The 114,696-nt window shown below is 69.7% G+C and carries 107 protein-coding genes and 4 tRNA genes; 57 read left to right on the top strand and 54 right to left on the bottom strand.

Going from position 1 to position 114,696, the window contains the following annotated elements:
- Nucleotides 1–1,523 precede the first annotated feature (1,523 nt).
- The 9 genes from ACIA5D_RS24400 to rpmH all read right to left on the bottom strand — a co-directional run bounded on the left by ACIA5D_RS24400 (nt 1,524) and on the right by rpmH (nt 9,062).
- On the bottom strand, nt 1,524–2,030 hold the full coding sequence (locus ACIA5D_RS24400) for a DinB family protein (protein WP_396032464.1): 507 nt from the start codon (nt 2,028–2,030) through the stop codon (nt 1,524–1,526).
- 225 nt (nt 2,031–2,255) lie between these two features.
- Nucleotides 2,256–3,248, bottom strand: coding sequence for a ParB/RepB/Spo0J family partition protein (locus ACIA5D_RS24405; RefSeq protein ID WP_396032465.1), 993 nt, complete (start codon nt 3,246–3,248; stop codon nt 2,256–2,258).
- On the bottom strand, nt 3,245–4,408 hold the full coding sequence (locus ACIA5D_RS24410) for an AAA family ATPase (RefSeq protein WP_396032628.1): 1,164 nt from the start codon (nt 4,406–4,408) through the stop codon (nt 3,245–3,247). Before ACIA5D_RS24410 ends, ACIA5D_RS24405 begins: the two co-directional genes overlap by 4 nt.
- A 1,164-nt stretch (nt 4,409–5,572) precedes the next feature.
- A complete protein-coding gene (gene rsmG, locus ACIA5D_RS24415; protein WP_396032466.1) occupies nt 5,573–6,352 on the bottom strand; it encodes a 16S rRNA (guanine(527)-N(7))-methyltransferase RsmG in 780 nt (259 codons plus the stop codon).
- Between the two features lie 197 nt (nt 6,353–6,549).
- Nucleotides 6,550–7,128: a protein jag gene (locus ACIA5D_RS24420; RefSeq protein ID WP_396032467.1), complete on the bottom strand. Its 579-nt coding sequence runs from the start codon at nt 7,126–7,128 to the stop codon at nt 6,550–6,552.
- Between the two features lie 117 nt (nt 7,129–7,245).
- On the bottom strand, nt 7,246–8,277 hold the full coding sequence (yidC, locus tag ACIA5D_RS24425) for a membrane protein insertase YidC (RefSeq protein WP_396032468.1): 1,032 nt from the start codon (nt 8,275–8,277) through the stop codon (nt 7,246–7,248).
- A gap of 1 nt (nt 8,278) precedes the next feature.
- Nucleotides 8,279–8,536, bottom strand: a complete 258-nt coding sequence (yidD, locus tag ACIA5D_RS24430; RefSeq protein ID WP_396032469.1) for a membrane protein insertion efficiency factor YidD — start codon at nt 8,534–8,536, stop codon at nt 8,279–8,281.
- A complete protein-coding gene (gene rnpA / locus ACIA5D_RS24435) occupies nt 8,533–8,889 on the bottom strand; it encodes a ribonuclease P protein component (RefSeq protein WP_396032470.1) in 357 nt (118 codons plus the stop codon). Before rnpA ends, yidD begins: the two co-directional genes overlap by 4 nt.
- A 35-nt stretch (nt 8,890–8,924) precedes the next feature.
- Entirely contained in the window at nt 8,925–9,062 is a 138-nt protein-coding gene (gene rpmH, locus ACIA5D_RS24440; protein WP_015626276.1) for a 50S ribosomal protein L34, read from the bottom strand.
- 612 nt (nt 9,063–9,674) lie between these two features.
- Here rpmH and dnaA point away from each other — a divergent pair.
- From dnaA to ACIA5D_RS24465, 5 genes are all read left to right on the top strand, one after another.
- Nucleotides 9,675–11,429: a chromosomal replication initiator protein DnaA gene (dnaA, locus tag ACIA5D_RS24445; RefSeq protein ID WP_396032471.1), complete on the top strand. Its 1,755-nt coding sequence runs from the start codon at nt 9,675–9,677 to the stop codon at nt 11,427–11,429.
- 917 nt (nt 11,430–12,346) lie between these two features.
- Nucleotides 12,347–13,480 carry a DNA polymerase III subunit beta gene (gene dnaN / locus ACIA5D_RS24450; RefSeq protein WP_396032472.1) on the top strand — a complete coding sequence of 378 codons (1,134 nt, stop codon included), beginning with the start codon at nt 12,347–12,349 and terminating at the stop codon, nt 13,478–13,480.
- A 39-nt stretch (nt 13,481–13,519) separates the two neighbouring features.
- Entirely contained in the window at nt 13,520–14,392 is an 873-nt protein-coding gene (gene gnd / locus ACIA5D_RS24455) for a phosphogluconate dehydrogenase (NAD(+)-dependent, decarboxylating) (RefSeq protein WP_396032473.1), read from the top strand.
- A 52-nt stretch (nt 14,393–14,444) separates the two neighbouring features.
- A complete protein-coding gene (recF, locus tag ACIA5D_RS24460) occupies nt 14,445–15,659 on the top strand; it encodes a DNA replication/repair protein RecF (RefSeq protein ID WP_396032474.1) in 1,215 nt (404 codons plus the stop codon).
- A 577-nt stretch (nt 15,660–16,236) separates the two neighbouring features.
- Entirely contained in the window at nt 16,237–16,782 is a 546-nt protein-coding gene (locus ACIA5D_RS24465; RefSeq protein ID WP_396032629.1) for a DUF721 domain-containing protein, read from the top strand.
- Nucleotides 16,783–16,829: 47 nt separating this feature from the next.
- Here the strand turns inward: ACIA5D_RS24465 and ACIA5D_RS24470 are convergent, their stop codons facing one another.
- Nucleotides 16,830–17,396 (bottom strand): hypothetical protein, encoded by a 567-nt coding sequence (locus ACIA5D_RS24470; protein ID WP_396032475.1) that lies wholly within the window; start codon nt 17,394–17,396, stop codon nt 16,830–16,832.
- 545 nt (nt 17,397–17,941) lie between these two features.
- Between ACIA5D_RS24470 and gyrB the strand changes: the two genes are divergently transcribed.
- The 7 genes from gyrB (at nt 17,942) to ACIA5D_RS24505 (ending at nt 24,522) form a co-directional block, all read left to right on the top strand.
- Entirely contained in the window at nt 17,942–19,888 is a 1,947-nt protein-coding gene (gyrB, locus tag ACIA5D_RS24475; RefSeq protein ID WP_396032476.1) for a DNA topoisomerase (ATP-hydrolyzing) subunit B, read from the top strand.
- Between the two features lie 105 nt (nt 19,889–19,993).
- Nucleotides 19,994–22,507, top strand: coding sequence for a DNA gyrase subunit A (gyrA, locus tag ACIA5D_RS24480; RefSeq protein WP_396032477.1), 2,514 nt, complete (start codon nt 19,994–19,996; stop codon nt 22,505–22,507).
- A gap of 3 nt (nt 22,508–22,510) precedes the next feature.
- The gene (locus ACIA5D_RS24485) at nt 22,511–23,386 is read left to right on the top strand and encodes a DUF3566 domain-containing protein (RefSeq protein ID WP_396032478.1); all 876 of its coding nucleotides are present in this window, start codon (nt 22,511–22,513) and stop codon (nt 23,384–23,386) included.
- 75 nt (nt 23,387–23,461) lie between these two features.
- A tRNA-Ile gene (locus ACIA5D_RS24490) sits at nt 23,462–23,535 on the top strand.
- Between the two features lie 149 nt (nt 23,536–23,684).
- On the top strand, nt 23,685–23,813 hold the full coding sequence (locus ACIA5D_RS24495; RefSeq protein WP_211268820.1) for a DLW-39 family protein: 129 nt from the start codon (nt 23,685–23,687) through the stop codon (nt 23,811–23,813).
- Nucleotides 23,814–23,827: 14 nt separating this feature from the next.
- Nucleotides 23,828–23,903 (top strand) — tRNA-Ala (locus tag ACIA5D_RS24500).
- Between the two features lie 220 nt (nt 23,904–24,123).
- Nucleotides 24,124–24,522 carry an NUDIX domain-containing protein gene (locus ACIA5D_RS24505; RefSeq protein ID WP_396032479.1) on the top strand — a complete coding sequence of 133 codons (399 nt, stop codon included), beginning with the start codon at nt 24,124–24,126 and terminating at the stop codon, nt 24,520–24,522.
- A gap of 82 nt (nt 24,523–24,604) precedes the next feature.
- Here ACIA5D_RS24505 and ACIA5D_RS24510 read toward each other — a convergent pair whose 3' ends face one another.
- From ACIA5D_RS24510 to ACIA5D_RS24525, 4 genes are all read right to left on the bottom strand, one after another.
- Nucleotides 24,605–25,897: a class I SAM-dependent methyltransferase gene (locus ACIA5D_RS24510; RefSeq protein WP_396032480.1), complete on the bottom strand. Its 1,293-nt coding sequence runs from the start codon at nt 25,895–25,897 to the stop codon at nt 24,605–24,607.
- Nucleotides 25,898–26,059: 162 nt separating this feature from the next.
- Complete coding sequence (locus tag ACIA5D_RS24515; RefSeq protein WP_396032481.1) at nt 26,060–26,581, bottom strand: helix-turn-helix domain-containing protein; 522 nt, start codon at nt 26,579–26,581, stop codon at nt 26,060–26,062.
- A 79-nt stretch (nt 26,582–26,660) separates the two neighbouring features.
- A complete protein-coding gene (locus ACIA5D_RS24520; RefSeq protein ID WP_396032482.1) occupies nt 26,661–27,347 on the bottom strand; it encodes a DUF6461 domain-containing protein in 687 nt (228 codons plus the stop codon).
- Between the two features lie 12 nt (nt 27,348–27,359).
- Nucleotides 27,360–27,803, bottom strand: coding sequence for a hypothetical protein (locus tag ACIA5D_RS24525; protein WP_396032483.1), 444 nt, complete (start codon nt 27,801–27,803; stop codon nt 27,360–27,362).
- Between the two features lie 62 nt (nt 27,804–27,865).
- Here ACIA5D_RS24525 and ACIA5D_RS24530 point away from each other — a divergent pair, with 62 nt between their 5' ends.
- Both ACIA5D_RS24530 and ACIA5D_RS24535 read left to right on the top strand, forming a co-directional pair.
- Complete coding sequence (locus ACIA5D_RS24530) at nt 27,866–28,006, top strand: hypothetical protein (protein WP_396032484.1); 141 nt, start codon at nt 27,866–27,868, stop codon at nt 28,004–28,006.
- A gap of 17 nt (nt 28,007–28,023) precedes the next feature.
- Entirely contained in the window at nt 28,024–28,572 is a 549-nt protein-coding gene (locus tag ACIA5D_RS24535) for a YbaK/EbsC family protein (protein WP_396032630.1), read from the top strand.
- Nucleotides 28,573–28,596: 24 nt separating this feature from the next.
- Here ACIA5D_RS24535 and ACIA5D_RS24540 read toward each other — a convergent pair whose 3' ends face one another.
- From ACIA5D_RS24540 to ACIA5D_RS24555, 4 genes are read right to left on the bottom strand one after another with little or no spacing between them, the layout of a single operon-like run.
- A complete protein-coding gene (locus tag ACIA5D_RS24540) occupies nt 28,597–29,247 on the bottom strand; it encodes a DsbA family protein (RefSeq protein WP_396032485.1) in 651 nt (216 codons plus the stop codon).
- An 8-nt stretch (nt 29,248–29,255) separates the two neighbouring features.
- Nucleotides 29,256–29,681, bottom strand: coding sequence for a SufE family protein (locus tag ACIA5D_RS24545; RefSeq protein ID WP_396032486.1), 426 nt, complete (start codon nt 29,679–29,681; stop codon nt 29,256–29,258).
- 30 nt (nt 29,682–29,711) lie between these two features.
- Nucleotides 29,712–30,104, bottom strand: a complete 393-nt coding sequence (locus tag ACIA5D_RS24550) for a CBS domain-containing protein (protein ID WP_396032487.1) — start codon at nt 30,102–30,104, stop codon at nt 29,712–29,714.
- 24 nt (nt 30,105–30,128) lie between these two features.
- A complete protein-coding gene (locus ACIA5D_RS24555) occupies nt 30,129–31,862 on the bottom strand; it encodes a proline--tRNA ligase (protein ID WP_396032488.1) in 1,734 nt (577 codons plus the stop codon).
- Between the two features lie 138 nt (nt 31,863–32,000).
- Here ACIA5D_RS24555 and ACIA5D_RS24560 point away from each other — a divergent pair, with 138 nt between their 5' ends.
- The 12 genes from ACIA5D_RS24560 (at nt 32,001) to ACIA5D_RS24615 (ending at nt 49,655) form a co-directional block, all read left to right on the top strand.
- Entirely contained in the window at nt 32,001–32,765 is a 765-nt protein-coding gene (locus tag ACIA5D_RS24560) for an SGNH/GDSL hydrolase family protein (RefSeq protein ID WP_396032489.1), read from the top strand.
- 25 nt (nt 32,766–32,790) lie between these two features.
- Nucleotides 32,791–33,690 (top strand): sulfurtransferase, encoded by a 900-nt coding sequence (locus tag ACIA5D_RS24565; RefSeq protein WP_396032490.1) that lies wholly within the window; start codon nt 32,791–32,793, stop codon nt 33,688–33,690.
- A 93-nt stretch (nt 33,691–33,783) separates the two neighbouring features.
- Entirely contained in the window at nt 33,784–35,523 is a 1,740-nt protein-coding gene (locus ACIA5D_RS24570) for an HSP90 family protein (RefSeq protein ID WP_396032491.1), read from the top strand.
- The gene (locus tag ACIA5D_RS24575) at nt 35,520–38,294 is read left to right on the top strand and encodes a tetratricopeptide repeat protein (RefSeq protein ID WP_396032492.1); all 2,775 of its coding nucleotides are present in this window, start codon (nt 35,520–35,522) and stop codon (nt 38,292–38,294) included. The genes ACIA5D_RS24570 and ACIA5D_RS24575 overlap by 4 nt, the downstream gene beginning before the upstream one ends.
- 44 nt (nt 38,295–38,338) lie before the next feature.
- Nucleotides 38,339–38,944, top strand: coding sequence for a TetR/AcrR family transcriptional regulator (locus ACIA5D_RS24580; protein ID WP_396032493.1), 606 nt, complete (start codon nt 38,339–38,341; stop codon nt 38,942–38,944).
- Between the two features lie 122 nt (nt 38,945–39,066).
- On the top strand, nt 39,067–40,389 hold the full coding sequence (locus ACIA5D_RS24585) for an acetyl/propionyl/methylcrotonyl-CoA carboxylase subunit alpha (protein WP_396032494.1): 1,323 nt from the start codon (nt 39,067–39,069) through the stop codon (nt 40,387–40,389).
- Nucleotides 40,390–40,394: 5 nt separating this feature from the next.
- Nucleotides 40,395–41,273, top strand: coding sequence for a hydroxymethylglutaryl-CoA lyase (locus ACIA5D_RS24590; RefSeq protein ID WP_396032495.1), 879 nt, complete (start codon nt 40,395–40,397; stop codon nt 41,271–41,273).
- 148 nt (nt 41,274–41,421) lie between these two features.
- Nucleotides 41,422–42,507 (top strand): hypothetical protein, encoded by a 1,086-nt coding sequence (locus ACIA5D_RS24595; RefSeq protein WP_396032496.1) that lies wholly within the window; start codon nt 41,422–41,424, stop codon nt 42,505–42,507.
- Between the two features lie 287 nt (nt 42,508–42,794).
- Nucleotides 42,795–44,189: a chaplin family protein gene (locus ACIA5D_RS24600; RefSeq protein ID WP_396032497.1), complete on the top strand. Its 1,395-nt coding sequence runs from the start codon at nt 42,795–42,797 to the stop codon at nt 44,187–44,189.
- Between the two features lie 241 nt (nt 44,190–44,430).
- Nucleotides 44,431–45,960: an acyl-CoA carboxylase subunit beta gene (locus tag ACIA5D_RS24605; RefSeq protein ID WP_396032498.1), complete on the top strand. Its 1,530-nt coding sequence runs from the start codon at nt 44,431–44,433 to the stop codon at nt 45,958–45,960.
- A 16-nt stretch (nt 45,961–45,976) separates the two neighbouring features.
- Nucleotides 45,977–47,131, top strand: a complete 1,155-nt coding sequence (locus tag ACIA5D_RS24610; RefSeq protein ID WP_396032631.1) for an acyl-CoA dehydrogenase family protein — start codon at nt 45,977–45,979, stop codon at nt 47,129–47,131.
- Between the two features lie 100 nt (nt 47,132–47,231).
- Nucleotides 47,232–49,655 carry an ATP-binding protein gene (locus ACIA5D_RS24615; RefSeq protein WP_396032499.1) on the top strand — a complete coding sequence of 808 codons (2,424 nt, stop codon included), beginning with the start codon at nt 47,232–47,234 and terminating at the stop codon, nt 49,653–49,655.
- A 272-nt stretch (nt 49,656–49,927) separates the two neighbouring features.
- Here ACIA5D_RS24615 and ACIA5D_RS24620 read toward each other — a convergent pair whose 3' ends face one another.
- Nucleotides 49,928–50,416: a MarR family winged helix-turn-helix transcriptional regulator gene (locus tag ACIA5D_RS24620; protein WP_396032500.1), complete on the bottom strand. Its 489-nt coding sequence runs from the start codon at nt 50,414–50,416 to the stop codon at nt 49,928–49,930.
- A 104-nt stretch (nt 50,417–50,520) separates the two neighbouring features.
- On the opposite strand from ACIA5D_RS24620, the gene ACIA5D_RS24625 reads away from it, so the two are divergent.
- Together ACIA5D_RS24625 and ACIA5D_RS24630 are read left to right on the top strand one after the other, a co-directional pair.
- The gene (locus ACIA5D_RS24625) at nt 50,521–51,099 is read left to right on the top strand and encodes a YceI family protein (protein ID WP_396032501.1); all 579 of its coding nucleotides are present in this window, start codon (nt 50,521–50,523) and stop codon (nt 51,097–51,099) included.
- 182 nt (nt 51,100–51,281) lie between these two features.
- Nucleotides 51,282–52,760 (top strand): glutamate--cysteine ligase, encoded by a 1,479-nt coding sequence (locus ACIA5D_RS24630; RefSeq protein ID WP_396032502.1) that lies wholly within the window; start codon nt 51,282–51,284, stop codon nt 52,758–52,760.
- 19 nt (nt 52,761–52,779) lie between these two features.
- Here ACIA5D_RS24630 and ACIA5D_RS24635 read toward each other — a convergent pair whose 3' ends face one another.
- Entirely contained in the window at nt 52,780–54,162 is a 1,383-nt protein-coding gene (locus tag ACIA5D_RS24635) for a Hansenula MRAKII killer toxin-resistant protein 1 (protein ID WP_396032503.1), read from the bottom strand.
- Nucleotides 54,163–54,294: 132 nt separating this feature from the next.
- Between ACIA5D_RS24635 and ACIA5D_RS24640 the strand changes: the two genes are divergently transcribed.
- Nucleotides 54,295–55,122 (top strand): PASTA domain-containing protein, encoded by an 828-nt coding sequence (locus tag ACIA5D_RS24640; protein ID WP_396032504.1) that lies wholly within the window; start codon nt 54,295–54,297, stop codon nt 55,120–55,122.
- Here the strand turns inward: ACIA5D_RS24640 and ACIA5D_RS24645 are convergent.
- Nucleotides 55,119–55,415 carry a hypothetical protein gene (locus ACIA5D_RS24645; protein WP_396032505.1) on the bottom strand — a complete coding sequence of 99 codons (297 nt, stop codon included), beginning with the start codon at nt 55,413–55,415 and terminating at the stop codon, nt 55,119–55,121. The two genes, ACIA5D_RS24640 and ACIA5D_RS24645, sit on opposite strands and share 4 nt — an antisense overlap.
- A gap of 388 nt (nt 55,416–55,803) precedes the next feature.
- On the opposite strand from ACIA5D_RS24645, the gene ACIA5D_RS24650 reads away from it, so the two are divergent.
- The 3 genes from ACIA5D_RS24650 to ACIA5D_RS24660 all read left to right on the top strand — a co-directional run bounded on the left by ACIA5D_RS24650 (nt 55,804) and on the right by ACIA5D_RS24660 (nt 57,470).
- Complete coding sequence (locus ACIA5D_RS24650; protein ID WP_396032632.1) at nt 55,804–56,685, top strand: helix-turn-helix domain-containing protein; 882 nt, start codon at nt 55,804–55,806, stop codon at nt 56,683–56,685.
- Nucleotides 56,649–56,873, top strand: a complete 225-nt coding sequence (locus ACIA5D_RS24655; protein WP_396032506.1) for a DUF397 domain-containing protein — start codon at nt 56,649–56,651, stop codon at nt 56,871–56,873. Before ACIA5D_RS24650 ends, ACIA5D_RS24655 begins: the two co-directional genes overlap by 37 nt.
- Nucleotides 56,874–57,023: 150 nt before the next feature.
- Nucleotides 57,024–57,470, top strand: a complete 447-nt coding sequence (locus ACIA5D_RS24660) for a hypothetical protein (RefSeq protein WP_396032507.1) — start codon at nt 57,024–57,026, stop codon at nt 57,468–57,470.
- A gap of 3 nt (nt 57,471–57,473) precedes the next feature.
- Here the strand turns inward: ACIA5D_RS24660 and ACIA5D_RS24665 are convergent, their stop codons facing one another.
- The 3 genes from ACIA5D_RS24665 to ACIA5D_RS24675 all read right to left on the bottom strand — a co-directional run bounded on the left by ACIA5D_RS24665 (nt 57,474) and on the right by ACIA5D_RS24675 (nt 59,461).
- Nucleotides 57,474–58,067 (bottom strand): hypothetical protein, encoded by a 594-nt coding sequence (locus ACIA5D_RS24665; protein WP_396032508.1) that lies wholly within the window; start codon nt 58,065–58,067, stop codon nt 57,474–57,476.
- 105 nt (nt 58,068–58,172) lie between these two features.
- The gene (locus ACIA5D_RS24670; protein WP_396032633.1) at nt 58,173–58,940 is read right to left on the bottom strand and encodes a WecB/TagA/CpsF family glycosyltransferase; all 768 of its coding nucleotides are present in this window, start codon (nt 58,938–58,940) and stop codon (nt 58,173–58,175) included.
- A 438-nt stretch (nt 58,941–59,378) separates the two neighbouring features.
- Nucleotides 59,379–59,461: transfer RNA gene (locus tag ACIA5D_RS24675), tRNA-Leu, on the bottom strand.
- A gap of 192 nt (nt 59,462–59,653) precedes the next feature.
- Between ACIA5D_RS24675 and ACIA5D_RS24680 the strand changes: the two genes are divergently transcribed.
- From ACIA5D_RS24680 to pknB, 7 genes are all read left to right on the top strand, one after another.
- The gene (locus ACIA5D_RS24680; RefSeq protein ID WP_203732792.1) at nt 59,654–60,439 is read left to right on the top strand and encodes a DUF3662 and FHA domain-containing protein; all 786 of its coding nucleotides are present in this window, start codon (nt 59,654–59,656) and stop codon (nt 60,437–60,439) included.
- A 5-nt stretch (nt 60,440–60,444) separates the two neighbouring features.
- On the top strand, nt 60,445–60,927 hold the full coding sequence (locus ACIA5D_RS24685) for an FHA domain-containing protein (RefSeq protein ID WP_360419898.1): 483 nt from the start codon (nt 60,445–60,447) through the stop codon (nt 60,925–60,927).
- Nucleotides 60,924–62,324: a PP2C family protein-serine/threonine phosphatase gene (locus tag ACIA5D_RS24690; RefSeq protein WP_396032509.1), complete on the top strand. Its 1,401-nt coding sequence runs from the start codon at nt 60,924–60,926 to the stop codon at nt 62,322–62,324. The genes ACIA5D_RS24685 and ACIA5D_RS24690 overlap by 4 nt, the downstream gene beginning before the upstream one ends.
- Nucleotides 62,325–62,400: 76 nt before the next feature.
- The gene (locus tag ACIA5D_RS24695) at nt 62,401–63,861 is read left to right on the top strand and encodes an FtsW/RodA/SpoVE family cell cycle protein (protein WP_396032510.1); all 1,461 of its coding nucleotides are present in this window, start codon (nt 62,401–62,403) and stop codon (nt 63,859–63,861) included.
- On the top strand, nt 63,858–65,354 hold the full coding sequence (locus ACIA5D_RS24700) for a peptidoglycan D,D-transpeptidase FtsI family protein (RefSeq protein ID WP_396032511.1): 1,497 nt from the start codon (nt 63,858–63,860) through the stop codon (nt 65,352–65,354). The genes ACIA5D_RS24695 and ACIA5D_RS24700 overlap by 4 nt, the downstream gene beginning before the upstream one ends.
- A complete protein-coding gene (locus ACIA5D_RS24705; protein WP_396032512.1) occupies nt 65,355–66,734 on the top strand; it encodes a protein kinase in 1,380 nt (459 codons plus the stop codon). It abuts the gene before it with no gap.
- Nucleotides 66,731–68,575 (top strand): Stk1 family PASTA domain-containing Ser/Thr kinase, encoded by a 1,845-nt coding sequence (gene pknB / locus ACIA5D_RS24710; RefSeq protein WP_396032513.1) that lies wholly within the window; start codon nt 66,731–66,733, stop codon nt 68,573–68,575. Before ACIA5D_RS24705 ends, pknB begins: the two co-directional genes overlap by 4 nt.
- A gap of 7 nt (nt 68,576–68,582) precedes the next feature.
- Here pknB and ACIA5D_RS24715 read toward each other — a convergent pair whose 3' ends face one another.
- From ACIA5D_RS24715 to ACIA5D_RS24725, 3 genes are read right to left on the bottom strand one after another with little or no spacing between them, the layout of a single operon-like run.
- Nucleotides 68,583–69,233, bottom strand: coding sequence for an aminodeoxychorismate/anthranilate synthase component II (locus ACIA5D_RS24715; protein WP_396032634.1), 651 nt, complete (start codon nt 69,231–69,233; stop codon nt 68,583–68,585).
- A gap of 1 nt (nt 69,234) precedes the next feature.
- Complete coding sequence (locus ACIA5D_RS24720; protein ID WP_396032514.1) at nt 69,235–69,564, bottom strand: hypothetical protein; 330 nt, start codon at nt 69,562–69,564, stop codon at nt 69,235–69,237.
- 3 nt (nt 69,565–69,567) lie between these two features.
- Nucleotides 69,568–71,265 (bottom strand): class E sortase, encoded by a 1,698-nt coding sequence (locus ACIA5D_RS24725; protein WP_396032515.1) that lies wholly within the window; start codon nt 71,263–71,265, stop codon nt 69,568–69,570.
- A 21-nt stretch (nt 71,266–71,286) separates the two neighbouring features.
- Between ACIA5D_RS24725 and ACIA5D_RS24730 the strand changes: the two genes are divergently transcribed.
- Entirely contained in the window at nt 71,287–71,613 is a 327-nt protein-coding gene (locus ACIA5D_RS24730; protein WP_396032516.1) for a hypothetical protein, read from the top strand.
- A gap of 428 nt (nt 71,614–72,041) precedes the next feature.
- Here the strand turns inward: ACIA5D_RS24730 and ACIA5D_RS24735 are convergent, their stop codons facing one another.
- Nucleotides 72,042–72,848 (bottom strand): DUF881 domain-containing protein, encoded by an 807-nt coding sequence (locus ACIA5D_RS24735; RefSeq protein WP_396032517.1) that lies wholly within the window; start codon nt 72,846–72,848, stop codon nt 72,042–72,044.
- A gap of 177 nt (nt 72,849–73,025) precedes the next feature.
- On the opposite strand from ACIA5D_RS24735, the gene ACIA5D_RS24740 reads away from it, so the two are divergent.
- Nucleotides 73,026–73,289 carry a cell division protein CrgA gene (locus ACIA5D_RS24740; RefSeq protein WP_396032518.1) on the top strand — a complete coding sequence of 88 codons (264 nt, stop codon included), beginning with the start codon at nt 73,026–73,028 and terminating at the stop codon, nt 73,287–73,289.
- 191 nt (nt 73,290–73,480) lie between these two features.
- The gene (locus ACIA5D_RS24745; protein WP_396032519.1) at nt 73,481–75,610 is read left to right on the top strand and encodes a (Fe-S)-binding protein; all 2,130 of its coding nucleotides are present in this window, start codon (nt 73,481–73,483) and stop codon (nt 75,608–75,610) included.
- On the opposite strand, the gene ACIA5D_RS24750 is transcribed toward ACIA5D_RS24745, so the two are convergent.
- Entirely contained in the window at nt 75,607–76,272 is a 666-nt protein-coding gene (locus ACIA5D_RS24750; RefSeq protein WP_396032520.1) for a GPP34 family phosphoprotein, read from the bottom strand. The two genes, ACIA5D_RS24745 and ACIA5D_RS24750, sit on opposite strands and share 4 nt — an antisense overlap.
- Before the next feature lie 102 nt (nt 76,273–76,374).
- Between ACIA5D_RS24750 and ACIA5D_RS24755 the strand changes: the two genes are divergently transcribed.
- Together ACIA5D_RS24755 and ACIA5D_RS24760 are read left to right on the top strand one after the other, a co-directional pair.
- Nucleotides 76,375–77,712 (top strand): hemolysin family protein, encoded by a 1,338-nt coding sequence (locus ACIA5D_RS24755; protein ID WP_396032635.1) that lies wholly within the window; start codon nt 76,375–76,377, stop codon nt 77,710–77,712.
- Nucleotides 77,705–78,748: a hemolysin family protein gene (locus ACIA5D_RS24760; RefSeq protein ID WP_396032521.1), complete on the top strand. Its 1,044-nt coding sequence runs from the start codon at nt 77,705–77,707 to the stop codon at nt 78,746–78,748. Before ACIA5D_RS24755 ends, ACIA5D_RS24760 begins: the two co-directional genes overlap by 8 nt.
- Nucleotides 78,749–78,754: 6 nt before the next feature.
- Here the strand turns inward: ACIA5D_RS24760 and ACIA5D_RS24765 are convergent, their stop codons facing one another.
- From ACIA5D_RS24765 to ACIA5D_RS24810, 10 genes are all read right to left on the bottom strand, one after another.
- Nucleotides 78,755–79,561: an ABC transporter ATP-binding protein gene (locus ACIA5D_RS24765; RefSeq protein WP_396032522.1), complete on the bottom strand. Its 807-nt coding sequence runs from the start codon at nt 79,559–79,561 to the stop codon at nt 78,755–78,757.
- 8 nt (nt 79,562–79,569) lie between these two features.
- Nucleotides 79,570–80,349, bottom strand: a complete 780-nt coding sequence (locus ACIA5D_RS24770; RefSeq protein ID WP_396032523.1) for an ABC transporter permease — start codon at nt 80,347–80,349, stop codon at nt 79,570–79,572.
- On the bottom strand, nt 80,346–81,152 hold the full coding sequence (locus tag ACIA5D_RS24775) for an ABC transporter permease (protein ID WP_396032524.1): 807 nt from the start codon (nt 81,150–81,152) through the stop codon (nt 80,346–80,348). The genes ACIA5D_RS24770 and ACIA5D_RS24775 overlap by 4 nt, the downstream gene beginning before the upstream one ends.
- Complete coding sequence (locus tag ACIA5D_RS24780) at nt 81,149–82,114, bottom strand: ABC transporter substrate-binding protein (RefSeq protein ID WP_396032525.1); 966 nt, start codon at nt 82,112–82,114, stop codon at nt 81,149–81,151. The genes ACIA5D_RS24775 and ACIA5D_RS24780 overlap by 4 nt, the downstream gene beginning before the upstream one ends.
- Before the next feature lie 319 nt (nt 82,115–82,433).
- Nucleotides 82,434–83,201 carry a DUF1932 domain-containing protein gene (locus ACIA5D_RS24785; protein WP_396032526.1) on the bottom strand — a complete coding sequence of 256 codons (768 nt, stop codon included), beginning with the start codon at nt 83,199–83,201 and terminating at the stop codon, nt 82,434–82,436.
- Nucleotides 83,198–83,893: a GntR family transcriptional regulator gene (locus tag ACIA5D_RS24790; RefSeq protein WP_396032527.1), complete on the bottom strand. Its 696-nt coding sequence runs from the start codon at nt 83,891–83,893 to the stop codon at nt 83,198–83,200. Before ACIA5D_RS24790 ends, ACIA5D_RS24785 begins: the two co-directional genes overlap by 4 nt.
- Nucleotides 83,894–83,907: 14 nt before the next feature.
- On the bottom strand, nt 83,908–84,918 hold the full coding sequence (locus tag ACIA5D_RS24795; RefSeq protein ID WP_396032528.1) for an amidohydrolase family protein: 1,011 nt from the start codon (nt 84,916–84,918) through the stop codon (nt 83,908–83,910).
- The gene (locus tag ACIA5D_RS24800) at nt 84,915–85,880 is read right to left on the bottom strand and encodes a VOC family protein (protein WP_396032529.1); all 966 of its coding nucleotides are present in this window, start codon (nt 85,878–85,880) and stop codon (nt 84,915–84,917) included. The genes ACIA5D_RS24795 and ACIA5D_RS24800 overlap by 4 nt, the downstream gene beginning before the upstream one ends.
- Nucleotides 85,881–85,894: 14 nt before the next feature.
- Nucleotides 85,895–86,962 (bottom strand): 4-oxalomesaconate tautomerase, encoded by a 1,068-nt coding sequence (locus ACIA5D_RS24805; RefSeq protein WP_396032530.1) that lies wholly within the window; start codon nt 86,960–86,962, stop codon nt 85,895–85,897.
- Nucleotides 86,955–87,656 (bottom strand): 4-carboxy-4-hydroxy-2-oxoadipate aldolase/oxaloacetate decarboxylase, encoded by a 702-nt coding sequence (locus ACIA5D_RS24810; protein ID WP_396032531.1) that lies wholly within the window; start codon nt 87,654–87,656, stop codon nt 86,955–86,957. Before ACIA5D_RS24810 ends, ACIA5D_RS24805 begins: the two co-directional genes overlap by 8 nt.
- Nucleotides 87,657–87,932: 276 nt before the next feature.
- Here ACIA5D_RS24810 and ACIA5D_RS24815 point away from each other — a divergent pair, with 276 nt between their 5' ends.
- The 4 genes from ACIA5D_RS24815 (at nt 87,933) to ACIA5D_RS24830 (ending at nt 91,613) form a co-directional block, all read left to right on the top strand.
- A complete protein-coding gene (locus ACIA5D_RS24815; RefSeq protein ID WP_396032532.1) occupies nt 87,933–89,606 on the top strand; it encodes a tannase/feruloyl esterase family alpha/beta hydrolase in 1,674 nt (557 codons plus the stop codon).
- Between the two features lie 117 nt (nt 89,607–89,723).
- Nucleotides 89,724–90,530, top strand: a complete 807-nt coding sequence (locus ACIA5D_RS24820) for a LamG-like jellyroll fold domain-containing protein (RefSeq protein ID WP_396032533.1) — start codon at nt 89,724–89,726, stop codon at nt 90,528–90,530.
- A 62-nt stretch (nt 90,531–90,592) separates the two neighbouring features.
- A complete protein-coding gene (locus tag ACIA5D_RS24825; protein WP_396032636.1) occupies nt 90,593–91,051 on the top strand; it encodes an excisionase family DNA-binding protein in 459 nt (152 codons plus the stop codon).
- Between the two features lie 16 nt (nt 91,052–91,067).
- A complete protein-coding gene (locus ACIA5D_RS24830) occupies nt 91,068–91,613 on the top strand; it encodes a PIN domain-containing protein (protein WP_396032534.1) in 546 nt (181 codons plus the stop codon).
- A 383-nt stretch (nt 91,614–91,996) separates the two neighbouring features.
- Here the strand turns inward: ACIA5D_RS24830 and ACIA5D_RS24835 are convergent.
- Nucleotides 91,997–92,067, bottom strand: a tRNA-Gly gene (locus ACIA5D_RS24835).
- A 53-nt stretch (nt 92,068–92,120) separates the two neighbouring features.
- Complete coding sequence (locus ACIA5D_RS24840; RefSeq protein WP_396032535.1) at nt 92,121–92,621, bottom strand: pyridoxamine 5'-phosphate oxidase family protein; 501 nt, start codon at nt 92,619–92,621, stop codon at nt 92,121–92,123.
- Between the two features lie 75 nt (nt 92,622–92,696).
- On the opposite strand from ACIA5D_RS24840, the gene dcd reads away from it, so the two are divergent.
- Nucleotides 92,697–93,275, top strand: coding sequence for a dCTP deaminase (gene dcd, locus ACIA5D_RS24845; protein WP_396032536.1), 579 nt, complete (start codon nt 92,697–92,699; stop codon nt 93,273–93,275).
- Nucleotides 93,276–93,318: 43 nt separating this feature from the next.
- Here the strand turns inward: dcd and ACIA5D_RS24850 are convergent, their stop codons facing one another.
- Nucleotides 93,319–93,798, bottom strand: a complete 480-nt coding sequence (locus ACIA5D_RS24850; RefSeq protein WP_396032537.1) for a YcxB family protein — start codon at nt 93,796–93,798, stop codon at nt 93,319–93,321.
- Between the two features lie 92 nt (nt 93,799–93,890).
- Nucleotides 93,891–94,754, bottom strand: a complete 864-nt coding sequence (locus ACIA5D_RS24855; protein WP_396032538.1) for a TIGR03620 family F420-dependent LLM class oxidoreductase — start codon at nt 94,752–94,754, stop codon at nt 93,891–93,893.
- Nucleotides 94,755–94,815: 61 nt separating this feature from the next.
- Here ACIA5D_RS24855 and ACIA5D_RS24860 point away from each other — a divergent pair, with 61 nt between their 5' ends.
- A complete protein-coding gene (locus ACIA5D_RS24860; RefSeq protein ID WP_396032539.1) occupies nt 94,816–95,091 on the top strand; it encodes a YciI family protein in 276 nt (91 codons plus the stop codon).
- Here ACIA5D_RS24860 and ACIA5D_RS24865 read toward each other — a convergent pair.
- Nucleotides 95,076–95,615 carry a phosphoribosyltransferase gene (locus ACIA5D_RS24865; protein WP_396032540.1) on the bottom strand — a complete coding sequence of 180 codons (540 nt, stop codon included), beginning with the start codon at nt 95,613–95,615 and terminating at the stop codon, nt 95,076–95,078. The two genes, ACIA5D_RS24860 and ACIA5D_RS24865, sit on opposite strands and share 16 nt — an antisense overlap.
- Nucleotides 95,616–95,727: 112 nt before the next feature.
- Here ACIA5D_RS24865 and ACIA5D_RS24870 point away from each other — a divergent pair, with 112 nt between their 5' ends.
- Nucleotides 95,728–96,858 carry a PP2C family protein-serine/threonine phosphatase gene (locus ACIA5D_RS24870; protein ID WP_396032541.1) on the top strand — a complete coding sequence of 377 codons (1,131 nt, stop codon included), beginning with the start codon at nt 95,728–95,730 and terminating at the stop codon, nt 96,856–96,858.
- 12 nt (nt 96,859–96,870) lie between these two features.
- On the opposite strand, the gene ACIA5D_RS24875 is transcribed toward ACIA5D_RS24870, so the two are convergent.
- Nucleotides 96,871–97,020, bottom strand: a complete 150-nt coding sequence (locus tag ACIA5D_RS24875) for a hypothetical protein (protein WP_396032542.1) — start codon at nt 97,018–97,020, stop codon at nt 96,871–96,873.
- A gap of 248 nt (nt 97,021–97,268) precedes the next feature.
- Between ACIA5D_RS24875 and ACIA5D_RS24880 the strand changes: the two genes are divergently transcribed.
- Nucleotides 97,269–99,125 carry an acyl-CoA dehydrogenase gene (locus tag ACIA5D_RS24880; protein WP_396032543.1) on the top strand — a complete coding sequence of 619 codons (1,857 nt, stop codon included), beginning with the start codon at nt 97,269–97,271 and terminating at the stop codon, nt 99,123–99,125.
- A gap of 51 nt (nt 99,126–99,176) precedes the next feature.
- Here ACIA5D_RS24880 and ACIA5D_RS24885 read toward each other — a convergent pair whose 3' ends face one another.
- Nucleotides 99,177–99,695, bottom strand: coding sequence for a SixA phosphatase family protein (locus tag ACIA5D_RS24885; protein ID WP_396032544.1), 519 nt, complete (start codon nt 99,693–99,695; stop codon nt 99,177–99,179).
- An 89-nt stretch (nt 99,696–99,784) separates the two neighbouring features.
- Between ACIA5D_RS24885 and ACIA5D_RS24890 the strand changes: the two genes are divergently transcribed.
- Entirely contained in the window at nt 99,785–100,063 is a 279-nt protein-coding gene (locus ACIA5D_RS24890) for a DUF6458 family protein (protein ID WP_396032545.1), read from the top strand.
- 73 nt (nt 100,064–100,136) lie between these two features.
- Here ACIA5D_RS24890 and ACIA5D_RS24895 read toward each other — a convergent pair whose 3' ends face one another.
- On the bottom strand, nt 100,137–100,973 hold the full coding sequence (locus ACIA5D_RS24895; protein WP_396032546.1) for an SDR family oxidoreductase: 837 nt from the start codon (nt 100,971–100,973) through the stop codon (nt 100,137–100,139).
- Nucleotides 100,974–101,091: 118 nt separating this feature from the next.
- Here ACIA5D_RS24895 and ACIA5D_RS24900 point away from each other — a divergent pair, with 118 nt between their 5' ends.
- Complete coding sequence (locus ACIA5D_RS24900; RefSeq protein ID WP_396032547.1) at nt 101,092–101,451, top strand: winged helix-turn-helix transcriptional regulator; 360 nt, start codon at nt 101,092–101,094, stop codon at nt 101,449–101,451.
- Here the strand turns inward: ACIA5D_RS24900 and ACIA5D_RS24905 are convergent.
- Nucleotides 101,442–102,119, bottom strand: a complete 678-nt coding sequence (locus tag ACIA5D_RS24905) for a hemolysin III family protein (protein ID WP_396032548.1) — start codon at nt 102,117–102,119, stop codon at nt 101,442–101,444. The two genes, ACIA5D_RS24900 and ACIA5D_RS24905, sit on opposite strands and share 10 nt — an antisense overlap.
- Before the next feature lie 79 nt (nt 102,120–102,198).
- Between ACIA5D_RS24905 and ACIA5D_RS24910 the strand changes: the two genes are divergently transcribed.
- Genes ACIA5D_RS24910 through ACIA5D_RS24920 form a run of 3 tightly spaced genes read left to right on the top strand, consistent with a single transcriptional unit; the run spans nt 102,199 to nt 104,505 of the window.
- Nucleotides 102,199–102,804, top strand: coding sequence for an allophanate hydrolase subunit 1 (locus ACIA5D_RS24910; protein ID WP_396032549.1), 606 nt, complete (start codon nt 102,199–102,201; stop codon nt 102,802–102,804).
- An 8-nt stretch (nt 102,805–102,812) separates the two neighbouring features.
- Nucleotides 102,813–103,715 (top strand): biotin-dependent carboxyltransferase family protein, encoded by a 903-nt coding sequence (locus tag ACIA5D_RS24915; RefSeq protein WP_396032637.1) that lies wholly within the window; start codon nt 102,813–102,815, stop codon nt 103,713–103,715.
- A complete protein-coding gene (locus tag ACIA5D_RS24920) occupies nt 103,711–104,505 on the top strand; it encodes a LamB/YcsF family protein (protein ID WP_396032638.1) in 795 nt (264 codons plus the stop codon). Before ACIA5D_RS24915 ends, ACIA5D_RS24920 begins: the two co-directional genes overlap by 5 nt.
- Here the strand turns inward: ACIA5D_RS24920 and ACIA5D_RS24925 are convergent.
- The 6 genes from ACIA5D_RS24925 to pdhA all read right to left on the bottom strand — a co-directional run bounded on the left by ACIA5D_RS24925 (nt 104,447) and on the right by pdhA (nt 114,624).
- On the bottom strand, nt 104,447–106,234 hold the full coding sequence (locus tag ACIA5D_RS24925; RefSeq protein ID WP_396032550.1) for an NHL domain-containing thioredoxin family protein: 1,788 nt from the start codon (nt 106,232–106,234) through the stop codon (nt 104,447–104,449). The two genes, ACIA5D_RS24920 and ACIA5D_RS24925, sit on opposite strands and share 59 nt — an antisense overlap.
- 56 nt (nt 106,235–106,290) lie before the next feature.
- Nucleotides 106,291–110,418 (bottom strand): hypothetical protein, encoded by a 4,128-nt coding sequence (locus ACIA5D_RS24930; RefSeq protein WP_396032551.1) that lies wholly within the window; start codon nt 110,416–110,418, stop codon nt 106,291–106,293.
- A gap of 317 nt (nt 110,419–110,735) precedes the next feature.
- Nucleotides 110,736–110,885 carry a hypothetical protein gene (locus ACIA5D_RS24935; protein ID WP_396032552.1) on the bottom strand — a complete coding sequence of 50 codons (150 nt, stop codon included), beginning with the start codon at nt 110,883–110,885 and terminating at the stop codon, nt 110,736–110,738.
- A gap of 165 nt (nt 110,886–111,050) precedes the next feature.
- Nucleotides 111,051–112,448 (bottom strand): dihydrolipoamide acetyltransferase family protein, encoded by a 1,398-nt coding sequence (locus ACIA5D_RS24940; RefSeq protein ID WP_396032553.1) that lies wholly within the window; start codon nt 112,446–112,448, stop codon nt 111,051–111,053.
- Nucleotides 112,449–112,453: 5 nt separating this feature from the next.
- Nucleotides 112,454–113,482, bottom strand: coding sequence for an alpha-ketoacid dehydrogenase subunit beta (locus ACIA5D_RS24945; protein ID WP_396032554.1), 1,029 nt, complete (start codon nt 113,480–113,482; stop codon nt 112,454–112,456).
- The gene (pdhA, locus tag ACIA5D_RS24950) at nt 113,482–114,624 is read right to left on the bottom strand and encodes a pyruvate dehydrogenase (acetyl-transferring) E1 component subunit alpha (RefSeq protein WP_396032555.1); all 1,143 of its coding nucleotides are present in this window, start codon (nt 114,622–114,624) and stop codon (nt 113,482–113,484) included. The genes ACIA5D_RS24945 and pdhA overlap by 1 nt, the downstream gene beginning before the upstream one ends.
- Nucleotides 114,625–114,696 lie beyond the last annotated feature (72 nt).

Genomic DNA, 114,696 nt, shown 5'->3' on the forward strand with positions numbered 1-114,696 from the left:
ACGGCTCCGAGGGACTGTAGGCGGCCTGTTTCACGTGAAACAAGTCCCGCTCGATTTCCCAACCCGGCGATCCCCGAGGACCCACACTGGGCCCGGTGCCCGCCCTCTACCAGATGGGCCAGGCGCCATCACGCTAGAGGCCGGCAGGCCCATCCGACGGCGCATGCCGGCCCTTGGCCCGAGTGGTCCTGCTCGTGCATTCCACTCGGCAGGCGCATGGTCCCGTTGCCGGAGGGATCCACAGATCCTCGTGCGGGGCGCTATTCGGTCGCCGGCCAACCACCAGGACCTAGCCGTGGCGAAGCCGTTTTAGGCTCCAGGCGCCCGCTACGTCACGCCCACCGACAAGGCATGACCCACAGACGAGCGGTCGAGGACGGAGTTGGCCAGCCAGGGTCTGAGCGTTCGATACACATGGCTTCAGGCGCAAACGGTCTGGGCGTGAGCGCTCCGGCTGCGAGCGCTCCGGCTGCGAGCGCTCCGGCTGTGAGCGCTCCGGGTGTGGGCTGTGCGTGTCGCGCCGGCCCAGGGCCCGAGCGCCCAGTAGCGCGCAGCGGCACGTTGCCCGCGCCAAGGCCGGCACCACGCTGAGCCGAGTCGCGCCGCCGAGCTGGGTTGCGGGGAAAGGCGTCATCCGGGCCGCCGAGCCAAAAACGACCGGCCAGGTCAGTCGGGAACAGTTGATCGACGCAGGTTCGTTCGATGGTCGCCTGGAGGAGAGACCTGGGCGAGTGCGTTGGTGCAGTGGATCTACGGCAGAGCGGGAGCTCACGGCGGCGCCACGGGATCTCGATGTTTCACGTGAAACGGGGGACGGGCTTTTCCCGGCGTGAGGTCCGGGCGACGTAGCGGGCCTACGCCCAGCCCTCGGGTGGTGTGTGCAGAGCTGGCGCGACGTCTGCTATTGGGTGAGCCGAGTGCATCGTGCACGGGGCTGACGTAAGCGCCGCAGGCTCGCGGCTCGAGCGAACGGCGCGGCATACCCGAGTTCACGCGAAGGGCACGACGCAAGGCTCATACGAACGGCGCGGCGCAAGGACGGCGGGGCGCAAGGACGGCGGGGCGCAAAGCCGGCGGAGCGCAAAGCCGGCGGAGCGCAAAGCCGCCGGGGCGCAAAGCCGCCGGGGCGCAAGACAGCGCGAACTCGACGCTGGGCCAATGCCGACGCCGGGAGTCGGTTGGGAGATCCCTCAACGACCGGTGCCCGGCACCCTCTGAAATACCGGCCACACCGTTTCACGTGAAACGGCCCCGCGAGGGCGGGGCAGCACTCGGAGACCAGGCCGGCTCCGAGACACCGCAGGCACCCTTCGTCTGCGACGTCCTCACGGCGCCCTAACGTCGGCGACTGGAGGTGGCTTCACGGGCCAAGATCGGCAAAACGCCCTTGGTTTCACGTGAAACAGCGAACCTCGATGGGAGGCGGGCGAAGGCCAGAGCCAAGCACCCGCCTCCAGTCGCAAGACAATCAGCCCGCAAGCCACCACCCTCATCAGACGGAAGGCCGACCACGACCGCAGCACTCAAGCGCCGACCGAGCCGTCGATGCCCTCCCTCAAAAAGTCGGCGTGCCCATTGTGGCGGGCGTACTCATGGATCATGTGCAGCATCACGAAGCGAAGCGAAACGTCCTCGCCCCATCGCGCCTGATGGCCCATCACATCAAGCGACTCCGCCCCCGCCTCGATCTCCCGCGCCCGTTCCACCTCGGCCTCCCAGGCCCCAAACGCCGAGACCCGAGTTGAAGACCCGGCCGCATATGCCTCCTGAAAATCCCCCTCCGCCGACCACACCAGCGGAACATCCTCGCCGGCGATCACCCGCCGGAACCACGTCCGCTCTACCTCGGCCATATGCCGCACCAGCCCGAGCAGACTGAGGGTGGAAGGCGGCATCGAAAGCGACCGCAACTCCTCGTCCGAGAGCCCGTCACATTTCATCGCAAGCGTCGCCCGATGGAAGTCAAGGAAGACCCGGAGCATCTCCCGCTCGCCACCGCACCGAGGCGGATCAGGCCGCTCGACAGTCATGAGAAAACCTTCCCCCTATATAAAAAGACGATGATCGAATTCAACCGAGGACGGTCGTCCGTTTCGGTTCTGTCAGAGCCATTCTCCTGGGGTTTCGGAACGGGTGGATTTTGGGCCCTAGGACATTCCAAACCGTCACAAAGCGGTCCGGGCGCTGCCGAGATCCAGAACCAACAAGAAAGGCACGTGACGAGTCACGTGCCTTCAAGATCGAATCGCACTTTCCTAGTCGGTGGAAGACAGCCCCTCGTCCTCCACGCCGATCATCCCCACGATCCGCTCGAGGTCGTCGACCGTCGCGAACTCGATGGTGATCTTGCCCTTGTTCCGGCCGATGTCGACCTTCACTCGCGTGTCGAACCGATCCGACAGCCGATCGGCCAACTCGTTGAGAGCCGGCGCGTGGACCTTCGCCCGCCGGGTCGGCGCAGCCTTCTTCGCCGGCGCCCCATCCGCCAGCGCGAGCGTCACGATCTCCTCGGTGGACCGTACCGAAATCCCCTCGGCCACAATCCGGTTGGCGAGATCAACCTGCGCCTGGCCGTCGTTCAGCCCGAGCAGCGCGCGAGCGTGCCCGGCGGACAGCACACCGGCCGCCACCCTCTGCTGCACCTGCGGCGGCAGATTCAACAAGCGGATCGTGTTGGAGATCTGCGGTCGGCTGCGCCCTATCCGCTTGGCGAGCTCCTCGTGCGTGGCGCCGAACTCCTCCAGCAGCTGCTGATAGGCGGCCGCCTCTTCGAGCGGGTTCAGGTTGGCGCGGTGGATGTTCTCGAGCAGTGCGTCCCGCAGCATCGCGTCGTCGCGGGTGTCGCGCACGATCGCGGGAATCGTCTCCTTGCCGACGGCCTGCGCGGCTCGCCAGCGGCGCTCGCCCATGACGAGCTCGAAGTGCCCATCCGCGAGATCGCGCACCACGATGGGCTGAAGGAAGCCGACCTCCCGGATCGACGTCTTCAGCTCCTCGAGGGCCTCTTCGTCGAAGTGGTGCCGCGGCTGCTTGGCGTTCGGCACGATCGACGTGACCGGCAGCTCGGCGAAGCGCGCGCCCGGCACCGGCGCCAGCTGATGATCATCAACGGGCGGTCGGCCGTGAGACTCCAGGGGAGGGGGCGCAGGCATCGGCGCCACCGGGGGGGATGACGGATCGACGGCTGGCGCCGTCGGGATCAGCGCGCCCAGGCCGCGGCCCAGGCCGCCCCGTGGACGATTTTTCATGCCGTGCCTCCCGTGCTGACGCCACGCATCGCGATCTCCAGGGCGGCCTCGAAATAGCTGGTCGCACCTCTCGATCCGGGATCGTAGGTCATCACGGATTGCCCATAGCTCGGCGCCTCCGACACCCGCACGTTCCGCGGGATGACGGCGTTGAGCACCTTGGTCCCGAAGTGGTTGCGCACGTCTTGCTCGACCGCGTCCGCGAGCCGGGTCCGGCGGTCGTACATGGTCAGCAGGATCGTGGAGACGTCGAGAGTCGGGTTCAGGTGCTGCCGAACCAGGTTGATGTTGTTGATCAGCTGGTTAAGGCCCTCGAGCGCGTAGTACTCGCACTGAATCGGGATCAGCACCTCCTGCGCCGCGCAGAGCGCGTTGACCGTCAGCAGGCCAAGTGACGGCGGGCAGTCGATGAAGACGTAATCGAACTTCTCCGGGTGGGCCGAGATCGCCCGCGCCAGGCGGGACTCGCGCGCCACAACCGAGACGAGCTCGATCTCCGCACCAGCCAGGTCAATCGTGGCCGGCACGCAGAACAGGTTCGGAATGCCCTCGACCGGCTGTGCGACCTCTGACAGCGGCACGTTGTCGATCAGGCAGTCGTAGACATCCGGCACGCCGGCGTGGTGGGGCACGCTGAGACCGGTGGAGGCGTTGCCCTGCGGGTCAAGGTCGACGACGAGCACGCGGTTGCCATGCAGCGCCAGGGCGACCGCAAGGTTCACGGTGGTGGTCGTCTTACCGACGCCGCCCTTCTGATTCGCGACGCAGAGCACCCTCGGGTGGTCCGGACGCGGCATGGTGATTTCGCCGCTCGGGTTGAGGATCTGCACAGCTCGCAACGCTTCCATGGCGAGTGGCGGATCGTCTTCATCCTGACTCGGCGTTTCACGTGAAACATGCTCGTCAGCGCCGAACGTGGGACTCGCCGGCCCGAATGACGGTCCCGCCGGCGCCACCGGGCCACCCGAAGTAGGAGCAGCAGGCGACGCCGAAGCCGGCACCGGCGACGAGGCGACCGCGGGCGGGCCGGAGCGCGGCGCAGGAAGGCGCGGCTCATCGGGCCCCGACTGCGACGTGGGCGAGCCGTAGACCTGCCCGGAGGAGGCTCGCGGCACGTAACCGCTGCCTACTCGAGGCGATGGCACACCCGGTTCAACCACAAATGCGCCAGTGGAGCCGCCGAAAGCACCGCCCGCGGTCCCGGTAAGGCCGAGAGGCGACTCGGTTTCACGTGAAACACCGAACTCATGCACCGTTTTATCCCTGTTGGTGAGGAACGGGTCGGTAGGCGACACGTGCGTTCCGGAAGCAGAAGACCGGTCCACACTATCGACGCCCGGCCAGCCTACGGCGGTCGGGCGAGCCTCGCCACGGCCGTCCGCCTGTTGAGGCGAGTGCAACGTAGACAGATCATCAACTGGCGGCGTCGCAAAGACCATCATGCCCGGCACCAGCCGCAATGCCGAGGCCTCGGCGCACCGATCTCCCTGCGCGCATTCCCCCTCAAAGCCAAACAAAAGCGCCGCAACCTCACCGCTTTCAACATCAACGAGGGGCAACTCATTCTTCGTGACATTTTTATCCGTACGCGATGAAGCCTCACCAACCGCAAGGCTCGCCGTCCCCACCTGCTCGCGACTGCGTGCCCGCCCCCACCGCGCCTGCGCGTTCTCAATGTCCTGACCGTCCCGACCAGGCTCGTCGCCCTCACGAGACCGAACCCGCTGCTGACGCCCGGGCTGTCGCCGCGACACCACCGACGCCACCTTCGAGACGTACCCGCTCAGCCGCCCCGCACGAAACCTCGCCCGATCCGAATCCCCGGCCGACTCCGACTCCGCGGAAGCCGAATCCGGCACCATAGGTTCATCCGCCACACCCGGAGTTCGGGGTTCCGGAACGCCCCCCGACCCCCCGTCCCGGCTAGGCGCCTCACCCTTCCGACCGCCGTCGGACGACCGCGTCGACTCACCGAATCCCCGCCGCCCGCCGCCCGGCCCAGTCGCACCCGCCGGACGCCGCCGCGCCGCCTTGCCCCGCTTCTCGGTCACCGGCCGCGGCGACGATGCAGACCCGCTCACGCCACGTTCAGAATCCCCCGCCCCGCTGGAAGGAGGCCGCGCTCCACCCGGGGAAGCCCCACCGCCCCGAGAAGCACCGCCGCTCGCGGAAGTCCGACCACCCGAAGACGCACCGCCCGAAGACGCACCGCCCGAAGACGCACCGCCGCCTGGGGAAGCACCTCCCCCAGGCGGCAACATAGGTTTGGCCGAGCCGGGACGTCGGTTCTTGACGTTTCTCTTTCGGGCGCCCCGCTTGGCCATTTATCCCCTCCGCGTTCTCCCTTGCCCGGAGCCGCGCCCGCCGGCTCTTCCGCCGTCGCCGCGCCCCCGAGCCTCCGCCCGGCTGGACGGCTTCCATCGTGGTGGCACGGCGTCGCGCTCCTTGACGATCTCCACGACCGTCGTCGGCGGGTCGATGACGCCCACCCCGCAGGCGTGAAGAACCGGGTCGGCGCCGCCCAACGAGGCGATCACCGCACGGTGCTCCGTCACCTCGTCGGCCGCCGAACTGCCCTTCAGCGCCAGCAGCCGCCCGCCGATGCGGGCAAGCGGCAGGCACCAGGTGGCCAGCCGGTCGAGCGGGGCGACCGCCCGCGCGGTGACGACGTCGGCGCCGGCGGGGGGCCCGTCGACGACGTCCTCGGCGCGGCCCCGGACGACCGTGACGGTCGACTCGAGGCCGAGTGCGGTCACCGCCTCCGACAGGAACGCGGTTCGTCGTGCCAGCGGCTCGACCAGGGTGATGCTGAGATCCGGCCGGGCCACTGCCAGCACGATACCGGGCAAACCGGCACCAGACCCCACGTCAACCACCGAAGCGCCGATAGGGATGATCTCAGTCATAACCGCACAATTCATCAGATGACGTTCCCAGATCCGTGGAGCCTCCCGCGGCCCGATCAGTCCCCGCACGACCCCATCGGTGACGAGCAGCCGCGCATACTCCACCGCCAGCCCGAACCGATCCCCAAAAACCCGCTCCGCCACCGCGGCGAACTCGGCCGGAGGGGTAGCGCCATCAGGACCCGCCGAAGCCGGCAATGAAGAGGGCGAAGACGAGGCGGGCGGCGAAGGGGCGGAAGATCGGGCAGACCCGTCCGCCCGAGGGGCAGAAGACGAGTTCCGTCCGGGAAACGCGATAGGCCGCCGCGGATTCCGGCGCCCCGGGAAAGACGACGGCCCGGACGAAGACTCGCCCGGGCCGCTCTCACCCGCGCCAAAGCGGGGTTCAGTCATTCTCAGTCCGCCGCCTGCACCACGATCCGGCGATTCGGCTCGACGCCCTCCGACTCGCTCTGCACGCCCGGAATGGCGTTGACCACGTCGTGCACGCATTTACGCTCGAACGCCGACATCGGCTCGAGCCGCACCGGGTCGCCGTGCTCCTTGACCTTCTCCACGGCGTTGCGGGCGACCGCGGCCAGTTCCTTGCGGCGGGACGCGCGGTACCCGCCGATGTCGAGCAGCAACCGGCTCGGCGATCCGGTCGCCCGGAAGATCGCCAGCCGGGTGAGCTCCTGAAGCGCCTCGAGCGTTGCGCCGCGCTGGCCGACGAGCGGCTGGAGCCGACCGCCGACCACCTCGACCATGGGGCGCCCGGCCGACACGAGCTCATCGATGTCGCCGTCGTAGTCGAGGATGTCCAGCAGACCCTCGACGTAGTCAGCGGCGATCTCGCTCTGCCGGAACAGGTCACTCTCGGAGGTGACGGTCTCCGACTTCTTGGTCTCCTCGGCCGTCGTCTCGTCCGGGGCCGAAGCCTCGGACGAAGGCGCGTCGGCGGAGACCGAAGAATCGGGAGTGCTGGTGTCGGTCACGGTTCATCTCCGTACTCATCGGGCCGGACCTGCTCGGTCCGCTGTTTCCCGCGGCGGCGCCCGCGGGGAGGTTCAGGCAGGGGAGCGCTCGGACGCCGTACGACGCCCGAGCCGCGATCATCCCTTGGGTTTGCTCGCCGGTCTGGCGCCCTTCTTCGGATTCACCGGTTTGGCGCCGGGCCGCGGGGCGAGCTTCTTGGTGTCGACCACCGGGGTCTCCGGCTCGGCCTGCGCCTTGTTGCGGCCGAACAGGCCACCGATGCGGCCGGGCTGCACGGGGTTCTTCGGGACGTTCCCGGTGCCGGTGCTCTTCTTGACCGGGGCGGACGGAGCCTTGGAACCACCCCTGCCGGCCATCTGCGGCGGGGGGAACTTGCGGAGCACCCACTGCTGCTGAGCCAGCGTGAACAGGTTGTTCGTGACCCAGTAGATGATGACACCGATCGGGAACAGCGAGCCGGAGACGAGCAGCGACAGCGGGATGCCGTAGAGCATCAGGCGCTGGATCATCTTCTGCTGCGGGTCCTCGGCCCAGCCGGTCTTGAGGATCATCTGCCGGCTGGTCGCGTACGTGCTGGCCATCATGATCAGGACCAGGATGCCCGCGACGACCTTGACGGTGACGCTGTTGGCCCCGAGGGCGGCCAACTCCTGCGCCGTCGAGCCGAACTTCGAGGCCAGCGGGGCGTTGAACAGCGACGCGTGGGTGGCGTCCTGGAACTGCTCGGTGGTCCAGCCGTACAGCGTGGTCTGGGTGTTCGCCGGGTTCAGACGGCGCAGCACGTGGAAAAGGCCCAGGAAGACGGGGATCTGCAAGAACATCGGAAGGCAGCCCATGAGCGGGTTCGCCTTCTCGGTCTTGTAGAGCTCCATCATCTCTTTCTGGAGCGTCTCCCGGTCACCCTTGTGCTTCTCCTGCAGAGCCTTGACCTTGGGCTGCAGCGCCTGCATCGCGCGCTGGCTCTTGATCTGCTTGACGAAGACCGGGAACAGGATGACGCGGACCGTCACCACGAGGAAGACGATCGCGAGCACCCAGGACCAGTTGGTCCCGAGCACCTTCGTGTCCGGGATCCCGATGAAGTCCCACAGGGCTTGCCAGCGCAGGAGGATCCACGAAATGGCGTAGTAGATCCAGTCGAGGCTCAATTCAGGCTCCAGTCACATCGGCAGGTCGGTGACGGATCGGATCAGGCACCGGGTCGTACCCGCCAGGGTGGAAGGGGTGGCAGCGCAGGAGTCGCCAGATCGTCAGTCCTGTCCCTCTTATCGCACCGTGCTTCTGCAGCGCCTCCAAGGAGTACGCGCTGCACGAGGGGTAGAACCGACAGCGGGCCGGCAGCACCGGGCTCACATACCGACGGTACGCGACGACTATCGCGGTCAGCACACGGGCGAGCACGCTCATCGCTGCCGCCGGGGTCGGCGAGCCGCCGAGAGAGCCGCTTCAAGATCGGTGCCCAACTCGGCGAACGAGGCTGACGCGGCCGCCGGGAGAGCCCGGACCACCAGCAACGATCCGTCGGGCAGGTCGCCGAGCAGCGGCCTGACCAGGTGACGGAGCCGGCGGCGCACCTTGTTGCGCACCACCGCGTTGCCAACGGCCTTGGATACGACGAAGCCGGCGCGTGCCGTGGAGGCTCGCACCGGCTCCTCGAGAAGCAGATGAACGACGACCGTGCCCCGGCCGGCCCGCCGACCGCCGCGAATGGTCACGGCAAAGTCGGCGCTACGCTGCATACGCTGCGCCGCGGCCAGCACGACTACCTGGGCATTCTGGCCCGCAAGCCGCCGGCTCAGGCCGACAGCTTGGCGCGACCCTTGGAGCGGCGGCCGGAAAGGATGGCACGACCGGCACGGGTACGCATCCGCAGCCGGAAGCCGTGGGTCTTGGCGCGCCGGCGGTTGTTCGGCTGATAGGTGCGCTTGCTCACGTCGAAACTCCGTCTTCATTACTGACGTCTGTTGAGGACAACGTCCAGGGGGCATCAGGGCTGCAAGACGCCACTTTACCAGAACGCGGCGGAGCAACCGCCCGACCCTACGCAGGGCGGCGATGCGGGTCAACTATATCGTGCGTCGGCACGCCGACAGCTGGGCGACCACCTCGCGGTGGCTCGTCTTTCTGCGCGGGTAGTGAATCTTTTCCCGCTCGAGGACGTCGGGCGGGCGGTGCGACAGTTGTAGCTTCGGCAACGTCGCTGTTAGCGTGCCCGTTTGCTGGTCATCAGCGCTCTGTGCATACCACGACGTACCGGACCAAAACCGGACAAGCAGGTGAATCGTTCGGCACGGTGAGCCTGTACAACCGCGCCGTACCAGGCTCCGGTAAGTCTGCCGACCGTCCGGCCGGGGGAGCAACCGCCGGTCAGTGCACAGGTTGTGGATAACCTGTGGACAACCGGTGGCGTCAAGCGTGTTCAGCACGTTAAATGTGGTGCTGGATTGGGGGAGCCGTCGAGCGCCTGCAAAAGGCGACGGCGGGGCAAAGACGGTAAGCCGGACAAGGTCCACCGGGGGTCGGTGGCGATGGGGGTGGCGCGGCGGTGGCCGATCAGGTCGACCTGAGCGACGTGTGGAAGGCGACGCTGGAGGAACTGGCCGACGAGATCTCGTCGCGCCAGCAGCGGGCATACCTCCAGCTGACCAACCTGCGCGCCATCGTCGAGGACACCGCGCTGCTGGCCGTGCCGGACGCCTTCACCCGGGACGTGATCGAGTCGCGGCTGCGCCCGGCGATCACCGAGGCGCTGAGCCGCCGGCTGAACCGCCCGATCCAGGTCGCCGTCACCGTGAAGCCCCCGGAGGACGGCACCGGGTTGCCCGGCACCGTCTACGGCACTCCCATCGAGCAGCCGGGTGAGCAAGAGGCGCAGCCGCGGCACTATGCCGAGCCCGAGCAGCGCCCGCAACCCGAGATCCCGGCGTACGCGCACGACCCGTACCCGGAAAGCCGACCCTCTTACCGCAACGTGCCCGCGGCCCGGGATGGGCAGGAAGCCCTCTTCGACGCCGCCCCCGCGGCCGCCCCGGCCGCGCCACCGATGGCACCGGCGCCGATCAGCCCGATGAGCCGCCCGCCGATGGCGCCCGAGCAGCCCGCCGCCGGCGAGGCGCCGCGCCGGATGGCCCCGGACCAGCTGCGCGACCAGCCCCGCCCGGACAACCGCCCCACGCTCATCGAGGACGCGCTGCCCACCCGCAGCGACAACGGCCCCGGCCGCGCGCCGATGGACATCCGGCCGTCGAGCAACCCGCGCGGCACCAACGACGGCAACCGTCTCAACCCGAAGTACATGTTCGAGACGTTCGTCATCGGCTCGTCCAACCGCTTCGCGCACGCCGCCGCCGTCGCCGTCGCCGAGTCACCGGCCAAGGCCTACAACCCGCTGTTCATCTATGGCAGCTCCGGTCTGGGCAAGACGCACCTGCTGCACGCGATCGGCCACTATGCGACAACCCTCGGCCACGCCCGCGCGGTGCGCTACGTCTCCACCGAGGAATTCACCAACGACTTCATCAACAGCCTGCGGGACGACAAGACCCAGGCGTTCCAGCGGCGCTACCGCGACGTCGACATCCTGCTGATCGACGACATCCAGTTCCTGGAAAATCGCGAGCGCACCCAGGAGGAGTTCTTCCACACCTTCAACACGTTGCACAACGCCAACAAGCAGATCGTCATCAGTTCCGATCGCTCCCCGCGCCAGCTGGCCACATTGGAAGACCGCATGCGCACCCGCTTCGAGTGGGGCCTGCTCGCCGACATCCAGCCGCCCGATCTCGAGACGCGTATCGCGATCCTCCAGAAGAAGGCCGCCCAGGAGCGGATGTACGCCCCCGACGACGTGCTGGAGTTCATCGCCTCGCGCGTCTCCAACTCGATCCGTGAGCTCGAGGGCGCCCTCATCCGGGTGACGGCCTTCGCCAGCCTCACCCGCTCGGTGGTACAGCTCTCCCTGGCCGAAGAGGTCCTGCGCGACTTCATGCCCGACGGCGCCGGCCCCGAGATCACCGCCGACCAGATCATGGTCTCCACCGCCGACTACTTCGGCGTATCGCTGGAAGACCTCCGCGGGCACTCCCGATCCCGGGTGCTGGTGAACGCCCGCCAGGTGGCGATGTACCTCTGCCGGGAGCTCACCGATCTCTCCCTGCCGCGCATCGGACAGGCCTTCGGCGGCCGCGACCACACCACCGTCATGCACGCGGACCGCAAGATCCGCCAGCACATGGCCGAGCGCCGGTCGCTCTACAACCAGATCGCCGAGCTCACCAACAGGATCAAACAGAGCACCTGATCTCTTCCGGCCCGAGCTCACCACCAACACCCAAACGCCGATTTCGTACGCGTCGACGGGCCCCCAACCGCAGCAGCGGCAGTTCCCGCACGCGCCGCGCGTCGTGGTCAAGCTGCGCGCGCCGGTTGCGCTCCTCATCCACAGCGAGACGAGTTACCCACAGGCTGAAGCACCCTAAAGAGTACGATTTATGGGTTTTCCATACCTTTTCCCACAGCCTGTGCATAACCCCGGTGCATAGCCGCACGACCGACGTCGATCCGCGCTCACACACAGCCCACACTTGTCAACGTCAGAACGGAACCGTTTCGTGCCAACGTTTTCCACACCAATCCACAGGTCTCCACAGGCCTTTATCCCCAGCGGTGGACAACCCTCGGCGCCTCAACCCACAGATGTGGACGAACCCTGGGGAAATCGATGTGGACAGACACTCTCCGTCACAAAGTTGTCCACGTCCTGTGGAAGCGTGTGGATTTCCTGTTGAAGGATCTGGGGAGAACGACCCGGTACCGTCCCGACGCTATGCACAGGCCGGGGGACAAACCCGGTGGATATCCGGTGGATAGCCGGTGGACAACGGTGGACAACCGAAGTCGGGTCGACGACTGTGGACGCAGACCGGGCTTTGTACCCTGGTTGCCCACATGTGAATCACCGGTGGATAACCGGTTGACCTGCACCAACTTGAGTTCTCCACACTGTGCACAGCCCCGATGATGACGACTAGAAGTTTTTTATAAGAGAACAAAAATCAATCAACGGCGTTGGGGAAGGTGTGGATGGAGCCGCAGCCGGCTCCCGCCTCCTCGAAGTTGAAGAGCAACGGCAGGGCCGGGCACGCACGGGCTTGCTGCCCGCAATAAGGTTCGTGGGGGTCGAAGCCCCCGACATGAGGAAGCGACGCGGAGGACAGCATGAAGTTCCGGGTGGAGCGAGACGCACTCGCCGACGCCGTGGCGTGGACGGCCAAGAGCCTGCCCAGCCGTCCGTCGGTGCCGGTGCTCGCCGGCGTCATGCTGCGAGTCACCGACGGCCGGTTGCACGTCTCCGGCTTCGACTACGAGGTTTCCAGCCAGGTGAGCGTCGAGGTGCAGGCCGACGCCGACGGGGCCGCCCTGGTCTCCGGCCGCCTGCTCGCAGAGATCACCAAGGCGCTGCCGGCCAAGCCGGTCGACATCGCCGCGGTCGGCGCCCATCTCGAGCTGGTCTGCGGCAGCGCCCGGTTCACGCTGCCGACGATGCCGGTCGAGGACTACCCGACACTGCCCGAGATGCCGTCCAGCGCCGGCACTGTCGACGCCGCCGGCTTCGCGGCCGCGGTCGCCCAGGTGGCCATCGCCGCGGGCCGCGACGAGACGCTGCCGATGATGACCGGCGTCCGCATCGAGCTGAACGGCTCGAGCATGGCGATGCTGGCGACCGACCGCTACCGCCTCGCCATGCGCGAGATGGAGTGGAACCCGGACGACCCCGAGATCAGCCTCAACGCGCTGGTTCCGGCCAAGACGCTGAACGACACGGCCAAGACGCTCGGCCCGCTGGGCGGCTCGGTGACGCTCGCCCTGTCGCAGGGCAACGCCGGCGAGGGCATGATCGGCTTCGCCGGTGGCACCCGCCGCAGCACCAGCCGCCTGCTCGACGGCGCCAACTACCCGCCGGTGCGCTCGCTGTTCCCGGCGAGCCACAACGCCGAAGCCCGGGTCGGGGTCGCCGCGCTCGTCGAGGTCGTGCGGCGTGTGGCCCTGGTGGCCGAGCGCACCACCCCGGTGCTGCTGAGCTTCAGCGAGGACGGCCTGGTCGTCGAGGCCGGCGCGACCGAGGAGGCGCGGGCCAGCGAGGCCATGGAGGCGGCGTTCACGGGCGAGGCGCTGACGATCGGCTTCAACCCGCAGTACCTGATCGACGGCCTGCAGAACCTGGGTGCGCCCAACGCGGTCCTGTCGTTCGTCGACGCGTTCAAGCCCGCTGTGATCTCCCCCGCAGGCGAAAACGGCGAAATCGTGCCCGGTTACCGCTATCTGATCATGCCGATCCGGGTAACGCGCTGATACTGGGCTTGAGAGAACCGCACATCTAGGGGGAACACCATGCAGCTTGGCCTTATCGGTCTCGGCCGGATGGGCGGCAACATGGCCGACCGTATCCGCAAAGCCGGGCACGAAGTGGTCGGTTTCGACCACCATCCGCAGAAGCGGGACGTAAACTCGCTCGCCGAACTGGTCGGGAAGCTCCAGTCGCCGCGAGTCGTGTGGACCATGGTTCCGGCCGGGGAGATCACCGAGAGCACGATCGACCAGCTCGGGGAGCTCCTGTCCGAGGGCGACCTGATCATCGACGGCGGCAACTCCAAGTTCACCGACGACCGGCCGCGCGCCGAGCGGCTCGCCACCAAGGGCATCGGGTACATCGACTGCGGCGTCTCCGGCGGCATCTGGGGCAGCCAGAACGGCTACGCCCTGATGGTCGGCGGCAGCGCCGGAGATGTCGCCAAGGCCATGCCGATCTTCGAGGCGCTCAAGCCCGAGGGCCCGTACGGCTTCGTCCACGCCGGCCCGGTCGGCGCCGGCCACTACACCAAGATGGTCCACAACGGCATCGAGTACGGCATGATGCAGGCCCTCGCCGAGGGCTGGGAACTGCTCGAGGCCTCCGAGTACGTGGACGACGTGCCCGGCGCGATCAAGAGTTGGCGCGAGGGCAGCGTCGTCAAGTCCTGGCTGCTCGACCTGTTCGACCGGGCGCTCGACGGCGACCCCGAGCTGGGCAAGCTCAAGGGCTACGCCGAGGACACCGGCGAGGGCCGCTGGACGGTCGACGAGGCCGTGCGTCTCGCCGTGCCCGCCCACGTCATCGCCGCGTCGCTGTTCACCCGCTTCGAGTCCCGCCAGATCGACTCGCCGGCCATGAAGGCCGTCGCCGCGCTGCGTCAGCAGTTCGGCGGCCACGCCGTCGTCGGCTGAGCCCGCCGAGCTGCCAAGGCGGCTTCGCCGTACTGCGAAGGAAACCAAAGGGATGTACGTACGCCGGGTCGAGCTGGCCGACTTCCGCTCGTACGAGCGGGTGGCGGTCGACCTCGACCCGGGCGTGTCCGTGCTGGTCGGCCAGAACGGCATGGGCAAGACGAACCTCGTCGAGGCGCTCGGCTACGTGGCCACACTGGACAGTCACCGGGTGGCCACGGACGCCCCCCTCGTCCGGGCCGGCGCCGCCTCGGCCGTCATCCGATCCGCGATCGTCCACGAAGGACGCGAGCTGCTGGTCGAGCTGGAGATCGTCCCCGGCAAGGCCAACCGCGCCCGGCTCAACCGCTCGCCGGTGCGCCGCCCCCGCGAGGTGCTCGGCGCGCTGCGCATGGTGCTGTTCGCCCCCGAAGACCTCGAGCTGGTCCGCGGCGACCCGTCCGCACGCCGGCGCTACCTCGACGACCTGCTCGTCGCCCGCCAGCCCCGCTACGCCGGCGTCCGCTCCGACTACGACCGGGTGATCAAGCAGCGCAACGCCCTGCTGCGCACGGCGTACCTGACCCGCAAGGTCGGCGGAACCCGCGGCCAGGATCTGTCCACGCTGGCCGTCTGGGACCAGCATCTGGCCCACCACGGCGCCGAGCTGCTGGCCGGCCGCCTCGAGCTGGTCGCCGCCCTCGGCCCCCACCTGACCAAGGCCTACGACGCGGTCGCGGCCGGCCGCGCGGCCGCCTCGATCGCATACGCCTCGGCCCTGGGCGACGCGCTGGCGCCGGACAGAGCCGCGCCGGGACCGGACGACGCCCTAGCGCCGAGTAGAGCCGCGCCGGCGGCGGGCCTGGGCAACGCCCTCGTGCCCGACCGCGCCGCGCTCGAGCAGGCGCTGCTCGCCGCCCTCCAGGAGCGCCGGACCGCCGAGATCGAGCGGGGCGTCACCCTGGTCGGCCCGCATCGCGACGACCTCACCCTCGCCCTGGGCGACCTGCCCGCGAAAGGCTACGCGAGCCACGGGGAGTCCTGGTCGTTCGCGCTGGCGCTGCGCCTGGCCGCGTACGACCTGCTGCGCTCCGACGGCATTGAGCCGGTGCTGGTGCTGGACGACGTGTTCGCCGAGCTCGACAGCGGCCGCCGGGACCGTCTCGCCGCCCTGGTCGCCGACGCCGGCCAGCTGCTGGTCACATGCGCGGTCCCCGAGGACGTCCCGCCGTCGCTGCGTGGCGCCCGCTTCGACGTGACCCTCGGATCGGTGACCCGTGCCCAGTGACGACCGCCCCTACGACCCGACCGCCGAGCGGTTCTTCCCCAAGGGCGACTTTCCACAGCCCGATCCACACCTCGGCGAGGGCGACACCGCCCCGTCCTGGTACGACGCCCCGCCGCCGGACGACCGGCGGCGCCCGCGCGGCCCGGCCGAAGCCGCGGGCGAGCGCCGGCGCGCTCAGGGCCGGCCCGAGGCGCCGGGCGAGCCCCAGCGCTCCCGCGGCCCGGCCGGCACGTCGGGCGAGCCTCAGCGCGGGCCCGCAGACGAGCCGAGCGAGCGCCGGCGCGGACCAGGCGACGAGTCGGAGGAGCGCCGGCACCGCCGGGAAACCGCCGGCGAGTCGGGGGATCGCCGGCGCCGTCGCGCGGGAGCCGACGCGCCCGACGAGCTACCACCAGCCCGCGGGGCGGCCAGCACGCCGGCTGAGCGACCACCAGCCCGCCTGGCGGCTGGCACGCCGGCTGAGCGACCACCAGTCCGCGGGGTGGCCGGCACGCCGGGCGAGGGCCCGCCCGCTCGCGGCGGAGCGGCCAAGCCGGACGAGCGGCGTTCTGCGGCCGATTCGGGCCCGGGGGCAGGAGTGGATCAGGCCGGGGGCGGTTCGAAGGCTCAGGAAGGCGCTGAGGGCGCTTCCGGGCCGGAGCTGGCGCGGGCCGTGCTCGACGCCGCGCTCGCCAAGCGCAAGGCCGCCTCGGCCAACCCACGGCGGCGGGGTGGAGCGGGCGCCACCGGCAAGCGCCTGCGCGGTTATTCCGGCCCCGGCCCCGATCCGCGCGATCCCCAGCTGTTCGGCGATGTGCTGGGCCGGCTCATGAAGGCCCGCGGCTGGGAGAAGCCCAAGGCCGAGGCCACGGTGTTCGGCGCCTGGGAGCGGGTGGTCGGGCCGGACATCGCCCAGCACAGCCGGCCGGTGAAGCTCGACGACGGCGTGCTGACGGTCGAGGCCGAGTCGACGGCGTGGGCCACGCAGTTGCGCCTGCTCGCCGCGTCGTTGCTGAGAAGCATCGCCGGCGAGGTGGGCCACAACGTGGTCAAGAAACTCAACATCCACGGCCCGGCCGCGCCGTCGTGGAGCAAGGGCCCGCGCCGAGTGCAGGGGCGGGGACCGCGCGACACCTACGGCTGATGAGCGAAACCAAGGGCCAGGACGTTAAAACCGGATTGCGAGTTTGATCAGTAATCGGCGAAGACGGCAAAACCGCGATCGGCGCATCTGCGGTAGAAGCCCGCCAGAATCGCCAGCTCGGAGCGGGCGAAGCTCCAGTGCGGCGCGTTGCCGGCGTCGTCGCGCAGGGCCGACAGGCGGTTCTCCAGCCAGCGCAGCTGCTGCTCGGCGAGGCGGCCCTGGTTGATCGCGGCGCGCATCACCTCGGCGACGGTGTCGAAGGTGACCAGATCGCCGAACTTCTCGTGGCCCTCGACGAAGCGCTCGAGGCCACCGGCGATCCACGCGCAGCCGTCGGGATCGATCACCGGGTCCTCGTCCTCGGCGGCGGCATCGGTCGCGTAGAGCACGCCGTCCAGGCCCAGCAGCAGGTCGACGAGCTCGGTGTACGCCGTCGCGCGCACCGTGCCGGTCTTCGCGATGTGCAGGGCCAGCGCCCCGGTCGGTGCGGCGATCTCGGGAGCGTCGGCGATCGCCCCGAAGTCGACGAACTCGGCGGGAGCTACCGGGTCGTAGTACTGGTTCGTGCGCGGCCAGTGCACCGCCACGTTCTCCAGCCCCTTGTCGTGCGCCATGTTGGGGGCCACCCCTCCTCGACCTGCCACGCGGCCGTCCGGCCATCCACCGAATCCGCGCGGGCGAGAGTACGACACCGCGGCCCGGTGTTGTGAGGCAGTGTCGCAGCGCGTGGCCGCCCGGTCCGGCAGGCGCGCGGTGACGATCGACAGCCGGATGACTTGTCGTTGCGCTGGGCAACACTTCCGTGTAGGGGGAGACGTGGGTGGCGGCTCCGACGGCGCTACGGCGATCTGAGGCACCCGGACGGGGTGCCGGACCCCCGCAAATTCGTTTCGGCGAGGTAGAATCGACACAGACCGGGAAAGCATTGCGTGGCGGTCGGAGACGACTGGGCGTTGACAGTCGTAACGCTACGCGGTTTTTCCAGCCGATCACGATCCGCGGGCCCGCCGCGGCGACCGGCGTGCACGGTTCCACCGGTGGTCCGCTCCTCCCCGCGGCGTCTGCCTCTGGTCCGTCGTGCCCGCCGGCTGCCCGCCGCGCGCCCGCCAACCCCGTTGCGGGGCCCCACCAGGGGTCCGGTGCGAGAAAGTGGCCGAGGGTGGCAGAGAAGAAGCAGGAATACGGTGCGGGTCAGATCACCGTGCTCGAAGGCCTCGAGGCAGTCCGCAAGCGTCCCGGTATGTACATCGGCTCGACCGGCGAGCGCGGCCTCCACCACCTGGTCTGGGAGGTTGTGGACAACGCCGTCGACGAGGCGATGGCCGGCTACTGCGACACCGTCGACGTGGTCCTGCGCGCCGACGGTGGTGTCTCGGTCACCGACAACGGCCGTGGTTTCCCGGTCGACCTGCACCCGAAGCTCAAGAAGCCGGGCGTCGAGGTGGCGCTGACCATCCTGCACGCCGGCGGAAAGTTCGAGGGCACGGCCTACAAGGTCTCCGGCGGCCTGCACGGTGTCGGCGTCTCGGTCGTCAACGCGCTCTCCACCCGCATGCACGTCGAGATCCACAAGGACGGCTTCGTCTGGCGGCAGGACTACAACTACTCCAAGCCCGGCCCGCTGCAGAAGGGCGAGACGACCACCAAGACCGGCTCGACGGTGCAGTTCTGGCCCGACGCGGGAATCTTCGAGACCGTCGAGTTCGACTTCCAGACCATCTACCGCCGCTTGCAGGAGTACGCGTTCCTCAACAAGGCGCTGACGATCAACTTCACCGACGAGCGCTCGGTCGACGAAGAGGGCAAGCACCGCTCGGTCACGTTCATGTACGAGGACGGCATCTCCGACTTCGTCCGCCACCTGAACCAGACCAAGAACCCGATCCACAAGACGGTCATCGACTTCGGCACGGAATCGGCCGAGGAGGGCATGGCCGTCGAGATCGCCATGCAGTGGAACGAGTCGTACGGCGAGTCGGTCTACACCTTCGCGAACTCGATCAACACGCACGAGGGCGGCACCCACGAGGAGGGCTTCCGGTCCGCGCTGACCAGCATGGTCAACCGGTACGGCGCCGAGAAGAAGTTCCTCAAGAGCGACGAGAAGCTCTCCGGCGAGGACATCCGTGAGGGTCTCGCCGCGATTATCTCGGTGAAGCTGCAGAATCCCCAGTTCGAGGGCCAGACCAAGACCAAGCTCGGCAACACCGACATGAAGAGCTTTGTCCAGCGGGTGACCAACGAGCAGTTGGCCGACTGGTTCGATCGCAACCCGGCCGACGCCAAGACCATCATCACCAAGGCGTCGCAGGCCGCCCGGGCACGCATCGCCGCTCAGCAGGCCCGCAAGCTGGCCCGGCGCAAGTCGCTGCTCGAGTCCGGCTCGATGCCCGGCAAGCTGGCCGACTGCCAGTCCACCGACCCTCGGGTCAGCGAGCTCTTCATCGTCGAGGGTGACTCGGCCGGCGGCTCCGCCAAGCAGGGCCGTGACAGCCAGATCCAGGCCATCCTGCCGATCCGCGGCAAGATCCTGAACGTGGAGAAGGCCCGGATCGACCGGGTGCTGAAGAACAACGAGGTCCAGTCGCTGATCACGGCGCTGGGCACCGGCATCCACGACGACTTCGACATCGCCAAGCTGCGGTACCACAAGATCGTGCTGATGGCGGACGCCGACGTCGACGGCCAGCACATCCAGACGCTGCTGCTGACCCTGCTGTTCCGCTTCATGCGTCCGCTGGTCGAGCAGGGTCACGTCTATCTGGCCGCGCCGCCGCTGTACAAGATCAAGTGGAACAAGCGGGGCGACGACGCGCAGTACGCCTACTCCGACCGGGAGCGCGACGGGCTGATCGCGCTGCGCCAGCAGAAGAAGGCGAACGCCAAGCCGGACGACATCCAGCGGTTCAAAGGCCTTGGCGAGATGAACTTCCACGAGTTGTGGGACACGACGATGGACCCGTCCACGCGCACCTTGCGCCAGGTGACTCTCGACGACGCTGCAACAGCGGACGAGCTCTTCAGCGTCTTGATGGGTGAGGACGTCGAGGCGCGGCGCTCGTTCATCCAGCGCAACGCCAAGGACGTGCGGTTCCTCGACATCTGAGGGCAGGGATATCCACAGCGTCCGCCGACTTTCCACAACGTTATCCACAGCGAGCTGCGCGCTTTAGCCGTACTTGTCTGGTTTCACCTTGAGTAAGGGTTAACTGTGACTGACACTCCCGAACCCCCCGCCGGCGACGAATCCCCCGAGGAAACCGGCGGGGGCGTGACCCAGCGAGTCGAGCCCGTCGGTCTCGAAGTCGAGATGCAGCGCTCGTACCTCGACTACGCGATGAGCGTGATCGTGGGCCGGGCGCTGCCTGACGTGCGGGACGGCCTCAAGCCGGTGCACCGCAAGATCCTCTACGCGATGTACGACTCCGGCTTCCGCCCGGACCGCGGCTACGTGAAGTGTGCCCGCGTCGTCGGCGACGTGATGGGCAACTACCACCCGCACGGCGACTCGTCGATCTACGACGCCCTGGTCCGCATGGGCCAGCCCTGGTCGCTGCGCTACCCGCTGATCGACGGCAACGGCAACTTCGGCTCGCCGGGCAACGACCCGCCGGCGGCCATGCGGTACACCGAGTCGAAGCTGTCGCCGCTGGCGATGGAGATGCTGCGGGACATCGACGAAGACACCGTCGACATGCAGGACAACTACGACGGGCGTACGCAGGAGCCGACGATCCTGCCGGCCCGCTTCCCCAACCTGCTGGTCAACGGCTCCGAGGGCATCGCGGTCGGCATGGCCACCAAGATCCCGCCGCACAACCTGCGCGAGATCGCGGCCGCCGTGCAATGGGCCCTGGACAACCCCGACGCCGACGAGGCCACCGCGCTCGAGGCGATGCTCGGGCTCGTCAAGGGACCCGACTTCCCGACCAGGGGTCTGATCGTCGGTCAGCAGGCGATCCAGGACGCGTACCGGACGGGCCGCGGCTCGATCCGCATGCGCGCGGTCGTCGAGGTCGAGGAGGACGCGCGCGGCCGGCCCTGCCTCGTCGTGACGGAGTTGCCGTACCAGGTCAACCCCGACAACCTCGCCGAGCGGGTCGCCGAGCTCGTCAAGGAGGGCAAGCTCACCGGCATCGCCGACATCCGGGACGAGTCCTCCGGGCGTACCGGAATGCGCTTGATCCTGGTCCTGAAGCGCGACGCGGTCGCCAAGGTCGTGCTGAACAACCTGTACAAGCACACCCAGCTGCAGGAGACGTTCGGCGCGAACATGCTGGCGCTGGTCGACGGGGTGCCGCGCACGCTGAACCTCGCGCAGTTCATCCTCTACTACGTCGAGCACCAGATCGAGGTCATCCGCAGGCGTACGGCGTACCGGCTGCGCAAGGCCGAGGAGCGCGCGCACATCCTGCGCGGTCTGGTCAAGGCGCTCGACATGCTCGACGAGGTCATCGCCCTGATCCGGCGCTCGCCGACGGTGGAGGACTCGCGTCAGGGCCTGATGCAGTTGCTCGACGTTGACGAGGTGCAGGCCACCGCGATCCTCGACATGCAGCTACGCCGCCTGGCCGCCCTCGAGCGCCAGCGCATCATCGACGAGCTGGCCAAGATCGAGATTGAGATCGCCGACCTCAAGGACATCCTCGCCAAGCCGGAGCGGCAGCGGGCGATCGTTTCCGAGGAGCTGCGCGAGATCGTGCAGAAGTTCGGCGACGAGCGCCTCACGCAGATCATCCCGTTCGACGGCGAGGTCTCCATGGAGGACCTCATCGCGCGCGAGGACGTTGTGGTGACCATCACACGTACGGGATATGCGAAGCGCACCAAGGTCGATCTGTACCGGTCGCAGAGGCGCGGCGGCAAGGGTGTGAGTGGCGCCACGCTGCGGCAGGACGACATCGTGTCGCACTTCTTCGTGATCTCGACCCACGACTGGATGCTGTTCTTCACCAACAAGGGCCGGGTATATCGGGCGAAGGCCTACGAACTGCCCGAAGCGGCTCGCGTGGCGAAGGGTCAGCACGTCGCGAACCTGCTGGCCTTCCAGCCCGACGAGCACATCGCGCAGGTGATCCAGATCCCGAATTACCAGGTCGCGCCCTACCTTGTGCTCGCCACTAAGAATGGGCTCGTGAAGAAGACCCGACTCGAAGAATTTGACTCCAACCGCAGCGGTGGCATCATCGCCATCAACCTGCGGGAGGATGACGAGTTGGTGGGCGCGGCCCTGGCGGCATCGGAGAACGATCTTCTGCTCGTCTCCAAGCATGCCCAGGCGATCCGGTTCAACGCGACCGACGAGGCGCTGCGCCCGATGGGCCGGGCGACCTCGGGCGTGATCGGCATGCGCTTCGGTGACAACGACGAACTCCTCGCGATGGAAGTGGTTCGCGAGGGCATGGATGTGTTGGTCGCCACCAATGGTGGGTATGCAAAGCGGACGCCGATCGAGGAGTATCCGGTACAGGGCAGGGGCGGCAAGGGGGTTCTCACCGCGAAAATCACGGAGCGTCGTGGTGGTCTGGTGGGCGCGCTCGTGATCAGCCCGGAGGATGAACTATTTGCCATCACCAGCAATGGTGGTGTCATCCGGACTCCCGTGAAGCCTGTACGGCGCACACGGGATCGGAACACAATGGGGGTCAAGCTGATGGACCTCCCAGAAGGTGTAACCATCGTGGCGCTTGCTCGCAATGCCGACGAGCCTGACGAACAGGACTAGTTGATGCCGGAGACACAGGCGAAGTCGGGGGCCGCGGGGGCCTCAGCGACTCCGGGCGAGGCGGCCAAGGACGCCGCCGCGAACGGGCGCGATGGCGCGGCACGCGCCGCCAACCCCGCCGATGCTCCGTCCCCGCCGAAGTTCACCCGGGCGCCGGGCATGGCCCCGCCGCCGGGTGAGCCGCCCGCCGACAGCGACGGTTCGTCCGACCCGAAACGGCCCGCCGGCCCGGCCGTGGCCAAGGGATCGGCGACCGTGCCGATAGTCACCAAGGGCAAGGGCGGCGCGCCCTCCCGTCCCGGTCCGCCGCAGGCCGCCCCGCAGCGGCCCGGCGGCCCCGGCCCCGGCCCTGGCCAAGGCCAGCCCGGCGGGATGACCGGCAGCGCGAAGCCGCAGCAGCGTCCCGGCGGCCCCGGCCAGCAGTCCGGCGCCGTCGGCGCGGCCCGGGTCACCGAGGCCGTCCGCTCGGCCCGCTCCACGGTCACCGGGGCCGCCGCACGCGGGCCCCGGCGTGCCCGGCTGAACCTCAAGCGGATCGACCCCTGGTCCGTGATGAAGTTCTCCTTCGCCGTCTCCGTCGTGTTGTTCATCGTCGTGGTCGTCGCCACGTCGGTGCTCTATCTCGCCCTCGACGCCATGGGCGTCTGGAGTGAGGTCAACAACAGCCTCAAAGAGCTGGTGAGCGCCAGCGGCGGCACCGACGCCTCCTCGAGCGGCGGTTTCCGCATCACCGCCTGGGGTGTCATCGGCACGTCGATGCTCATCGGCGCGGTCAACGTCGTCCTGTTCACGGCGCTGGCCACGCTCGGCGCGTTCATCTACAACGTCTGCGCCGACCTCGTCGGCGGCGTCGAGTTGACGCTCGCCGAGCGGGACTGACCTCATGCCGTCGCGGGTCACCCCGTTTTGGTGGCCCGCGACCCGGTGCGGTAACCTTCGGTGTCGCAATCGCGCGGGGCTATAGCTCAGTCGGTTAGAGCGCAGAGCTGATAACTCTGAGGTCGCTGGTTCGATTCCAGCTAGCCCCACGAGCGACGGGGGTCCCCTGTCCGCGGAAAGCGCGGACCTGGGTCGCTCGTCATATCTATTCCGGGGGCCGAGCCCCCGGAAACCCCGCGATCTGTGGTGGTTGCGGTGGGCTATCTGCTTACGCTTAACGCTTTCTGGGGAGTCAGCTGTGCTGAAGAAGCTCCTGATTGTTGCCGGCATCGTGGGGGTTGCTGCCCTCGTCGTCAAGAAGGTCAAGGCCTCCAGTGACGAGCGGGCGCTGTGGCACGAGGCTACTACCGCGCCTGATCTGCGATAGCTTGGTGTAGATCGGGGGCCCTAGCTCAACTGGCAGAGCACCGCCTTTGCAAGGCGGGGGTTAGGGGTTCAAGTCCCCTGGGCTCCACCAATCCTTCGAATCCTCCTGTCCGCAGAGAGCGCGGACCAGGAGGATTCGTTATATCTGCTCCGGGGCCGAGCCCCCGGAAGCCCCGCGTGCGAGGGGTAACCGCCAAACGTGCGAGGGTAACCGTCCAAATCGGGCGGTGACGTGTCGATTACGGGGGATAGCTCCGGAAGTTATCCACAGCATTGAGCACAATCTTCGGGCAGCGGTTAGCCTGCGGGTCGTGGATGAGCGAAAACGGGCCGCCGCTGTGATCGTGCGGAACGGCCGTGTGCTGATGGTGCACGAGCGGAGCCGGCGGTCCGGTGGCGGTGAGTGGTGGACCCTTCCGGGCGGTGGGGTCGAGCCGGGCGAAACGCTTGAGGAGGCTCTGCGCCGGGAGGTCTTCGAAGAAACGGGGCTGGTGGTCTCGGCCGCACGCCACGTTCTGGAGATGCCCTACCCGTCGGGCATGACCTCGGTGTTCTCGGTGACTGTCGCCGACGGCGAGCCGCGCCTCGGCCATGACGACGGCATCGGGCCCGAGCCCCTCGGGCTTGACTGGCTTCCGGCGCCCGAGCTTCCGATCGAGTCTCCGCACGGAGTCCCGATTCCCCCGATGATCGTCGTGCTCCCGGCCTGACCGTCGTCGGCGGCCCGGGAGAGAGAGTTGGGCCGTGGCGCCCCATCGGGGCAGGTGACGGAGCACCACGGCGGCTATGGGGTCAGAACGCGAAAGCGGCGCGGGTGGCGGGCATGTCGCCGGCGCCATTGCGGTGGGTCTTGACGGCCAGAACCTGATTCACGCCGATGCGAGCCTGCTCGAAGGCGAGCGCCGAAGCGGCCATGTAGAGGCGCCAGACGCGCGCCCGGCCGGGACTGGTCAGAGCGACCGCCGTGGACCAGTCGGACTCCAGGTTTGCCACCCACGCGCGCAGCGTCCTCGCGTAGTGCTCGCGAAGGGCGTGCACGTCGCGCACCTCGAAGCCGGCCTCCTCGAGGAGGGTGACCGTCGTGCCGATCGGAGCGAGCTCGCCGTCGGGGAAGACGTACGCGTCAATGAAGCTGCGCGCCTGGTGCGGCTGCTTCGGGGCGAGGTGCAGGCGGGAGATCTGGTGGTTGAGCAGGCGCCCGCCCGGCTTGAGCTGGGCGTGCAGGATCTCGGCGTACTCCTTGTACGGTCCGGTGCCGACGTGCTCGGCCATGCCGACGCTGGAGATCGCGTCGAAGGGGCCGTCGTCGAGATCGCGGTAGTCCTGGATGCGGATCTCGACCTGGTCGGTGAGGCCGGCCTCGGCGACCGCCTTGCGGGCAAAGTCGGCCTGCTCGCCGGAGAGCGTGATGCCGAGCACCTGCACCCCGTACTCGCGGGCCGCGTGCATGGCGAGGCTTCCCCAGCCGCAACCCACGTCGAGCAGCCGCATGCCGGGCTTGAGGTCGAGCTTGCGGCAGATCAGGTCGAGCTTGTCGCGCTGCGCGTCGGCCAGACCGTAGCCGGGCGCGTCCGAGGTCCAGTACGCGCAGGAGTAGACCATGCTCTCGCCGAGCACGATCCGGTAGAAGTCGTTGCCCACGTCGTAGTGCTGGCTGACCGCTTGCCGGTCCCGGCGCTTGCTGTGCCGGGCGCCGGTGACTTGCATCTCCTCCGGCGGCGGCTTGGGCTGGGTGCCGAGCACGCCGAGGCGTACGAGATCGGCGGCGACCGTGTGGAACGGCAGGTCCTTGACGTCGGGCGCGCGCCAGACCAGCGCCTGCAGGCGGTTCAGCGCGTCGTACAGGTCGCCGTCGAGGTCGATCTCGCCGGCCACGAAGGCGCGGGCCAGGCCGAGCTCGTTGGGCTGCCACATGAACCGGCGCATCGCGCGCTTGTGGCGAATGATCATCGTGGGTGCGTCGGCCGGGCCTGCGGTCGAGCCGTCCCAGGCTCTGATCCGTATCGGCATCGGCATCTGCAGGACGGTCTCGAGGAGGCTGCTGAGCCTGGTCGCGACGGTCGAGTGGGGGGTGATGGTCGGCATGGGAACCTCCCGGAGGCGCAGCCAGTCGCGCTGCGAGATCGCATCGGCGCGGCCGGGGTTTGCTGCAGGCTTCGGCACTGACAGCAGGGGGTTGAACTGATCCACTATCCGCCCGACGCCGCAATTTTCATAAGGTCCTTTTGTAGCTTTGTGATCGACGACTCACACTGCGCGTAGCACTCGCTCGAGCTTCTCCATGGGCATCTGACGTGCGCGATCACGCCGGCTCTCGGCCAGCGCATCGAGTACGGTCGTTCTCTCTACTTCGGACAATATGCCGGTGAACGGCGACGTGCCACGCAATTCGATCGCGTACTCGGCCGAGGAGGTCAGCGCGTCGAGGACCGCCTCCGCGCCGCTGTCGATCACGGCCTGCCAGCGGTCGAGCCATTCCCAGGAATGGCCCTTGGCGTGCAACCGGCGAAGCCGCCGCAGGGTGATCGACGCGGCCGCCAGCAGCGCCGCCGGGTTCGATACGAACTTGCCGGCGATCGCGCGGTGCAGCCAGAGCTGCTCGAGCTGTTCGCGGGTGAGCGCGGGCCGGATGAGGGCCTCGACGTCGGCGCGGCGCAGGCGTCGATGAGCGCCGTCGGTGACGTACGGCAGCAGGCCACGCGCGCAGAGATCGACGACCTGCTGCCGCGAAGAGCGGAGCAGAATCGCCGCCTCGCCGATGCTCAGCAACTCGGAGGAACGCATCGTCACAGGTGAATGTTGGACCCGGCCGATCTCGAATGCAACAACCGAACGGCTATTGACTCTTTCATTCCGGCGGGCGGACGACGACCGAGAACAGGTACGTGTTGGTGCGCAGCAGCTCGCGGGTCATCTCCGTGCCGGTCAGCCGCTCGGTGAGCGCGAACGCCGCCTCCATCGGTCGCGCCGGGTCGTCCCCGACGCCGAAACCCACCGATGCGAGCGTCGGGGCGAGCTCCGCGGCCCGGCTGCCGGCCGCCTCGGCGGGCGCCATCGGGTCGAGATCGATCTCGATCGCGCCATCCTGGAGCAGCAGGAAGCGGCCGCGCGCATCGGCGCCGCGACGGTGGGCCACGACGGTGGTGCCCTTCGAGAGCGGGCGCACCAGCTGCTCGTTCACCCCGAGGTCGCCGTTGTCCTCGACGATCAGCGTCCACCCCTCGACCCGGGTGACGCCGATGTAGTACCGGTCGCCGACCCCGGTCGGCCCGTCGCCGGCGCCGACCAGCTGCGGCCAGGTGATCCGCTCGAGCTCCTTGCCGTGCAGGCGGGTGAGCACCTGTTGCGGGGTGAGCTCCTTGATCCAGGTGAAGCAGAAACCCTTGCTGAAGTCGGGCTCGAGCGCGAACCACCAGTAGTCGTCGGCGACCGCGGCGCGCGGGGTCGCAGCGGCGGCGGGTGTGCCGGAACGGCGCGGACTACAAGCTGCGAGGGCGCCCGTGGCGAGCAGAAAAGCGAGTGATCGACGACGCACCGCGACAGTAGATCAAAGACTGGGCCGCGCCGGGACCCTGTCTTCGAGAGCTTCCCCCTCGAGCTCGGTGGTGACCCGGGCGGCGAGCGCCCGCCGCCGCTCGGTGACGAAATAGACGCAGCTCCCGGCGTACGCGGCGGCGAGCAACCCGCCCACCACCCGCACCGGGACGGGCCCGGCCTCGAGGATCGTGAGGATCAGCGCGGCCTCGGCCCAGCAGCCCAGCAGGACCGCGTTGACCGTGTCGGCCCGGCCCCAGCCGCCCGGCGCCCAGCGGCGGGCCTGCCGGCGGATCTCGACCAGCAACGAATGGCTCATGCCGAGCGCGAGCAGGCCGAGCAGGATCGTCGCGAAGATCGAGTGCGAGCCGCCGGCGATGGCCGCGACCGCGGTGCCTCCGGCCAGCAGCGCGAGACCGCTGACGGTCCCGATCCGAGCACTGCGACGGTCCTCCACAACCCCTGACAGTCGGCAGGATCAGCCCCAGGCTTAGTGATCGAGGGCACGTCACGTTCGCGATGCGTCGATCGTCCGGACGGCATGACCGCCTGCGCATCCCCGACGGCATGTCCCGGGCGATCCGGGCCGGCGCGCAGACCACCGCCGCCACCCCGACCGGAACTCGATCGTGGCGGGACTACCTGGCCACCAAGTATTGAGCGAGGATGGCGGCGTGATGGGAACCCTCAAGCTCGAACCCGCCCGCTCCCGCCCCGACCTGGTGGCCACGACGGTGGCCGAGGCGCTGGCGGTGTGGCCGGACGAGGCGCCGGTCGACGTCGACCAGGTGCTGGTCGCGCCGATCGACCCCGACCTGGCCGACACCGCCGCGTTCTGCGAGGCCTACGAGGTGGGCCTGGACGTCTCGGCGAACTGCGTGATCGTGGCGGGCTCGCGCGGCGGGGTGACCAAGTACGCGGCATGCATCGTCCTCGCCACCACCCGCGCCGACGTGAACGGCGTGGTCCGCCGCCACCTGGACGTCCGCAAGTGCAGCTTCGCGCCGATGGACGAGGCGGTCCGGCTGACCGGGATGGAGTACGGCGGCATCACGCCGATCGGGCTGCCCGCCGACTGGCCGATCCTGGTCGACGCCCGGGTGGCCGCCACGCCGCACGTGATCGTCGGCTCGGGCGTGCGGCACAGCAAGATCGCCGTGGCCGGCCCGGCCCTGGGTGCGCTCCCGGGCGCCGAGGTGATCGAGGGGCTGGCCCGAGAGATCTAGGTCGATGTGGTTCCACGTGAAACCTCATTGACCGATATCGACCACGTCGATCGTCTCGCGGCGGGCGATCTCCTCCAAGGCGGCCAGGATGGTGGCCGGCTCCTGCGCGCCCTGGATCGCGTACTTCCCGTCGATGACGAAGGTCGGCACGCTGGTGATGCCGAGCTCGCGCGCCTCGGCGAGGTCGGCGTTCACCGCCTCGGTGCCCGCGGGCGACGACAGGTAGGCGAACGCGGCGCCGCGGTCGAGCCCGATCGAGCCGGCCACCTGGGCTAGCGCCTGCCGCGAGCCGATGTCGATGCCGTCGGTGAAGTGCGCGCGCTGGAGGGCGTCGAGCATATCGGCCTGCCTGTCCTGGCCGGCCGCCCAGGCGATCAGCCGATGCGCGTCGAAGGTGTTGGCCGCGATCGCACGGTCGAAGTCGAGGTGCAGGCCGTCGCCGGCGGCAACCGCGGTGACGTGCGCGAACATCTGGTCGGCGCGCTCGTGACCGCCGAACTTGGCGGCAAGCGCGTCCTTCGTGCGCACCGGCCGCGGCACGGGTGCGGCGTCGAGTTGGTATGCCCGGTAGGTGACGGTCACGTCGCCGGCAAACGACGCGAGCGCCTTCTCGAACCGGGTCTTGCCGAGGTAGCACCACGGGCAGACGACGTCGGACCAGACCTGAATATCCACGATCACTCCTAGACCTGAGCCGCGACCTGCCTCTTGAGCCGGGCGAGGATCGCCGACCCGCCGCGGATGCGCAGCGGGCTGATCGCCTGCGCCAGCCCCATCCGAGCGTAAAGATCATCCGGTACCGCGAGGATCTCGGTCGTCGAGGCGCCCTCGAGCCCTTCGGCCAGGACGCCGGCGAAGGCCCGGGTCGTCGGCGCCTCGGGCGGGCAGTCGAACCACGTCGTCACCGTGTGGTCCGGCTCGACGACCGCCTTGAGGAAGAACTGGGTCTGGCACTCGGGCACCTGCTCCATGCCGTCGTGCCCGGCCAGGTCGGCCGGCAGCGGCGGCATCGCGTCGGCGAACTCGAGCAGCATCTCGAGGACGACGTCGCGCGGCGCCGACGCGAACTCGTCGACGATCTCGGCCAGCTTCGGGGGCATGTCGGTCACGACAACGACCCTACGTCGGCCCGGGGCCGGTCAGGCGAGCGCCGAGGTCGGCAGGAGGGCCACGTCACTGAGGCTGATGATTCCGACGACCTTGCGGTCGGCGTCGCAGACCAGCAGCCGCCGCACGCCGCGCTGGCGCATCGCCTGGACGGCCTCGTCCACAGTGGCGGACTGCTCCACCATGATCAGCTCATGCGAGACGATCGAGCCGAGCGTGGTCTGCTTGGGCGGCAGATTCTCGGCGATCGCCCGGATCACGATGTCGCGGTCGGTGACCACGCCCACCATGGTCGGCCCGCTGGTCACGACCACGTCGCCGATGCTCTGATCGCGCATCGCCTGGGCTGCTTCGTCGAGCATCGTGCCCTCGGGCAGGTAGACGACGCGCCTCGTCATCACCTCGCCGACCGACGTCTTGGCCATGGTGATACCTCCCGTTATGAGACTTCAGTTACCCGAGTGCATCCTGATTACACGTGGTACGTCGACCAACGCCACCTCGGATCGTTCGCCGCTGCGCCGATCGCGGAATTCCACGACGCTCTCGGCGAGCCGGCGCCCGACCACCACCGAGCGGGCGACGCCGATCAACTCGGCGTCGGTGAACTTGACCCCGGCCGAGAGCTGAGGCCGGTCGTCGACCAGCACCCGCAGTCCCTCGGCGACCAGCCGCGCGGCGAGCTCGAGAGCGGCCTCCACCTGGCCGTCTTTTCCGGCCGCGACCACGTGGACGTCGGCCGGCGCGACCTCGTCGGGCCAGAGCAGGCCGCGGTCGTCGTGGTGCTGCTCGGCGATCGCCGCGACCGCCCGCGAGACCCCGATTCCGTACGAGCCCATGGTCGGGCGCACCGGCTTGCCGTCCGCCCCGAGCACGTCGACCTTGAACGCGTCGGTGTACTTGCGGCCGAGCTGGAAGACGTGCCCGATCTCGATGCCCCGCCGGACCGTGAGGGTGCCGTGGCACAAATGGCAGGGGTCGCCGGCCCGCACCTCCGCCGCCTCGATCGTGCCGTCCGGGGTGAAGTCACGGCCGGCGACCACGTTGGTGGCGTGTTTGCCGGCCTCGTTGGCGCCGGTCAGCCAGGCCGTTCCGGGCGCTACCCGCGGGTCGGCCAGGTAGCGCGCCTTGATGCCCTGCGGGCCGATGTAGCCCTTGACCAGGTCGGGCCGGGACGCGAAGTCGTCGAAGAGAGTGGCGGTGGCGGGGGCGAGCGCGGCGTCGAGGCGCTTGAGGTCGACCTCGCGGTCGCCGGGCACGCCGATGACCAGCAGCTCCTCGTCGCCGCCGGGCTGCCGCACGGTCACGACGACGTTCTTCAGGGTGTCGGCCGCCGTCCAGTCGGTGCGGCCCTCCAGCGCGCGGGTGTTGGCCAGCTCGACCAGCGACGCGATCGTCGGCGTCGACGGGGTGTCGTGCACGGAGAGCGGGCCGGCCGCCGCGGCGACAACCGACGGAACGGGGGTGACGACCGCCTCGGTGTTGGCCGCGTAGGAGCACGATGTGCACCCGACGAATGTGTCCTCGCCCACATCGGAGGTGGCCAGGAACTCTTCGGAGGCCGAGCCGCCCATGGCGCCGGACATGGCGGCGACGATCGTGTGCGCGAGGCCGAGCCGGTCGAAGATGCGCTGGTAGGCGGCGCGGACCGATGCGTACGCGTCGGAAAGCCCCTCGTCGGTGAGGTCGAACGAATACGCGTCCTTCATCAGGAACTCGCGTCCGCGCAGCAGGCCGGCCCGCGGCCGCGCCTCGTCACGGAACTTCGCCTGCACCTGGAACAGCAACCGCGGAAAGTCGCGATAGGAGCTGGTCATGTCCTGCACCAGCAGGGTGAACATCTCCTCGTGCGTCGGGGCGAGCAGATAGTCGCCACCGCGCCGGTCCCGCAGCGTGAAGAGGTCGTCGCCGTACTCGGTCCAGCGGTTGCTGATGTCGTAGGGCTCGCGCGGGAGCAGCGCCGGGAACGACACCTCCTGCCCGCCGATCGCGATCATCTCGTCGCGCACGACGGCGGTCACCCGGTCGAGGACGAGCTTGCCGAGCGGGAGCCAGGTGTAGCCACCCGGGGCGGCGCGCCGGATGAATCCGGCGCGCAGCAGCAGCCGATGGCTCGGCACCTCCGCGTCCGCCGGCTCCTCACGCAGGGTCTTGAGCAGCAAGGTGGACATTCTCAGCAGCATGTCGAGCAGCGTATTGAGGGGGTCCGACACAGGCCACCGGATAACGCGTGTGTCGCCAGCGTCACGCTGCGGTGGTCCTCGGTTAGGAGTAAAGCTAACTGTCATCTACAGGTGAAGGTACGTTAAGGGGGACGGCCGATGGCCTGGCACAGCTTCGTGGCGATGGGGGACAGCTTCACCGAGGGCTTGGACGACAGATATCCCGACGGCACCTTCCGTGGCTGGGCCGACCTGGTCGCGGCCCGGCTCGCGGTCGACTCCGGCCCCGAGTTCGGCTACGCGAACCTCGCGATCCGCGGCCGTCTGCTCGAGCAGATCATCGACGAACAGCTCGAGCCGACCCTGGCGATGCGCCCGGGACTGGTCAGCTTCGCCGGTGGCGGCAACGACGCGCTGCGTCCCCGGGTCGACCCGCATGCGCTGGTCGCCCGCATGGATCCCATGGTCGCGAAGCTGCGGAACGCCGGCGCCGACGTGATCCTCTTCCGGTTCGCCGACGTCAGCGCCCACCTGCCCGGGCAGCGGATCATCAGCCCGCGGGCGGCCGTGCTCAACGACGGCGCCGCCATGCTCGGCGAGAAGTACGGCGCGTACGTGATCGACCTGTTCGGCGACGACAAGTTCCACCACCCGCACATGTGGGCGCCCGACCGCCTGCACCTGTCCGCGGCCGGCCACCGGCGGGTCGCCGCGCACGTGCTGAGCGCGCTCGGCGTCGGCGTCGAGGACGAGTGGATGCTGGTGCCGCCGGCCCCCGAGCCGACCCCGTGGCTGCTGGCCCGCGGCGCCGACCTGCGCTGGGCCCGCGCGCACCTGGTGCCCTGGATGGGCCGGCACCTGCGCGGCCACTCGAGTGGCGACAGCATCACAGCCAAGCGTCCGGCATTGGCGCCCATGGAGTGAGCGCTCAAGGGCTAGCGTGAACAGCATGTCCGTTGCGAACGATCCGGCGCCCGCTCTGCAGGCGTACGCGCACCCCGACAAACTGGTCACCACCGAGTGGCTGGCCGCCAACCTCGACACGCCCGGCCTCGTGGTCGTGGAGTCGGACGAGGACGTGCTGCTCTACGACACCGGGCACATCCCGGGCGCGGTCAAGGTCGACTGGCACCTCGAGCTCAACGACCAGATCACCCGCGACTACCTCGACCCCGCCGCGTTCGCAGCCATGTGCGAGGCCAAGGGCATCGGGCGGGACGACACGATCGTCTTCTACGGCGACAACTTCAACTGGTGGGCCGCGTACGCCCTCTGGGTCTTCAGCCTCTTCGGCCACCGCGACGTCCGCCTGCTCGACGGCGGCCGGCAGAAGTGGGTGGCCGAAGGCCGCCCGGTGACCAGGGAGAAGACCGAGCGCCCGCGAGCGGAATACCCGGTGCCCGTACGCAACGACGCCGAGATCCGCGCCTTCCGCGACCAGGTCATGGGCCACATCGCGACCGGTCGGCCGCTGGTCGACGTCCGCTCCCCGCAGGAGTACACGGGCGAGCTCACGCACATGGCGGCATACCCGCAGGAGGGCGCGCTGCGCGGCGGGCACATTCCGGGCGCGTTGAGCAAGCCGTGGAAGTCGGCGGCGAACGAGGACGGCTCGTTCAAGCTGGCCGACGAACTCACCAAGATCTACCACGACGAGCTCGGCCTCGACTCGGCCGACGACATCATCGCCTACTGCCGGATCGGCGAGCGGTCCAGCCACACCTGGTTCGTGCTGCACCACCTGCTCGGCTATCCGCAGGTCCGCAACTACGACGGCTCCTGGACCGAGTGGGGCAACCTGGTGCGGGCGCCGATCGCCAAGGGCCCCGAGCCGGGCGGCATGAGCTGATCACAGGAAGCCTTCCGTCCGGTTGAGGCGGTGGGCGGGGTGGTTGGACGGGGGCGAGAAAACTGTCGGGGGTACCCGGTAGCTTTCTCGCCCGTGAGCAACACGTTCCAGGTCGATCTTCGGGGCATCGTCGATCTGCTCAGTCACCACCTCTACGCGAGCCCACGCGTCTACGTCCGCGAGCTGTTGCAGAACGCGGTCGACGCGATCACCGCGACCGGCGCGCTCGAGTCCAAAAGCATCCGCATCACCACCGGCTCCGACGAGCTGCGGATCACCGACAACGGCATCGGGCTCACCGAGGCGCAGGTGCACGAGCTGCTGGCCACGATCGGCCGCAGCTCGAAACGCGACGAGCTGGGCTTCGCGCGCCACGAGTTCCTCGGCCAGTTCGGCATCGGTCTGCTCTCGTGCTTCCTGGTGGCCGACGAGATCCGCGTGCACACCCGGCGGGCCGGCGCCGAGCCGGTGCTCTGGACCGGCTACTCCGACGGCCGCTACGAGGTGCGCCCGGGCGACGAGCGCGAGCCGGGAACCACGGTCACCCTGCTGCCGCGCCGCGGCGCCAAGCATCTGCTTTCGGGTACGACCGTACGCGAGCTCGCCGAGCTCTACGGATCGCTGCTCCCGGTGACCGTCGAGGTGGACGACCAGCGGGTGACGGCCGACGCGGTTCCGTGGGAATCGGGGCGAGCGGCGCTCTTCGCGTACGCGGAGAAGGTCTTCGGCTTTGTCCCCTTCGACATCGTCGAGCTCGACGTTCCGCAGGCCGGCCTGAAGGGCGCGGCGTTCGTGCTGCCCACCCCGGTCAATCCCGCGATGCGCGGCGGCCACCGGGTCTATCTCAAGCGCATGCTGCTGGCCGAGAGCGTCGAAGGGCTGCTGCCCGAGTGGGCGTTCTTCGCCCGCTGCGTGGTCGACAGCACCGAGCTGCGGCCGACGGCGAGCCGTGAGGCGCTCTACGACGACGGCCTGCTCGGCGAGACCCGCGACGCGATCGCCGATCAGCTGCGCGGCTGGCTGGTGCGGCTGGCCACGACCGATCCGCGCAAACTGAGCCGGTTCCTGAGCGTGCACCATCTCGGGGTCAAGGCGCTCGCCCTGCACGACGACGAGATGCTGAGCATCGTCGATCAGTGGTACCCCATGGAGACCAACATGGGCCAGGTCACGCTGGCCGAGTTCCGCGAGCGGCACGGCCTGATCCGGTACGCGGCGACCCCCGACGAGTTCCGCCAGCTCGCCGCCGTCGCCGCCGCGCAGGACGTCGGCCTGGTCAACGGCGGCTACGTCTACGACACCGAGATCATCGAACGACTGGCCACAGTGGATCGCGAGATCCGTGCCGAGCGGCTCGAGCCCTCCGACCTGGCCACCCGCTTCACCGGCCTGGACACCGAGGCCGAGCTGCGGCTGCGCCCGTTCCTGACGGCCGTGCAACGACGCCTCGACCGGCTCGGCTGCGAGGTGGTGATCCGCGCGTACGAGCCGGCCACGCTCCCGGCTCTCTATCTGGTCAGCCGCGCCGCCGCGTTCCACGACGAGCTCACCGCGAGCCGCGACCGCGCCGACGACATCTGGGGCGGCGTGCTCGACGCGCTGGCCACCACGGCGCCGCCCGACCGCCCGCAACTGGTGCTCAACGCACGCAATCCCTTGGTGCGCCGCATCACCGCGATCGGCGACCCCGACCTGGCCGGACTCGCGGTCGAGTCGCTCTACGGCCAGGCCCTGATGCTCGGTCACCACCCGATCCGACCAGCCGACGCGGCATTGCTGACCTCGTCGATGCTGGGCCTGCTCGACCGCGCCGTCCCCGGGAGTGAGCGATGAAGTCGACCGACGAGCTGTGGGACCGGCTGCGCCAGTCCGGCGACCTGCCGTACGGCGCGGCCAAGATCGCGCTGATCGAGGAGGTGCTGCGGCACGTCGAGGCGATCGGCGACCCCGACCTGGCGTTCACCACCCGCATGCTGGCGACCTCGGCCTACATCTACGGCGGCGAGCCGGTCAAGGCGTTCCCCACCTTCGCCTGGTGCGTCGCCGACTTCGACAAGAATCCCGGCCCGCATCACCAGCGCTGGGCGCGCACCCTGCTGTGGGACTTCAAGGCCATGGTGTCCGGCCTGACCCGCTTCCCCGAGGTGCCGCTCGACCGGGCCTACGGCGTGCTGGAAGACATGGAACGCCGCTACCGCGAGGGTGGGCACAGCCTCCAGGCCGTGTACAAGCGGCGCGCCCTGGTCGCCCGCCACCTCGGCGACACCGCTCGGGAGGACGAGTGGTTCGAGCGCTGGCAGGCGGCGCCGCGCGACGACCTGTCCGACTGCGCCGGCTGCGACCCGACGACCGTGCTGGTCTACCTCAACCGCCGCGGCCGGTTCGAGGAGTCGGTGGCGCTGGCCGAGCCGGTGCTGGCCGGCGAGCTGTCCTGCAACGAGCAGCCGCAGAGCATCCTCAGCGAGCTGATGGAGCCCTACCTGATGACCGGGCGGCTGGCCGAGGCGGTCGACGCGCACCGCAGGGCCTATCGGGCGCACCGTTCGAGGCTGGCCGACCTCGGGGACATCGGCTGGCACGCCGTCTTCTGCGCGCGTACCGGCAACGAGCACCGCGGCTTCGAGATTCTGCAGCGCCACATCGACTGGCTCGGCAAGGCGCCGTCGCCGTACACGGCGATGAGCTTCGCGACCAACGGCGCGTACGTGTTGCGCCGGATCACCGCTCTGGGCCACGGCGACCTGATGGTGCGGCGCAAGGATCGCGACGACATCCCGGCCGCCGAGCTCGCCGACGAGCTGGCCGCGATGGCGACCGGAATAGCGGCACGGTTCGACGCCCGCAACGGCACCGCCGCGCAGGGCGCCTGGGTCGCCGAGCAGCTCGTCGCCGAGCCGTTCGGGGTCGATCTGATCCTCGACCCGGCTGCCCGGCAGACCCGCACCGCGCCAGTCGCCGCCCCCGCCGAACCCGCGCCCGAGATTCCCGATCAGCTCGGCGCCGAGGAGCTGCTCGACCTGGCGGAGGAGCACCACCGCGCCGACCGTGACGCCGCCTTCGCCGCGGCCATGGACGCCCTCGACGCGCGATTCTCCGCATGGGACGATCCGCTGCTGGCCGCTCGTCGTGCCGGGCTGGCCGGCAACCGCGCGCGGCCGGCCGACCGCGACGGCGCACTGCAGTTGTGGACGCGAGCGGCCGACCTCTTCGCCGCCGCGGGCGCGGCCGGCGAGGCGTCCTCGCTGCGCTCCAAGATCGCCCTGGAAAGGGCGTTCGGTGGCGAGAGTGACGAAGGCGGCGACGAGCCGATCCGCGCCAACGTCGCCCACCAGGAGGAGCACGGCGACGCGCGGGAACGTGCGGCCGCGTGGGGACGGCTGTCCGTGCTGCACATGGTGAGGCAGGAGGTGGCCGAGGCGAACGAGGCCGGTGACCGCGCCGATGCGTACGCGCGGGAGAGCGGCGACGAGCGGCTGATCGCCGGGCACGCGTTGCTGCGGGCCCGCAACCGGGCGGCCGCCGACCGAGATGAGGAGGCGCTTGCCGCGGCCCGGCAGGGCTTCGCCTATTACCGGGAGCACGGCCCGGCCCGCCGCCTGGCCGAGGCGGCCATCGTTCTCGGGCACGCCGTGAACGACCCGGCCGAGCAGGCCGAGCTGTTCGGCATCGCGATCGGAACCGGCGACGCCGACCACGCTCTGCCGGCCCGGGTCGGGCGCGGCCACGCGCTCAGGCAGCTGGAACGGCCCGACGAAGCGATCGTCGACCTGACCGAGGCGGTGGCGCTCTGCGCCGAGCGGGGGATCGACGACGGTGGCGCGTTCGCGCGGTACGAGCTGGCCGAGGCATACGCGCAGGCCGAGCGGCCGGTCGACGCCGCCGAGGTGGCCGAGGAGGCGGTGCTGCTCTTCGACCGGGCCGGCAACGAGCACGCCGGCTCCAACACCCGATACCTGTTGGCGAAGCAATATCAGGTGCTCGGCGACAACGACGCCGCCCTGGCCCGCTACCGCGAGCTGATCGAGCGGCTCACCGACAACCCGTGGGGCCGCGCCCAGATGGGCGAGGAGGCCGGCGGGCTGCTGTTCGACCTCGACCGGGACGCCGACGCGGCCGAGGCGTTCGGCGCCGCGGCGAGCACGCTGCACGAGGTCGGCGATCTGGTCGGCGAGCTGCGCCTGCTGCGTCGCCGGATCGCGGCGCTGCACTTCGCCGACGATCTCGGGGCCGCGGAAGAGACGATCAAGCTGGCCGAGCTCCGCTGGGCCGGCCTGCCCGCCGAGGCGGCGGCCGAGCCCGAGGCGATCTGGCACCACGGCATGACCATGTGGGAGGCGGGCCGGGTGCTGATGGCCCGCGAGCGGTGGGCCGACGCGCTGCCGCACGTGCGCGACGCCGCCGAGCCGCTGCGCGCGATCGGCGCGACCGACGACGCCGACCACCTCGACGGGATGTACGCCGAGGCGCTGCTGCGCACGGGCCGGGCGGCCGAGGCCGAGAATTTGCTGGGACCGCTTCTCGCCGCGATGGCCCCGGACGCTCCGGGACGGGAAGTCGCCGAGACAGTATGGGAGGAGATTCGGCAGGAGCTTGGCAAATCCTGAACGCCCGTTAAGGCGTCTGCTTGACAGCGGGTTAAAGTTGCCACGTGACTACGGTTGATCAGCAGCAGCGATCGGGGCCGCCCGCACCCCGGCGGAGGTCGCGGCGCGACGAGATCCTCGAGATCGCCATGGGCCTGTTCGCGGCCCGCGGCTATCACGGCGTCTCGATGGACGACATCGGCTCGGCCGCGGGAGTCACCGGCCCGGCGCTCTACCACCACTTCCGCGGCAAAGAGGCGATGCTGGTGGCCGCGCTGATCCCGGTCAGCGAAAACTTGCTGCACGGCGGCAAGGCCCGGGTCGCCGGGCATCCCGACGACGCCGGCGCGGCGCTGGCCGATCTGATCGACTTCCACGTCGAGTTCGCGCTGGCCAATCCGGCGGTCATCGCCCTGCACCTGCACGAGCTCGACCGCCTTCCCGACGAGCCGCGCCGGCAGATCCGCCGCCTCCAGCGCCTCTACGTCGAGGAGTGGGTCGTCGTGCTGGGCAAGCTGCGGCCCGAGCTCGAGGCCGCCGAGGCGCGGGTGCTGGCCCACTCGGCGTTCGGCCTGATGAACTCGACGCCGTTCCTGGGCGGCGAGGTCGACCGCCGCCGCCGGGCCGCCCTGCTGCGCGATGCCACCATGCACGCCCTCACAGGCCACTGAATAGCGCGAGACTGGCCACTGAATAGCACAAAATAGGGCGAAGCCGGCCACAAGCTGGGCTGAGCCGATCTTGTCGGGCCGTGCCACCGCACACGCTCCGCGAGGACGCCAGAAGGGTCTCCATGATTGAGTCACTGCTTGTCGCAAACCGGGGCGAGATCGCCCGCCGCGTGATCAAAACCGCCAAACGGCTGGGCGTACGCACGATTGCCGTCTACTCGGAGGCGGATGCCGGCCTGCCCTTCGTCGCCGAGGCGGACGAGGCGCTGTGCATCGGCGCCCCCCAGAGCTATCGCAACGCCGATGCGATCCTGGCCGCCGCGAAGTCGACCGGCGCCCAGGCCATCCATCCCGGCTACGGCTTTCTCAGCGAGAACGCCGACTTCGCCCGCGCGGTCGAGGCGCACGGCCTCATCTGGGTCGGCCCGCCGGCCGCCGCGATCGCCGCGATGGGCGACAAGATCAACGCCCGCAACCTGATGGCCGAGGCCGGCGTGCCGGTCGCGCCGGGAACGCACGACCCGGCCGCCACCGTCGAGGAGGCGGTCGAGGCCGCCACCACGATCGGTTATCCGGTGATGGTCAAGGCCGCGTCGGGCGGCGGGGGCATGGGCATGGCGGTCGCCACCGACGACAGCGGGCTGCGCACCGAGTACGACAAGGTCCGTGCGTTCGCCGAGCGGATGTTCGGCGACGGCTCGGTGCTGATCGAGCGGTACTTTCCCCGGGTGCGCCACGTCGAGGTGCAGATCCTCGGTCTCGCCGACGGCCGCGTGGTCGCGCTGAGCGAGCGGGAGTGCTCGGTGCAGCGCCGCAACCAGAAACTGGTCGAGGAGGCGCCGTCCCCGGCGGTCGACGCCGCTCTGCGCGAGCGTTTCCGGGCCGCTGCGATCAAGGCCGGCGAAGCGGTGGGCTACCGCAACGCGGGCACGGTCGAGTGCCTGCTCGACCCGGCGACCGGCGAGTTCTTCTTCCTCGAGATGAATACGCGTCTTCAGGTCGAGCACCCGATCACCGAGCTGATCCACGGCCTCGACCTGGTCGAGGAGCAGTTGCGGATCGCGTCCGGACTCGCTCCAACATTCCAGGAAATAACGACAAATGGCCACGCGATCGAGCTGCGGATCAACGCGGAGGACCCGAAGCGCTTCCTTCCGGGCCCCGGCAAGGTCGCGACCTGGGTCGAGCCGACCGGCGAGGGCGTACGTGTCGACTCCGGTTACGCCGAGGGGACCACGGTCACCCCGTTCTACGACTCGCTGATGGCGAAGCTGATCGTCTTCGGCGCCGACCGGCCCGACGCGATCGCCAAGGCGCGCGCCGCGGTGGCCGGGTTCGAGATCGCCGGCCCCAAGAACAACCTGCCGTTCTTCGCCGAGCTGCTGGAGAACGAGGAGTTCCTCTCCGGCGACTACGACACCGGCATCATTTCCCGGATGAGGTGATCTTTGTGAGGTCTGTCAGCATTCGTGAGGTTGCGCCCCGCGACGGCCTCCAGAACGAGGAGCCGATTCCGACCGAGTCCAAGGTCCGGCTGATCGACGCGCTCGGCGAGACGGGCGTGCGGCGGATCGAGGCAGTGTCATTCGTTCATCCGAAGGCGATCCCGCAGATGGCGGACGCCGACGATGTATGGCGACGAGTAACGAAAAATCCGGATATCCGGTATTCCGCCCTCATCCCGAATACGAAAGGCGCGCAGCGCGCGATCGCGGCGGGATTCCGCGAGATCGAGGTCGTGGTCTCGGCGAGCGACACGCACAACCGCCGCAACCTCAACCGGTCCACAGAGGAATCGGTCGACGACATCGCGGCGCTGATACCGCTGGTCCACGAGGCCGGCGCCACCCTCGAGGTGATCGTGGCGACCAGTTTCGGCTGCCCGTTCGAGGGCGACATCGACCCCGACCGGGTGGCCGGCATCGTGGCTCGCGTTCGTGCCGACGGCGCGGACCGCATCGCCTTCGGCGACACGACCGGCATGGCGACTCCGCGCCGGGTGCGTGATCTTCTTTCGGCCGTACTCCCCGACCTGCTGCACTTCCACAACACGAGGGGGACGGGGCTCGCGAACATCCTCACCGCACTCGACCTCGGGGTGACCGAGTTCGACGCGAGCGTCGGCGGGATCGGCGGCTGCCCGTACGCCCCGGGCGCCTCCGGCAACGTGGCGACCGAGGAGGTCGTCCACATGCTGCACGACATGGGCATCGACACCGGAATTGACCTCGACCGCCTGATCGAGACGGCCGAGATGGCCGAAAAACTCCTCGGCCGCACCCTTCCCTCGGGCGTCTTGCGCGCGGGACCCCGTACGAGATTGGTGTGATTTCTCCCGCATCGTCGCGCGATCATTTTTCCTATTTGTCCGCGTGACCCACGCTCGGCCGCTTCGTTACCAATAACGAGTGGCCGATGTCGCCGGAATCCCGGCGGATCCGCCACCGGTCGAAAGTCGACGACGAGGGGCGGGACCGATGACGGGGATGGGAGTCGAGCGTTTCGCGCGCGCGGCGTACCCGCTGCCGTCCGTGTCCCCCGCCGCAGCGTCCGCGCCCTTGCCGCCTCACATCCAGGGGGCGGAGCGGCGCCGGAGCCGGTGGGGCCTGCGCCTGCTCGTCATCGGTGGCCTGGCCGGTGCGGCCTGGCTGCTCACCGGCGCCGCCGCCCACGCCGCGGACCGAGCCGACGAGCCCGACGGCTCGTTGCTCGGCGCGGTCATCGACGGCGACGCCACCGCGCCGGTCACCGGACTCCTGACGGCGGCCGCCCAGCCGCCGGAGGCCGTCCCGGCCCACAGGCACCACGTCGTGGCCGACATCCTCGACGTTCCACACCGGGTGCTCACCCGTCCCGTGGAAGCGATCAGCGAGGTCACCCACGGCCACACCGGGACCACAGTGGACACCACCGTCGGTGGGGTCGCCACGGTCCTGCGGGAGGTCGCCGGCCCACTCCGCCTCACCGGCGGACCAGACCTCGCCCCGCAACGCATCATCGCCACCGTGACCGACGCCGTCGTCGCCGTTCCGGACGCACGTCCGGCGGGCGACGGGCCCCAGCGGCCGGCGGTTGCGCCGGCACAGCGGCCGACCGAGCCAACGGCCCAGGAAGGGCACGGGTCAACCGTGCCGTCCGCGGGACCAGGCGCCGGTAGCGGCCCGGCCCCGCAAGGGCTTGGCTTCTCCACGCCATCCGCCGAACCGGGCGTCGGTAGCGGAACAGCACACGCCGTGCTCCGGCACGCCAAGGCCGCCTCGCACCATCTCACCCACCGGGGCGCCGCCCGTACGGCGGTAACCGACTGGGACACGGCCGACGAGGAATGGCCGTCCGGTGACGGACCGTCCGGTGACGGACCGGCCGCACCACTGCAGCTGCACCTCGGGGACGTCAGCGGTACCCCGACCACCGGGTCGGGGACACGGACGGAAGGTGGCTCCGCGGCCTTCCTGCCGGCCGCGATCGTGAGCAGTGCGATGGCCTGCCATCCGCTGCCGATCGTGTCCGACGTCGAGGTCCGGCGTCACGACGCCGAGGCGCCGACCGTCTCACCTGACTGAGTGATGGCGTCCGGCGGTCCGTCCGACGCCGGCAACCGGCCGGCACCGGCTTCGGTGTCCGCGTTCCGGCTCGATTCCCCAACCGCTTGCGAACAAGCGGCGAATCGCACGACGCCTGAATCACACGCAACCGCACCGAAGCGCCAACAGGGGCGCATGTCGACAAGCGGAGTCAGGGCAAGAACAAAAGAGCCAGGGCACCGCTGCGCCCGAAATGCAGTACCGAACACCTTTAACTGAATATGTCACACCATTTGCCGAAACATTTCTGAAAGGCACTTCTTCGCATGAAGACTTGGGTTCGCAAGACTCTGAGCGTCGGTGTCCTGGCCGCTGGCGCCCTGCTGTTCGCCCCGGGCGCCGCGCACGCCGACAACGGCGGCATTCGCCAGACCACCGGCGCCAACAACGGGATCCTCAACGGCACGCAGATCGCCGTGCCGGTGCGGGTTCCGGTGAACGTCGTCGGCAACGCGCTGGGCATCCTCGGCATCGCGAACGCGCAGGGCGTCGGGGTCAACGACCTCGAGAGCGCCCAGACCACCGAGGGACGCCGCCGTGGCCCGCGCGCCGTTCAGGCCACCGGGGTCAACAACGGCATCCTCAACGGCACCCAGGTGTACCTGCCGATCAACGTGCCGGTGAACGTCGTCGGCAACTCGATCGCCGCGCTCGGTGTCGCCAACGCCACCGGCGTCGGCGCCAACAACATCCACGGCCGCCAGGCCGAGAGCGCCCACACCACCGAGGGTGGCTGGGGCGGCGACAGCCAGATCACCGGCGCCAACAACGGCATCCTCAACGGCACGCAGATCTACGCGCCGATCGACATCCCGATCAACGTCTGCGGCAACTCGATCGCCCTGCTCGGCGGCGCCTACTCGCAGGCTCTCTGCGCCAACAACCTGGGCGGCCACTCGGGCGGCTTCTGGAAGAAGGAGAGCGGCAAGGCCGCGGGTGGCGCCCGCCAGATCACCGGCGTCAACAACGGCATCGCGAACGGCACCCAGCTGCTCGCGCCGATCAGCCTGCCGGTGAACCTCTCCGGCAACGCGGTCGCCGTCGCGGGCGCCGCCGGCACCCGCGCGGTCTCGAAGAACGAGTCGGGCCACGGCGACGACTTCGTCCAGGCCACCGGCGTCAACAACGGGATCCTGAACGGCACCCAGATCGGCATCCCGATCAACGTGCCGATCAACGTCTGCGGCAACTCGCTCGGTATCCTCGGCGCGGCCAGCTCCACGGCCGGCTGCGTGAACGACCTCGGCGGCATCGACGACGACTGGGGCTGGGACGGCGACGACCACGGCCACGGCAACGGCCACGGCCACGGCAACGGTCACGGCCACGGCCAGAACGCCGGTGACAACGGCGGCGACGGCGGCGACTACCTGGGCGACAACGGCGCCGACGACAACGGCTACGGCGACACCAAGCCGGCGTCGAACGGCTACGGCGACACCAAGCCGGCCTCGAACGGCTACGGCGACGACGTCGCGGACGACCAGGGCGACGACGCGTACGGCGATGTCCAGGACGACGCCGCGGGCTCGGGCAGCGACTCCATGGGTGGCCGCGAGGCCGCCCAGGGCTCGCCGGTCGCCGACCTGACCGAGGCCGTCAGCAGCGTCTCGGACACCTCGGGCCTCGGCAAGCTGGGCCTGCTCAACACGCTGCGCTGAACGGAGGCGACAGCGAGGTAGGACCGGGTAGCGCCGTCCCGGGCGCGACCCGTGCGACGCCAGGAGGCGTCGGGTAGGACCGGTGCCCCTCCACGGCACCGGCAGCAAGAAAACGGACGGGAGTCTCCGCAGCCTGCGGGGGCTCCCGTCCGTCGTTGTCGACCCTCGACAGAGTGCGCTACCCTAACGCTCGTTAAGTTCCTAACGGTCGTTAAGGGCTGGCCCGACGAGAGGGTGCGGAGTGACCATCGACGAGGAGGCGCTTGCGCAGGTCCGCAAGCGCGTGCTGGGCGGCGGGGCCGAGCGATACCACGCGGCCAACGCGGCCAAGGGCAAACTGTTCGCCCGCGAACGGGTCGCCCTGCTGGTCGATGAGGGCTCCTTCGTCGAGGACGGCCTCTACGCCAACAGTCTCGCCGACGGCCTGCCCGCCGACGGCGTGATCACCGGAACGGCCCGCGTCGACGGCCGCGACGTCTGCCTCATGGCCAACGACTCCACGGTCAAGGCCGGCTCCTGGGGCGCCCGCACGGTCGAAAAGATCATCAGAAGCATCGAGCGCGCCTATGCGAACGGCGCTCCGATGATCTACCTGGTCGACTCGGCCGGCGCCCGGATCACCGACCAGGTCGACCTCTTCCCGGGCCGTCGCGGCGCCGGCAAGATCTTCCATACTCAGGTGCGGGCCTCGGGATCGATCCCGCAGGTGTGCGCGCTGTTCGGCCCATCCGCGGCCGGTGGGGCGTACATCCCGGCCTTCTGCGACGTGGTCGTCATGGTCGAGGGCAACGCCAGCATGTACCTCGGCTCGGACCGCATGGTCGAGATGGTCACCGGGGAGAAGACCACGCTCGAGGCGATGGGCGGCGCGCGCGTGCACTGCGCCGAGTCCGGCGTCGGTCACTTCCTCCGCAAGACCGAGCAGGAGGCGCTCGACACCGTCCGTACGTATCTGTCGTATCTGCCGTCCAACTGGCGGAACACTCCGCCTGTGGCGCAGGCGAAGGAGCCGGCGGGCGTCGATCTGGCGGCTCTGGTTCCGGCAAGCGAGCGTCAGGCTTTCGACATGCGCCGGTACGTCAAGGGCCTGGTCGACGAGGGTTCGTTCTTCGAGATCCAAGCCCTGTGGGCGAAAGAGCTCACGGTCGGGTTCGCCCGGATGAACGGCGAGGTCGTCGGCGTCCTCGGCAACAACTCGATGTTCAAGGGCGGCGTGCTGTTCGTCGACTCGGCCGACAAGGCGACCCGCTTCATCCAGCTCTGCGACGCGTTCAACGTGCCGCTGATCTTCCTCTCCGACGTGCCCGGCTTCATGGTCGGCTCGGCCGTCGAGAAGCAGGGCATCATCCGGCACGGCGCCAAGATGATCACTGCGGTCTCCGAGGCCACGGTTCCCAAGATCTGCGTGGTGGTCCGCAAGGCGTACGGCGCCGGCCTGTACGCGATGGCCGGGCCCGGCTTCGACCCGGACGCCACGATCGCCCTGCCCACCGCCAAGATCGCGGTGATGGGCGCGGAGGCCGCGGTCAACGCCGTCTACGCCAACAAGATCGCGGCGATCGACGACCCCGATGCGCGGGCCGCCTTCGTCGCCGAGCGCCGCGCCGAGTACGAGCGCGACATCGACATCATGCGGCTGGCCAGCGAGCTTGTGATCGACACGGTCGTCGAGCCGGCCGACCTGCGTACCGAAATCATCCGCCGACTCGCCGCCGCCCGCGGCAAGGACCGCGGCTTCTCGCGGCGCCGACACGGCGTCACGCCCGTCTGACAGGAGTATGGACATGGTGGACTTCCGGCTCAACGAGGAGCAGGAGGCGCTGCGCGCGACCGTGCGGGACTTCGCCCGTGAGCAGGTCGCGCCGGTCATCGCCGACCACTACGAGAACAAGACTTTTCCCTACGATCTGGTACGGCGCATGGGCAAGATGGGTCTGTTCGGGCTGCCTTTCCCGGAAGAGCACGGGGGCATGGGCGGCGACTACTTCACCCTCTGCATCGCGCTCGAGGAACTGGCCAGAGTGGACAGCTCGCTCGCGGTGACCCTGGAGGCCGGGGTCTCGCTGGGCGCCACGCCGATCTACCGGTTCGGCACCCCCGAGCAGAAGGAGCGGTGGCTGCCTCGGCTGACCAGCGGCGAAGGGCTGGCCGCGTTCGGGCTCACCGAGCCGGGCTCGGGCACCGACGCCGCCGCGATCGCCACCCGCGCCGAGCTCGACGAGTCGACGAACGAGTGGGTGATCAACGGCAGCAAGGCGTTCATCACGAACTCCGGCACCGACATCACCCTGCTGATCACCGTGATGGCGGCGACCGGCACCAACCCCGACGGCTCCAAGGAGCTCTCCACGATCATCGTGCCGGCCGGCACCGCCGGCCTCACGGTGGCGCCCGGCTACTCCAAGGTCGGCTGGTGCGCCTCGGACACGCACGAGCTGTCCTTCGACGACGTACGCGTTCCGGCCGGAAACCTGCTCGGCGCGCGCGGCCGTGGCTTCGCCCAATTCCTGCAGATCCTCGACGAGGGCCGGATCGCGATCGCGGCGCTCGCCGTCGGTCTCGCGCAGGGCTGCGTCGACGAGTCGGTGAAGTACGCCGGCGAGCGCAGCGCGTTCGGCCGCCCGATCGGCAACTACCAGGCCGTCCAGTTCATGATCGCCGACATGGAGATGCGGGCGCACACCGCGCGCCTCGGCTACTACGACGCCGCGTCCCGGATGCTCGCCGGCGACGACTTCAAGCGGTACGCGGCGATCGCCAAGCTGAACGCCAGCAACGCCGCCATGGAGAACAGCCGCTACGCCACCCAGGTGCACGGCGGGTACGGCTTCATGAACGAGTCGGCGGTCGGCCGCTTCTACCGGGACGCCAAGATTCTCGAGGTCGGCGAGGGAACGTCCGAGGTCCAGCGCATGTTGATCGCGCGCGGGCTGGGCCTCTGATCTGGACATATCTCCTATATAAGGGCCAGGTTTTGGTCCGCTTTCCGACATCGTTGGATGTGCGCTCGCCGCTATGGGCGAACGTGCATAGGTTCGCACCATGGCACAGTCGGAAGCGGGCCAGAGCGGCTCAGGCTTCGACGTCGTGCTGCGCCGGCACCGGCTGCGCGCCAAGCTCACCCAGGAGGAGCTGGCCGCCCGCGCCGCGATCGGAGTGCGGACGGTCCGCGACCTCGAGCGCGGCCGCGCCTCCCGCCCGCAGCGCACGACCGTCGAGCTGCTCGCGGCCGCGCTCGGCCTTTCCGGCGCCGATCGGGACGTGTTTCTCGCCGCCGCCCGTGGCCAGATGTCCGACGAGCCGCTGCCGCCCACGTCGTTCCTCAAGATCCCGCCGACCGCCGAGCTGATCGGCCGCGACGACGACGTCGCCGAGCTGGTCTCCCGGCTCGGCGCGGCCGACGGCCCGCGCGGCGTCACGCTGGTCGGCATCGCCGGCGTCGGCAAGACCAGCCTCGCCGTGGTGGTCTCGCACCGGGTCGCGGGGGCCTACCCGGGCGGCGTCGCGGGCATCGTGATCACCGATGGCTCGTCGGTCGGCGAGATGCTCGGCAGCGTCGCGGCCGCGTTCGAGGTGGGCCACCCCGACGACCTGGGTGGACGCTTCGCCAGCCGGGCGGCGTTGCTGTTCATCGACGCGGTCGAGCGATCGCCCGAGGCCGTGGCCGAGATGGTCGGCCGGCTGCTCGACCGCATGCCGTCGCTGCGCTTCCTGGCGACCGGCAGGCACCCGGTCGGGCTGCCCGCCGAGCGGGTCTGGCCCCTGGCGCCACTGGTCGCGCCGCCGGTCGAGACGCCGAACTCGCTGGCGGCCGTCTCGGCGTACCCGGCTGTGGGCCTGTTCCTGGAACGTCTCAGCCGGGTACGCCGCACCCAGCCCGAGCCCGACGAGATCGCGCCGCTGGCCGATCTGGTCCGCCGCCTCGGCGGGCTCCCGCTCGCCATCGAGCTCGCGGCGGCGCGCGGGCGCGTGCTCACCATCCCCGAGATCCTCGACCGGTACGGCGACCGCGTCCTCGACCTCGACCGGCCCGGCGGCGGCGCCGTCTCGCTGCGCCACGCGGTCGCCGCCAGCTACAACCTGCTCAATCCCGGCGAACAGCGGGCGCTGCGGCTGCTCGCCATGTTCCGCTATCGGTGGTCGCTGGCGCTCGCCGAGCAGATCACCGAGGGCGCGCAGACCGACGGCGCCGACGTCGTACACCTGCTCGACCGGCTGCTCGAGCTGGGCCTGGTCAGCGTGCGTGGCAGCCGGACGGTCCGGTTCCGGTTGCTCGAGTTCGTGCGCGACTACGCGGCCGAGCGTGCGGCCGCCGAGGGCGAGGTGACCGAGGCGCGGCGCCGGCACGCGGTGGTCCTCGCCGACCTCGCGCAGCAGATCGCGCCCGACCTGATCGGCACCAAGCTGGCCGAGGCCGCGAGCCGGCTCGACGACGTGGCCGGCGACGTCGGCACGGCGCTCGCCTTCGCGGCCCGCGAAGACCCGCACACCGCGCTGCGCCTCGCGGCCGCGCTGCCGCGCTGGTGGCGGTTCCGCGGGCGGGACGTCAGCGGCCGGCAGTGGCTGCGGCGGCTGCTCGACGACCCGCGCACCGCCGACGCCGACCCGTCCACCCGGGCGTGGGCCAAGGTCGGGCTCGCCCAGCTGGCCCTCGAGCACGGCGCGGGCGCGGAAGAGGTCGGCTCGGCGACCGCGGCGGTGACCGACTTCGAGCGGCTCGGCTCGGTCGGCGGGCAGCTCGCCGCGCACACCCAGCTGGCCGGCCTGTTCATGGCCACCGGCGGCTACGACGCGGCCCGGCGCCACGGCGAGGCGTCGCTGGCCCTGGCCCGCCGCAACAACAAGACCCGCGACATGGCCGTTGCGGAGAACAACCTGACCTGGCACGAGATTCGCGAGGGCGACCTGGCCGCGGCCCGTCGCCGGCTCGCCGCGGTCGACGATCTGGCCAGCCAGTGCGGCGAGGAGAGGCTGCGTGCGCTCGCGATGGCCAACCTCGCCGAGGTGGCGCGTCTGGAAGGGCGGCCGCAGGAGGCCGAGGCGCTGGGGCGCGGGGCGATGCCCGAGCTCGAGCGGGTCGGCGACCCCAACCATCGGCGGCGGCTGCGCGCCACGATCGGGCTGGCGCTGGCCGAGCTGGGGCGGGTCGACGAGGCGCTCGAGGTGCTGGAACGCCTGCGGCTGCCCGACGAGCTACCCCCGGACGGGCCGGCCGCGGTGGTCGAGGCGGCGATCGCGCTGCGGCAGGGCGAGCAGAAGCACGCGGCCGAGTGTTTCGCGCGGGCGGCCGAGGCCTACGAGGGCGCGCACGACCGGCGAGATCTGGTGGAGGCGCTGGTCGGCCTGATCGTCAGCACACCCAACCTGCAGGAGAGGGCAGCCACGGCCCGTCGGCTGACGGAATTGTGCGAGGCCGGCGGAATCACCCTGCTGCCGCGAGAGAGGGAACGCCTGGGGACGACCTAGGAGGTGTGGCGTGGACGACCGGCGTTCGTGCCCCCCACGCGCCGGCCGTCGCAACGCCCCACCAGTAACGCGGCGAGAACGATGGCTCCCCCGTTAGCCCCGTAGTCGCCATGGTCGCGCCGCATCCCCCTTGCGCTGATCACAGTAGCCGCGAGCGTCCCGCTTTCCGGGCGATATGTCCGTTTAAGCCCGTGGACCGCAGGTTCTGCCGGTACTTCTGCCGGTTTGGCAATCTCTGCCCGCGGAACGTGATGGGGTGAAGCGGGAGCCCCTCAGGCCGCCTCGACGGACCGCTCGCCGCTGCCGGCCGTGGCGCACGGATTCACGGCGTCGCGGATCGTCCGGAGGGACTCGAGCGTGCCCGCCAGCTGCTCGGGGGTGAGCTGCCCGATGAACCACTCCTGCACGAGAGCAAGATGGCCGGGGAGAACGGCGTCCAGGCGCTCGCGGCCGCCCTCGGTGATCACCGCGTACGAGCTGCGGCGGTCGCTGGGACAGGCCTCGCGGCGGACCAGGCCGTCACGGTCCATCCGGTCGACCACGCGGGTCACGCCGCTGGTCGAGAGGGAGGTTTGACCAGCGAGGTCGGTCATCCGAAGGCGGCGGCCGGGCGAGCGGGCGAGGCGCATGAGCACCTCGAACTCGACGGCGGAAAGGCGGTGCTCCTCGAATTGCGCGGCGAAGCGAGCGGTCAGACCGGTGTACGCCTCGGCGAACAGGCCGACCGCGGTGAAGCGGGGGTCATCCAGGTCGGTACTCACAGGCTCATGTTACCTCAGTCGCTTGACAAGCGGAATGTTGCGCAGTCTATAGTTGTTACGTCACGCAAACGACCCACCCGAATGCTTGAAAGAAGGATGAAGTCATGACCGAGTCCGTCGCCAGCACCCGCCCGTTCGAGGGTCTGCAGATCCCGGCCGCTGGCACCTACGTGCTCGACGCCGCACACAAGCGGGTCGGCTTCGTGGCAAAGCACCTCATGATTGCCAAGGTTCGTGGCCATTTCGCCGAGGCGACCGCCACGATCACCATCGGCGGTGACCCGCTGCTGTCCTCGGTGACCGCGTCGATCACCGCGGCCAGCATCGAGACCGGCCAGGTCGACCGCGACAACCACCTGCGCAGCGGCGACTTCTTCGAGGCCGAGAAGTACCCGACCATCGAGTTCCGCAGCACCGGCATCAAGTCGCACGCCGGCGCCGAGTTCGTCCTCGACGGCGAGCTCACCATCAAGGGCGTCACCAAGCCGGTCGAGCTGGTTGTCGAGTTCGAGGGCGCCGCAGTCAACGGGTATGGCAAGGCCATCTTCGCCTTCAGCGCCCACACCGAGATCGACCGCGAGGACTGGGGCCTGACCTGGAACATGGCCCTCGAGTCGGGCGGCGTCATGGTCGGCAAGAAGGTCAAGATCGAGATCGAGGGCGAGGCCATCCGCCAGGACTGACCTTTCCCTGGTCAAGGTCGCAACACTGTCCACAATCGAGCCGCCGTCCAGCATCCGGACGGCGGCTCGATGGCGTCTGGCGTTCATTCGGTCAGGGATGGCAAGGTGGACCGAGCGCACATGTTCGCTCACAGGGTGGTGATCGAAAGTCCGTTTCGTCCCTGGCGGTGCCGGGAGGGTACGTGGGCAAGGATCTCTCAACCATCGCCTTTGCTGCCGAGGACCGAGTTACGTACCGGCACAAGGTGCGCCGCTGTCTCGATGTGCTCGCGCAGCTGCTCGACGACGACGCTTTCGCGACCACCGACGGCATGACGGGTCTGGAGATCGAGCTCAATCTCGTCGACGACGCCGGCCGGCCCGCCATGCGCAACGCCGAGGTGCTGGGCTACCTCGCGGACCCGACGTTCCAGAGCGAGCTGGGGCAGTTCAACCTCGAGCTCAACGCGCCGCCGCGGCTCATCGGGGGCGACGGCTTCGGGGCGTACGAGCGGGAGATCCTCGAGAGCCTGCGCCGGGCCGCCGACCGTGCCGCCAAGGCCGACAGCGGGATCGTGTTGATCGGCATGCTGCCCACCCTGTCGCCCGGCGACCTGGTGCTCGCCAACCTATCGGCCAACCACCGGTATCGCCTGCTCAACGACGAGATGGTCGGCGCGCGAGGCGAGCAGTTCCATCTGGATATCCGCGGCGTCGAGCGGCTGCAGAGCGCCAGCGACTCGATCGCCCCCGAGGCCGCGTGCACGAGCGTGCAATTCCACCTCCAGGTGCCGCCCGACCGGTTCGCCCGACACTGGAACGCCTCCCAGGCGGTCGCCGGCGTGCAGGTGGCGATCGGGGCCAACTCGCCGTACTTCCACGGCCGGCGGCTCTGGGCCGAGACCAGGATCGCCCTGTTCGAGCAGGCCACCGACGTGCGCCCCGACGAGCTCAAGGCCCAAGGCGTACGCCCGCGGGTCTGGTTCGGCGAGCGATGGATCACCTCGGTGTTCGACCTGTTCGAGGAGAACGTCCGCTATTTTCCGCCGCTGCTGCCGATCATGACTGACGAGGACCCGAATCGGATCCTCGCCGAGGGCGGCGTGCCCCACCTGGGTGAGCTGCGCCTGCACAACGGCACGGTCTATCGCTGGAACCGCCCGGTCTACGACGTGATGGACGGTCAGCCGCACCTACGCGTGGAAAATCGCGTGCTGCCGTCCGGGCCCACGGTCGTCGACCTGCTGGCCAACGCGGCCTTCTACTTCGGACTGGTGCGGCAGCTGGCCGAGGAGGAGCGGCCGATCTGGTCGCAGCTGCCGTTCGCCGCCGCCGAGGACAACTTCCATCGCGGCGCCCGCGACGGCATCACCGCGACCATGAACTGGCCGTCGCTCGGCGAAGTGCCGGTGACCGACCTGGTCCGCGCGGTTCTGCTGCCGAAGGCGTATCGCGGTCTGGACCGCCTCGGCGTCGATCCCACCCACCGGGATCGCCTGCTCGGCATCATCGAGGAACGCTGCCGCGTGGCCCGCAACGGCGCGGCCTGGCAGACCGAGGCGGTCTGCACGGCCGAGCTGCGACGCGGCCTGAGCCGGCAGGCGGCGCTCCACGACATGTTGATGCGGTACTGGGCACTGCAGCAGAGCAACGAGCCCGTGCACACCTGGCCGACCGACTGAGCTCGGGTGGTACGCGAATCTAACTTGTCGGCTTGGGGTTGATCTGGGCGACCGTAGGGGTGGCCGGAGGCGGCGTAACGGTCGACTTGGGGTCGGCGGGCTCGGCGGGCTTTGCTGCCTTCTTGGCGCGGGGGCGGCCGGCGCGGGCGGCCTCGGCGATCTCGGGGTCGGCGGCGGCGGGCTGGGCGCCCGGGTGGCCGGCCACCGGGTCGGGGGCCTTCGGCGGGGCGGTGATCGGCTGCGGCGCCTTGGGCGGATCGGTGAGCGCGTTGGGGGTACGCGCCGACGAGTTGGCCGGCTTCGGGTCGGGCTTGGGGGGTGACGACGGCGTCGGCGCCGGACGCGGAGCGGGGGCCGGGGTCGCGGTGGGTCGCGGGCGCGGCGAGGCGGCGGGCTCGGCCGGTCGAGGTGTGGGTGCGGGGACCGCGGCCGTGCCGGTCGCGGGCCTTTCGGGCTCGTCGGCTGCGTCTGGGTCGGCAGCGTCCTGGTCGTGGGCGGCCGGCTCGCCGCCCGGCTCGGACACGGTGGTCGAGGCGCGGGTGGCCATGGACTTTCCGGCGGTGACCGCCAGAGCGGAGCCGGCCAGGCCGGCCAGGACCGCGTAGGGGGCGATCAGGTAGGCCGACTCGATCGCGGCGGGGGTGCCGGTCAGGCGGGGGGAGAGGGCCAGGAAGGAGACGGCCACCAGCAGCGGGCCGACCGCGCCCGATGTGGCGGCGCCCAGGCCAAGGTCGCCGCGGCGGACTGCGGGGATCACGGCGATGACGCCGATCAGGAAGGCGGCGCTGAGCGTGAGCAGGGCGCTGGGCCAGGAGATCACGCCGTAGCGGGCGACCGTGGTGGGCTCGGCGAACTGCCAGCTCGTCAGGTAGGTGGCGCTGTCGCGGTTGAGGGTGAGCTCCACGATGATCGCGGTGATGGCCAGCGCCCACAGCCAGGCCGCGGTGGCGATCAGGTTTGCGGCGACCGGGCGCGACCACACCGCCCAGTAGGCGACTATCACGCCGAGGACCACGCCGAGCAGGGCATAGCTCGCGGCGATCATCTGGGGCGAGTGCGCGTCGAGGCGTACGGCGGAACGGGCCGGAAGCGCGATCAGCGCGACGGCCACCAGGGCCCCTACCCCCGCGGAGGCCGCGAAAGCCACCCGCCAGGGCCAGGTGAGCCGCGGAGCTTGCGCCCCGCCGAGCCGGCTCGCGATGACCGCGCCGAAGACCGTTGCGCTCGCGGTGATCCATGTCGCCCAGCCGAGGCTGCCCAGCCACTCGCTCCGGTCCTGGGTCACCGTGACCGGCCAGACGATCACGCCCAGGCCGTAACCCAGACCAAGTTGCGCGGCACCCGTGCCTGCGGCTACTCCGGCCGCGGTGGCCACCCGTGCTGTCCAGCCCTTGTCGGCCATGCGGGGCACTGTAGCGGTCACTGCCTATACCTGCTAATCCATCGGCGGTGGTCTCAACGGGAGTGCGGTTGACACACGTCCCGCAAGATTGGATACGTTGACCGGGCGGGTGACGATCGCGGAGGAGCGACCATGTCCGACGAGAGCGACGAGACGCGGCGCGTCCCGCCCGTGGACGACTCGACCATTCCCGGAAAGCGGCTCGACGACACGCTCGCCGACGACGACGCCGATGTCGCACCGGCACGCGACGACGATGCCACTCGAGTCGCGCCGGCCGCTTCGCCGGCTTCCTCGCCGGGTGACGATGCCACTCGGGTCGCGCCGGCTGCTTCGTCTGCCGCCGAGGATGACGACTGGGCGTCCAGCCGGGCCAAGCCGGTGTGGTCGGGGCGGGCCGAGGTGCGCTCGCCGCGACCGGGGCAGACGATCTACGACACCGACTGGTCGGACGGGCCCGCGGCGGCGCCCGGACAGCGCGACCGGTGGTGGATGCCGATCGTCGCCGGGATCATCGTGCTGATCCTGCTCGGCGTGCTGGCCTGGGCGATCTATGTGATCGTGCAGAACGCGGGCGACGAGCAGACGCCGGCGACGACGCCCTCGACCGTGGTGGCGACGACCAACCCGCCGCCCTCGACGGCACCGAGCACAGCCCTGTCGACGGCGCCGACGACCACCGTTCCGACCACGACGGCCACGACACAACAGCCCACGACCTCGGTGACGGTGCCGGCGCTGAAGGGTCTGCCGCTGGCGGACGCACGGGCGGCGCTGAACCGCATGGGGTTGCGGTATCGGGTGCTCTACGTGACCAACACGGCGGCGCCCGGAACGGTGATCGACAGTGATCCGGCGGAGGGGCAAGAGGTACCACCGGACACGAGAATCACCATCGTGGTCGCGCAAGAGGGTCCCGTCACCGCCACGCCGACGACGACCGCGACGGCCACCGGCTAACGGTTGGTGCGGGCCCGAGTGGGGATCGTCCCGGAGACCATGCCGGGCTGGCGTCCGTTGCGCGCCCGCGGGTCGGGGGCTTTGCCGACCGCCCGCAAGCCACTGACCTGGACGAAGATGGAGCGCCGCTCGACCGCGTCGCCCGCCGTGTTCAACTCGTAGCCGTCGAGCCAGATCCAGCCCTCGTACGTCGGCCAGTCGTGGACCCGGATGACCCGGAAGAGCATCGGCGCCGCGAATTGGACGCTCGCTGCCTTCGTCACGTGTATGACATCACCGGACCGAGGTAACACGTCGTCTCCTGCCCTGGAACTTTGTCGCGCGGTCAACCTTGACACGGAAGCACTAAGTGTGCCCGGTCGAAACACCATTGCAAGCTCATGGCAATGCCAATCGCCAAAAGCGTTGCGGAACGTTACCGTCGCCGATCTCGCCAACGTCGTAGAGTGGATCAGTCCACCCTGGACGATCGGTTTGCCGGACCCCCGTGGACGATGCCGTTTCGGCGTGTCGGGCCGGACTCGGCCGCCTCACTCGAGGGTGCGTAGTGACGCGGGCCATACCGAAAAGATTGCACCACGAGGCGTGTCGATGCAAGTTGCATGTACGCCTTCCGTGATTGTTGGTCTTGTCGCACGCGCTGTCTTGAACGATTAAATGATCGACAGAGAGACTGAAGATGTGAATCAGCGCCGGAGTCCCACCATTCGCCGGCGCCGTCTCGGGGTCGAGTTGCGCCGGCATCGGGAGGACGCGGGCATCACGATCGACGTCGTGGCCGATCGGCTCGGATGTTCGCCGTCCAAAGTGTCCAGAATTGAGACGGGACATACCAGTGCTGCCCCCAGCGACGTTCAGCACATATTGGACATATACGGCGTAGAAGACTCGATCACGGCGGAGCTGGTCCAAATCGCCCGTGAGGCGCGACAAAAGGGGTGGTGGCACCCATACTCCACCGTTCTGACCGGCGCATACGTGGGGCTCGAGACTGCGGCCCGCTCGATCGGGGCATATGAACAGCAGGTCGTTCCGGGATTGCTCCAGAGCGAAGAGTATGCAATTGCCCTGATTCGTGGTGCCCGTCTGGATGACACAGATCAAGAAATCGAGCAGCGGGTCCGTGTCCGGATGCAAAGACAGGCGTTATTGATTCAGGACGATCCGATCGATCTTCGGGTGGTGCTCGATGAAGCGGTGCTGAGCCGGCCGGTCGGCGGTGACGCGGTCATGCTTGATCAATTGGCGAAATTGATCGAGGCGGCCCGCCTGCCGAACGTCACCTTGCAGATCCTGCCGTTTGCGGCCGGTGCTCATGCCGGCATGGATGGCTCGTTCGTGATTCTCGAGTTCGAGGAGGAGGGAGACGCGGATGTGGTGTTCATCGACAACGCGACCGGCGGACTGTTTCTGGAGAAGTCCGAGGAGCTCGGCAAGTACGTCCCCCTCTTCGACGCCATCCGGTCGTCGGCCCTCCCCCCGGAGGAGTCCATCGAGATGATTGAAATGCTGGTAGAGGAGCCATTGTGGAAGTCGAAGCGAAGGGTTTCCGGTTCGATCTGAGCCGGGCACAGTGGTTCAAGAGCACGCGCAGCGGTCCCAACTCGGACAACTGCGTCGAGGTGGCGTTCGTCGACGAGGCCATCGTGGTCCGCGACTCCAAGAACCCCGACGGCCCGGCATTGATCTTCACGGCCGCGGAGTGGGATGCGTTCGTGGGCGGTGCGAAGGACGGCGAGTTCGACCTCTGACCTCGCCATATGTCGAACAACGGCCGGCCTGTCCGCGGCGTGCGGATCGGCCGGCCGTAGTCATTTTCCTGCTCGCCTCGTTGAACGGCACAAGCGCCGTCCGGTCCGCGCTGACGGCCGGGACATCTCCGAGCGAGGCAAGGCAGACATATGACCATTGGTTCCGAGAACCTCAGCAACGGCTCCACGACGGCACAGGACCGGTTCAGCGGCGGGGTGAGCGCGTACCGGCAGAACAGGCGCGCGGAGCTGTCCACTGAGAGCGGCGACACCGAGCTGATGTCGCGGGCGAGCAGCTCCGGCTTGCCGACCCGCTCGCCGGGCCGGTCGCACAGCATCGAGCCGACCGGTGCGCTCGACCGGGCGCCCAAGCTGCCTTCCCTCGATCTGCAGGGCCTGGCCGAGCCGGTCTTTCCGTCGTCGGGGTGGCCGGACTCGGGCTCGCAGTCGATGGCCGATCACCCGCTGCTGCGGGGCTTGCTGCTCGAGCTGCCGTCGCGCGGATCGCTGCCGCCGTCGGACTGGCTGGACCGGTGGTTCGAGGCGGCCCGCTCGATCCTCGAGCTCCTCTACGTGCAGGAAGCCAAGAAGAACTAGCGCTTATCGGGAGACGGGCACCCGCGGACGGCCGCGGCCGATCGGGGCCAGGGCGAGCAGGCTCAGCCGGCTGTGACGCACCGCGGCGCGCACGCCGATCGCCACGACGGCGGCGCCCACCACGGTGATCGCGATACCGGCCACGTCGGCGCCCGGCACCTCTATCAGGCCCGCCGCGATCGGCAGCCCGACCAGGGCGGCAAGGCCGGTGGCCTGCATCGGAACGAGAATGAGCGGGTGTGCGGCAGCCGCGCGCAGGGCCGGCGGAGCGGGCGTCTGCGGCGCGGTCGTGAAGGCCCCCGCACCGCGGCGCACCTGACCGAGGCGACGAACGCCGACGGTCAGCACGACCAGCCCCGGTACGGCCGGGAGCAGTGCCGCCGCCGGCGCGTTGGACACGCCCGGCACGATCCAGGTGACCAACGGCACCGCCACGAACACCGCCGCGCCGATGGCCACCAGCCATGTCAGGTGGCCGGCCCGCCGTCGAAGGTCGCGCGCCGTCCGCGCCCCGGGCAGGGCGTCGGCGACCAGCCCGGCCGCGAGCCAGGCCGCGGCCAGCGTGCCGGCGAGAATGAGGTCCGCTGCGATGTCCACATCGACAGCCTCCACCCGGGCCCAACTTGACGAAACCGGGTTATCACCGGACTCACACCACTCGGTCCCCGTAAGGGATGCCCTGAGGTTCCTCTGTGGACAGCGTCACACGGCGAACTGCTCGACCGGCTCGCTGGACGGCGCCGGCGGCGTGGCCTTCCACAGTCCGGACTTCTGCGCCGCGAGCCGGGCCAAGTAGGCCGGGTTGAGCAGTACGTAACGCTTCCACAACCGTTTGGGCTCGAGTCCGAGACGCCACAGCCACTCGAGGGCGTACTTCTGCATCCACGCCGGCGGGTTCTTCAGCAACCCAGCGTGATAGTCGAACGCGGCACCCACCGCGAGCAACGGCATGTCCAGCAACGGCCGCATCGCGTACGTGAACACTTCCTGGCGGGGGCATCCGAGTCCGACCAGCACGATCCGCGCGCCGGACGCCTTGATCCGCTCGGCGATCTCGACGGCTTCGCCCTCGTGGGAGCTGCGGAACTTCGACGCCTCCACCCCGGCGATCTTCAGCGCCGGAAACATCTCTTCCAGCGCCGGCACCAGCCGCGCGAGCGTCGGCTCGGTAGACCCATACAGATAGATAGGAAGGCCCTCGACGGCGGCGCGCTCGACGACCTTGAGCGTCAGCGTCGGTCCGTAGACCCGATCGGTGAGCCCCGCGTGGTGCACCAGGTTGAGCGCCCACCGCACCGGCTGCCCGTCGGGCGTGACGAGATCAAACGAGTTGAGCCGAGCGTTGTGGGCCCGGTCTTCGACGCCGGTCATGACCCCATGGACCGCGAGCGCGGTGACCGCATACCCCCGCCTGTCCCGGGCAGCCTGCATGATCCGCTCAGTGGCGTCCTGATAATCCGTGACGTCCACAAGAACGCCGAGGACGCTGCGTTTCCCCTGGCCAACACCGGCACGTGCGACGGTCACAACAACGACACTCCAGGATCCGAAACCAGAAGACCAGCCGCGAGCATAGTCGGCCCGCACCATTCCCCCGTTCGGCGACGCCCCCCGCGCTACCCCGAACTACCAGCCCAACCGCCCCATGCGGTCGCGCCAGCCTCCCCGATCCCAAAGATCATCACAACCCCCACCACCAAAAAAGGGGCACTACACCGTTTTCGGCGAGTTGCACCCTTTTGTGCGACGGGCACTCACGGTAGCCGTACACGGAAGGATCGAAGCGTGACCGGATCGCAATGAGTGGCCACCATCGCAACGCGGGGTTTCAGGGGGCTCGGCCCCCTGAGCAGATATGCCACGGGCCCCCGGTCCGCGCTTTCCGCGGGCAGAGGGCCCGTAGGCTCGTGGGGATGGGGGGAGTTGAACCCCCACGTCCTTTCGGACACACGGACCTGAACCGTGCGCGTCTGCCATTCCGCCACATCCCCGTGGCAAGTTGACCGCAGGGCCAACTTTTTGTTACTGGCTGCGACAGACTACGCTGTCGCACGTCACCAAGCGAGTTGTTATCGCCCGCGGCGCCTGGGAACAGTAGCACGGCGTTAGCGGGGGTCATACGAGGGTCAGAAGTGCCGGCTGCTCTTGAGCTAGAGATGCGCAAGCGGCGGCCGGATACCATCATGTCCTCGGAAGCCGAGGAGGAGCCGGTGAGCGTGCTGCAGCGCTTTGAGAAGCGATTGGAAGGCCTGGTCGAGGGGGCCTTCGCCAAGGTGTTCAAGGGTGTCGTGCACCCTGTGGAGATTCTGAATGCCATGCAGCGGGAGGCCGAGGCACACAAGGCCATTCTCGCCGGTGGCCGCACCCTGGTGCCGAACCGCTACGTGATCGACCTCTCACCTTATGACCACAGCCGGTTGGCGCCGTACGCGGCGGCGCTGGCGCAGGAGCTCGCGCAGTCGCAGGCCGAGTTCATCGGTGAGCAGGCGTGGACTGTCTACGGCGACGTGATCGTCGAGATCGAGCGAGGTGAGGGCCTGGACACGGGCATGTTCCGTGTCACCGCAGAGGTGTACACGGGTGGCGAGGTGGCGCCGGTGCAACAGCCGGCGTACGACGCCGGCCCGCAGTACCCGCCGTACGACCAGCACCAGGGTGGGTACCAGCAGCACGGCGGGCCGAACGGCCGCAGTGTGGGCCTGGTGTCCGGTGACGGCCGTACGTACCCGTTGCAGATGGGCTCGACCGTGATCGGCCGCGGCGACCAGGCGAACCTTCGCCTGCCCGACGTCGGCATCTCGCGGCGCCACGCCCGTCTGGACTACGACGGCAACCAGGTCGTGCTGACCGACCTGGGCTCGACGAACGGCACGATGGTGAACGGCCAGCGGGTTTCCGCCGTGGCGCTCAACCCGGGCGACATGATCCAGCTGGGCACCACGACGCTGACCTTCCGAGTGGACGGCTAGGCACCTTGCCCGAATTCGTCCTCACCGTCGCCCGGTTCGGTTTTCTCATCCTGCTGTGGATCTTTGTGTTCACGGTCGTGGGAGTTATCCGACGGGATCTCTTCGCGGGGGTCCGGTCCAAGAGCATCGTCGCCAGCCCTCGGGGGGTGGGTGGCGCGATGCCTGCGGGCCGGCCGGCGAAGGTGAAGCGCGGTAAGGCCGCACGGCAACTCGTGGTGACGGCCGGCAACCTGGCCGGCACGCGCATCACGTTGGGTGATATTCCGATCACTATCGGTCGGGCGGAAGATTCCACGCTCGTCATCACCGACGACTTCGCCTCGGCACGGCACGCCCGGCTCGTGCCGCGAGACGGTCAATGGTTCGTCGAGGATCTCGGCTCGACGAACGGGACCTATCTCGACCGCGGTAAGGTCTCCGGACCCACTCCCGTCCCCCTTGGCGTTCCGATCCGGATCGGACGCACATCTCTCGAGTTACGGCCATGACCCTGACCCTGCGCTATGCCGCTCAGAGCGACCGCGGTCTGATCCGAGACCTGAACCAGGACTCCGTCTACGCCGGGCCGCGGCTTCTTGCTGTCGCCGACGGCATGGGCGGCATGGCCGCCGGTGACGTCGCTTCCAACATCGTCATCGCCGCCATGGCGCCGCTCGACGAGGACGTCCCTGGTGACGCCCTGGTCGACGCGCTTCGCCATGCGGTCGGCCAGGCCAACCAACATCTGCGGGACACCGTCGACGCCAATCCGCAGCTGGAGGGCATGGGCACCACGCTGACCGCGGTGCTCTTCTCCGGCAGCAAGTTCGGCATGGTGCACATCGGCGACAGCCGGGCGTACCTGCTGCGTCGCGGTGAATTCGCCCAGATCACCAAGGACGACACGTACGTCCAGATGCTGGTCGACGAGGGCCGGGTGAGTCCGGAGGAGGCGAGCAGCCATCCTCAGCGCTCGCTGCTGACCCGCGCGCTCGACGGGCGCGACATCGACCCCGAGTACTCGGTCCGCCAGGTGCTCGCCGGCGACCGTTACCTGATCTGCAGCGACGGCCTCTCCGGCGTCGTCAGCGCCGAGACGATCGAGCAGGCGATGCGCGAGCTCGCCGACCCGCAGGCGTGTGTCGAGCGGCTCGTGCAGCTGGCGCTGCGCGGCGGCGGTCCCGACAACATCACCGTCGTGATCGCGGACGCGATCGACACCGACATCATGGAGCAGGCGCCGATCGTGGGTGGCGCGGCCGCCATCGACCGGGGCAACACCACGGTGGCGGACGCCTCGACCTCGGCGGCCCGGGCCGCGGCGCTTCAGGCCCCGCGCCCGCCGCAGCCGGTGCCGGCGGAGGCCGACGGGTACGACCGGGACCAGGAGCCGAAGGGCCACCCGGTGCGCACCACTCTGCTCGTGGTGCTGCTGCTGGCGGTGCTGGGCGGCGGCCTGTGGCTGGGCTACCGCTACACGCAGGACCAGTACTACGTGGGCGCGACCGACGCCGGCCAGATCGCGATCTTCCGCGGTGTGCCGGGTCAGATCGCGGGCCTCGACCTGTCCAGCGTGAACGAGACAAGCCCGGCCCGGCTCGACGACCTGACCGTGGTCGCGCAAGAGAGGGTGAAGCAAGGCATCCACGCTCAGAACAGGTCGGACGCCGCGCAGACGCTCTCCGAGCTCACCGACGAGAACTCGTCGAACCCGAACCTCAAGCCGCTGTGCTCGGCCCCCTCGGCCGGTGTCTCGGCCACGCCGACGCCCCCGGCCGCCAACGGCACCGCTCCCGCCACCACGACCTCGTCGGCACCCGGCACGCTCGCCGGCACGTCGTCTGCTCAGGCTTCCGAGAGCGCCCCTTCCGCGGACGATGCGGACGGGTGCCGGACAGTCAACTGACCATCGCTCGACAACGTCTGGGGATGTCTTGACCGCGCCCGCCGTACCGGCCCCTTCGCCCGCTTCCACGGGTGAGATGTCGCGTATCCCGGGAATGAAGACCCACCGGAACGCCGAGCTGGGCCTGCTTGCGTTCTCGATGGTGCTGGTGGCGATCTATGCCGCCACCGTCGAGGCGAACCAGTTCGACACGATCCACACCACGTTCTGGATCCCGGCGGCGCTCCTCGGGGCGCTCTTCCTCGGCCTGCATTTCGTGGTGCGCTACACCGCGCCGTACGCGGACCCGGTGTTGATCCCCGCGGTTGCGTTGATCAACGGGTTGGGCGTGAGCTTCCTGCGCCGCCTCGACATCGCCCGCGCGATCTCGAACAAGGAGGCGGTCCCGGGGGTGTTCGCCGGCACGGGCGGGCGCCAGCTGGCGTGGACGCTGGCCGCGTTGATCCTGGCCGCCGTCCTGCTGATCGTCGTGCGTGATCACAAAGTGGTCTCGCGGTACGCGTACACCCTGGGCCTGGTCGGCATCGTGCTCGTGATGATCCCGGCCGTGCTGCCGAGCAGCCTCTCCGAGGTCAACGGCGCGAAGCTGTGGATCAAGCTGGGCGCCTTCTCGATCCAGCCCGGTGAGTTCGCGAAGCTGGCGCTGGTCTCGTTCTTCGCCTACTACCTGGTGCGCAAGCGCGAGGTGCTCTCGCTGGCGAGCCGGCGCTTCCTCGGCATCGACTTCCCGCGCGGCCGCGACCTCGGCCCGGTCGTCACGGTCTGGCTGCTCAGCCTCCTGGTGCTGGTCTTCGAGAAAGACCTGGGCACCGCTCTGCTGTATTTCGGCCTGTTCGTGGTGACGCTGTACGTCGCGACCGAGCGGGTCAGTTGGCTGATCATCGGCCTGCTGCTGTTCTTCGGCGGCGTGTACACGGCGTACCTGCTGGGCGACGTGGTCGGCGGCCCGTTCGCCAACTTCTACGACCGCGCGTCGATCTGGCTGGACCCGTTCGCGCAGGCCAACTACGACCGCACCGGCGGCAGCTACCAGTTGGTGCAGGGTCTGCTGGCGCTGGGCACCGGCGGGTTGTTCGGCTCCGGGCCGGGCGGCGGATCGCCGGGCTTCGTGCCCGAGGTGCGCACTGACTTCATCTTCGCCGGTATGGGCGAGGAGATCGGGCTGTTCGGCCTGGCCGCGCTGCTGGTCTGCTACCTGCTGATCGTCGAGCGCGGCCTGCGCGCGGCCCTCGGCGTACGCGATTCGTTCGGCAAACTGGTCGCCGGCGGCCTCGCGTTCACCCTGGGTTTGCAGGTCTTCGTCATCCTGGGTGGCATCACCGGACTCATTCCGCTCACGGGCCAGACCACGCCGTTCCTGTCGGCGGGCGGCTCGTCGCTGATGGCGAACTGGCTGTTGATCGCGATGCTGTTGCGGATCTCCAACGCGGCGCGCGGCCCGGCCAACAGCGGCGGCAGCTCGGACCGCCCCGGATCTGGACCCAAGAAGCCACCCACTCAGCTGCACGGCGCCATGACGGAGGTGATCAAGCCGTGAACGCTCCCCTGCGACGGGCCGGCGTGGTCATCCTCGTCCTGTTCGGCCTCCTGTTCGCCAACCTCAACTGGGTGCAGGCGTACAAGGCCGACGACTACCGCACCAGCGACTACAACCGCCGGGTCGTGGTCGCCCAGTACGAGCGCCCGCGTGGCGTGATCGAGGCGGGCGGCAAGGGCCTCGCCGAGAACAAAGCCACCGACGACACGCTCAAGTACCTCCGGGTCTATCCCAAGAAGGAGGTCTACGCGCCGGTGATCGGGTACCGCCCGGTCAGCCTCGGCGCCACGGGCATCGAGAACAGCGAGAACGACTTCCTCTCCGGGGAGAGCGACACGCTCTTCGCCGACCGGGTGAAGGACATGTTCACCGGCAACGACACCGGTGGCGGGAACGTCGTGCTGTCGCTGAGCACGAAGGCCCAGGAGACCGCCTGGAAGGAAATGGTCAACAACGAGCGGGGCGTGACGAAGGGCGCCGCGGTGGCGATCGACCCGCGCACCGGCGCGATCCAGGCCATGGTGTCGATGCCCAGCTACGACCCGAACCCGCTGGTCAGCCACGACGAGAAGGCGGCCGCAGAGGCGTACAACAAGCTGGTCAAGGACAAGGACCAGCCGCTGCTCAACCGGGCCACGCAGGAGACGCTGCCGCCCGGCTCGACCTTCAAGGTGATCGACTCGGCGGCCGCGCTCTCGAACGGGTACACCCCGTCGACCGAGATCCCGGCCGGCGCCACCTACAAGGAGAGCGGCGCGGTCATCCACAACGCCGAAGACGAAGTCTGCCCGGGCAGCGAGGTCACCCTCAAGGAGGCGCTGACCGAGAGCTGCAACACCGGTTTCGCGAAGCTCGGCGTAAAGCTCGGCCGCGACAAGATCGTCGGCATGGCCAAGGCGTTCGGCTTCGAGGACGACAAGCTCACGATCGGCAACCTCAAGGAGAACACCGGCCTGCCGGTGGCGGCGAGCCGTACCGGCGACATCGCCAACCCGGACGGCAGCGTCGACAAGGGCGCGCTGGCGCAGTCCTCGATCGGCCAGCGTGACGTGCGGATGACGTCGGTGCAGGGCGCGCTGATGGCGGCCACGGTGGCCAACGGCGGCAAGCAGATGCGGCCCTACCTGGTGCAGAAGCTGCTCGGCCCGGACCGCCGGACGATCTACAGCGCCAACCCCACGACCCTGCGCACGCCGATCACCGAGAGCGTCTCGAACGACCTCAAGGACATGATGGTCAGCGTCGTCGAGAACGGCACCGGCACCAAGGCCAAGATCAAGGGCTTCGAGGTCGGCGGCAAGACCGGCACGGCACAGAACGCGGTCGGCGCCGACCCGCATGGCTGGTTCATCGGCTTCGCCTTCAACGACAAGGGCGAGGCGGTCTCCGCGGTCTGCGTCATGCTGGAGAACGTGCCCGGCGGGCACGCCAGCGCCGAGGCGGCCCGGATCGCCGGGCTCATCATGAAGGCCGCGGCCGGGGGAGGGGACTGAATGATCAGCCCTGGGGTGACCCTCGGCGGCCGCTACCGCCTCGACGAGCGAATCGCGGGCGGCGGGATGGGCGACGTGTGGCGCGGCACCGACGAGGTGCTGGGCCGGACGGTCGCTGTCAAGATCCTGCTCCCGGCGCTGCTGGACGAGCCCGGCTTCGCCGAGCGGTTCCGCGGCGAGGCGCGCACCATGGCCACGATCAACCACCCCGGGGTCGTCGACGTCTACGACTACGGCAGCGACCAGCAGCTGGCGTTCCTGGTCATGGAGTACGTCGAGGGCGACGCCCTCTCCCGCACGCTCAGCCGGGTCGGACGGCTGACCCCGGCGCGCACGATGGCGCTGGTGGCGCAGGCCGCCGACGCGTTGCAGGCGGCGCATGCGAACGGCATCGTCCACCGCGACGTCAAACCCGGCAATCTTCTCGTACGCCCGAACGGCACGCTCGTCCTGACCGACTTCGGGATCGCCCGCTCGGCGCTGGTCGGCCAGCTCACCGTGGCCGGCTCGGTGCTCGGCACCGCCTCGTACATCTCGCCCGAGCAGGCCTCCGGCGAGGTCGCCACGCCGGCCTCCGACGTGTACGCGCTCGGCGTGGTCGCCTACCAGTGCCTCTCTGGCCACCGCCCGTTCGACGGCGCCACGCCGATCGAGATCGCCATGAAGCACGTCCGCGAGGCGCCGCGGCCGCTGCCCGCCGACATCCCGCCGCCGGTGCGCGCCATCGTGGACCGTGCCCTGGCCAAGAACCCCGGGGAGCGCTGGCCGTCCGCCTCGACGATGGCTGCGGTCGCCCGCCAGGCCGCCTCGGCGCTGTCCAACACCGCGCAGCAGCCCGCCGGCGCTGGTCAGCCCGTGCGGGCGGCCGGCGCAGGCCCGGTGAGCCCGGCCGCGCGGCCGCACTCGGGCGCCGCCGCCGCCCCGCACTCGGGCGCCGCCCCGCACTCGGGCGCCGCGCCCGGCTCGCCGGTCACTGGCAGTGCCCGCCCGCCATACCCTCCCGTGCCCCGACCCGTCTCGGGGGCGCGCGGAGCCGCCTCGGTACCCTCGGGACCGCCGGTGCAGCCGTACCGGCCGCCCTATGGCGCGCCGGCCCAACCGGCGTCGACGGTCAAGCCCGAGAGCTCGGCCGGCCGGCAGGTGCTCATCGTTCTGGCCGTCGTCCTCGCACTGCTGGTCCTGCTCTGTGCCGGGGTCATCTCGTTCCTCTACAAGCAGGGCAAGCAGAAGAGCAGCGCACTGAGCGACCGGACCGTCACCGCGGCGGTCGTCCACACGGGCACCGCCGACAATGAACCGTTGGCGGCGTCGTACCGTCTAACCAGACAGGCGGGCGTCAAACCCGGCTGGAACCGAAACGAAGGACGACAGACGTTATGACGGCGCAGGCCCGCCTGCTCGGTGGCAGGTATCAGGTCGGCGAACTATTGGGCTACGGCGGCATGGCCGAGGTGCACCGGGGGCGCGACCTCCGGCTCGGCCGCGACGTGGCCATCAAGATGCTGCGCACCGACCTGGCCCGCGACGCGACGTTCCAGGAGCGTTTCCGCCGCGAGGCGCAGAACTCCGCGGCCCTCAACCACCCCGCGATCGTCGCCGTCTACGACACCGGCGAGGAAATCTCGTCGACCGGCGAGAAGCTGCCGTTCATCGTCATGGAGTTCGTCAACGGGCAAACCCTCAAGGAGGTTCTCGCCCAGGAGCAGCGGCTCCAGCCGCGCCGGGCGCTCGAGATCATCGCCGACATCGACGCCGCGCTGGAGTTCAGCCACCGGCACGGGATCATTCACCGGGACATCAAGCCCGGCAACGTGATGATCACGCAGAACGGCCAGGTCAAGGTCATGGATTTCGGCATCGCCCGGGCTCTGGCCAGCGGCGCGACCACGATGACGCAGACCAGCGCCGTGATCGGCACCGCTCAGTACCTTTCGCCCGAGCAGGCGCGCGGCGAGGCCGTCGACGCACGGTCCGATGTGTACGCGGCCGGCTGCGTCCTCTTCGAGCTGCTCGTGGGCCACCCGCCGTTCGTGGGGGACAGCCCGGTCAGCGTGGCGTACCAGCACGTCCGGGAAGACCCGAAGGCGCCCAGCGACGTCAACCCCGAGGTGCCGCGCGACGTCGACGCGATTGTGCTCAAGGCCCTGGCCAAGAACCCGATGAACCGGTATCAGAGCGCCCAGGAGATGCGCGCCGACGCGCTGCGCGCCGTCTCCGGCCGCCCGGTGCTCGCCACCCCGGTGATGAGCCAGGCCGAGACCATGGCGCTGGGCCAGCAGGCGACCCGGCAGTGGCAGCCGCAGGCCGCCACCACCATGCAGCGGCCGGTGCCGGGCGGCATGCCCCCCGGGCCGCCCGAGAAGCGCTCGTCGTGGGTGATGGCGGTGCTGGCCGGCCTGGGTGTGCTCGTCGTGGTGGTGCTCGGCGTCGCGCTGGCGATGTCGCGCAACGGCAACAAGCCGAACGACGGCGGCACGCAGACCCAGGCTGCCACGGTGGCGATGCCCAACCTCAAGGGCAAGAACGCCGAGGATGCCCAGCACCTGATCGACCAGGCGAAGCTGACGAACGTGACGCCCGAGGCGCCCACGACCGGCGAAGACTGCACCGGCACCGTCGTCAACCAGAATCCGCAGGCGGGCACCCAGATCCCCACCGATCAGGCGGCGTCGTACCAGCTGTGCCTCGCGCCCGAGAAGGTCGAGGTGCCGGACAACCTGGTCGGTGGCACGAAGGAGAGCGCCGACCAGGCGCTGCGGGCCAAGGGTCTGAAGCCCAAGTTCCAGGACGTCAACAGCTCCCAGCAGGTGGGCATCGTCACGAAGGTCCAGCACTCCGGCGACAAGGTCGATCCCAACACCGAGATCCTGGTGAGCGTCTCGAGGGGCAACCAGCTCAAGATGCCGAAGGTGACCGGGCAGTCGGAGGAGACCGCGCTGGCCCTCCTCGATCAGGCCGGCTCGGGCACGTTCAACGTCTCCCGGAAAGAGGTGCCGGCCACCGATCCGAGCCAGGTCGGCAAGGTCGTGGCGCAGAACCCGCAGCCCGGCACGACGGTGGAGAAGGGCGAGGACGTCACGATCACGGTGGCCGTCGACGCGACCAACCCGAGCGGCGACCCCTCGCCGACCGACACCGAGACGCCCGGTGGCAACGGTGGTGGCACCGGCGGCGGTGAAGTGATCGACCAGGCGGTCGCGATCGTGCGCCAGAACGACTGAGAGCGGCCTACGCCGCAGCGAACGCCGCGCGCCGCCGGGACTCGACCTCGGCGGCGAGCGGCGGCGCCTTTTCCAGCGCCGAGGGCAGGCCGCAGGAGGCCAGCCAGTTCGCGAGCATGGTGTGTCCACCCTCGGTGAGCACCGACTCGGGGTGGAACTGGACGCCCTCGATCGACAGCGTGCGGTGACGCATGGCCATCACGATGCCCGACTCGGTGCGGCCGGTCACCTCGATCTCGTCGGGCAGCGTCTCGGGGAGGACGGCCAGCGAGTGGTAGCGGGTCGCGGTGAACGGGTCGGGGAGGCCCGCGAGCACGCCCTCACCGGTGTGGTGGACCTCGGAGGTCTTGCCGTGCAGCAGCTCGGGGGCGCGGGTCACGGTCGCGCCGAACGCGGCCCCGATCGCCTGATGACCGAGGCACACCCCGAACATGGGCACCTTCCCGGCGTACGCCCGAATGGCCTCCATCATGATGCCGGCGCGTTCCGGCGTGCCCGGCCCCGGCGAGAGAAGAATGCCGGCGGCGCCGAAGGTGCCGACGTCGGCCACGCTGATCTCGTCGTTGCGCCGCACCTCGCACTCGGCGCCGAGCTGGCCGAGATATTGCACCAGGTTGAAGACGAACGAGTCGTAGTTGTCGATCACGAGAATGCGCACGTCAGTCACCTGGGAGAACGTTACCGCCGCCGGTCGGGCTCTTCTTCGGCGTCGCGGAGGTCGAGGGATGCGGGGCGTTGGACTCGGTGCTGTAGGGAATCGCGTCGGGTCCGCTGTCGGCGCCGCCCGAGGTGACCGCGTTGGGGTCCTCCTGGGCCGGGCCCTGCTGGGTGTCCGCGCCGACCTGGACGTCGTCGAAGGGCAGCAGCGGGGTCGCCCAGGGGAAGACCACGTACCAGAGCAGGGCGACGGCGGCGACGGTCAGGCCGATCGAGCCGACCAGCTTGCCCCAGACGCCGAACGGGAGCTTGCGCCAGATCCAGGCGTACATCGCCTACGCCTTCGTCTTCATCTCGGCCGGCATGCCGGCATCGGGCAGGGACTGGTTGCGCGGCACCTTCGTGGCCAGCTCGGCATGCACGATGAGCCGCTGGTAGTTGTTGAACTTCGGGTTGCAGGTGGTCAGCGTGAGCAGCGCCTTGGTCGGCTTCGCGCCGGGCTTGTCGGGCACCGCGGCGACGACCTCGACGGCGTCGGGCGTGACCACCTCATGGCCGTAGACCTTGTAGACGTACCAGAAGTCGCGGGTCTCCACCCCGATCACGTCGCCCGGCTTGAGCTCGTCGAGCCGCCAGAAGATCTTGCGGATGCGGTGGCCGGCGACCGAGAAGTTGCCGACCTGGCCCGGCATCGCGGTGTCCGGGTAGTGGCCGGGGGCGTACTTGATGTCCTGCGGGCGGACGCCGTTGACGACCACCCACTCCTTGTCGAGCTTCGGGATGTACAGACGGCCGACGAGGCTGGCGCCGGGCGCGGCCGGGCCCTGCGTGGTGGGCGCGGTGGACGGGCCGACGGTCGGATCGTTCCACTGCTGGTCGAGCTCGTCGGTCAGCGCATTCTGCTCGTCCTGCACCTTGGCCGAGTTGCCGAAGACTTCGTAGCCCGCGAACAGCAGCACGATCAACCCGAAGGTGATCATCAGTTCGCCGGAGATGCGGATGCCGGCCCGGACCCGCGAGCCGAGCGTCGGGCGCGTGAGCTCGGAATAGACGCTCTTGTAGCCCTCGTCGGTCTGCTCGGGACGCAGCTTGACCACCCGCTCGCCGCGTTTCGGCTGCACGTCGTCGGACTCCTCGGTGGGGAGAGGGGCCTTGTCGAGGCCACCCGGCCGGACCTGGGGCGCCGCCGCCGCGCCGAGAGCGACGTCGGGGTCGGCGCCGGCCTTCGCTGCCTTGGCGGCAAGCCCGGGAACCGCGGACATGAGGGCGGTCGGGGCTTTGAGCGCGGGTGGCGGCTGGGTGGTGGCTTGCGGTTGCAGAGAGGGGAGTACGCCGGTGGGCGCGTCCGGGACGCGGATGACGGCCGTCTGGTTGGGGTCCTGCCGCGCGGTCGGAAGTGGCTGGGTGGCCCCATAGGGCGACGCTGCGGAGTAGGCCGGGGTGGCGGACTGCGCGGGTGGGTAGCCGGGAGTGGCCGGGCTGGTCGGCGTGTAGGGACTCGCCGGCGGGTGCGGGAAGCCGTCGCTGTGGGCGCGGGCCGGCGGTGAGTAAGCGGCCGCGGCGCTCGGCTGGGACGGGCGCATGCTGACGTCATGGCCGTTACGTGCGGCGCTGCCGGCGGCCATGCCGTTGCTGACCGCCGTGCCGTTGCCGGGTGCGGTGCCGTTGCCGGGTGCGGTGCCGTTGGCCGCTGCCGTGCTGCTGCCGGCTGCAGCGCTGTTGCCGGTGGCCGCGCTGTTGCCAGCTGCCGTGCCGATGCCGCCTGCCGCGCTGTTGCTCGCCGCTGTGCCGTTGCTGGCTGCGGCCCCGTTGCCGGCTGCTGCGCCGAAGAAGCTGAAGGAACTGTCGGGCGGGGTGGTCGTCGGCGGCAGCTCCGGGTCGCGGCGCCGGGCGGCCGTGGCCGCTGCGTGGACCTCGTCGACCGCGGGGGAAAGGCTGGGCACGTTGGTGGAAACGTGGGGATTCGTCGGCTGCGTGTAGTTGTCGCGGACCGCCGCTATGCGACGCTCCGCGGCGGCGTCAGTGCGGATCACGGCGGTGTCGGCGGCCGGGGATTGGGCAAGCGGCTGCGGAGCCGGAGGCGGCACGGCTCGAGAGGCGACCACAGGCGGGACAACCGGCTGCGCCGGCTGCGCAACTGGCTGCGCGGCCTGCACAACTGGCTGCGGGGGCCGGGCAACGGGGTGCGCTGGCTGGGCAATGGGGTGCGCTGGCTGGGCAATGGGGTGCGCCGGCTGGGCAACGGAGGGTGTGGCCGGCGGCAGGGGCCGCGATGCGGCGGCGGGTGGAGCAACCTGCTGCGTAGGCGGCGCAGCGGGGTGCGCGAGTGGCGCAACCGGCTGCGCGGGCGGCGGCAGAGGCCGCGATGCGGCGGCGGGTGAGGCCACCTGCTGCGTAGGCGGGGCCGCGGGTGGCGCAGCGGGGTGCGCAGGTGGCGCAGCGGGGTGCGCAGGTGGCGCAGCGGGGTGCGCGGGTGGGGCAACCGGCTGCGCGGGCGGCGGCGTGGGCCGCGATGCGGCGGCGGGTGGGGGCGCCGACTGCGTGGGCCGCGATGCGGCGGCGGGCGGCGGCACCGGCTGCGCGGGCGGCGGCGACGTTGGCCGGGCGGCCACCGGTGGCGCGACTGCCGCGGGTGGCGGTGTCTGCGTGGCCGGGGCGCCGAGGCCTACCTGGGGCGCCAGCGGCCCGCCGGGCACACCATCGGGTGACGCGTCGGTGATCCGCGGGATGTACGCCGTCTGGGCGTCACCGTCGGGAGCGCGGTGCCGGCCCGAGTTGGTACCCGCCGGCGGGGTCTCTGGATCTGTCATTACTCGGCAACCCGAGCGGATCGGAGGTCACTCGACCCGTCGTACGCCCGCACAGTCACGTTCCTCTCCACGGTTTCCGTGTAGCCGAGGCCGAAGTCGGCGACCGCATCGCGGAATTGCTGGACTCCCTCCGCGGATTCCAACGCGCGATGCATCGCTGTGGGTTCGCCAATCGCCGTGATCTTGAATGGTGGTGAGAAGACCTGGCCATGAAGTAGCAGCGTGTTGCCGACACAGCGTACCGCGCTGGTCGAGACGACGCGGACATCCATGATCGACATTGCCTCGGCGCCACCTGCCCAGAGAGCGTTCACGACCGCCTGAACATCACCCTGGTGGACGACGAGATCGTCGTTGTCGGGCGCGTTCGGGCCCAGGTCGGCGCCGCGCCGGGACGAGTCGTTGAGGATGACGGTGACGCCCGGCCCGTGCAGCGCGGTGAACCCGGCCTGGGCCCGCAGCGCGTCGGCCCGCTCGCGGGCCTCCTTGACCGGCTGGTCGACCTCGGCGAGCCGGGCCGTGTCCTGGTCGACCTCGGCGCGCAGCTTGGCGGCCGTCTTTTCCCGGGCGTCGAGGCGCACCTGCTTGTCGGCGATGAGCTGAGCGAGCTGGGGCCGCCGGTCGTCGCGAAGCTGCGTGCCGTCGGCGGTGCGCGCCGAGGTGGTGAACAGCAGGCCGGCGACGAGGGCGATCAGCGGCACGCCGACCGTCCACCGGGTGCGTGCGCCACCCGTTCGGGGTCGCAGCCCCCTGAGCGCACGCCGCAACACGAGCCGCCACGACGGCGCGCCGGTCGTGTACTCCAAGTCCTCGTACCTCCCGAAATGCGGCCCGCCGCATTTTCCTCGCCTGGCGGGTGCCTCTCTGCGCGCCGCCTTGACTACGCTAGCTGTCGAACAGTATTCGCCACGGGCAGCAGTCGGGGCATCCCGAGCCGCTCAGCGGTGGGTTGTTCACCACTTGTTGCCCTTCAGGAGAGCACCGTGCCGAAGTCTCAGGTTCGCAAGAAGAAGGTCTACACCCCGCCGACGGACGTCCGTCCGGCGGTTGCGGCGGCGTCCAAGAAGCCGAGCCCGACGTGGTTGCCGATCACCGCGGTGACGCTGATCGTCGTGGGCATCGCCTGGCTCGTCGTCTACTACCTGTCCTCGCAGAAGTGGCCGGTAGAGTCCTGGTCGTACTGGAACCTCGCGGTCGGCTTCGGCTGCATGGTCGCCTCGCTGGGCCTTCTGTCCCGCTGGCGTTAGGCCCGCGATGCCCGTTTGGTGCGGGTAATGTGACCTTCGTCTGTTTAAGCGCACCCCGCGATCGGAGCGGGGTGCGCTTTCGCACGCCGGCAGCGCCCTTGATAGACCTCAACAATATGCACTGACAGTGCAACTTGAGGTCGCTATTACTCGCGGGTAACATAGGGCAGCCGATCGAGGAGGACACGCTGATGGGGATCGCGCAGATAATCGCCACCGTCCTGGCGGGCGCCGTCACGATCACGGCTGTCGCGCTGGCGGTGCGGGCGGTTCTGACGATCACCTCGGTGATCCGGAAGGGTCAGCCGGCTCCGGAGCGGTTCGCCGGCAAGGGCACCCGCACGGCGACCATGCTGCGCGAGACGCTGGGTCATACCCGGATGCTGAAGTGGTCGGCGATCGGCGCGGCGCACTGGTTCGTGATGGTCTCCTTCATGATCTTGTTCCTGCTGGTCGTGGAGGCCTACTTCGAGGTCGTCGACCCCGAGGGCGGGCTGCCGGTCGTCGGCCATTGGCTCGTCTACGGCCTGGTCACCGAGTGGATCGGCATCCTCGGCCTAGCCGGCATCCTCTATCTGATCTACGTGCGGCAGAAGGCGATCAGGGCGAAGCGGTCCCGGTTCCTCGGCTCGACGATGTGGCAGGCGTACTTCGTCGAGGCGGTCATCCTGGGTGTGCTCATCTGTGGGTTCCTGATTCGCGGGTTCAAGGTCGCCAACGACACCTTCGAGTTCCCCGGCTGGGCCACCCCATTGAGCCACGCGGTGGGCAACGTGCTGCCGGCCGCCGCGGACGGGCCGACCTGGGTCGCGCTGGCCAAGTTGCTGATCTCGATGGGCTGGCTGATCACGATCGGGTTGAACCCGACGATGGGGGTGGCCTGGCACCGTTTCCTGGCGTTCTTCAACATCTTCTTCAAGCGCAGCCCGGAGAAGCCGGCCGGCTCCGGCTTGGGTGCGTTGCGGCCGATGATGAGCGCGGGCAAGCCTCTCGATTTCGAGGAGGCCGATCCGGAGAAGGACCAGTTCGGTGTGGCTCAGGTGGAGCAGTTCACCTGGAAGGGGCTGTTGGATTTCTCCACGTGTACGGAATGCGGCCGGTGCCAGTCGCAGTGCCCGGCCTGGAACACCGCCAAGCCCCTGTCGCCGAAGCTGCTCGTTCTGTCACTGCGCGATCACGCGTACGCGAAAGCGCCTTATCTTTTGGCCGGCGGCGGTAAAGACCTCACCGGTGAGGAGAAGGCGACCGCGGCCCAGCTTGCGCACCTGGACGTCCTCGCGCTCGCGGAGGGCAACCGCCCGCTGATCGGCACCGAAGACGAGCAGGGCGTCATCGACCCGGACGTGTTGTGGTCGTGCACCACCTGCGGCGCGTGTGTCGAGCAGTGCCCGGTCGACATCGAGCACGTCGATCACATCGTCGACATGCGCCGGTATCAGGTGCTGATCGAATCGTCGTTCCCGTCCGAGGCCGGCGTGATGCTGCGCAACCTGGAGAACAAGGGCAACCCGTGGGGCGCCCCACCGAACACCCGCGAAGACTGGACCAAAGGCCTCGACTTCGCGGTGCCGCGGGTCGGCGAGACCGAAGACTTCGAGTACCTGTTCTGGGTCGGCTGCGCGGGCGCATTCGAAGACCGGGCCAAGAAGACCACCCAGGCCGTCGCGAAACTGCTGCACGAAGCCGGCGTCAACTACGCCATCCTCGGCGAGGGCGAGACCTGCACCGGTGACCCGGCCCGCCGCATCGGGAACGAGTTCGTCTTCCAGATGCTGGCCCAGCAGAACGTCGAAACCTTGACCGAGGCGAAGGTCAAGAAGATCGTCGCGACCTGCCCGCACTGTTTCAACACGCTCGGCAACGAGTACGAGCAACTCGGCCTGAAGGTCGAGGTCGTGCACCACACCCAGCTGCTCGCCCATCTGGTCGCGACCGGGAAGCTGACCCCGGTCGAGCCGATCGCGGGTGATGTCACCTACCACGACCCGTGCTACCTGGGCCGGCACAACCGGGTCTTCGACGCCCCCCGCGAGGTCCTCGGCTCATCCGCCAACCTGGTGGAGATGCCGCGCAACCAGGAGCGGTCGTTCTGCTGCGGGGCCGGCGGCGCCCGGATGTGGATGGAAGAGAAAATCGGTAAGCGAATCAACATCGAACGCACCGAGGAAGCCCTGTCCACCGGCGCCAAGACCATCGCGGTCGGCTGCCCGTTCTGCCACACCATGATCGGCGACGGCGTCACCGCCAAAGCCGAACACGACAACGTCGAAGTCGTCGACGTCGCGACGGTACTGCTCCGCTCACTCAAGCAAGAGGTCTAGGCGCTCGACCCCGCAGTCGCCGCGGTGGTCGACGCGATGATCGCGACCATCACGGCGGCCTGGATCTCCTCGATCGTCCTGCGCACGGCGTCGGCGGCCCACGCGCCCTCGCCGATCTCCTTGAGCCGGGCCGTCACCCGCTTGCGGTCGACCCCGCCGAGAATCTTGCGGTCGAGCTCGGTGGCGGCGACCAGGGCGCAGAGCGCGGCCGTGCGCGGCTCGACCACGCCGGTGCCGAGCACCGCCGCGCGGATCCGCTCGCGGGCGTCGGCCTCGGCGGCCGGCGGCTCGCCGTTCGCCGACGGGTACTTCGTGCGGGGGAAGACCCAGAGCACCTTGTCCTTCTCGACGGTGAGCACGCCGTCGGCGACCAGCTTCTCCAGGATGCGGGGGCGGGCCTGCTTGGAGAGCTTCGTGACCCAGTGGCCGGGTTTGCGAGGCTTGTCCTCGGCGATCCGGGTGAGCGCCTCGTCGGTGAGCGCGTCCCCGATCGGCCCGCGATCGACGACCACCACCCGTTTGTCCTCGATGTCGAGGCGGCGGGCCAGCGCCAGCTCGAGCAGGATCGCCCCGCCCAGCCCGTTGTCCAGGCGGGTGCCGTCCGTCAGCGGTGTGCCGTCCTCGTCGTAGGCCAGCAGGAGGAACTCCTCGGGAAGGCTCATCCTTCGACGGTAGCGGGTGGTGCGGCACACGTACTTCACGCGCCCGTGTTCACGCATGCGAATGGCCGGTCCGGCACAATGAGGACCGAGGTGAAACCGATCATGGACGGCGTGCTCCTGACCGCGGTGCTCCCATTGGCGGCGTTCGCGCTGCTCACGGCGGCGAACGCGTTCTTCGTGGCGGCCGAGTTCGGGCTCGTTACGGTCGACCGCGCCGAGATCGACACCCGCGCGGCACAGGGCGATCGGCGGGCCCGCACCGTGCAGCACGTCCTGCACAATCTCTCGTTCCAGCTCTCCGGCACCCAGCTCGGCATCACGCTGGCCACGATCCTCACCGGGTACCTCGCCGAACCGGCCCTCTCGAAGCTCTTCGACCCGCTGGTCAAGCCGATCGCCGGGGACGCCACCGAGGGGATCACCCACGCGCTCGCGCTGATCGTCGCCACGCTGCTGTCGATGCTCTTCGGCGAACTCGTCCCCAAGAACGCGGCGCTGGCCCGGCCGATGCCGATCGCGCTGGCGACCGCGGCGCCGCTGCGCACCTTCTCGCGGCTGTTCAAATGGTTGATCGCGGCGCTCAACGGGTCGGCGAACTGGCTGGTCCGCCGGATCGGCATCGAGCCGCAGGAAGAGCTGGCCAGCGCCCGCTCGCCCGAGGAGCTGGGCCTGCTCGCGGCGATCAGCGCCCGGGCCGGCGCGCTGCCCACCGAGACCGCGACGCTGCTGCGCCGCACGATCCGCTTCGGCGAGAAGCGCGCGGCCAAGGCCATGACCCCGCGGGTCGACGTGGTCGGGCTCCGGAACACCGCGAGCGTCGCCGATCTCATCGCGGTGTCGCGCGAGACCGGGCACACCCGCTTTCCTGTCTACGAGAACACCATCGACGTGGTCATGGGGGTGGTCGGCGTGCCGGACGCGCTCGGGGTGCCACTCGAGCGCCGTGCCGCGACTCGCGTCGCGACGATCGCCAAAGAGCCCGTGTACGTGCCGGAAAGCCTCAGCCTCGACCGGGTGCTCGCGGCGCTGCGCGCGGCGGACGCCGACCTGGCGATCGTGGTCGACGAGTACGGCGGCACCGACGGGGTCGTCACCGTCGAAGACCTGATCGAGGAGCTGGTCGGCGAGATCACCGACGAGTACGACGCCGACGTCGAGGAGGCCGGCGCGCAGCAGCTGACCGCGCCGAGCGGCGGCAAGACGTACGTGGTGGACGGGCTGCTGCGTGAGGACGAGCTGATGGAGCAGACCGGGTTCACGCTGCCCGAGGGGCCATACGAGACGCTGGCCGGTTTCCTGCTCGCCGGGCTGGGCCACATCCCGGTGGTGGGCGAGTCGTTCGAGGAACACGGCTGGGAGTTCACCGTGATGGAGGTCGACCGGCATCGCATCGAGCAGGTGCGCGTCGTCGCGCCGGCGCCGGAGCCCGCCGATGACTAAAATCCTGGTCACGATCCTGCTGTTGATCGGCAACGGCGTCTTCGTCGGCGGCGAGTTCGCGCTGATCGCCTCGCGGCGCACCGCCCTCGAGCCGCTCGCCGCCACCTCCAAGCCGGCCCGCTGGGCGCTCTCGGCGATGAGCCAGATTCCGTTGATGATCGCCGGCGCTCAGTTGGGCATCACAGTTTGCTCGCTCGGCCTCGGCGCGATCGCCGAGCCGGCCCTCGCGCACGTGCTGGAGGGTCCGTTCGCCGCGCTCGGCTTCCCCGAGGACATGCTGCACCCGGTCTCGTTCGTGCTCGCCCTGGTCGTGGTGGTCTTCCTGCACACGGTCATCGGCGAGATGGTGCCCAAGAACATCACGCTGGCCGGCCCCGAGCGCGCGGCGCTGATCCTCGGCCCATTCATGCTGGCCTTCTGCACCGCGACCAAGCCGCTGCTCAACGCGATGCGCTGGGCTTCGCGCACGGTGCTCAAGCTGTGGAAGGTCGAGGCGACCGACGCCGTCAAGACCGTCTTCACGGCCGAGGAACTGGCCGGCATGGTCACCCAGGCGCGCAGCGAGGGCCTGCTCGGCTCGGAGCAGTACGCGCGGATCCACGCCGCGCTCGGCCTCAACGACCGCACCGCCGCCGACACGCTCCGCCCATGGTCGGGCGTGACCACGGTCGCCGACGACGTGTCACCGGCGACCATCGAGGCGATCTCGACCCGCACGGGCCGCTCGCGCTTTCCGGTCCTGCAGCGGGAGACCCGCCGGGTGCTGGGCTTCGTGCACGTCAAAGACATTCTCGGGTACGCGGCGGGGCAGCGCCGCCTGCCGATCACCGCCGACATCATCCGCCCGCTCGCGGTGGTGCCGCCGGAGCGGACGCTCGCCGACCTGCTGCTCGCCATGCGCCGCGACCGCCTGCACATCGTGCTGGTCAGCGACGGCAGGCGGCCGCTCGGCGTGATCACGCTGGACGACGTGATCCACGCCGTCGTCGGCGAGCCGGGCCACGCCCTGGCGCCGGCGCCGGCCCGGTCGGCGTGACTCGCGTCAGGAAGAGGTACCCACCGGCGACTGGCCGTTGGCGCCCTTCGCGCCCTTGGCCTCCTGGATGCGGGCGTAGACGTGCGTGCGCAGCTCGACGAAGCGGGCGTCCGAGCGGGTCTTGAGCTGGTCGCGCTCGTCGGGCAGGTCGATGTCGAGGTTTTCCAGCACGTGGGTCGGCGACGAGGAGAGCATGACGACCCGCTGTCCCAGGTAGACCGCCTCGTCGATGTCGTGGGTGACGAACAGCATCGTCATGCCGAACTGCTTCCACACCGCGCGGACCAGGTCTTCCAGGTCGGCCCTGGTCTGCGCATCGACCGCCGCGAACGGCTCGTCCATGAGCATGACCTTGGGCTGGAACGCGATCGCCCGGGCGATCGCGACGCGCTGCTGCATGCCGCCGGAGAGCTGCCAGGGATACGCCTTGCCGGCGTCGCCGAGGCTGACCGCCTTGAGCGACTCGGCGACGAGCTTCTGCCGCTCGGCCTTGGCGATGCCCTTCGACTTGAGTGGGAGCTCGATGTTCTCGGCGACGCGCAGCCAGGGGAACAGACTGCGGCCGTACTCCTGGAAGACGATTGCGACGCCGTCGGGCGGGCCGGTCACGACCTGGCCGCTCACCTTCACCTCGCCGGAGGTGGGTGTGAGCAGGCCGCCGAGGCACCGCAGCAGCGTGGTCTTGCCGCAGCCCGACGGGCCGACTACACAGGCGAACTGGCCGTCGTCCACGGTCAGGGTGATGTCGCCGATCGCCTCGACGGTGCGGCCTTGACCGCCGTACGTCTTGCGCAGCGACTGGACTTCCAGCACAGCTCCTCCTAGTGTCCGCTGCGCTCAGCGGCGCGCGCTCCGTGGTACCAGTTCAAGACTCGCCGCTCGACGAGGGTGAAGGCCAGCGACAGCAGGACACCGAGCAGTCCGAGCACGAACACGCCGCTCCACATCTCGGGGATCTGGAAGCCGCGCTGGAACTCGACGACCGTGTAGCCGAGGCCGTTGGTCGCGCCGAGCAGCTCGCCGATGACCATCATGATGATGCAGATGGACAGCGCCTGGCGAGCGCCGACGACGATCTGCGGGCTCGCCGCACGCAGGATGAAGGTGCGCATCCGCAGCCAGCCGTGGATCTTGTAGCTGCGGCAGGTGTCGGAGAGGACCTCGTCGACGCCGCGCACACCCTCCACAGTGTTCAGCAGGACCGGCCAGACGCCGCCGACGACGATGACCAGCACCTTGGTCGGGTTGCCGATGCCGGCGATGAGAATGAGGATCGGGACCAGCACCGGCGGCGGGATCGCCCGGAGGAACTCGAGAATCGGCTCGACGAGTGAGCGCAGCCGGCGGTTGGTGCCGATCAGCACACCGAGCCCGATGCCGATGAACAGCGCGAGGCCGTACCCGATGAACAGCCGGATGAGGCTCGGCAGCACGTCCGCGCGGAAGCGGTCGGCCGTCCACGTGTCCGGGAAGACCTTGATGATCGTCTCCAGCGGCGGCTGGTAGAAGTTGGTGCTGCCGGCGCTGGCGAACCACCAGGTGACCAGCAGGATCACCGGGAGGCCGAGGAGCAGGCCGATCCGGCCGAGAGCGCGGGTCACAGGGGAAGCTCCCTTCGGACCGATGGGTGCCAGGCGAGCACAACGCGCTCGGCGCGGCGGGTGGCCAGGTTGGCACCCAGGCCGATGAGACCGGCGACGACGATCAGCGCGTACATCGACGGCACCGCGATGCTGCTCTGCGCGACGTTGATCTCCTCGCCGATGCCCTTCGTGCCGCCGATCAGCAGCTCGCCGGTGATGGTGAGGACCAGGGCCACGGACGCGGCGAGGCGGATGCCGGTCATCGCGTACGGCAGGGTGGTCGGCCAGACCAGGTAGCGCGCCTGGCGCCAGCGGCCGAGCCGGTAGGACGCCGCGGTTTCCCGGGCGATCGGGTCGACGTCGGCGACGCCGTGCAGCACCTGGATCAGCACCTGCCAGAAGGAGGCGTAGACGACCAGCAGCAGGATCGACCGGATCGGGGCGCTGAACAGCACGATCGCCAGCGGCAGCAGCGCCACCGAGGGGATGGGCCGGAGGAACTCGATGGTCGACGCGGTCGCGAGCCGCAGCGCCGGGATGGAGCCGATGACGATGCCCAGCACGATGCCGGCGATGACCGCGATCGCCAGGCCGAGCAGCCACGTGGTCACCGTGCCGAGGACCGCCTGCCAGAAGCCGCCGCGGCCGAGCTCGTCGACGAGCGCGCTCACGATCTTGCTGGTCGGCGGGAAGTACTCCGCGGGAAGCACGCCCACCCGCGGCAGGACCTCCAGGAGCGCGCCGAAGGCGACAAGCCCCACGAGCCCGAGCAGGGCCGGAGAGTCTCCGACCCTGCGCGGGGTTCCGTGCGAAGTCGTCACTGCAGCAGCTTCGCCGTGTCGACGGGGGCCGTGAGCAGGCCATCCTTGACCATCAGGCTGTTCATGAGATCCAGCGACGCCTTGTCGACCTCCGGGTTGTACTTCGGAAGTGTCATGGCCGCCACGGCGTCCGCCTTGATCGTCGTGTAGGTGCTGACGATCTGCCGCACCTCGTCGGGGTGGGCGTCGGCGTAGGCCAGCGACTCCTTCAGTGCCGCGGTGAAGCGCTTGGCCAGGTCGGGCTTCTCGCCGAGCAGCTGGGCCGAGGTGAAGTAGTCCGCGACCATGAGGTTCGGGCTGACGGCGGCGAACGAGCCGAGCTGCTTCCAGCCCTTCGGCTTCACCGAGGACACGAACGGCTCGACCAGGAAGACGGCCTGGACGCGGCCACCTTCGAGTGCCGCCGCCTGGTCGGGGAACGCGACCTCGACGTACTTGACCTTCGACGGGTCGCCGCCGTCCTTACGGACGATCTCGTTCACCGAGGTGGCCACGATGTTCTTCAGCGTGTTGGCGGCGACCGTCTTGCCCTCGAGGTCCTTCGGGCGGGTGATGGCCGGGTCCTTGACGAGCAGGCCGCTGAAGTCCTTCGCGGGGTCGGCCGTGGCGTTGTTGCCGTTGGCGACCACCTTGATCGGCACGTTCTTGGACGAGCCGAGGAGCAGCGACACCACGTTGCTGAAGCCGAACTGGTACTGCCCGCTGACCACGGCCGGGACGATCGCGGCGCCGCCCTGGGCCTGCTCGAGCGTGAGGTCGATGTTCTGCTTCGTGAAGAAGCCCTTGGCCTTGCCGAGATAGATGGGGGCCACGTCGACGATCGGGATGACGCCGACCTTGACCTTGTCGGGCGAGCCCGACGCGGAGTTGTTGTCCGAAGAGTCGTCCGAGCCACCGCAGGCGGCCGTGGTGGCCACCAGTGCAGTGACGGTCAGCAATGCGATGAGCCGTTTTCTCAGCATGGTTTCTCAGCAACCTCTACGTCATCGAAGCCGGACCGGATATTTCCACTGGTTGGAATTGATCGGTACATAGCGCGACGATGAGCGATCTACCATTCGCGTAGACCGATATCCCGCGACCGTTGCGCGTGCCGCATGAGGCGCGGGTGTGTCCCGTGCCACTGCTGGAACGCTAGAGCCTCGGTTACAGGATTGTCAACGATTTTGCCTGGACGTAGCAGAGCTGACGCGAAACGGCAGATGGCACGCCTTTACGGACCCCGAACTGATTGTTAACAATCATGACGACATTGCTTCGGAGTACGGCTTTTGAGGCGACCTAGGGCTCGGCGCCGCCGGCCAGGTCGGCCAGCCAGTCCCGGCTGGCCCGGGTGACCCGGGCCGGCACGCCGAGGTCGTCGAGCAGGCGCTCGGCCGCCTCCATCTCGTGGATCCGGCGCACGGCGTGCGTCTTCGAGCCGGTGAGCAGGCGCTGGAGCGTGGCAGCGTCCGCCCGGATCAGCTCCTCGGCGATGTTGCCGCGCAGCCACTCGGAGAGCCCCGCCGCGCGGGCCGCCGCGGTCGCCTCCAGCACGGCGGCCGCGAGTCCCTTGTAGAACACGCTGCGGAGCAGCTTGTGCGTGGCCGCGGCGCCGACCGGGCCGTCGAGCACGTCGACCTCGGCGCCGAGCGGGCGCATCACCTCGGCGTACGCGCCGGCGGCCGGCCCGCTGGCGGTCATCGGAGTGAACAGGCCGTGGCCGGGCACCGGGGACATCAGGGCCACGTCCACCACGCGTACGCGGTCGCCTGCCGCTTTTTCCAGGTTCTGTTTTTCGCCCGGGGACGCCGTGTTGAGGTCGGCCCAGAGCGTTCCGGGCCCGCAGCCGGCAATCCCGTCGGCCAGGGCCTGCGGGGCGTCGGCGGCGCTGTTCAGGCTCAATACCAGTACAGCGCCCTCGCAGGCCTCGGCGTCACTCCCGCATCGCTGAACACCGGGCGGCGGGTCGACCCGCGGGTCGTACCCCCGCACCTGGGCGCCGGCCTCCGCCAGGCCGGCCGAGATGAGGCCGCCGGCCTCGCCGAGGCCCAGAACAGCGATGATCATCGCAACTCCGTCGCGTCGATGTCGCGAAGCGCCTCGATGACGCTGGCGATGTGCTCGCGCATCGCGGACTCCGCGGCCTTGGGATCCCGGTCCCGGATCGCCTCGATGATCCGCTCGTGCTGCGGCAGCGAGATCGCCGGGCGTCCGGGGTGGAGCGAGATCATGAACTGGTGGCGGACGAGCTGGCCGCGCAGCGTCTCGATGATGTCGTCAGCCGTGTGATGGCCGGCGATGCCGCGGACCAGCCCGTGCAGCCGCTGGTTGAGATCGCCGTAGCGACGGAACTCGCCGGCGTTGACCGCCCGGCGCATCAGCAGCCCGATCTCGTCGAGCTCGCTGGCCTGCGCGTCCGTCACCCGGGCCGCGGCGCGCGCCGCGACCAGGCCCTCCAGCACCATGCGCACCTCGGTGATCTCGACTGCCTCGTCGAGGGTCACCTTGCGGACGTGCGCGCCCTTGTTGCGCTCGACCTTGACCAGGCCGTCCGCCGCGAGCTCCTGCAGGGCGGCGCGAACGTTGAAGCGGCTCACGCCGAGGCGCTCGCAGAGTTGCGCCTCCACGAGCCGCTCGCCGGGCAGGTACTCGCCGTTCAGGATCGCATCCCGCAGGGCGTCCCGGGCGGCTTGAGCTGGGTCTTCGGTCCGGTCTCGGGCGGTGGGCGGGGTGGTCGGACGGAGATCGTCGGCAGGCAAGATCCGTGCTCTCCTCAGGCTTTGATCAGCTGTTCCAGTCGCGGGTAGACGCGCCGGGCGTTGCCCTCGAAGACCTTCTCGCGGTCCTCGATCGCAAGATCCAACGCCTCGACGTACCGGCGGGTGTCGTCGAAGTAGTTGCCGGTCTGCGGGTCGATGCCCCGCACGGCGCCGACCATCTCCGAGCCGAACAGGAGGTTGTCGATGTCGATGACCTCGAACAGCAGGTCGATGCCGGGCTGGTGGTAGACGCAGGTGTCGAAGAAGACGTTGCCCATGACGCTCTCGTGCAGCGGCGGGCGCTGGAGCATGTCGGCCAAACCCCGAAAGCGCCCCCAGTGGTACGGGACCGCGCCGCCCCCGTGCGGGATGACGATCCGCAGGTCGGGGAAGTCCTCGAACAGGTCGGCCTGAAGGAACTGCATGAACGCGGTGGTGTCCGCGTTGAGGTACGCCGAGCCGGTCGCGTGGAAGTTCGGGTTGGTCACCGCCGATACGTGCACCATGGCCGGCACGTCCAGCTCGACCATCGTCTCGTAGAACGGGTACCAGCTGCGGTCGGTCAGCGGCGCCGAGGTCCAGTGGCCGCCGCTCGGATCGGGGTTGAGGTTGCAGCCGACGAAGCCCAGCTCCTCGACGCAGCGGCGTAGCTCGGCGATCGAGTTGGCGATCGGCACGCCCGGCGACTGCGGCAGCTGGCAGACCCCGGCGAAGCTTTCCGGATAGAGCTGGGTGACCCGGTAGATCAGGTCGTTGCAGGCCTCGGCCCACTGCCGGCTCACCGCCTCGTCGCCCTCGTGGTGGGCCATCGCCGAGGCGCGCGGGGAGAAGATCGTGAGGTCGACGCCGCGCTCGCGCATGAGCCGCAGCTGGCTGCCCTCGATCGACTCCCGGATCTCGTCGTCCGGGATCGCCGGGTAGGCGGGCGGGGTTTGATCGTTTTCCCAGGCCGCGAGCTGCTGCTTGCGCCACGCGGTGTGCGGCGCCGGCACGGTCGTGTAGTGGCCGTGGCAGTCGATGATCACTTGATGTCCTCCCCGGTCACGACCGGCGGCGTGCCGTGCGTGTGGAACGAGTCGATGGTCTTCAAGCCCCACGCCTGGCCCTTCGCCCGCTCGGCCTCGGTCCAGTTCACCGGCTGCCAGTCGGGAGCGATCACCAGACGCGCGCCCGCGTTGCACAGCTCGATGCGGTTGCCGCCGGGCTCGTACACGTACAGGAAGAAGGTTTGTTGAATCGCGTGCTTGTGGGGACCGGTCTCGATGAAGACGCCCTGCTCCAGCGCGATGTCGGCGGCCTTCAGGATGTCCTCGCGCGTGTCGGTCGCGAACGCGATGTGGTGCAGGCGTCCGCTCGTGCTCGTGCGGTCGCGGGTGTAGACCGCGTCGTAGCCCTTGTTCGTGAATGTCGTCCAACTGCCGGCGATGCTGCCGTCGTCGAGCACGATCTGCTCGGTGACCAGCGCGCCGAGCGTGTCCCGCAGGAAGTCCCGGTTGGCGACCACGTCCACGCCCAGGTAGTTGATGTGGTCGAGCCGGCGCACGCTGACACCCCGGGCCGGGTACGCCTGGGCCTGGTTCTTCAGCGCCGGGCGCAGATCGTCGCCCGGCCGGAACCACGCGCTCTCGTAGTAGAGGCCGAACTCGTGGCCGTCGGGGTCGGTGAAGACGTAGGTCGGGCCGTAACCCGGGTCGCCGTCCTGCCAGCCGATGCCGCGGCCGGTCGCCTCGATCTCCTTGACCCGGGTCTCCAGCGCCTCGGGGCTCGCCGCGCGCAGGAACGTGCGCCCGACGCCGCTCGTCCGGTGGCCGGTGAGCTTGACGGTGATGTTCTCGTAATCGTCCCAGGCGCGCAGGAAGACCGAGCCGCCTTCCTCGCCGTTCGGGGTCAGGCCGAGGTAGTTGGTGAAGAACGCGAGGCTCTCCTCGAGGACCGGCGTGCGGAGCTCGATGTGCGCGAGATGCGCGATCTGATGCAGCGGGGGCACGGTCTCTCCTTTACCTATGCGCGGGGGAAGGCGATGCCGTCGAAGAGCTTGCGGGCGGTGCGGATGACACCCGAGCGGAGCACTTTCTTGCCGTCGACGATCACGTCGACCAGCAGGTGGCCGGTGGGGTGCTCGACGTCGACCTGAGAGCTGTCCGCCGGCCAGCCCGCGGTGAGCTCGTGACCGACCGCGCCGGGCAGCAGCATGCCGGTGACCACGCTGATCGCGGCCAGCACGCCGATCGAGGTGTGTGGCTGCACCGGGATGAACGAGCGGGTGCTGATCCCGCCGCCGTCACGGGGCGGGGCGAGCAGCACGGTCTTGGGCAACGACCCGGGATCGCCGCCGAGGCCCATCAACTGGGCGGCCTTGCGCCGGAACGCGTCGATCCGGTCGAGCAACGGGCGGTCGGCGGCGAGCAGCGCGTGCGACTCGTACCCGGTCAGGCCGAACTCCTCGGCCATCGCCAGCGCCACCGGCATGCCGTTGTCGACGCAGGTCACCTCGATGCCGTCGATCGCGTCGCGGATGTTGCCGGTGGGCAGCAGGCTGCCCGTGGCCGAGCCCTCGGTGTCGGCGAACGCCAGCACGATGCCGGCCGCGCTCTGGGGAACGCCGGAGATCACGACGCCGCCGCGGTACTCGACCTTGCCGGCGGGCGTGGCGAACGTGGCGACGGCGACGCTGTCCGAGTTGACCATGCGGATGCGCACACTGGTTTCCTGATCGCCGGCCGGGACCAGGCCACGCTCGACGGCGAACGGCCCCACACCCGCCAGGATGTTTCCGCAGTTCTGCTGGGTGCTGACCGTGGGCTCGTCGACGCCGAGCTGCAAGAACAGGTAGTCGATGTCGGCCGACAGGTCCTCGGAGCGGCTGATCACGGCGACCTTGCTGGTCAGCGACGTGGCGCCGCCGAGACCGTCGATCTGCCGCGGGTCGGGCGTGCCCATCAGGCGCAGCAGCAGGTCGTCGCGCTCGGCCGGGTCGGCGGGCAGGTCGGCCGGCTCGAAGTAGAGGCCGCGCGAGGTGCCACCGCGCAGCATCATGCAGCGGACGCCGGTGCTGTCATAATCAGTCACCTTTTACGTACTCCTCATAGGAGACGTACTCGATGCCCAGCCCGGGCAGCTTGTCGCGCAGGCCGTACCGGTCGAGGCCGAGCTCGCCCTCGGCGAAGGCCGCCCTGGTCGCGGCCTCCTTGTCGAGCCGGGCCCGGCCGGCCGTCAGTGCGCGCGGCACGTCGAGGCGAGGCACGATCGTGACGCCGTCGTCGTCGCCGAGGATCACGTCGCCGGGGTGGATGGTCTGGCCGCCGAGCACGATGGGCACGTTCACAGCCCCGGCGGTCGCCTTCACCGAGCCCTGCGCGCTGATCGCGCGGGACCAGACCGGGAACTGCATCTCACGAAGATCGGCAACATCGCGTACGCCGCTGGCCAGCACCGCCCCGCGCACGCCACGGTGCTTCAACGCGCCGGCGAAGAGCTCGCCGAACAAGCCGTCGGTGGAGGGGGAATTGGTCGCGACGACCAGGACATCGCCGGGGCGGCACTGCTCGACCGCCACGTGGATCATCAGGTTGTCGCCGGGCCAGCAGAGCACGGTGACCGCGGTGCCGCCCATCTTCGCCCCGGGCCAGGCCGGGCGGAACTCGGGACCGAGATAGCCGACCCGGCCGAGGGCCTCGTGCACGGTGGCCACGCCGTAGCCGCCCAGGGTGCCGGCGTCGTCGATGTCCGCCCGCGGCGGATCGATTACCACGACGGTCCTCATGCCCAAGCCTCCCGGTTCCCGGCGGGACTTGGTGGCGCGTCGCGCTCCGCCCCGCTGCGCCGCTGTTACGGGTTAGAGCCTAGGGGGCGCACGCGGATTGTCAACAATCGCGCCGACAGGTTTCCGGCCCCCTGGTCTTCGTCCCGCCGTCGCCACCCCGCAGTTCGTTGATTGTTGACAATATTGGCTGCCATCTTGTTTCCAAGATGTGTCGAGGTTTAACGTGTGGCCCAATCCAGCTCGGACGATGTCACCCTCCGACGTAGGAGATCGCACATGCTGAGACTCGCGGCGGCCGTGGCCGCCCTCCTTCTCTTGCCGGCTCCGGCTCACGCCTCGGCAACGTCGTCTTCCTCCCACGAACTGCGCGCCGTCAAACCGGTGATGCAGTGCGCCGACGTGACCGGGATCCACCTGCCCGGCGTCACGATCACGTCGGCGACGACCACCAGCGCGGGGGCGCCGGCGCCGTACTGCGCGGTGACCGGGACCATCGCGCCGGCCAACACGATCGTCATGCGGCTGCCCACCCAGGGGTGGACGCAGCGCTACCTGCAGACCGGGTGCGGCGGGCTCTGCGGCAGCTCGAACATCAACTACACGCAGGCCGCGACGTGCCGGCCGATCGTCGACGGGACGATCGCCAGCGCCACCACCGACATGGGCCATCAGGGGCAGAACGACGGGTCGTGGGCCGCCGGGAACCCGCAGGCGCAGATCGACTTCGCGTACCGCGGGGTGCATGTGACCGCGGTGGTCGCCAAGGAGATCATCAAGCGGTTCTACGGCCGATCGGCCGCGTACAGCTACTTCGACGGGTGCTCCGACGGCGGGCGCGAGGCCGTGATGGAGGCGCAGCGGTACCCGGACGACTTCGACGGGATCGCGGCGGGCGCGCCGGCCAGCAACATCGTCGTGCAGAACACCTTCCACCACGCGTGGAACGTGCTGGCCAACAAGGACTCGGCGGGCAACTACATCCTGCTCGCAGACAAGCTGCCGGTGATCCACGCCGCGGTGCTGGCCGCCTGCGATGGGCTCGACGGGGTGGTGGACGGGGTTCTCGACGATCCGCGAAATTGCCGCTTCGACCCGTACACGCTGGTTTGCTGGTCTTCGGCGTCTTGTCTCACCCGAGCGCAAGCGACGGTCGTGCGCAAGCTGCACGACGGCGCCACGGACGCCTTCGGGAACCGGCTCGAGCAGCCGATCTCGCACGAGTGGGGGTCGGAGCTCGACTGGACGCTGTTCGTGCCGGCCGCGCAGGGCCAGACGACGTTCAGCGAGAACATCGCGCTGTCGTTCCTGCGATATCTCGCCTACTTCAACGTGGCCGCTCCCTCTTACTCCTTGACGGACCTGAAGTTCACCAAGGCATCGTTTTGGAAGACCGTGCAGACGTCGCTGTATCTGTCGGCGACCGATCCGGACCTCACCCGGTTCCAGCGGGGCGGCGGGAAGCTGATTCTCTGGCACGGCTGGTCCGACCAGCACATCTCGCCGCAGGCGACGCTGAACTACTACGACGCCATGAAGTCGACGATGGGGTCGCGCGCGGTGGACAGCTTCGCGCGGCTGTATCTCTTCCCGGGGATGGCGCATTGCGGGGGCGGGGTCGGGCCCAGCACGTTCGACGTGCTCACGCCGGTGATGAACTGGGTCGAGCACGGGGTGGCGCCGTACCGGATCATCGCGTCCAAGGTGGACGCCGGGGTCGTCACGCGGACCCGGCCGGTTTATCCGTATCCGGCGGTGGCCCGGTACGACGGGTCGGGGAGCACCGATGACGCGGCCAACTTTGTGGCCTATACGCCGCGGAGCTCGTCGTCGGTCGGGTACCAGTGGCTCGGGGCGCCGCTGTACACGCACGGGTATCAGGGAGTTTGCCGGGCCGTGGACGGGAAGCTCGTCTGCACTCCCGACCGGTTGATCTTCTCTCGTCGTCATTGATCGTTGGGACCCCGGCCCTCGCACGCCGGGGTCCCACTTTCGGGTGCTTTCCGATGCATTTGCGGGCGGGCCCGGTTTGGATTGGCCTCTTCGCTGGGTAATCCGGACAATTGCCGCATGTCTCGTCACAGGCGGCGTCTCGCCCTCACGGGAGTGCTTCTCCTCATCGCCGGGCTCGTCCCTTCCCGCGCGTCGGCCATCACGCCACCGGCCGACGGTGTCCTGCCCTCCTCGGACCTGCGGGCGGCCCTACCTGCCGGCCGGGTCGGCGTCGGATCGGCCCCGGTCAGCCTGCGTTACACATTCGACGGTGGGGTGCGGGAGCCGATCACCGACCTGGCGGGCGGCCACCAGCTGCGGCCGCTCGCACAGAACGGGGGCGCGCTCCGGCTCGTACCCCAGGGTCTTGGTCTTGCCGTCGCCTACCCGGACCGATGCACCCTCGCCCGCGAGATCGACTGCCCGCGGGCAATCCTCGAGGGTCTCCGCGACGACGAGCTCAACCCCGGCACGCGGACCTTGCAGTACGGCGCGTCGGTGCTGATGACCCACGGCGACCTGTCCGACGGGGCGAATGTCGTGCAGAAGGGCTATTCGGTCGGCGGGGTGAGCCAGTTCAAGCTCCAGGTGGACCATCGGCTGGGGCACCCCAGCTGCGTGATCACCGGCCGTACGGGCGGCATCTATCGCGCCGAGCCCTGGGTGGATGTGGCCGACGGCCGCTGGCACGACTTGACGTGTTCCCGCTCCAACAACCGCCTGACCGCGATCGTGGACGGGGTGTCGCGGGCGTGGGTGCGCGTGCCCCCGCGGTTGTCGATCGCCAACGCCGAGCCGCTGCGCGTCGGCGGGAAGGGCCCAGCCCAGGGCAACGACCAGTACGCCGGCGAGATCGACAACGTCTTCCTCACGATCGGCGACTAGGGCAACGCTGTTGCGTTGATTGCGCTTGTTGCGGATAATTCGTTTACCTTGGGGAGGTGGAGATGTCTGCGGCGGCGTTGAGTTCGGTGAGCCCCGACGAGGAGTCGGTAGCGGTGGCGGCCGAGGCGCTGCCCCGCGTCCAGCAATACCTCCGCAGCCACCCGTCCGGTCCGGCGACTGTCCGCGTGATCGACGACGAAGACGGCGCCGAGCTTGCCGTTCCGCGTGGAGCGGTCGAGCTGCTGGCCCGGATCCTGGCGCACATGGCCAACGGGCACAGCGTCTCGGTGGTGCCCGAGCACGCGGAGCTCACCACCCAGCAGGCCGCCGACCTGCTTAACGTGTCTCGGCCGTACCTGATCGGCCTGCTGGAGGCCGGCGAGATCGAGTTCCGCAGAGTCGGCACCCACCGCCGCGTGCTGGCCGGCTCAGTCCTCGCCTACAGAATCCGCGACGACGCACGGCGCCGAGCCGCGGCGGACGAACTCGCTCAGCTGGCCCAGGACATGGATCTGAGTTAGCGGTATGCCCTTTGTCGTGGTCTACGACGCCAGCGTGCTGTATCCGAGCACGCTAAGGGACCTGCTCATCCGCATTGCGCAGTCCGGGCTCGTGCAGGCCAAGTGGACCGAAGACATTCTCGACGAGATGTTCCACGCTTTGCGTCGGCAGCGCCCTGACCTCGACTTCCGCAAGCTGGAGCGGACCCGAGCCCTCATGGCGACGGCTGTTCGTGACTGGAAGGTCAGCGGTCACGAGGCGCTGGTCGACTCGCTCAAGCTGCCGGACCCGAACGACCGGCATGTGCTCGCTGCGGCCATCAAGGCGCGAGCCCAGGTGATCGTCACCGCAAATCTCCGTGACTTCCCAGCCGACGAGTTGCGCAAGTGGGACGTTGATCCGAAATCTCCCGACGAGTTCGTGCGCGACCAGATAAGCCTCGACCGAAGCGCGATCTACGCGTCAGTGCAACAGATCGCCGACTCGTGGAAGAACCCACCAGGCAGCATCGACGACGTCCTGGACCGGCTGGAACGTTCAGGTTTGGCGATCAGCGTCGCGGAACTTCGCGCTCGCCCCTGAACCCATCGGATGCCCGTCCGACGGATGCACCGGCTGGGACTCGCGGTTCAGCTCAGGCTCGAGCCCCCGCCGTCGAGGTGACCTTCCGATTTACCAGCAGCGACAACCGGGCTTCTTTCGTCGCGGAGGCCAAGCGGCTACTGCCGGGGCTGTGGCGCCCGATCACGACGAACGATCACGATCCCGCTACTCCGCGCCGCTAGCGTCGAGTAGCGGCGCGTTGATCGCGAGGCCCGCCTAAAGCCAGGCCCGATCCGAACACGACCGTTCCCGACTCCCGCGGAGCGACCACCGCACCGTGGGGGTTTGGGGGTCGCCCCCCAGGCTGGCACGCGAAGAGGCCCCGGCCCGCGCTTTCCGCGGACACAGGGCCCCTGCCACTGAGCGGGTGACGGGAATCGAACCCGCACTGTCAGCTTGGGAAGCTGATGTTCTGCCATTGAACTACACCCGCAGCGGGCATCACTGTACCTGATTCGTGACAGCCGCGGCGGGAGCGGCCCGCCGCTAACTCGCTATGGCGAGGGGGCGGGATAACTCGGCTTGCCAGGTGCGGGACATGGGGTGGACCGTCGGGCTTGCCGCCAGGGGGAGGGCGCCCGTGGGGCCGTGGCGGCGGAGGGTCGCTGTATCGATCTGGAGCTCGTAGAGGTGCCAGTCGACCGCCGGCGATGCCCGCCAGGCCTCGGACAAGGTGGCGATCACGACCGGGTCGTGGACTCGGGTGGCTCGGCCCGTGAGGAATGCCTCGTCGTCGCTCTCTTCCGGGGGAAAGGAGTGCAGGGCGTAGCGGCCGTCGCGGGCCAGGTCGCGCCGTTTGGGGGACGCGACGATGAAGCAGTAGAGGCCCTCGTCGGTGATGACGGGGGACACGGGGTGGACCCGGGGGCCGCCGTCGGGGCGGACTGTGGCCAGGTAGGCCATGCCGGGGCCGTACTGCTCGAACAGGGCGCGGATGGCTGTTGCCAGCGACGGGTCGGCGGCGGCGAAATCGGACCAGGAAGCCATGACGTGATTCTATCGAACATATGTTCGACACGCCCAGGAAAACACGCCGAAAGTGCAGCTCGGTATGGTGTTGCGATGCTGCTCTCCGACCGCGACCTCGTCAGCGAGATCAAGTCAGGCGATCTCGCCCTCGAGCCGTTCGAGCCGGCGCTGATGCAACCGTCCAGCATCGACGTGCGGCTGGACAGGTTCTTCCGGGTGTTCAACAACCACCTCTACACCCACATCGACCCGGCCGAACAGCAGGACGACCTGACCGCGCAGGTCGAGGTGGCCCCGGGCGAGGCGTTCGTATTGCACCCGGGTGAGTTCGTGCTCGCCTCCACGCTCGAGGTGATCACGCTGGGCGAGCAGCTCGCGGGGCGGCTCGAGGGCAAGAGCAGCCTCGGGCGGCTGGGGTTGCTGACGCACTCGACGGCCGGCTTCATCGACCCGGGCTTCTCGGGGCATGTGACGCTCGAGCTGTCCAATGTGGCCAACTTGCCGATCAAGCTGTGGCCGGGCATGAAGATCGGGCAGCTCTGCATCTTCCGGCTGTCGAGCCCGGCCGAGCATCCGTACGGCTCGGCGGTCTACGGCTCCCGCTACCAGGGACAACGCGGCCCCACGCCGAGCCGTTCGGCGCAGAACTTCCGCACCTGGCCGACCGCCTGACGCAGCCGTTCATAGGCCGGCGGACGCGGGCGGCGTTGAAGATCTAGGCGCGGCGCACCTGCACGCCGTGGCCGGCGGCGGCGCCCAGGACCTGGTCGATCTGGGCGCGGGTCAGGCCGGCCGTCGGCACGGGGAGGAATCGGGTGCGGCTGCGGCCGAAGATCAGCTGGCCGGGGGCCTCCTCGACGGAACGGAAGGCGTTCCAGGCGTAGGCGTGGCGGGCCGCCAGGCTCGAGCTGGCCACGCCGCCGTCGCTGATCTCGTAGGTGGTGAGGTCGCTGTCGCGCAATGCGTCGCGGGTCCCCGTGTTGACCAGGAACATCGGGATGCCTACCGCGATGAGGGCGCCGGTCAGGAGCAGCGTCAGGTAGGGACCGCCGTCGGTGGCCACCTCGAGGATCAGCGCCAGGGCGATCGCGGCCCAGCCGAGCCCGCGTGCCGTCAGCAGCAACGGTCGCAACCCGCGGCGAACCGCGGAGGCAACCTGGCGGGCGTCCGGCCGTGTGGTGATCTGAAAGAGCACTCCAAAAATGTAACTTTTCCGAGTCTTGCCCGGGTATGGGCCGGTCGGTGGAGGCCACGACGACGTGATGGCGGAGCGGCCGTACCGGTCGATCAGGGTTTCAGCAGCTTGGCCAGGCGGCGCCATTCGTCTCGGGGGAGATGGTCGGTGGGGTCGGCCGGAAGGATCTGGATGGCCACCTGGTCGGCGCCCGCCTCCAGGTGGGCGTTGATGCCGGCCCGGATCGTGTCGTCATCGCCCCAGATCACGGCCTGGTCGAGGAAACGGTCGCTGCCTTCGTCGGACAGGTCGGCGTCGGTCAGGTCGAAGCGGCGCAGGGCGTTCGTGTAGTTGGGCATCGCCAGGTAGGTGCGGGCCATGCGGCGGGCCACCTCGTGGGCCTGGGCGCGATCGATGCCCAGGAAGACCTTCTGCTCGGGGATCAGCAGGCGGTCGGGGCCGAGAATCGAGCGGGCCTCGGTCGTGTGCGCGGGCGGCATCAGGTAGGGCAGGGCGCCGGCCGTCAGGTCGCGGGCGGCGGCGAGGGTCCTCGGGCCGAGCGCGGCGATCAAGCGCTCGGTGGGCGGGACCTCGCGGAGCTTCTCCGTCAGGAACGTGCGGAGACGGGTCAGCGGCTTCTCGTACAGCAGGCCCAGCGCCTCGGCGGTGGGGGCATGGCCCGAGCCGACCCCCAGGTAGAAGCGGCCGGGGAACTGGCCCTGGATGCGGGCATGGGACGCCGCCAGGCGGGGGCCATCGCTGCGCCAGATGTCGACGATGCTGGTGCCGACGACCAAGCGGGACGTGGCCGCCAGCAGGGCCTCGGGCAGCAGCAGGTCGTCGGGCGGGCTCCCGCCTATCCAGACCGAGGCGAAGCCGAGAGCCTCCAGTTCCTGGGCGGCGCCGGCGGTCTGCCCGGCGTCGTCCGGCCAGTGCTTGCGGGAGATCCAGATTCCGTAGCGCCCGAAGTCGTCCACACCTCGGATCGTACGATCGGGAGCGATCAACCGCCGGGAGAGGAACGTCACCGTGTACTTGATGATCTCGACTTATCTGGTCCCGCTCGACGAGGTCGCGAAGGTCCGCGATGAGCATCTGGCCTTTTTGGAGGGCCTGTTCGCGCAGGGCACGCTGGTCGCGGCCGGGCGGCAGGAACCGCCGGTGGGCGGCATGGTGCTGCTCGACGTGGCCGACGAGGCAGCGGCGCGCGAGGTGATCTCGCATGACCCGTACGTGTTGCGTGGTGTCGCCGAGTATGAGGCGCGCGGCTGGAGCCCGACCGTGGGCGCGTTGAAGGACTACGGCAAGTCCTGACCGCTGAGGAGTCCGCGAATGTTCAGCTCGGCGGAAACATCGGGCGAACATTCGTCGACGATCACGGCGGTGCCGACGTAGTTGCCGGGGAACAGGCTGCGCAATGCCCGGCACTGGGCGCCCGTGGCCGCCCAGTCGTCCACCACCAGCACGCGGTCGTCCGGGCCGGCCAGCCCTGCCCGTACGCCCAACTGTTGTTGATCTCCTCGGTGATCACTGGGAACCGTTGCCCAGATCATCGGCTCCGCGATGGGACGCCGTGCCCCGGCGCGATAGGCCTCCACGAATCCGGCCCCCAAAGCCCGCGCCACCAGGGGGCCCACCAGAAACCCGGTGACCTCCGGCGAAACGACCACCGTCGGGGAAGCGGTGCGGAACAGGGCGGCCAGCGCGTCCCCGAGACCGGAAATGATCAGAGGATCCCGCCACCAGCCGGAGCGGTCGCTGACCACGTAGCCGCTGCCGTCGCCGGGATCGGTCCATCGGAAGCGGGACCGGAGGAGATCACGAAGATCGACTGCCACGCGGACATCCTGTCACCATGGCCGGGCCGACCGACCCCCTGCGATGAAACGGGTGGTTAGAACCGAGTCAGACTAGGGGTCAAGTTGATGCAGTGACTCGCCCTGATCGGGCATGCTGTTCCGCGTAACCATGCCGACTCTTACACCGGGCCGCCGCCGCCCGCTCAGCCCTGGATCCCGCGCCGGTCTCGGCGCGGCCCTCGTGCTGCTCGCGGTCGTGTCCGCCGTGGAACTCGCCGACGGTCCGCACGCGCATTTCGTCGGGCTGCTCGCCGCCGTCCCGTTCCTCGCCGCGATCTTCGCCTTCTGGCAGACCGTGCTGGTGGCGGGAGCGCTCGCCATCATCGTGGGGATGGTCTTCGTCGGGGTCGACACCGCGCAGGGCATGTCCGGCGTGGTCAACATCGTCGGCGTCATCGTGGCCACCGGCATCGCGGCGGCGGGGGCGACGATCCGGCAGCGGCAGGCCGACCGGATAGCGGAGCTCCAGCGGCTCGCGGCGGTGGCCCAGCAGGCGGTGCTCCGTCCGATCGGGCCGCAGGTGGGTTCGCTCGCCGTCGCCGGCCGCTACATCTCGGCGACCGCGGCCGCGGACATCGGCGGCGACCTGTACGAGGCTCTGGACACGCCCTACGGCGTACGCATCATCATCGGTGACGTGCGGGGGAAGGGACTGGATGCGGTTCGCCTCGCGAGCATCGTGCTCGGGTCCTATCGGCACGTCGCCTACGAGCGGGCCGATCTCAAGGCGGTGGCCGCCGATCTCGACCGGGCGGTGGCTCGCAGCGTCGGCGACGAAGACTTCGTGACCGCCGCGCTGGTCGAGGAGCGGGGCGGGACGCTCACGATCGTCAACTGTGGACATCCGGCGCCGCTGCTGCTGCGTCGTGGTCAGGTGATTCCGCTGGAGCCGGCGGCGCCGGCGCCCCCGCTGGGCTTCATGCCGGAGGTCAAGGCGCGGGTGGAGCGTCTGGAGCCGGGGGATCGGCTGCTGCTGTTCACCGACGGGCTGGGCGAGGCGCGCCGGGACGGCGAGTTCTTCCCGACCGCGGACCGAGCGTGGCGGCTGCTCGGGCACGGCACGGTGGGCGACGGCCTGGCTTCGCTGGAGACCGCGCTGGTCGATTGGGTGCGCGGCCGTCTCGAGGACGACATCGCGCTGGTGCTTCTGGAATACACGGGGCCCGGCGAGGGGCCGACCGTGCCCATGCCGAGCTGGGAAGTCGGCGCGGCCGGGAGCTGAGCGGCCCGGGAGCTAGGCGGCGGAGTCGGCCTTCTCGGGCTCCTCGGAAGGGGCCGGCGAGACCGGCGGTACCTCGTCGGCCTGGCGGTGTTTCCCGGTGTAGTTGCGCGGCTGGTGGGCCTGGCGAGGCTCGGGAATCAGATTTTTGATAGTGCCGAACACGGTGCGCCCCCTTGGATCCGACAAAGAGAGAACCTCTATCGGAAGCAACGAGCGACGAGACCGCTCGATACGTCGGTGTGACGGTCGTCGACTGTTATTGGCCGAACGGCTGTCCGCCGACCGCCGATCCGCCGGTTCGTGACAGAACCCCTTGTGTCTTGTCGGCTCCTACCGATGGGTAATACAGTGGGAGTTACTGACGGGTAACTCGCGTTTCACTCGCGTCGTTCGGAAGCGGGGCCAGCTGTATGACTCACTACAAGAGCAACCTTCGAGACCTCCAGTTCAACCTGTTCGAGGTCTTCGAGGCTGATCGTGCGTTCGGCCAGGCGCCGTACGATGAGATCGACGTCGACGCCGCGCGCGACGTCCTCGCCGAGGTCAACCGCCTCGCGACCGAGGATCTTGCGGCGAGCTACACCGATGCCGACCGCAATCCGCCGGTCTTCGACCCGGCCACGCACACCGCGCCCTTGCCCGAGTCGTTCAAGAAGTCGTTCGCGACCTGGATGGCCTCCGAGTTCTGGCGCCTCGACCTGCCCTCCGAGCTCGGCGGCACGCTGGCGCCGCGGGCCCTGTGGTGGGCGCTGGCCGAGAACGTGCTGGGCGCGAACGCCCCCGTCTGGATGTACTCCTCGGGCCCGTCCTTCGCGCACGTCGTGCACACCGAGGGCACTCCCGAGCAGAAGAAGTGGGCCAAGCTCTTCGTCGAGAAGCAGTGGGGCTCGACCATGGTGCTCACCGAGCCGGACGCGGGCTCGGATGTCGGCGCCGGCCGCGCGCGGGCGATCCCGCAGCCGGACGGCTCGTGGCACATCGAGGGCGTGAAGCGGTTCATCACGTCCGGCGAGCACGACATGAGCGACAACATCATCCACTACGTGCTGGCCCGGCCGGTCGGCGTCGACGGCGTGGGCGGCCCGGGCACCAAGGGCCTGTCGCTGTTCATCGTGCCGAAGTACCACTTCGACGCCGAGAGCGGCGAGCTGGGCGAGCGCAACGGCGTCTACGCCACGAACGTCGAGCACAAGATGGGCCTCAAGGTCTCCAACACGTGCGAGCTGACCTTCGGCGAGCACGGGACCCCGGCCAAGGGCTGGCTGCTGGGCGACGTGCACCAGGGCATCCGGCAGATGTTCATGATCATTGAGTACGCCCGGATGATGGTCGGCACGAAGGCGATCGCCACCCTGTCCACCGGTTACCTGAACGCGCTCGAGTACGCCAAGAACCGCGTCCAGGGCGCCGACCTGGTGCAGAACGACGACAAGGCCGCGCCTCGCGTCACGATCACCCACCACCCCGACGTACGCCGCTCGCTGATGCTGCAGAAGTCGTACACCGAGGCGTTGCGCGCGCTGGTCATCTACACCGCTACCTGGCAGGACAAGATCGCCATCGCGCAGGCCGCCGGCGACGAGAAGGCGGCCAAGGCCGCCGCCAAGGTCAACGACCTACTGCTTCCGCTGGTCAAGGGGGTGGGCTCCGAGCGCGCGTACGAGCTGCTGGGGCACGAGGCGCTGCAGACGTTCGGCGGCTCCGGCTTCCTGCAGGACTACCCGCTCGAGCAATACGTCCGCGACGCGAAGATCGACACCCTGTACGAGGGCACCACCGCGATCCAGAGCCTCGACCTGATCTTCCGCAAGATCGTGAAGGACCAGGGCCGCGCGCTCGCCGCCCTCGCCACCGAGATGCAGGGCTTCGTCGAGAGCGAGGCCGGCAACGGCCGGCTCAAGGAGGAGCGGCTCGCGCTCGGCAAGGCGCTCGGCGAGGTCCAGCAGATCCTCGGCGTGACCATGGGCTGGCTGGGCGCGGTCCAGGGCGGCGAGACCCGCGAGCTGTACAAGGTGGGCCTCAGCTCCCGCCGCGTCCTGCTCGCGCTCGGCGACGTCGTGCTCGCCTGGCTGCTGCTACGCCAGGCAGAGGTCGCGCTGAAGGCGCTCGGCCGCGAGGTCTCCGAGGCCGACAAGCACTTCTACGAGGGCAAGGTCGCGGCGGCGCGCTTCTTCACCCGCGAGGTGCTGCCGCGGGTCGGCGCCGACCGCCGCATCATCGAGAACACCACTCTGGACATCATGGACCTTCCCGAGGAAGTGTTCTGATCTGACGCAGACCACGAGGGCCGCCCCCGCCAGGGCCGCCCTCGTCTCTGTTCAACCCCGGGCCGTGTGTCGCTCGACCAGGCGCATCGAACCGGGCTCGGTTGTGTCCCAGCCGTTCTCGGTGCGGTGCACCGCCAGGCCGGCGGTGCGCAGCTCGACCTCCTGGCCGTCCCACTGCTCGTCGGGGATGAGCATGATGGACACTTCGGACACGGTCGGGTTGTGGCCGACCACCAGCACCGTGTGGACCGTGTCGGGGACCGTGCGGAGCAGGTCGAAGACCTCGGTACGGCCGCCCCCGTACAGGCTCTTCTCGTAACGCACCTCGGGGCTGACGCCGGCCTGCCCGGCCTGGGCCAGTGCGATCGAAACGCCCTGCCAGGTCTGCCGGGTGCGCGCCGCGGATGAGCAGAGGACCAGGTCGGGGTGGATGCGCTCGTCGGCCAGCCAGGCGCCGGCCGCGTCCGCGTCGTTCTCGCCGCGGGTGGTGAGCCGGCGGTCGAAATCGGGGTGGTCGCCGGGGGGCTCGGCCTTGGCGTGGCGGAGAAGTACGAGCGTCCGAACGGTCATGGAAACAGCTTGCCTGATTACGGATCGGACCGCCTGGGTAACCCCACACCGAGGCATTGACCCCGGTAAGGATCAAAGGAGGCCCGGCGATGGGCATCGGCGGAAGTATCTTCCTGCTGGCGGTGGGGGCGATCCTGGCGTTCGCCGTCAACGCGGACATCAGTGGACTCGACATCAACGTCATCGGCTGGATCCTCATGGCCGCCGGCCTGGTCGGGCTGATCGTCACGCTCTGGTACTGGAACAGTCGTCGCCGGACCGTGGTGACCCGGCAGTCCCAGACGCCGGTCGCGGGCCCGAGCTACGCGGCCGAGTACCGCGAGACGCGTCGTGACGACGGACCCCCGCCCCCGCCCCCCGGCTACTGATCCTCCCGAACCCGCGACGCCGACCCGCCGCCGCCCATCCCCCTGGCGGCCCGGGCCGGCGTCGCGCGCATGCTCAGGCGAGTGCGGCCCCGATCGAGGTGGCGAGCGGCGTAACCGGGTGGCCGAGCAGCGACTCCAACTGGTCGCGCGGCACGAACAGCGCGCCCTGCGACGCGGCCCGGTCCGAGTCCGCGAAGATCTCGGCGGCGGCCTGCGGGAGACCCACCCCGACCAGCAGCTCGGTGTACTTCGCTTCGGGCAGATCGATGTAGGTGACCGCCTTGCCGGACTGCCGGGAGATCTCGGCCGCCAGCTCGTCCATCGTGAACGGCTCGCCGCCCAGCTCGTACACCTTGCCGGCGTGACCCTCGCCCACCAGGACGGACGCCGCCGCCTCCGCGTAGTCGGCCCGCGGCGAAGCGGAGATCTTGCCGGTGCCGGACGCGCCGAACAGGCCGTGCTCGAGCGCCTGCGGGACGTTGTAGTTCTCGATGTACCAGCTGTTGCGCAGGATCGTGTGCGGCAGGCCCGAATCGGCCAGCAGCCGCTCGGTGAACAGGTGCTCGCCGGCCAGCTTCATGTCGGTGGTGTCGGCCTTGGGCGCGCTGGTGTAGACGACCAGGCCCACGCCGGCGCTCTTGGCGGCGGTGACGACGTTGGTGTGCTGCTGGATGCGCTTGCCGACCTCGCTGCCCGAGATGAACAGCACCTTGTCGGCGCCCCGGAACGCGTCGGTGAGCGAGTCGACGTCGTCGTAGGAGACCTGCTTCACGGTGATCCCGAGGTCGGCGATCTTCTCGACCTGGCGGCCGAGGCCGACGATCTCGCCGGCCGGGACGCCCTTGGCCAGCAAGGACTCGATGGCGAGGCGGCCGAGGTGCCCGGTGGCGCCGGTGACGACGATGGTCATGGTGTCTCCTTTGAGTTTCAACTCTGTCAGGAGAGACTAACGCCGCAGCTCAGCGCTCACTTCCCAATAGATAGTGGGCACCTTGAAGTGCAGTACTTACCCGAGAGATACTAGGCGGATGCAGCCCAATGCTTACGCCGCCGACTGCCCGAGCCGGCAGATCCTCGACCGCATCGGCGACACCTGGAGTGTGCTGGTCGTGGTGATGCTCGCCGACGGCATGCACCGGTACACCGAGCTGGCCAAGCGCATCCAGGGCGTGAGCCCCAAGATGCTCACCCAGACGTTGCGCGGCCTCGAGCGGGACGGGCTCATCACGCGTACGGTTCATCCGGTCGTCCCGCCGCGGGTCGACTACGCGCTCACCGAGCTGGGTCAGAGCCTGTACGGGCTGGTCGAGGGCCTGGAGAAGTGGGCCGAGGCGCACATCGAGGACGTGCAGGCGGCCCGTTCGCTGTACGACGAGGCTCAGGCGTAAAGGGCGAAATACACCGCTATGTGGTGGCAAATGGCCGCCACCAGCGTGCAGGCGTGGAAGAACTCGTGGTGCCCGAAGACGTTCGGCCACGGGTTCGGCCGGCGCAGTGCGTAGAAGACGGCCCCGACCGTGTAGATCACGCCACCCAGGGTCAGCAGTACCAGGCAGGCCACGCCGCCCTTGTGCAGCACGTCGGGCAGGATGGCGATCGCGGCCCAGCCCAGCGCCACGTACAGCGGCGCGCCGACCCAGCGCGGCAGGTGCGGCCAGACCGCTTTGAGCGCCACGCCGCCGATCGCGCCGCCCCAGATCAGGCTCAGCATCAGCGTGGCCTTGCCGGGCGTGAGCAACTGCACGCAAAAGGGTGTGTAGGTGCCCGCGATGAAGATGAAGATCATCGAATGATCCATGCGGCGCATGATCTGGTAACCGCGTTCGCTCCACACCCGCCGGTGGTAGAGCGCGCTGATCCCGAACAGGCCGCACACGGTGGCGCTGTAGATGAGGCAGCTCAGAAAGGGGGCGACGCCGGGGCGGCTGAGGGCGATCGAGCAGAGCACGATGCCGCCGACCAGGGCGACGAAGAACGCGTACTGGTGAAGGCGGCCGCGCAGGCGTGGCTTGCCGAGATCGGTCGGCTTCATCCGGAACGGGGCGGTAGTCGTCACGCCTCCCAGGTTACGGCACCGTAAGTTACTGGCAAGTAGTGAAGCCGCTCACCCCGGTGCATCCGGCAAGATGCTGTTCATGAGGGTAAGGCCCGTCGGTGGCTCCGCGCTGCTGATCGAGTGTCGCGACGGTGACGAGGTGGAGGCGTGGCGTGCCGACCTGTGGCGCCGCCGGGAGGCCGGTGAGCTGCGGTTCGCCGAGATCGTGCCGGGCGCGACGACGATCCTGCTCGATGGTGTGATTTCGTCGACAGCGTCGATGCTGGCCGAGCTGCCTCCGCCGCCGGCAGTCTCGGCGGAGGAGGGACCGCAGATCGAGATTCCGACCACGTTCGACGGCGAGGACCTCGCGGACGTCGCTTCGCGGTGGAATGTGTCACCGTCGGCGGCGGTGAGGCGGCTGACGTCGACCCCGTTTCGGGTGGCGTTCTGCGGCTTTGCGCCGGGTTTCGCCTATATGCGAGGGCTTCCGGAGGAGTGGTCGGTGCCACGGCTCGCCGCTCCGCGGCCTCGCGTTCCGGCAGGCTCGGTCGGCCTCGCCGGCAACTATCTCGGGATTTATCCGTCACCCTCACCGGGCGGGTGGCGGCTGGTGGGTCGCACCGATCTAAAGCTTTTCGACGTACGGCGTGAGCAGCCGGCCCTTCTCACGCCCGGGGCGCGCGTACGCCTCGCGCCGACGTGATCACGGTGATGCGGGCGGGCCCGTTGACCACGGTGCAGGATCTCGGCCGAACCGGATACGCCCACCTGGGAGTGCCGCGCTCCGGCGCGCTCGACGCTCCGGCGTTGCGGCGGGCCAACGTCCTGGTGGGGAACCCGGTCGAGGCCGCCGGCCTGGAGACGACCTTGATGGGGTGTGCCCTGCGGTTCGAGGTCGCGGCCGTGGTGGCGGTCGCGGGGGCCGAGGCGGTGGTGTGGGTCGACAAGCAACCGGTCGCGGCCGCGTCGGCGATCGAGGTCGCGGCGGGGGCGGTGCTCGACATCGGGCGGGCCAAGCGAGGGGTGCGCTCGTACGTGGCGGTGGCCGGCGGCATCGACGTCGAGCCGGTGCTGGGCAGCCGCTCGACCGACACGCTCTCGGGACTGGGCCCGCCGAAGCTCACCGACGGCATGACGCTACCCATCGGCAATGATCTTGTTGCTGATCGCCGCCGCCACGAACCGCCCCCGCCCGGTTGGGTGGGGCCAAGTGAAGCATCGGGGTCTGACAGTTTTCCGGCGTTGTCCACAGGGGCGGTGGGCTTCGGTGTTCCGGGCGGTGGCGAGTTGGCGCTGGGGGTGCGGCTCGGGCCGCGGGATGACTGGTTCGTGGCGGGGGAGCTGTTCGGGTCGCCGTACACGATCACGCCGTTGAGCAACCGCGTCGGATGCCGGCTGGCCGGCAGCGCCTTGACCCGCACCCAGGCCGGCGAATTGCCCTCGGAAGGCGTGGTGCTGGGTGCGGTGCAGGTGCCGGCCGACGGGCAGCCGCTGATCTTTCTGGCCGACCATCCGACGACCGGTGGCTATCCGGTGATCGGGGTGGTCGAGGACGTGACGCCGCTGGCGCAGGCACGGCCGGGGACTACGGTGCGTTTTCGTGCGATCGATTGACCTGAACGCGGACCTCGGCGAGGGCTTCGGCCGGTGGACGCTCGGCGACGACGAGGCCCTGCTCGACATCGTGACCTCGGCCAACGTGGCCTGCGGGTTCCATGCGGGCGATCCGGCCACCATGCATCGGATCTGTCGCGCCGCGGTGTCGCGCGGGGTGGCGGTGGGCGCGCAGGTCGGCTATCGCGATCTGGCGGGGTTTGGGCGGCGGCGGATCGACTACGACCTCGATGAGCTTCGTGACGATGTTTTGTACCAAATTGGAGCGTTGGAGGGGTTTTGCCGTGTGGCGGGCGGGCGTGTCGCCTACCTGAAGCCGCATGGTGCGCTCTACAACACGGCGGCCGTCGACGAGGGGCAGGCGTCGGCGGTGGTCGCGGCGGTGCGGGCCTATGACGCGGGGCTGCCGGTGCTGTGCCAGCCGGGGTCGGTGCTCGCCCGGATGGCATCGGCGGCGGGACTGACCGTGGTCGGGGAGGGCTTTGCCGATCGGGGCTACCGAGCGGACGGAACGCTCGTGCCGCGCTCGGCCGAAGGCGCGGTGATCCACGACCCGGACGCGGTGGTCGCCCGGGCGGTGCGGATGGCCGTCGAGGGCGTCGTCGAGACCCCGGACGGGTCGCTCGTCCCCTGCGCGGTCGAGTCGATCTGCGTGCATGGGGACACGCCCGGCGCGGCGGAACTGGCCCGGAGTGTCCGTGCTGGCTTGGTCGCCGCCGATCTGTCGGTGACTAGCCCTCGTCCATTCCGCGGAGGATCAGGGGAAGGCGCGACGGCCCGTCGGGTGTGACCACGACCGGCACTCCCCAATCCTGGCGGGTCAGGTGGCAGGCGGGGAACTCCTCGTCGACGTCGCACGTCGCGGCCTGCGCGATCACCTGCAGGATGCCCTTCGGGACCGCCGGGTTGATCACCAGCGGGCGGGACAGGTCGGTGGTCACGCCGGCGCCCTCCAGGAGGAGCTCCGGTGGCGCGGCCGACACCTCCAGGCGCGTCGACGGGCCGAACTGGGCGTCGAGCTTCTGGCCGGGCGCCGGGGTGAAGATGACGTCCAGTGTGAGCGGGCCGGAGGCGATCTCGGACGGCGGGCGCTCGGTCTTGTGGCGCTCGCCGGTGACCGTCTTCACGATGCCGGGAGCCAGGCGGGTGAGGCGGTGGCCCGCCGACTCGACGACGAACACCTCGCCCGAGGCGGTGACCAGCACATCGCTGGGCTCGGCCAGCCCGGAATCCACTGTTGACACCGAGTCGGTCGCCGGGTCGTAGCGGCGGACCGCGCCGTTGTACGTGTCGGCGACCAGCACCGAGCCATCGGGCAGGGCCGCCACGCCCAGCGGGTGCTGGAACAGGGCCTCCTTGGCCGGGCCGTCGACGTGGCCGAAGTCGAACAGGCCCTGGCCCACCGCGGTGTGCAGCACGCCGGCCTCGATGTAGCGCAGCGCCGACGTCTCGCTGTCGGCGATCCACAGGCGATCGCCGCCCACCGACAGGCCGGACGGCTGAGCCATCCACACGTCGGGGATCGGGCCGTCACGCAGCGACTCGACGGTCGTGCCGGCGTAGACGCCAACCGTTCCCGCCGTCGGATCGAACCACCACAGCTCGTGGATGCCGGCCATCGCGACGATGACCTTGCCGTCGTACCAGGCCACATCCCACGGCGAGGAAAGGTCGGCCGCCAGTGCCGGCTGCGTGCCCTCGACCGCCGAGCGCCACGGCCGGCCGGAGCCGGCCACCAGGGTGATCTCGCCGGAGCCGAGCGTCAGGCCGCGCAGCTGGTGGTTGACCGTGTCGGCCACCACGACGTCGTAGCCGACCTCGGCGGCGACCGCCGGCGGCAACAGGAGCAGGCCCTGCGGCTCGCTGAACGGGGCGCCGCGCTCGCCACTGCCGTAGCGGCGCACGATGGTCTCGCCGTCGGGGGTCAGCTCGACGATCGAGTGGCGGGCCGAGTCGGAGACCAGCAGGTTGCCGCCGGGCAGCTCGACCGCCTTGCCGGGGAAGCGCAGCAGGGTGTCGGCGGGGGCGGGCGGGACATACGGGCCGTTGCCGCGGTGCAGCGTGCCGTCCGCGGCGTGCTTCGCGATCAGCTCGTCGACCAGCCGGGACAGACCCTCGGCGTGGCCCTCGCCGGCCATCGACGCGACCAGGTAGCCAGTCGGGTCGATCACCGCGAGCGTGGGCCAGGCCTTCGCCGCGTACTGCCGCCAGAGGTGCATGTCGGCGTCGTCGATGACCGGGTGGCGCACGCCGTAGCGCTCGACCGCGGCGGCCAGCGCCTCGTGGTTCTGCTCGTGCACGAACTTGGGCGAGTGCACGCCGATGATCACGAGGGCGTCGCCGTACTTCTGCTCGAGCGGGCGCAACTCGTCGAGGACGTGCAGGCAGTTGATGCAGCCGTAGGTCCAGAAGTCGAGCAGGACGATCTTGCCGCGCAGGCCGGACAGGGTGAGGTCTTTGCCACCGGTGTTCAGCCAGCCATGGCCCCGCAGCTCGGGTGCCCGTACGCGCGCAGTCATCGCACCATCGTGCCGCACCCGGAGGCCGGGCCGGCACGATGGTGGTCAGGATGACATCAGCTGTGCGGCTTGAGGCAGAGCACCTGGTTCTTGCCGTTGTCGGTCGGGTTCACCACGTACGGCTGCTTCGGGTCCTCGCACTTGGACACGTCGTCGACGATCGACACGACCTGGAACGACTGGGCGTCGCCGCAGTCGGCCTTCACCGCGGCGTCGCCGTCGCGCTTCACGCACTCGCCGGCGCTCACGCTGATCGCCTTGCTCTTGTCGCCGGCAACCAGGTAGACGACGCCCAGCGCGAGACCGAGCAGCAGCACCGCGCCGACCACCACCGCGATCAGAATCGGGAACATCCGTACGCGCGGCGTCTCGGGCTTCGCCGGCGCCTCGCCGCCCGGCTTGAACTGGTCGAAACGGCCCTGCTCGGCGCGACCTGGCCAGTTGGTCGTGTCGTCCGGGCTCGGCGGGGTCACCGTGGCGCGGCTGAACGCGTCCGAGATCTCGGGCGTGCCTGCCCCCGGCGGCGGGTATTGCGGCGGGCCGTAGGGGTTCTCCCGGCCGGCGATGTCGGTGGTGAGCTCGCTGTACTGCTCGGGCGCGTAGGGGTTCGGTGCCGGGTTGCCGAAGTCGCCGTACTGCGGCTGCGGCGGCTGTTGCGGCGCGCCGGGGTTCGTGAAGTCACCGAAGGGCTGCTGGGGCGCACCCGGGTTGGTGAAGTCGCCGTACTGCGGCTGCGGCGCACCCGGGTTGGTGAAGTCACCGAACGGCGGCTGCTGGGCCGGCGGGTTGGTGAAGTCGCCGTACTGCGGCTGCGGCGCCGCCGGGTTCGTGAAATCGCCGAACGGCGGCAGGTTGCGCGGCTGCTCCCCGCCGAACGGAGGCTGCTCGGGCGGGCCGGCGCCGGGGTTGGTGAAGTCGGTGAACGGCGGGTTCGCGGGCGAGGCAGGCGCGGGCGGGGATACGCGGGCGCTCGCCGATGCCCGGGCGGTGGCGCGGGCCGGCGACTGCGGGGCGATGCCCGGAGCGCCCGGCTCGCCGCCGGGTCCGTTGTGGTCACCCGTGGTTTGCGGGTACGCGGGAGAGCCGTACCCGCCGGGCGCCTCCGCCACGTCGCCGGAGGGTTGGTCGTCCTCGGGCTCGGCCGGGGCCGCGGGACGGCCGTATACGCGGGCCTGCGGTGCAGCGGCCGGTGGCGGAAGCTCGGCGGGGTCGACGGGCGCCACCCGGCTGGCCGAGGGCACCGACGCGCTCGCGGTGACCGGGCGGGCCGAGCCGACCGCGCTCTGGTGCTCGGAAGGGTCGCGCGGGGCCGGCACCGAGCCGTTGCGGCTCTCGGCCACAACCGGCGCGCCGGCGGCGGCGCCGAGCGCGGCGCCGGGCACCCGCTGGGGGTAGCCGCCGCTGCCACGGTCGGGGTCGACCGGTGAGTCGGGGCGACGGTAGAGCGAGTGGTCGTCCTGGCCGCCGCCGGAGGGAGCGCCGCCGTACTGATCGCCGCCGCCATTGGCCGAGGGCGGCGGGAACGGCGCGGGCTCGTTGCCGAAGGGCCGCTCGCCGAAGACCGCCGAGGCGCCGGAGGCCGGGCGCTCGCCGTAGGGGGAGGCCGGTCGGTCGTCGGTGGTGCCGGGTCGCTCGCCGAACGGGGAGGCCGATCGGTCGTCGGTGGTGCCGGGTCGCTCGCCGAACGGGGAGGCCGATCGGTCGTCGGTGGTTCCGGGTCGCTCGCCGAACGGGGACGCGGGCCGGTCGTCGGTGGTGCCGGGTCGCTCGCCGAACGGGGACGCGGGCCGGTCGTCGGTGGTGCCGGGTCGCTCGCCGAAGGGAGAGGCAGGGCGGTCGCCGTAGGTCGCGGGAGCTCCGGAGGCCGGGCGCTCGCCGAACGGGGAGATCGGCCGATCGTCGCCGGAGCCCGGTCGGTCGCCGAGGGCCGACGGGCCCCCGGAAGCCGGGCGGTCGCCGAACGTGGCGGGCGCGCCGGAGGCGGGTCGATCGCCGAATGCTGCGGCCGCACCGAAGGCCGGGCGGTCGCCGAATTCCCGAGCCGGGCCTGAGGCCGGGCGGTCGTCGAATGCTGCGGCTGCGCCGGAAGCCGGGCGGTCGACGAACGCCGCGGCGGCGCCGGAGGCCGGAGTGCCGGAAGCGGGACGGTCGCCGAAAGCGCTGGGCGCTCCCGAGGAGGGGCGCTCGCCAAACGGCGCCGCAGGCCGGGCACCGTAGGTCTCGTCGAATGCCGCCGGCTGTGCGGTACCGAACCCGCCCGAGTCGGGCTCGGAAGTGCGGGAGAACGGCGGGGCATCGGTGTCGCCGAACGAGTCGGCGGGCCTGGCCGAGCCGTAGGTGCCGGCGGCCGGAGGGGCCGGGCGGGCGGAGCCGTACGGCTGGTCGTCGGCGGACGCGCTCACCGCGCCGAACGATGGCTGATCGCCGGGGGCGGTACGGCCGAACGGGTCGGGCAGACCCTCGGAGGCAGATAGACCGGAGTCGGATAGGCCGGCGGCCGGTAGACCCGATTCGGCGGGCAGACCGGACGCGGCCGGGCGGGCGGGTGGCTGCTGGTCGGCGCTGGGCCGGCGGCCGAACGGATCGGACAGTGGCTCGTCCTTGGAAGAGAGACCGGCGGGGCGGCCGTATGGGTTCGGCTCGTCGAAGGAAGCGGAAGCGGCGGCCGACGAGGGGCCGAACGCGCTGAACGATCCGTCGGGCTGTCCCGCGCCGGACGGCGGACCGAACGGCGCCTGCTGGCTGCGGATCGGCAGATCGGTGACGGGCGCGGACGGCTGGGTGGCCGGTTCCGACGTGGGTTCGGCCGGGGGGACCGGCGGGATCGTGGCCGCGCCGCGCAGCGGGAAGCCGCCGCTCTCGCCCCGGCGGGTCGGGAACGCCGCGCCGCCCGAGCGAAGCGGGAAGCCACCCTCGGCACCAGGCCCCTCATCGGAAGCAGAACCGGCGAGGTCGGAACCAGCGAGACCGGAACCAGCGAGACCGGGGCCGGAACCCGCGAGACCGGCGCCGGCGAGGCCCGAACCAGCGGGGCCGGGACCGGCGAGGTCATGACCGGCGGGGCCGGAAGCAGAGAAGCCAGGACCGGCGGGGCCGGAAGCAGAGAAGCCAGGACCGGCGGGGCCGGAAGCAGAGAAGCCAGGACCGGCGGGGCCGGAAGCAGCGGGGGCGGCGTCGCCGCGCAGCGGGAAGTCGCCGCTGGGGGTGCGCGCCGACCGTGGGGCGTCGGGCAAGTCGCCGAGGGTGGCGCCGGGCACGCGGACGCGCTGGGCGCCGAAGGCGGAGACGCCGGGCGGGCGGCCGGTGGCCGGGCCGACCTCGGAGGCCGGGGCCGGCTCGGGCAAAGTGCCGCGGCCGGGAGTGCCGGCCGCGAAGCCGTCGAACTCGCCGATCGTGCCCGGGTCGACCGAGGCCGGGGTGCGCTGCGGCAGCGGGATGGGGTTGTCGCCGTCGGCCGGCGCCTGTTGTGGCGCCCACGCCGAGCGCGGCGGCTCGGGGGCGTTGCCGGAGGCCGGCACGAACGAGGAGCCCGTCGGGCCGGGCGGCTGGCCGAGCGGGGAGCCCGACTGCGCGGGGGGCTGGCCGAGCGGGGAGGCCGACTGCGCGGGCGGCTGGCCGAACGGCGGGCCCGACTGCGCAGGCGGCTGGCCGAACGGGGAGCCCGACTGCGCAGGCGGCTGGCCGAACGGGGAGCCCGACTGAGCGGGGGGCTGGCCGAGCGGGGCGCCCGCGGCCGGCGGCTGCTCGAAGGGCGCCGCAGCGGCGGGCGGGGCAAACGGGGAGGAAGCACCGTTCGGCGTCGCGACGCCGTAGGAGGAAGCGGCCGCGCCTGGCGAGACCGAGCCGTACGGCGAGGCGGCGCCACGCTGCGGCAGCGAGTTGTCACCCTCGGGTGCGGGGACCCGGGCCGACCCGTAGGACGTGCCGCTCGGGGTCGCGGGCCGGGCCGCGTCGGACCCGGAGCCGAAGGTGCGGACCGCGGGCACCACGAACGGCGAGCCGCCGTTCGGTGTGGCCTGCGGTGGTGGTGCGTACGAGCTGGGGAAACCGTCGGTGGGCGGCGGAGCGGAGACTCGGCCGGCGGCTCGGCGGCCGTCAGCGTCCGGCGGGAAGTCGTCCGACGTTGAACCGCCCGACGTGGCCTCGGCCGGTTGAGTACCGGCGTACTGCCCCTCGGACGTCATGAGCGCCTCCTCGTCAATGCGGCCGTGCCAGCTTTGCACGGACGCGACTCACCGGCGAATTGCACCGGCGCGCCGTGCCCAGCTCTGAGGCCAGGCCGTGCGGGACCCGCCGGCGCGGGGCGCGCCTCGAAGGCCCCGGTCTCCGTGCCGACCGGCCTAGCCGGCGTGGGAACCGTGCCCAACCGTACCGGGCCGGGGCGGCAGGAGGAATCCCGGTGTACGCCCGGAAGGGGACGGCCAGCGGATCTTTAAGGGAGACTTCAGAGAAGAAAAGGCCCGCCCGGAGGACTCCGGACGGGCCTTTCGCGATGCGGTTATCAGAAGGTCTTGCGCTGGGCGAAGATGGCGATCTCGTCGCGCATGGCCTGGCTCGGCGCGGACTGCCACGCCCGGTCGATGGCACGGTTCTCGCGGTTGATCATCCGGCGCTGACGGACCCGGTCGACGATGCTCATGGTGCTGGTCACTTCCCCTTCGGCCCTCGTGGGGCCAAAACGTTTGATGCTCTGTTCGAGGCAACTCCATTGTGACTCACCTCGACCAGAGCTGCCAACGATTTAGGGGGTGACGGTGAGCACCTGCCTAACGATCGAAGGTCGGAATAATCGGTTGCCTAAGTTTCTCTGGCTTGCCTACGTCCACGAGAGTAGCGCCGCCTCCGGGTCGGTGAGGAACTCGCCGATGTCCCGGAGGAACTTCGAGCCCAGCTCGCCATCGATGATCCGGTGGTCGAACGAGAGCCCCAGCGTGGTCACCTGACGGATCTTGATCTTGTCTTTGTGCACCCACGGCATGGGCTTGACCGCGCCGAACGCCAGGATCGCCGACTCGCCCGGCGGCAGGATCGGGGTGCCCGTGTCGACCCCGAACACGCCGACGTTGGTGATCGAGAGGGTGCCGCCGGCCATGTCGGCGGGCGGCGTCTTGCCCGACTTCGCCACCTGGACAAGTGTGTTCAGCGCCTCGGCCAGCTCCCGCAGCGTGAGACGTCCGGCGTCCTTGATGTTGGGAACGATGAGACCCCGCTCGGTCGCCGCGGCGATGCCGAGGTTCACGTACTCCTTCACCACGATCTCGCCGGTATCGCCCGACCAGCTCGAGTTGACCATCGGGTGGCGCTTGACCGCGAGCAGCACGGCCTTGGCCACCAGCAGCAGCGGCGAGACCCGCACGTCGCGGAAGTCGCGGCTGGACTTGATCTTGTCGAGCGCCTTCATCGTGCGGGTGACGTCGACCGTGAGGAACTCGGTGACGTGTGGCGCGGTGAACGCCGAGGCCACCATGTTCTCGGCGGTCAGCTTGCGGACTCCCTTGACCGGGATGCGCTGCTCGCGAGAAGCGTCAAAAACCGCCGCAGCAGCCGGGGCGGCTGCCGAGTCTGAAGGCTGCGAAGCCGCCTGGTGTACGTCGTCGCGCGTCACCGAGCCCGCCGGGCCCGAACCGGCGATCGTGGCCAGGTCGACGCCCAGGTCGCGGGCCAGTTTGCGCACCGGGGGCTTGGCCAGGACCGGGGCATTCTGGCGCGCTTCGGTCACGGCCACGGGGTCGGCGACAGCCGCCGCAGGCGGGGGACTGACCGGCTCGGCGGGGGACGGTGCTGAAGGCGTACCCAATCGGGGTCTGCGTTTTGCCGCTGTGTTTTTCGGGCCGTAACCCACCAGGACGGCCGTGCGGCCGCCCGGAGCCGGACCACCGATGAGACCCGGCTCGACCGAGCCCTCGGCCGGAGCGATCTCCACCGCCGCAAGCGACTCCGCCGACGGCACCGGAAGGTCTCCGGCGCCCGGATCGGTGTCGATGGCGACGATGGGCGCGCCCACCTCGACCGTCGTGCCCGCCTCGTGGAAGATCTTGGTCACGACGCCGGCCCACTTCGCCGGGATCTCGACGGCGGCCTTCGCCGTCTCGACCTCGACGATCGGCTGGTTGAGCTCGATCGTGTCGCCCACCTTGACCAGCCAGGAGAGGATCTCTCCCTCGGTCAGGCCCTCGCCGAGGTCGGGCAGGGTGAACTCCTTGATCCGCGACATCGCCGTCACCAGCCGAACGAGCGGTCGACGGCGTCCAGCACCCGGTCGAGATCGGGGAGGTACTCCTCCTCGACCCGCGCGGCCGGGTAGGGAACGTCGTAGCCGGTCACCCGCAGCACCGGCGCCTCCAGGGAGTAGAAGCACTCCTCGGTGATCCGCGCCGCGAGCTCGGCGCCCAGGCCGAGGTTGCCCGGCGCCTCGTGCACGACGACGGCCCGGCCGGTGCGCTTCACCGACTCGTAGACCGTGCCCATGTCGAGCGGGGAGAGCGATCGCAGGTCGATGACCTCGAGGTTGCGCCCGTCCTCGGCGGCCGCGATGGCCGCGTCGAGGCAGGTGCGCACCATCGGGCCGTACGCGAGCAGCGTCGCGTCCGCGCCGGGCTTGGCCACCCGCGCCGAGTGCAGCGGGAAGGCGTTCGCGAGCGGGGCGTCGAGGTCGACCTCGCCCTTCTCCCAGTAGCGCCGCTTGGGCTCGAAGAAGACGATCGGGTCGTCCGAGGTGATCGACTGGCGGATCATCGTGTACGCGTCCGCGGAGTTCGAGCAGCTCACGACCTTGAGGCCGGGGATGTGCGCGAACAGCGCCTCGGGCGACTCGGAGTGGTGCTCGACCGCGCCGATGCCCCCGCCGAACGGGATGCGAATGACGATCGGCAACCGCACGTTGCCGAGCGAGCGGTAGAACATCTTCGCGACCTGGGCGACGATCTGGTTGAACGCCGGGAAGACGAACCCGTCGAACTGGATCTCGCAGACCGGGCGGTACCCGCGGATGGCCAGGCCGATCGCGGTGCCGACGATGCCCGACTCGGCGAGCGGGGTGTCGATGACGCGGTCTTCGCCGAAGTCTTTCTGCAGGCCGTCGGTGATGCGGAAGACGCCGCCGAGCTTGCCGACGTCCTCGCCCATGATGATGACCTTCGGGTCGTCCTCGAGCGCGCGGCGCAGGCCGTGGTTGAGTGCCTTGCCCAGGGTGATCGTCTCACCTATGGGTTTCTTCTGGGGTTTTCCGCCGCGGGTGGGTTCAGTCATTACTGGGCGCTCCCCTCGAACGACGCGTGGTACCGCTCGAACTCGGCCTTCTGGGCCTCGACCTCGGGCGAACCATTCGGGTAGACGTTGTCGAACAGGGTCACGGGCTGCGGGTCGGGCATGGCCAGCACCCGCTCGCGCAGGTCGAGCGCGAGCTTCTTGGCGGCCTCGTCGACGTCGCCGAAGAAGTCGTCGCCGGCGATCTGTTGCTTGGTGAGGAACGCCTTCACCCGGGAGATCGGGTCGCGGGCCTTCCACGACTCGACCTCGCTGGCGATGCGGTAGCGGGTCGGGTCGTCGGAGCTGGTGTGCGCGCCCATCCGATAGGTGTAGGCCTCGATCAGGGTCGGGCCCTGGCCGTTGCGGGCCTGGTCGAGCGCGGCGCGGGTGACCGCGAAGCTGGCCAGCACGTCGTTGCCGTCGATGCGTACGCCGGGGAAGCCGTAGCCGAGCGCGCGGCGGTACAGCGGGATGCGGGTCTGGCGCTCGAGCGGCTCGCTGATCGCGTACTGGTTGTTCTGGCAGAAGAACACGATCGGGGCGTGGAACACGCCGGACCAGACGAACGCCTCGTTGACGTCGCCCTGGCTGGTCGCGCCGTCGCCGAAGTAGGCGATGACCGCCTCACCGTCGGCGTTGCCGGTCTTGCCGTCCATGGTGATGCCCATGGCGTAGCCGGTCGCGTGCAGCGTCTGCGCGCCGATCACGATCGTGTACGTGTTGAACTTGAACTCGTTGGGGTCCCAACCGCCCTGGTCGACGCCGCGGAACAGGCCGAACGGCATGATCGGGTCGATACCGCGGGTGTAGAGCACGCCGTGCTCGCGGTAGGTGGGGAACGCCATGTCCTGCGGGCGCATCGCGCGGCCCGAGCCGACCTGTGCCGCCTCCTGGCCGAGCAGGCTGGCCCAGATGCCCAGCTCGCCCTGGCGTTGCAGGGCGGTCGCCTCGGCGTCCAGCCGCCGGACCGTCACCAGGTCGCGGTAGAGCTCCCGGTATTCCTCGTCGGTGAAGTCGACGGTGTACGTCGTGCCGTCCGCCGTGGTGACGCTGTCGACGCGTTCCCCGTCGGGGGTCAGCAGTTGGACGAAGCCGCCGGCGGGAGCGTCGGCCCCTCCGACTTCGCGTTCGTCGTTCGCCATCCGTGTCTCCCTGTTCATCTATGCGCCCGCAGCGGGTGTTGCCCGTCCGCGCGGCGAACCGCTGGGGTCGCC

Origin of the sequence: Actinoplanes sp. NPDC051513 (genome assembly GCF_044454685.1) — a bacterium.
Lineage (GTDB): Bacteria > Actinomycetota > Actinomycetes > Mycobacteriales > Micromonosporaceae > Actinoplanes.

Coding starts and splice junctions, on each gene's coding strand:
- ACIA5D_RS24535 (WP_396032630.1), top strand. CDS start 28,024: ATGGGAACCCTCAAGCTCGAACCCGCCCGCTCCCGCCCCGACCTGGTG.
- ACIA5D_RS24810 (WP_396032531.1), bottom strand. CDS start 87,656: ATGAGGACCGTCGTGGTAATCGATCCGCCGCGGGCGGACATCGACGAC.
- ACIA5D_RS24660 (WP_396032507.1), top strand. CDS start 57,024: ATGACCATTGGTTCCGAGAACCTCAGCAACGGCTCCACGACGGCACAG.
- ACIA5D_RS24680 (WP_203732792.1), top strand. CDS start 59,654: ATGTCCTCGGAAGCCGAGGAGGAGCCGGTGAGCGTGCTGCAGCGCTTT.
- ACIA5D_RS24940 (WP_396032553.1), bottom strand. CDS start 112,448: ATGTCGCGGATCAAGGAGTTCACCCTGCCCGACCTCGGCGAGGGCCTG.
- ACIA5D_RS24820 (WP_396032533.1), top strand. CDS start 89,724: ATGTCTCGTCACAGGCGGCGTCTCGCCCTCACGGGAGTGCTTCTCCTC.
- ACIA5D_RS24405 (WP_396032465.1), bottom strand. CDS start 3,248: ATGAAAAATCGTCCACGGGGCGGCCTGGGCCGCGGCCTGGGCGCGCTG.
- pknB (WP_396032513.1), top strand. CDS start 66,731: ATGACGGCGCAGGCCCGCCTGCTCGGTGGCAGGTATCAGGTCGGCGAA.
- ACIA5D_RS24900 (WP_396032547.1), top strand. CDS start 101,092: ATGCAGCCCAATGCTTACGCCGCCGACTGCCCGAGCCGGCAGATCCTC.
- ACIA5D_RS24890 (WP_396032545.1), top strand. CDS start 99,785: ATGGGCATCGGCGGAAGTATCTTCCTGCTGGCGGTGGGGGCGATCCTG.
- ACIA5D_RS24895 (WP_396032546.1), bottom strand. CDS start 100,973: ATGACCATCGTCGTCACCGGCGCCACCGGGCACCTCGGCCGCCTCGCC.
- ACIA5D_RS24560 (WP_396032489.1), top strand. CDS start 32,001: ATGGCCTGGCACAGCTTCGTGGCGATGGGGGACAGCTTCACCGAGGGC.
- ACIA5D_RS24885 (WP_396032544.1), bottom strand. CDS start 99,695: ATGACCGTTCGGACGCTCGTACTTCTCCGCCACGCCAAGGCCGAGCCC.
- pdhA (WP_396032555.1), bottom strand. CDS start 114,624: ATGGCGAACGACGAACGCGAAGTCGGAGGGGCCGACGCTCCCGCCGGC.
- ACIA5D_RS24470 (WP_396032475.1), bottom strand. CDS start 17,396: ATGGCGCACGACAAGGGGCTGGAGAACGTGGCGGTGCACTGGCCGCGC.
- ACIA5D_RS24780 (WP_396032525.1), bottom strand. CDS start 82,114: ATGCTGAGAAAACGGCTCATCGCATTGCTGACCGTCACTGCACTGGTG.
- ACIA5D_RS24550 (WP_396032487.1), bottom strand. CDS start 30,104: ATGGCCAAGACGTCGGTCGGCGAGGTGATGACGAGGCGCGTCGTCTAC.
- dcd (WP_396032536.1), top strand. CDS start 92,697: ATGCTGCTCTCCGACCGCGACCTCGTCAGCGAGATCAAGTCAGGCGAT.
- ACIA5D_RS24695 (WP_396032510.1), top strand. CDS start 62,401: ATGTCGCGTATCCCGGGAATGAAGACCCACCGGAACGCCGAGCTGGGC.
- ACIA5D_RS24640 (WP_396032504.1), top strand. CDS start 54,295: ATGTCCGACGAGAGCGACGAGACGCGGCGCGTCCCGCCCGTGGACGAC.
- ACIA5D_RS24925 (WP_396032550.1), bottom strand. CDS start 106,234: ATGACTGCGCGCGTACGGGCACCCGAGCTGCGGGGCCATGGCTGGCTG.
- ACIA5D_RS24825 (WP_396032636.1), top strand. CDS start 90,593: ATGTCTGCGGCGGCGTTGAGTTCGGTGAGCCCCGACGAGGAGTCGGTA.
- gnd (WP_396032473.1), top strand. CDS start 13,520: ATGCAGCTTGGCCTTATCGGTCTCGGCCGGATGGGCGGCAACATGGCC.
- ACIA5D_RS24625 (WP_396032501.1), top strand. CDS start 50,521: ATGACCGAGTCCGTCGCCAGCACCCGCCCGTTCGAGGGTCTGCAGATC.
- ACIA5D_RS24785 (WP_396032526.1), bottom strand. CDS start 83,201: ATGATCATCGCTGTTCTGGGCCTCGGCGAGGCCGGCGGCCTCATCTCG.
- ACIA5D_RS24565 (WP_396032490.1), top strand. CDS start 32,791: ATGTCCGTTGCGAACGATCCGGCGCCCGCTCTGCAGGCGTACGCGCAC.
- ACIA5D_RS24635 (WP_396032503.1), bottom strand. CDS start 54,162: ATGGCCGACAAGGGCTGGACAGCACGGGTGGCCACCGCGGCCGGAGTA.
- ACIA5D_RS24585 (WP_396032494.1), top strand. CDS start 39,067: ATGATTGAGTCACTGCTTGTCGCAAACCGGGGCGAGATCGCCCGCCGC.
- ACIA5D_RS24575 (WP_396032492.1), top strand. CDS start 35,520: ATGAAGTCGACCGACGAGCTGTGGGACCGGCTGCGCCAGTCCGGCGAC.
- ACIA5D_RS24400 (WP_396032464.1), bottom strand. CDS start 2,030: ATGACTGTCGAGCGGCCTGATCCGCCTCGGTGCGGTGGCGAGCGGGAG.
- ACIA5D_RS24705 (WP_396032512.1), top strand. CDS start 65,355: ATGATCAGCCCTGGGGTGACCCTCGGCGGCCGCTACCGCCTCGACGAG.
- ACIA5D_RS24870 (WP_396032541.1), top strand. CDS start 95,728: ATGCTGTTCCGCGTAACCATGCCGACTCTTACACCGGGCCGCCGCCGC.
- ACIA5D_RS24745 (WP_396032519.1), top strand. CDS start 73,481: ATGGGGATCGCGCAGATAATCGCCACCGTCCTGGCGGGCGCCGTCACG.
- ACIA5D_RS24860 (WP_396032539.1), top strand. CDS start 94,816: ATGATCTCGACTTATCTGGTCCCGCTCGACGAGGTCGCGAAGGTCCGC.
- ACIA5D_RS24755 (WP_396032635.1), top strand. CDS start 76,375: ATGGACGGCGTGCTCCTGACCGCGGTGCTCCCATTGGCGGCGTTCGCG.
- ACIA5D_RS24600 (WP_396032497.1), top strand. CDS start 42,795: ATGAAGACTTGGGTTCGCAAGACTCTGAGCGTCGGTGTCCTGGCCGCT.
- ACIA5D_RS24915 (WP_396032637.1), top strand. CDS start 102,813: ATGCGGGCGGGCCCGTTGACCACGGTGCAGGATCTCGGCCGAACCGGA.
- ACIA5D_RS24750 (WP_396032520.1), bottom strand. CDS start 76,272: ATGAGCCTTCCCGAGGAGTTCCTCCTGCTGGCCTACGACGAGGACGGC.
- ACIA5D_RS24510 (WP_396032480.1), bottom strand. CDS start 25,897: ATGCCGACCATCACCCCCCACTCGACCGTCGCGACCAGGCTCAGCAGC.
- ACIA5D_RS24840 (WP_396032535.1), bottom strand. CDS start 92,621: ATGGCTTCCTGGTCCGATTTCGCCGCCGCCGACCCGTCGCTGGCAACA.
- ACIA5D_RS24720 (WP_396032514.1), bottom strand. CDS start 69,564: ATGTACGCCTGGATCTGGCGCAAGCTCCCGTTCGGCGTCTGGGGCAAG.
- ACIA5D_RS24615 (WP_396032499.1), top strand. CDS start 47,232: ATGGCACAGTCGGAAGCGGGCCAGAGCGGCTCAGGCTTCGACGTCGTG.
- ACIA5D_RS24530 (WP_396032484.1), top strand. CDS start 27,866: ATGCGTCGATCGTCCGGACGGCATGACCGCCTGCGCATCCCCGACGGC.
- ACIA5D_RS24945 (WP_396032554.1), bottom strand. CDS start 113,482: ATGACTGAACCCACCCGCGGCGGAAAACCCCAGAAGAAACCCATAGGT.
- ACIA5D_RS24555 (WP_396032488.1), bottom strand. CDS start 31,862: ATGCTGCTGAGAATGTCCACCTTGCTGCTCAAGACCCTGCGTGAGGAG.
- ACIA5D_RS24690 (WP_396032509.1), top strand. CDS start 60,924: ATGACCCTGACCCTGCGCTATGCCGCTCAGAGCGACCGCGGTCTGATC.
- recF (WP_396032474.1), top strand. CDS start 14,445: ATGTACGTACGCCGGGTCGAGCTGGCCGACTTCCGCTCGTACGAGCGG.
- ACIA5D_RS24595 (WP_396032496.1), top strand. CDS start 41,422: ATGACGGGGATGGGAGTCGAGCGTTTCGCGCGCGCGGCGTACCCGCTG.
- ACIA5D_RS24485 (WP_396032478.1), top strand. CDS start 22,511: ATGCCGGAGACACAGGCGAAGTCGGGGGCCGCGGGGGCCTCAGCGACT.
- dnaN (WP_396032472.1), top strand. CDS start 12,347: ATGAAGTTCCGGGTGGAGCGAGACGCACTCGCCGACGCCGTGGCGTGG.
- ACIA5D_RS24760 (WP_396032521.1), top strand. CDS start 77,705: ATGACTAAAATCCTGGTCACGATCCTGCTGTTGATCGGCAACGGCGTC.
- yidD (WP_396032469.1), bottom strand. CDS start 8,536: ATGAGCGTGCTCGCCCGTGTGCTGACCGCGATAGTCGTCGCGTACCGT.
- ACIA5D_RS24815 (WP_396032532.1), top strand. CDS start 87,933: ATGCTGAGACTCGCGGCGGCCGTGGCCGCCCTCCTTCTCTTGCCGGCT.
- ACIA5D_RS24930 (WP_396032551.1), bottom strand. CDS start 110,418: ATGACGTCCGAGGGGCAGTACGCCGGTACTCAACCGGCCGAGGCCACG.
- ACIA5D_RS24880 (WP_396032543.1), top strand. CDS start 97,269: ATGACTCACTACAAGAGCAACCTTCGAGACCTCCAGTTCAACCTGTTC.
- ACIA5D_RS24910 (WP_396032549.1), top strand. CDS start 102,199: ATGAGGGTAAGGCCCGTCGGTGGCTCCGCGCTGCTGATCGAGTGTCGC.